119 protein-coding genes (2 of these 119 only partly in view) are annotated in these 108,872 nt (G+C 63.2%); 68 read left to right on the top strand and 51 right to left on the bottom strand.

Features of this window, described 5'->3' with window-relative positions:
• The 6 genes from nirB to AC3WWH_RS01405 all read right to left on the bottom strand — a co-directional run.
• Positions 1-2,249 carry the 5' portion of a nitrite reductase large subunit NirB gene (nirB, locus tag AC3WWH_RS01430; RefSeq protein WP_113132009.1) on the bottom strand. The gene continues 214 nt to the left of window position 1, outside the view, so 2,249 of the gene's 2,463 nt are visible here — the first part of the coding sequence; it begins with the start codon at positions 2,247-2,249; the stop codon falls past the left edge of the window.
• A 4-nt stretch (positions 2,250-2,253) separates the two neighbouring features.
• Positions 2,254-3,054 (bottom strand): ABC transporter ATP-binding protein, encoded by an 801-nt coding sequence (locus AC3WWH_RS01425; protein WP_057247949.1) that lies wholly within the window; start codon positions 3,052-3,054, stop codon positions 2,254-2,256.
• Between the two features lie 14 nt (positions 3,055-3,068).
• Positions 3,069-3,962, bottom strand: a complete 894-nt coding sequence (ntrB, locus tag AC3WWH_RS01420) for a nitrate ABC transporter permease (RefSeq protein ID WP_082641185.1) — start codon at positions 3,960-3,962, stop codon at positions 3,069-3,071.
• Between the two features lie 64 nt (positions 3,963-4,026).
• On the bottom strand, positions 4,027-5,319 hold the full coding sequence (locus AC3WWH_RS01415) for a CmpA/NrtA family ABC transporter substrate-binding protein (RefSeq protein ID WP_058324615.1): 1,293 nt from the start codon (positions 5,317-5,319) through the stop codon (positions 4,027-4,029).
• Between the two features lie 344 nt (positions 5,320-5,663).
• A complete protein-coding gene (locus AC3WWH_RS01410; protein WP_373419934.1) occupies positions 5,664-6,965 on the bottom strand; it encodes a CmpA/NrtA family ABC transporter substrate-binding protein in 1,302 nt (433 codons plus the stop codon).
• 37 nt (positions 6,966-7,002) lie between these two features.
• Positions 7,003-7,590, bottom strand: a complete 588-nt coding sequence (locus tag AC3WWH_RS01405; protein WP_058324614.1) for an ANTAR domain-containing response regulator — start codon at positions 7,588-7,590, stop codon at positions 7,003-7,005.
• A 177-nt stretch (positions 7,591-7,767) separates the two neighbouring features.
• Between AC3WWH_RS01405 and AC3WWH_RS01400 the strand changes: the two genes are divergently transcribed.
• The 3 genes from AC3WWH_RS01400 to AC3WWH_RS01390 all read left to right on the top strand — a co-directional run bounded on the left by AC3WWH_RS01400 (position 7,768) and on the right by AC3WWH_RS01390 (position 10,315).
• On the top strand, positions 7,768-8,574 hold the full coding sequence (locus AC3WWH_RS01400) for an AraC family transcriptional regulator (RefSeq protein ID WP_058324613.1): 807 nt from the start codon (positions 7,768-7,770) through the stop codon (positions 8,572-8,574).
• Positions 8,575-8,665: 91 nt separating this feature from the next.
• Positions 8,666-9,583, top strand: a complete 918-nt coding sequence (locus tag AC3WWH_RS01395) for a DMT family transporter (RefSeq protein WP_058324612.1) — start codon at positions 8,666-8,668, stop codon at positions 9,581-9,583.
• 33 nt (positions 9,584-9,616) lie between these two features.
• On the top strand, positions 9,617-10,315 hold the full coding sequence (locus AC3WWH_RS01390; RefSeq protein WP_058324611.1) for a B3/B4 domain-containing protein: 699 nt from the start codon (positions 9,617-9,619) through the stop codon (positions 10,313-10,315).
• 69 nt (positions 10,316-10,384) lie between these two features.
• On the opposite strand, the gene AC3WWH_RS01385 is transcribed toward AC3WWH_RS01390, so the two are convergent.
• Positions 10,385-11,968, bottom strand: coding sequence for a peptide chain release factor 3 (locus tag AC3WWH_RS01385; RefSeq protein WP_058324610.1), 1,584 nt, complete (start codon positions 11,966-11,968; stop codon positions 10,385-10,387).
• A gap of 91 nt (positions 11,969-12,059) precedes the next feature.
• Here AC3WWH_RS01385 and dut point away from each other — a divergent pair, with 91 nt between their 5' ends.
• Positions 12,060-12,533: a dUTP diphosphatase gene (dut, locus tag AC3WWH_RS01380; RefSeq protein WP_058324609.1), complete on the top strand. Its 474-nt coding sequence runs from the start codon at positions 12,060-12,062 to the stop codon at positions 12,531-12,533.
• A gap of 46 nt (positions 12,534-12,579) precedes the next feature.
• Here the strand turns inward: dut and AC3WWH_RS01375 are convergent, their stop codons facing one another.
• Complete coding sequence (locus tag AC3WWH_RS01375) at positions 12,580-13,017, bottom strand: Lrp/AsnC family transcriptional regulator (protein ID WP_057248242.1); 438 nt, start codon at positions 13,015-13,017, stop codon at positions 12,580-12,582.
• A 131-nt stretch (positions 13,018-13,148) separates the two neighbouring features.
• Here AC3WWH_RS01375 and AC3WWH_RS01370 point away from each other — a divergent pair, with 131 nt between their 5' ends.
• Positions 13,149-14,063, top strand: coding sequence for a DMT family transporter (locus tag AC3WWH_RS01370; protein ID WP_113399009.1), 915 nt, complete (start codon positions 13,149-13,151; stop codon positions 14,061-14,063).
• Positions 14,060-14,365 (top strand): NIPSNAP family protein, encoded by a 306-nt coding sequence (locus AC3WWH_RS01365; RefSeq protein ID WP_057247940.1) that lies wholly within the window; start codon positions 14,060-14,062, stop codon positions 14,363-14,365. Before AC3WWH_RS01370 ends, AC3WWH_RS01365 begins: the two co-directional genes overlap by 4 nt.
• A gap of 22 nt (positions 14,366-14,387) precedes the next feature.
• Here AC3WWH_RS01365 and AC3WWH_RS01360 read toward each other — a convergent pair whose 3' ends face one another.
• Positions 14,388-15,020, bottom strand: coding sequence for a LysE family translocator (locus AC3WWH_RS01360; RefSeq protein WP_058324607.1), 633 nt, complete (start codon positions 15,018-15,020; stop codon positions 14,388-14,390).
• Between the two features lie 175 nt (positions 15,021-15,195).
• On the opposite strand from AC3WWH_RS01360, the gene AC3WWH_RS01355 reads away from it, so the two are divergent.
• Positions 15,196-15,813 carry a LysE family translocator gene (locus AC3WWH_RS01355; protein ID WP_058324606.1) on the top strand — a complete coding sequence of 206 codons (618 nt, stop codon included), beginning with the start codon at positions 15,196-15,198 and terminating at the stop codon, positions 15,811-15,813.
• 136 nt (positions 15,814-15,949) lie between these two features.
• A complete protein-coding gene (cysK, locus tag AC3WWH_RS01350) occupies positions 15,950-16,918 on the top strand; it encodes a cysteine synthase A (protein WP_058324605.1) in 969 nt (322 codons plus the stop codon).
• A gap of 76 nt (positions 16,919-16,994) precedes the next feature.
• On the opposite strand, the gene AC3WWH_RS01345 is transcribed toward cysK, so the two are convergent.
• The 10 genes from AC3WWH_RS01345 to rsmI form a co-directional block, all read right to left on the bottom strand.
• A complete protein-coding gene (locus AC3WWH_RS01345; RefSeq protein WP_058324604.1) occupies positions 16,995-17,483 on the bottom strand; it encodes an SRPBCC domain-containing protein in 489 nt (162 codons plus the stop codon).
• A 227-nt stretch (positions 17,484-17,710) separates the two neighbouring features.
• Complete coding sequence (locus AC3WWH_RS01340) at positions 17,711-19,243, bottom strand: YifB family Mg chelatase-like AAA ATPase (protein ID WP_058324603.1); 1,533 nt, start codon at positions 19,241-19,243, stop codon at positions 17,711-17,713.
• 222 nt (positions 19,244-19,465) lie between these two features.
• Positions 19,466-20,413 (bottom strand): glutathione synthase, encoded by a 948-nt coding sequence (gene gshB, locus AC3WWH_RS01335; RefSeq protein ID WP_057247935.1) that lies wholly within the window; start codon positions 20,411-20,413, stop codon positions 19,466-19,468.
• Between the two features lie 146 nt (positions 20,414-20,559).
• Positions 20,560-21,549 carry an endonuclease/exonuclease/phosphatase family protein gene (locus AC3WWH_RS01330; RefSeq protein WP_058324602.1) on the bottom strand — a complete coding sequence of 330 codons (990 nt, stop codon included), beginning with the start codon at positions 21,547-21,549 and terminating at the stop codon, positions 20,560-20,562.
• Positions 21,546-22,658: a sn-glycerol-3-phosphate import ATP-binding protein UgpC gene (locus tag AC3WWH_RS01325; RefSeq protein ID WP_058324601.1), complete on the bottom strand. Its 1,113-nt coding sequence runs from the start codon at positions 22,656-22,658 to the stop codon at positions 21,546-21,548. The genes AC3WWH_RS01330 and AC3WWH_RS01325 overlap by 4 nt, the downstream gene beginning before the upstream one ends.
• Positions 22,659-22,724: 66 nt before the next feature.
• Complete coding sequence (gene ugpE / locus AC3WWH_RS01320; RefSeq protein WP_058324600.1) at positions 22,725-23,567, bottom strand: sn-glycerol-3-phosphate ABC transporter permease UgpE; 843 nt, start codon at positions 23,565-23,567, stop codon at positions 22,725-22,727.
• Between the two features lie 10 nt (positions 23,568-23,577).
• The gene (locus AC3WWH_RS01315) at positions 23,578-24,582 is read right to left on the bottom strand and encodes an ABC transporter permease subunit (protein ID WP_245299271.1); all 1,005 of its coding nucleotides are present in this window, start codon (positions 24,580-24,582) and stop codon (positions 23,578-23,580) included.
• Positions 24,583-24,587: 5 nt separating this feature from the next.
• A complete protein-coding gene (locus AC3WWH_RS01310; protein ID WP_058324599.1) occupies positions 24,588-25,886 on the bottom strand; it encodes an extracellular solute-binding protein in 1,299 nt (432 codons plus the stop codon).
• A 161-nt stretch (positions 25,887-26,047) separates the two neighbouring features.
• Entirely contained in the window at positions 26,048-26,416 is a 369-nt protein-coding gene (locus tag AC3WWH_RS01305) for a YraN family protein (RefSeq protein ID WP_058324598.1), read from the bottom strand.
• On the bottom strand, positions 26,406-27,335 hold the full coding sequence (gene rsmI, locus AC3WWH_RS01300) for a 16S rRNA (cytidine(1402)-2'-O)-methyltransferase (RefSeq protein ID WP_058324597.1): 930 nt from the start codon (positions 27,333-27,335) through the stop codon (positions 26,406-26,408). The genes AC3WWH_RS01305 and rsmI overlap by 11 nt, the downstream gene beginning before the upstream one ends.
• A gap of 364 nt (positions 27,336-27,699) precedes the next feature.
• Between rsmI and dnaN the strand changes: the two genes are divergently transcribed.
• The 7 genes from dnaN to AC3WWH_RS01265 all read left to right on the top strand — a co-directional run bounded on the left by dnaN (position 27,700) and on the right by AC3WWH_RS01265 (position 32,853).
• On the top strand, positions 27,700-28,818 hold the full coding sequence (dnaN, locus tag AC3WWH_RS01295; RefSeq protein WP_057247928.1) for a DNA polymerase III subunit beta: 1,119 nt from the start codon (positions 27,700-27,702) through the stop codon (positions 28,816-28,818).
• A 236-nt stretch (positions 28,819-29,054) separates the two neighbouring features.
• Positions 29,055-29,657 carry a phospholipid N-methyltransferase PmtA gene (pmtA, locus tag AC3WWH_RS01290; protein WP_082615696.1) on the top strand — a complete coding sequence of 201 codons (603 nt, stop codon included), beginning with the start codon at positions 29,055-29,057 and terminating at the stop codon, positions 29,655-29,657.
• A gap of 4 nt (positions 29,658-29,661) precedes the next feature.
• Entirely contained in the window at positions 29,662-30,249 is a 588-nt protein-coding gene (locus tag AC3WWH_RS01285) for a histidine phosphatase family protein (RefSeq protein WP_058324596.1), read from the top strand.
• Between the two features lie 3 nt (positions 30,250-30,252).
• On the top strand, positions 30,253-30,957 hold the full coding sequence (gene pyrF, locus AC3WWH_RS01280) for an orotidine-5'-phosphate decarboxylase (protein ID WP_058324595.1): 705 nt from the start codon (positions 30,253-30,255) through the stop codon (positions 30,955-30,957).
• 105 nt (positions 30,958-31,062) lie between these two features.
• On the top strand, positions 31,063-31,350 hold the full coding sequence (locus tag AC3WWH_RS01275; protein WP_057247925.1) for a DUF1330 domain-containing protein: 288 nt from the start codon (positions 31,063-31,065) through the stop codon (positions 31,348-31,350).
• Positions 31,351-31,471: 121 nt separating this feature from the next.
• The gene (locus tag AC3WWH_RS01270) at positions 31,472-32,452 is read left to right on the top strand and encodes a complex I NDUFA9 subunit family protein (RefSeq protein ID WP_057247924.1); all 981 of its coding nucleotides are present in this window, start codon (positions 31,472-31,474) and stop codon (positions 32,450-32,452) included.
• Positions 32,453-32,691: 239 nt separating this feature from the next.
• Positions 32,692-32,853 carry a hypothetical protein gene (locus AC3WWH_RS01265; protein WP_093236169.1) on the top strand — a complete coding sequence of 54 codons (162 nt, stop codon included), beginning with the start codon at positions 32,692-32,694 and terminating at the stop codon, positions 32,851-32,853.
• Between the two features lie 239 nt (positions 32,854-33,092).
• Here AC3WWH_RS01265 and AC3WWH_RS01260 read toward each other — a convergent pair whose 3' ends face one another.
• Positions 33,093-33,899 carry an undecaprenyl-diphosphate phosphatase gene (locus tag AC3WWH_RS01260; protein WP_058324594.1) on the bottom strand — a complete coding sequence of 269 codons (807 nt, stop codon included), beginning with the start codon at positions 33,897-33,899 and terminating at the stop codon, positions 33,093-33,095.
• A gap of 162 nt (positions 33,900-34,061) precedes the next feature.
• Between AC3WWH_RS01260 and AC3WWH_RS01255 the strand changes: the two genes are divergently transcribed.
• The 10 genes from AC3WWH_RS01255 to AC3WWH_RS01210 all read left to right on the top strand — a co-directional run bounded on the left by AC3WWH_RS01255 (position 34,062) and on the right by AC3WWH_RS01210 (position 45,623).
• Positions 34,062-34,754 (top strand): glutathione S-transferase family protein, encoded by a 693-nt coding sequence (locus tag AC3WWH_RS01255; RefSeq protein ID WP_058324593.1) that lies wholly within the window; start codon positions 34,062-34,064, stop codon positions 34,752-34,754.
• Between the two features lie 10 nt (positions 34,755-34,764).
• Positions 34,765-35,937 carry a tRNA epoxyqueuosine(34) reductase QueG gene (gene queG / locus AC3WWH_RS01250; RefSeq protein WP_113399018.1) on the top strand — a complete coding sequence of 391 codons (1,173 nt, stop codon included), beginning with the start codon at positions 34,765-34,767 and terminating at the stop codon, positions 35,935-35,937.
• Positions 35,925-36,800, top strand: coding sequence for an SDR family oxidoreductase (locus tag AC3WWH_RS01245; protein ID WP_058324591.1), 876 nt, complete (start codon positions 35,925-35,927; stop codon positions 36,798-36,800). Before queG ends, AC3WWH_RS01245 begins: the two co-directional genes overlap by 13 nt.
• Positions 36,801-37,260: 460 nt before the next feature.
• A complete protein-coding gene (locus tag AC3WWH_RS01240; RefSeq protein ID WP_057247919.1) occupies positions 37,261-37,635 on the top strand; it encodes a septal ring lytic transglycosylase RlpA family protein in 375 nt (124 codons plus the stop codon).
• Between the two features lie 136 nt (positions 37,636-37,771).
• Entirely contained in the window at positions 37,772-39,061 is a 1,290-nt protein-coding gene (locus AC3WWH_RS01235) for an RsmB/NOP family class I SAM-dependent RNA methyltransferase (RefSeq protein ID WP_057247918.1), read from the top strand.
• 190 nt (positions 39,062-39,251) lie between these two features.
• A complete protein-coding gene (locus tag AC3WWH_RS01230) occupies positions 39,252-40,532 on the top strand; it encodes an imelysin family protein (protein ID WP_058324590.1) in 1,281 nt (426 codons plus the stop codon).
• A gap of 49 nt (positions 40,533-40,581) precedes the next feature.
• Positions 40,582-42,111, top strand: a complete 1,530-nt coding sequence (locus tag AC3WWH_RS01225) for a di-heme oxidoreductase family protein (RefSeq protein ID WP_058324631.1) — start codon at positions 40,582-40,584, stop codon at positions 42,109-42,111.
• Positions 42,111-43,226, top strand: coding sequence for an imelysin family protein (locus tag AC3WWH_RS01220; protein ID WP_058324589.1), 1,116 nt, complete (start codon positions 42,111-42,113; stop codon positions 43,224-43,226). The genes AC3WWH_RS01225 and AC3WWH_RS01220 overlap by 1 nt, the downstream gene beginning before the upstream one ends.
• Positions 43,227-43,469: 243 nt before the next feature.
• Positions 43,470-44,459, top strand: coding sequence for a magnesium transporter CorA family protein (locus AC3WWH_RS01215; RefSeq protein WP_058324630.1), 990 nt, complete (start codon positions 43,470-43,472; stop codon positions 44,457-44,459).
• Between the two features lie 78 nt (positions 44,460-44,537).
• Positions 44,538-45,623, top strand: a complete 1,086-nt coding sequence (locus AC3WWH_RS01210; RefSeq protein WP_058324588.1) for a DUF1513 domain-containing protein — start codon at positions 44,538-44,540, stop codon at positions 45,621-45,623.
• 14 nt (positions 45,624-45,637) lie between these two features.
• Here the strand turns inward: AC3WWH_RS01210 and AC3WWH_RS01205 are convergent, their stop codons facing one another.
• Positions 45,638-46,192 carry a GNAT family N-acetyltransferase gene (locus AC3WWH_RS01205; RefSeq protein WP_058324587.1) on the bottom strand — a complete coding sequence of 185 codons (555 nt, stop codon included), beginning with the start codon at positions 46,190-46,192 and terminating at the stop codon, positions 45,638-45,640.
• Positions 46,193-46,206: 14 nt separating this feature from the next.
• Between AC3WWH_RS01205 and AC3WWH_RS01200 the strand changes: the two genes are divergently transcribed.
• The 5 genes from AC3WWH_RS01200 (at position 46,207) to AC3WWH_RS01180 (ending at position 50,216) form a co-directional block, all read left to right on the top strand.
• On the top strand, positions 46,207-46,569 hold the full coding sequence (locus AC3WWH_RS01200; RefSeq protein ID WP_245299270.1) for a TspO/MBR family protein: 363 nt from the start codon (positions 46,207-46,209) through the stop codon (positions 46,567-46,569).
• Positions 46,570-46,648: 79 nt separating this feature from the next.
• Positions 46,649-47,101, top strand: coding sequence for a PaaI family thioesterase (locus AC3WWH_RS01195; RefSeq protein WP_057247911.1), 453 nt, complete (start codon positions 46,649-46,651; stop codon positions 47,099-47,101).
• Positions 47,098-47,736, top strand: a complete 639-nt coding sequence (locus AC3WWH_RS01190) for a 5'-methylthioadenosine/S-adenosylhomocysteine nucleosidase (protein WP_058324585.1) — start codon at positions 47,098-47,100, stop codon at positions 47,734-47,736. The genes AC3WWH_RS01195 and AC3WWH_RS01190 overlap by 4 nt, the downstream gene beginning before the upstream one ends.
• 161 nt (positions 47,737-47,897) lie before the next feature.
• Positions 47,898-49,460, top strand: coding sequence for a glutamine-hydrolyzing GMP synthase (guaA, locus tag AC3WWH_RS01185; RefSeq protein WP_058324584.1), 1,563 nt, complete (start codon positions 47,898-47,900; stop codon positions 49,458-49,460).
• A 12-nt stretch (positions 49,461-49,472) separates the two neighbouring features.
• Positions 49,473-50,216, top strand: a complete 744-nt coding sequence (locus AC3WWH_RS01180; RefSeq protein WP_058324583.1) for a class I SAM-dependent methyltransferase — start codon at positions 49,473-49,475, stop codon at positions 50,214-50,216.
• Between the two features lie 42 nt (positions 50,217-50,258).
• On the opposite strand, the gene AC3WWH_RS01175 is transcribed toward AC3WWH_RS01180, so the two are convergent.
• Positions 50,259-50,624, bottom strand: a complete 366-nt coding sequence (locus tag AC3WWH_RS01175) for a nuclear transport factor 2 family protein (RefSeq protein ID WP_058324582.1) — start codon at positions 50,622-50,624, stop codon at positions 50,259-50,261.
• A gap of 113 nt (positions 50,625-50,737) precedes the next feature.
• On the bottom strand, positions 50,738-51,163 hold the full coding sequence (locus AC3WWH_RS01170; protein WP_058324581.1) for a DoxX family protein: 426 nt from the start codon (positions 51,161-51,163) through the stop codon (positions 50,738-50,740).
• 112 nt (positions 51,164-51,275) lie between these two features.
• On the opposite strand from AC3WWH_RS01170, the gene AC3WWH_RS01165 reads away from it, so the two are divergent.
• Positions 51,276-52,238: a LysR family transcriptional regulator gene (locus AC3WWH_RS01165; protein WP_058324580.1), complete on the top strand. Its 963-nt coding sequence runs from the start codon at positions 51,276-51,278 to the stop codon at positions 52,236-52,238.
• Positions 52,239-52,274: 36 nt separating this feature from the next.
• Here AC3WWH_RS01165 and AC3WWH_RS01160 read toward each other — a convergent pair whose 3' ends face one another.
• Complete coding sequence (locus AC3WWH_RS01160; protein WP_057247904.1) at positions 52,275-52,721, bottom strand: MarR family winged helix-turn-helix transcriptional regulator; 447 nt, start codon at positions 52,719-52,721, stop codon at positions 52,275-52,277.
• 149 nt (positions 52,722-52,870) lie between these two features.
• Between AC3WWH_RS01160 and AC3WWH_RS01155 the strand changes: the two genes are divergently transcribed.
• From AC3WWH_RS01155 to AC3WWH_RS01135, 5 genes are all read left to right on the top strand, one after another.
• Complete coding sequence (locus AC3WWH_RS01155) at positions 52,871-53,629, top strand: alpha/beta fold hydrolase (protein ID WP_058324579.1); 759 nt, start codon at positions 52,871-52,873, stop codon at positions 53,627-53,629.
• A gap of 161 nt (positions 53,630-53,790) precedes the next feature.
• Entirely contained in the window at positions 53,791-54,120 is a 330-nt protein-coding gene (locus tag AC3WWH_RS01150; RefSeq protein ID WP_057248239.1) for an ArsR/SmtB family transcription factor, read from the top strand.
• Positions 54,117-54,584 (top strand): SRPBCC family protein, encoded by a 468-nt coding sequence (locus tag AC3WWH_RS01145; protein WP_058324578.1) that lies wholly within the window; start codon positions 54,117-54,119, stop codon positions 54,582-54,584. Before AC3WWH_RS01150 ends, AC3WWH_RS01145 begins: the two co-directional genes overlap by 4 nt.
• Positions 54,585-54,707: 123 nt before the next feature.
• Positions 54,708-55,121, top strand: a complete 414-nt coding sequence (locus AC3WWH_RS01140; RefSeq protein ID WP_058324577.1) for a GFA family protein — start codon at positions 54,708-54,710, stop codon at positions 55,119-55,121.
• 215 nt (positions 55,122-55,336) lie between these two features.
• Positions 55,337-56,248: an alpha/beta fold hydrolase gene (locus AC3WWH_RS01135; protein WP_058324576.1), complete on the top strand. Its 912-nt coding sequence runs from the start codon at positions 55,337-55,339 to the stop codon at positions 56,246-56,248.
• A 105-nt stretch (positions 56,249-56,353) separates the two neighbouring features.
• Here AC3WWH_RS01135 and AC3WWH_RS01130 read toward each other — a convergent pair whose 3' ends face one another.
• The gene (locus AC3WWH_RS01130) at positions 56,354-56,980 is read right to left on the bottom strand and encodes a glutathione S-transferase family protein (protein ID WP_058324575.1); all 627 of its coding nucleotides are present in this window, start codon (positions 56,978-56,980) and stop codon (positions 56,354-56,356) included.
• Between the two features lie 172 nt (positions 56,981-57,152).
• Between AC3WWH_RS01130 and AC3WWH_RS01125 the strand changes: the two genes are divergently transcribed.
• Complete coding sequence (locus AC3WWH_RS01125; protein ID WP_058324574.1) at positions 57,153-58,211, top strand: succinylglutamate desuccinylase/aspartoacylase family protein; 1,059 nt, start codon at positions 57,153-57,155, stop codon at positions 58,209-58,211.
• Positions 58,212-58,252: 41 nt separating this feature from the next.
• Here AC3WWH_RS01125 and AC3WWH_RS01120 read toward each other — a convergent pair whose 3' ends face one another.
• Positions 58,253-58,735, bottom strand: a complete 483-nt coding sequence (locus AC3WWH_RS01120; protein ID WP_058324573.1) for an Lrp/AsnC family transcriptional regulator — start codon at positions 58,733-58,735, stop codon at positions 58,253-58,255.
• Between the two features lie 209 nt (positions 58,736-58,944).
• Between AC3WWH_RS01120 and tatA the strand changes: the two genes are divergently transcribed.
• The 5 genes from tatA (at position 58,945) to AC3WWH_RS01095 (ending at position 62,409) form a co-directional block, all read left to right on the top strand.
• Complete coding sequence (gene tatA, locus AC3WWH_RS01115; protein WP_058324572.1) at positions 58,945-60,114, top strand: tyrosine aminotransferase; 1,170 nt, start codon at positions 58,945-58,947, stop codon at positions 60,112-60,114.
• Between the two features lie 7 nt (positions 60,115-60,121).
• On the top strand, positions 60,122-60,754 hold the full coding sequence (locus tag AC3WWH_RS01110; protein ID WP_058324571.1) for a YitT family protein: 633 nt from the start codon (positions 60,122-60,124) through the stop codon (positions 60,752-60,754).
• A 117-nt stretch (positions 60,755-60,871) separates the two neighbouring features.
• The gene (locus AC3WWH_RS01105; RefSeq protein ID WP_058324570.1) at positions 60,872-61,216 is read left to right on the top strand and encodes an ArsC family reductase; all 345 of its coding nucleotides are present in this window, start codon (positions 60,872-60,874) and stop codon (positions 61,214-61,216) included.
• A gap of 21 nt (positions 61,217-61,237) precedes the next feature.
• Positions 61,238-61,711, top strand: coding sequence for a Cys-tRNA(Pro) deacylase (ybaK, locus tag AC3WWH_RS01100; RefSeq protein ID WP_058324569.1), 474 nt, complete (start codon positions 61,238-61,240; stop codon positions 61,709-61,711).
• Between the two features lie 110 nt (positions 61,712-61,821).
• Positions 61,822-62,409: a dual specificity protein phosphatase family protein gene (locus AC3WWH_RS01095; protein ID WP_082641181.1), complete on the top strand. Its 588-nt coding sequence runs from the start codon at positions 61,822-61,824 to the stop codon at positions 62,407-62,409.
• A gap of 289 nt (positions 62,410-62,698) precedes the next feature.
• On the opposite strand, the gene AC3WWH_RS01090 is transcribed toward AC3WWH_RS01095, so the two are convergent.
• Entirely contained in the window at positions 62,699-63,154 is a 456-nt protein-coding gene (locus AC3WWH_RS01090; protein ID WP_058324568.1) for a MarR family winged helix-turn-helix transcriptional regulator, read from the bottom strand.
• Between the two features lie 84 nt (positions 63,155-63,238).
• On the opposite strand from AC3WWH_RS01090, the gene AC3WWH_RS01085 reads away from it, so the two are divergent.
• The 3 genes from AC3WWH_RS01085 to AC3WWH_RS01075 all read left to right on the top strand — a co-directional run bounded on the left by AC3WWH_RS01085 (position 63,239) and on the right by AC3WWH_RS01075 (position 66,219).
• Positions 63,239-63,910, top strand: coding sequence for a glutathione S-transferase family protein (locus tag AC3WWH_RS01085; RefSeq protein ID WP_245299269.1), 672 nt, complete (start codon positions 63,239-63,241; stop codon positions 63,908-63,910).
• 89 nt (positions 63,911-63,999) lie between these two features.
• Entirely contained in the window at positions 64,000-64,878 is an 879-nt protein-coding gene (locus AC3WWH_RS01080; RefSeq protein WP_245299273.1) for an MBL fold metallo-hydrolase, read from the top strand.
• Positions 64,879-64,965: 87 nt separating this feature from the next.
• Positions 64,966-66,219 (top strand): aminopeptidase, encoded by a 1,254-nt coding sequence (locus tag AC3WWH_RS01075; protein WP_058324565.1) that lies wholly within the window; start codon positions 64,966-64,968, stop codon positions 66,217-66,219.
• A gap of 85 nt (positions 66,220-66,304) precedes the next feature.
• On the opposite strand, the gene AC3WWH_RS01070 is transcribed toward AC3WWH_RS01075, so the two are convergent.
• The 3 genes from AC3WWH_RS01070 to AC3WWH_RS01060 all read right to left on the bottom strand — a co-directional run bounded on the left by AC3WWH_RS01070 (position 66,305) and on the right by AC3WWH_RS01060 (position 68,279).
• Positions 66,305-66,658 (bottom strand): VOC family protein, encoded by a 354-nt coding sequence (locus AC3WWH_RS01070; RefSeq protein ID WP_245299272.1) that lies wholly within the window; start codon positions 66,656-66,658, stop codon positions 66,305-66,307.
• Entirely contained in the window at positions 66,571-67,173 is a 603-nt protein-coding gene (locus AC3WWH_RS01065; protein ID WP_245299274.1) for a hypothetical protein, read from the bottom strand. The genes AC3WWH_RS01070 and AC3WWH_RS01065 overlap by 88 nt, the downstream gene beginning before the upstream one ends.
• A gap of 227 nt (positions 67,174-67,400) precedes the next feature.
• Positions 67,401-68,279, bottom strand: a complete 879-nt coding sequence (locus tag AC3WWH_RS01060; RefSeq protein ID WP_058324562.1) for an EamA family transporter — start codon at positions 68,277-68,279, stop codon at positions 67,401-67,403.
• Positions 68,280-68,380: 101 nt separating this feature from the next.
• On the opposite strand from AC3WWH_RS01060, the gene AC3WWH_RS01055 reads away from it, so the two are divergent.
• Complete coding sequence (locus AC3WWH_RS01055) at positions 68,381-68,863, top strand: MarR family winged helix-turn-helix transcriptional regulator (protein ID WP_058324561.1); 483 nt, start codon at positions 68,381-68,383, stop codon at positions 68,861-68,863.
• 6 nt (positions 68,864-68,869) lie between these two features.
• On the opposite strand, the gene AC3WWH_RS01050 is transcribed toward AC3WWH_RS01055, so the two are convergent.
• From AC3WWH_RS01050 to AC3WWH_RS01035, 4 genes are all read right to left on the bottom strand, one after another.
• Entirely contained in the window at positions 68,870-69,460 is a 591-nt protein-coding gene (locus AC3WWH_RS01050) for an NAD(P)H-dependent oxidoreductase (RefSeq protein ID WP_058324560.1), read from the bottom strand.
• Between the two features lie 55 nt (positions 69,461-69,515).
• Positions 69,516-70,100, bottom strand: a complete 585-nt coding sequence (locus AC3WWH_RS01045) for a chloramphenicol phosphotransferase CPT family protein (RefSeq protein WP_063891538.1) — start codon at positions 70,098-70,100, stop codon at positions 69,516-69,518.
• A gap of 113 nt (positions 70,101-70,213) precedes the next feature.
• Complete coding sequence (gene xseA, locus AC3WWH_RS01040) at positions 70,214-71,818, bottom strand: exodeoxyribonuclease VII large subunit (protein WP_058324559.1); 1,605 nt, start codon at positions 71,816-71,818, stop codon at positions 70,214-70,216.
• Between the two features lie 77 nt (positions 71,819-71,895).
• Positions 71,896-73,716, bottom strand: coding sequence for a hypothetical protein (locus AC3WWH_RS01035; protein ID WP_082641179.1), 1,821 nt, complete (start codon positions 73,714-73,716; stop codon positions 71,896-71,898).
• A 148-nt stretch (positions 73,717-73,864) separates the two neighbouring features.
• Here AC3WWH_RS01035 and AC3WWH_RS01030 point away from each other — a divergent pair, with 148 nt between their 5' ends.
• The 4 genes from AC3WWH_RS01030 to AC3WWH_RS01015 are packed head-to-tail and all read left to right on the top strand — an operon-like array spanning position 73,865 to position 76,204.
• On the top strand, positions 73,865-74,905 hold the full coding sequence (locus tag AC3WWH_RS01030) for a glycosyltransferase family 2 protein (protein WP_082615692.1): 1,041 nt from the start codon (positions 73,865-73,867) through the stop codon (positions 74,903-74,905).
• On the top strand, positions 74,902-75,606 hold the full coding sequence (locus AC3WWH_RS01025; RefSeq protein ID WP_058324558.1) for a class I SAM-dependent methyltransferase: 705 nt from the start codon (positions 74,902-74,904) through the stop codon (positions 75,604-75,606). Before AC3WWH_RS01030 ends, AC3WWH_RS01025 begins: the two co-directional genes overlap by 4 nt.
• 9 nt (positions 75,607-75,615) lie before the next feature.
• The gene (locus tag AC3WWH_RS01020) at positions 75,616-75,978 is read left to right on the top strand and encodes a DMT family transporter (RefSeq protein WP_058324557.1); all 363 of its coding nucleotides are present in this window, start codon (positions 75,616-75,618) and stop codon (positions 75,976-75,978) included.
• Between the two features lie 13 nt (positions 75,979-75,991).
• Positions 75,992-76,204, top strand: coding sequence for a hypothetical protein (locus AC3WWH_RS01015; RefSeq protein ID WP_058324556.1), 213 nt, complete (start codon positions 75,992-75,994; stop codon positions 76,202-76,204).
• A gap of 33 nt (positions 76,205-76,237) precedes the next feature.
• Here the strand turns inward: AC3WWH_RS01015 and AC3WWH_RS01010 are convergent, their stop codons facing one another.
• On the bottom strand, positions 76,238-77,017 hold the full coding sequence (locus tag AC3WWH_RS01010; protein WP_058324555.1) for a helix-turn-helix domain-containing protein: 780 nt from the start codon (positions 77,015-77,017) through the stop codon (positions 76,238-76,240).
• 78 nt (positions 77,018-77,095) lie between these two features.
• On the opposite strand from AC3WWH_RS01010, the gene AC3WWH_RS01005 reads away from it, so the two are divergent.
• Positions 77,096-77,560, top strand: a complete 465-nt coding sequence (locus AC3WWH_RS01005; RefSeq protein ID WP_058324554.1) for a hypothetical protein — start codon at positions 77,096-77,098, stop codon at positions 77,558-77,560.
• Between the two features lie 73 nt (positions 77,561-77,633).
• Here the strand turns inward: AC3WWH_RS01005 and AC3WWH_RS01000 are convergent, their stop codons facing one another.
• Entirely contained in the window at positions 77,634-78,620 is a 987-nt protein-coding gene (locus tag AC3WWH_RS01000; RefSeq protein ID WP_058324553.1) for a Gfo/Idh/MocA family protein, read from the bottom strand.
• A 200-nt stretch (positions 78,621-78,820) separates the two neighbouring features.
• On the opposite strand from AC3WWH_RS01000, the gene AC3WWH_RS00995 reads away from it, so the two are divergent.
• Positions 78,821-79,771 carry an aldo/keto reductase gene (locus AC3WWH_RS00995; RefSeq protein ID WP_113399014.1) on the top strand — a complete coding sequence of 317 codons (951 nt, stop codon included), beginning with the start codon at positions 78,821-78,823 and terminating at the stop codon, positions 79,769-79,771.
• Between the two features lie 19 nt (positions 79,772-79,790).
• Positions 79,791-80,264, top strand: coding sequence for a GNAT family N-acetyltransferase (locus AC3WWH_RS00990; RefSeq protein ID WP_058324627.1), 474 nt, complete (start codon positions 79,791-79,793; stop codon positions 80,262-80,264).
• Here AC3WWH_RS00990 and AC3WWH_RS00985 read toward each other — a convergent pair.
• Together AC3WWH_RS00985 and AC3WWH_RS00980 are read right to left on the bottom strand one after the other, a co-directional pair.
• Positions 80,216-80,851, bottom strand: coding sequence for a hypothetical protein (locus tag AC3WWH_RS00985; protein WP_057247876.1), 636 nt, complete (start codon positions 80,849-80,851; stop codon positions 80,216-80,218). The two genes, AC3WWH_RS00990 and AC3WWH_RS00985, sit on opposite strands and share 49 nt — an antisense overlap.
• 89 nt (positions 80,852-80,940) lie before the next feature.
• Positions 80,941-81,831: a LysR family transcriptional regulator gene (locus AC3WWH_RS00980; protein ID WP_058324552.1), complete on the bottom strand. Its 891-nt coding sequence runs from the start codon at positions 81,829-81,831 to the stop codon at positions 80,941-80,943.
• Between the two features lie 246 nt (positions 81,832-82,077).
• On the opposite strand from AC3WWH_RS00980, the gene AC3WWH_RS00975 reads away from it, so the two are divergent.
• The 3 genes from AC3WWH_RS00975 (at position 82,078) to AC3WWH_RS00965 (ending at position 84,038) form a co-directional block, all read left to right on the top strand.
• Entirely contained in the window at positions 82,078-83,073 is a 996-nt protein-coding gene (locus AC3WWH_RS00975) for an aldo/keto reductase (protein WP_492376865.1), read from the top strand.
• 207 nt (positions 83,074-83,280) lie between these two features.
• On the top strand, positions 83,281-83,640 hold the full coding sequence (locus AC3WWH_RS00970; protein WP_057247873.1) for a nuclear transport factor 2 family protein: 360 nt from the start codon (positions 83,281-83,283) through the stop codon (positions 83,638-83,640).
• Positions 83,640-84,038 (top strand): VOC family protein, encoded by a 399-nt coding sequence (locus tag AC3WWH_RS00965; protein ID WP_058324550.1) that lies wholly within the window; start codon positions 83,640-83,642, stop codon positions 84,036-84,038. The genes AC3WWH_RS00970 and AC3WWH_RS00965 overlap by 1 nt, the downstream gene beginning before the upstream one ends.
• Before the next feature lie 64 nt (positions 84,039-84,102).
• On the opposite strand, the gene pheT is transcribed toward AC3WWH_RS00965, so the two are convergent.
• From pheT to infC, 5 genes are all read right to left on the bottom strand, one after another.
• Positions 84,103-86,529, bottom strand: a complete 2,427-nt coding sequence (gene pheT / locus AC3WWH_RS00960) for a phenylalanine--tRNA ligase subunit beta (RefSeq protein ID WP_058324549.1) — start codon at positions 86,527-86,529, stop codon at positions 84,103-84,105.
• Positions 86,530-86,660: 131 nt separating this feature from the next.
• On the bottom strand, positions 86,661-87,743 hold the full coding sequence (pheS, locus tag AC3WWH_RS00955) for a phenylalanine--tRNA ligase subunit alpha (RefSeq protein WP_057247870.1): 1,083 nt from the start codon (positions 87,741-87,743) through the stop codon (positions 86,661-86,663).
• A gap of 272 nt (positions 87,744-88,015) precedes the next feature.
• Positions 88,016-88,420: a 50S ribosomal protein L20 gene (gene rplT, locus AC3WWH_RS00950; RefSeq protein WP_025425551.1), complete on the bottom strand. Its 405-nt coding sequence runs from the start codon at positions 88,418-88,420 to the stop codon at positions 88,016-88,018.
• Between the two features lie 39 nt (positions 88,421-88,459).
• Positions 88,460-88,663 carry a 50S ribosomal protein L35 gene (gene rpmI / locus AC3WWH_RS00945; protein WP_025425550.1) on the bottom strand — a complete coding sequence of 68 codons (204 nt, stop codon included), beginning with the start codon at positions 88,661-88,663 and terminating at the stop codon, positions 88,460-88,462.
• A gap of 317 nt (positions 88,664-88,980) precedes the next feature.
• Positions 88,981-89,517, bottom strand: a complete 537-nt coding sequence (gene infC / locus AC3WWH_RS00940; RefSeq protein ID WP_057247869.1) for a translation initiation factor IF-3 — start codon at positions 89,515-89,517, stop codon at positions 88,981-88,983.
• Between the two features lie 219 nt (positions 89,518-89,736).
• On the opposite strand from infC, the gene AC3WWH_RS00935 reads away from it, so the two are divergent.
• Both AC3WWH_RS00935 and AC3WWH_RS00930 read left to right on the top strand, forming a co-directional pair.
• The gene (locus AC3WWH_RS00935; RefSeq protein ID WP_058324548.1) at positions 89,737-90,537 is read left to right on the top strand and encodes an alpha/beta hydrolase; all 801 of its coding nucleotides are present in this window, start codon (positions 89,737-89,739) and stop codon (positions 90,535-90,537) included.
• A 288-nt stretch (positions 90,538-90,825) separates the two neighbouring features.
• Positions 90,826-91,446, top strand: a complete 621-nt coding sequence (locus AC3WWH_RS00930; RefSeq protein ID WP_057247867.1) for a transglutaminase-like cysteine peptidase — start codon at positions 90,826-90,828, stop codon at positions 91,444-91,446.
• A gap of 71 nt (positions 91,447-91,517) precedes the next feature.
• Here the strand turns inward: AC3WWH_RS00930 and mbfA are convergent, their stop codons facing one another.
• On the bottom strand, positions 91,518-92,501 hold the full coding sequence (gene mbfA / locus AC3WWH_RS00925; RefSeq protein WP_058324547.1) for an iron exporter MbfA: 984 nt from the start codon (positions 92,499-92,501) through the stop codon (positions 91,518-91,520).
• 163 nt (positions 92,502-92,664) lie between these two features.
• Here mbfA and AC3WWH_RS00920 point away from each other — a divergent pair, with 163 nt between their 5' ends.
• Entirely contained in the window at positions 92,665-93,495 is an 831-nt protein-coding gene (locus tag AC3WWH_RS00920; RefSeq protein WP_057247865.1) for a C40 family peptidase, read from the top strand.
• Here the strand turns inward: AC3WWH_RS00920 and AC3WWH_RS00915 are convergent.
• Positions 93,485-94,726 carry an SAM-dependent methyltransferase gene (locus tag AC3WWH_RS00915; RefSeq protein WP_058324546.1) on the bottom strand — a complete coding sequence of 414 codons (1,242 nt, stop codon included), beginning with the start codon at positions 94,724-94,726 and terminating at the stop codon, positions 93,485-93,487. The two genes, AC3WWH_RS00920 and AC3WWH_RS00915, sit on opposite strands and share 11 nt — an antisense overlap.
• Positions 94,727-94,891: 165 nt before the next feature.
• The gene (efp, locus tag AC3WWH_RS00910) at positions 94,892-95,461 is read right to left on the bottom strand and encodes an elongation factor P (RefSeq protein WP_057247863.1); all 570 of its coding nucleotides are present in this window, start codon (positions 95,459-95,461) and stop codon (positions 94,892-94,894) included.
• A 160-nt stretch (positions 95,462-95,621) separates the two neighbouring features.
• On the opposite strand from efp, the gene epmA reads away from it, so the two are divergent.
• The 6 genes from epmA to AC3WWH_RS00880 all read left to right on the top strand — a co-directional run bounded on the left by epmA (position 95,622) and on the right by AC3WWH_RS00880 (position 101,657).
• Positions 95,622-96,674: an EF-P lysine aminoacylase EpmA gene (gene epmA / locus AC3WWH_RS00905; protein ID WP_057247862.1), complete on the top strand. Its 1,053-nt coding sequence runs from the start codon at positions 95,622-95,624 to the stop codon at positions 96,672-96,674.
• Positions 96,671-97,723, top strand: a complete 1,053-nt coding sequence (locus AC3WWH_RS00900) for a lysine-2,3-aminomutase-like protein (RefSeq protein WP_057247861.1) — start codon at positions 96,671-96,673, stop codon at positions 97,721-97,723. The genes epmA and AC3WWH_RS00900 overlap by 4 nt, the downstream gene beginning before the upstream one ends.
• A 168-nt stretch (positions 97,724-97,891) precedes the next feature.
• On the top strand, positions 97,892-98,323 hold the full coding sequence (locus tag AC3WWH_RS00895; RefSeq protein ID WP_057247860.1) for a carboxymuconolactone decarboxylase family protein: 432 nt from the start codon (positions 97,892-97,894) through the stop codon (positions 98,321-98,323).
• 1 nt (position 98,324) lies between these two features.
• Positions 98,325-99,218 carry an RNA polymerase sigma factor SigJ gene (sigJ, locus tag AC3WWH_RS00890; protein WP_057247859.1) on the top strand — a complete coding sequence of 298 codons (894 nt, stop codon included), beginning with the start codon at positions 98,325-98,327 and terminating at the stop codon, positions 99,216-99,218.
• Between the two features lie 88 nt (positions 99,219-99,306).
• Positions 99,307-100,734 (top strand): MFS transporter, encoded by a 1,428-nt coding sequence (locus tag AC3WWH_RS00885; RefSeq protein WP_082615691.1) that lies wholly within the window; start codon positions 99,307-99,309, stop codon positions 100,732-100,734.
• Between the two features lie 98 nt (positions 100,735-100,832).
• Positions 100,833-101,657 carry a class I SAM-dependent methyltransferase gene (locus AC3WWH_RS00880; RefSeq protein WP_057248233.1) on the top strand — a complete coding sequence of 275 codons (825 nt, stop codon included), beginning with the start codon at positions 100,833-100,835 and terminating at the stop codon, positions 101,655-101,657.
• Between the two features lie 52 nt (positions 101,658-101,709).
• Here AC3WWH_RS00880 and AC3WWH_RS00875 read toward each other — a convergent pair whose 3' ends face one another.
• The gene (locus AC3WWH_RS00875) at positions 101,710-102,372 is read right to left on the bottom strand and encodes a YiaD family glycine zipper/OmpA-like lipoprotein (protein WP_057247858.1); all 663 of its coding nucleotides are present in this window, start codon (positions 102,370-102,372) and stop codon (positions 101,710-101,712) included.
• A gap of 245 nt (positions 102,373-102,617) precedes the next feature.
• Between AC3WWH_RS00875 and AC3WWH_RS00870 the strand changes: the two genes are divergently transcribed.
• The gene (locus AC3WWH_RS00870; RefSeq protein WP_057247857.1) at positions 102,618-103,256 is read left to right on the top strand and encodes an exopolysaccharide biosynthesis protein; all 639 of its coding nucleotides are present in this window, start codon (positions 102,618-102,620) and stop codon (positions 103,254-103,256) included.
• 89 nt (positions 103,257-103,345) lie between these two features.
• Here AC3WWH_RS00870 and AC3WWH_RS00865 read toward each other — a convergent pair whose 3' ends face one another.
• The 4 genes from AC3WWH_RS00865 to AC3WWH_RS00850 all read right to left on the bottom strand — a co-directional run bounded on the left by AC3WWH_RS00865 (position 103,346) and on the right by AC3WWH_RS00850 (position 106,274).
• Positions 103,346-103,693 carry a hypothetical protein gene (locus AC3WWH_RS00865; protein WP_058324545.1) on the bottom strand — a complete coding sequence of 116 codons (348 nt, stop codon included), beginning with the start codon at positions 103,691-103,693 and terminating at the stop codon, positions 103,346-103,348.
• Between the two features lie 135 nt (positions 103,694-103,828).
• Entirely contained in the window at positions 103,829-104,854 is a 1,026-nt protein-coding gene (locus AC3WWH_RS00860; protein ID WP_058324544.1) for a histone deacetylase family protein, read from the bottom strand.
• Between the two features lie 311 nt (positions 104,855-105,165).
• Positions 105,166-105,693, bottom strand: coding sequence for a GNAT family N-acetyltransferase (locus AC3WWH_RS00855; protein WP_058324543.1), 528 nt, complete (start codon positions 105,691-105,693; stop codon positions 105,166-105,168).
• Between the two features lie 2 nt (positions 105,694-105,695).
• Positions 105,696-106,274 (bottom strand): helix-turn-helix domain-containing protein, encoded by a 579-nt coding sequence (locus tag AC3WWH_RS00850; protein ID WP_082615690.1) that lies wholly within the window; start codon positions 106,272-106,274, stop codon positions 105,696-105,698.
• Positions 106,275-106,494: 220 nt separating this feature from the next.
• Between AC3WWH_RS00850 and AC3WWH_RS00845 the strand changes: the two genes are divergently transcribed.
• Complete coding sequence (locus tag AC3WWH_RS00845; protein WP_058324542.1) at positions 106,495-107,736, top strand: MFS transporter; 1,242 nt, start codon at positions 106,495-106,497, stop codon at positions 107,734-107,736.
• A gap of 70 nt (positions 107,737-107,806) precedes the next feature.
• Positions 107,807-108,872: the 5' portion of a translation elongation factor 4 gene (lepA, locus tag AC3WWH_RS00840; protein WP_373419933.1), read on the top strand. It continues 761 nt past the right edge of the window; 1,066 of the gene's 1,827 nt are visible here — the first part of the coding sequence; its start codon is at positions 107,807-107,809; the stop codon falls past the right edge of the window.

The following is a 108,872-nucleotide window of genomic DNA, read 5'->3' as shown; positions in this document are numbered from 1 at the left end:
AGGTAACGGGCCTGTTCGCGATACATCTGCGTCAGCGCCACGATATGCTCCAGCGCCTCGTCCTCGGTCTTCACCAGACCGAGCACTTCCGTGCCCTTGATGTCGAGCCCGGCGGCACCGGCAAAATGGATCTCGAAGCCGCTGTCGACGCAGACGACGCCGATATCCTTGCAGGTGGCTTCGGCACAATTTCGCGGACAGCCGGAGACCGCCATCTTCAGCTTGGCCGGCGTCCACGAGCCCCACATGAACTTTTCGATGCGGATGCCGAGCCCCGTCGAATCCTGGGTACCGAAGCGGCACCAGTCGGAGCCGACGCAGGTCTTCACCGTGCGCAGCCCCTTGGCATAGGCCTGGCCGGAGACGAAGCCGGCCTTGCCGAGATCCGCCCAGACCGCCGGCAGGTCTTCCTTCTCGATGCCGAGCAGGTCGATGCGCTGGCCTCCCGTCACCTTGACCAGGGGGATATCGAACTTGTCGACCACGTCGGCGATCGCCCGCAATTCCCCGGAATTGGTGACGCCGCCCCACATGCGCGGCACCACCGAATAGGTGCCGTCCTTCTGGATATTGGCGTGGACGCGCTCGTTGATGAACCGTGACTGGTAGTCGTCGGCATATTCGTCCGGCCAGTCGCAGACGAGGTAGTAGTTGAGCGCCGGGCGGCACTTGGCGCAGCCGCAGGAGGTCTTCCACTCCAGCTCCTGCATGACCGCAGGAATGGTCTTCAGACCTTTTGCCTTGATCAGCCGGCGGACGTCATCATGGCCGAGCTCGGTGCAAGTGCACATCGGCTGGACGGCGGCCGGATTGTAGCTGTCGCCGAGCGTCAGCGTCATCAGTTGCTCGACAAGGCCGGTGCAGGAGCCGCAGGAGGCGGACGCCTTGGTATGAGCACGCACGTCATCGAGCGAGGTCAGGCCCTTCGCCCCAATCGTCTTGACAATCTTGCCCTTGCAGACGCCGTTGCAGCCGCAGATTTCCGCATCATCCGGCAAGGCTGCAACGGCCGCCATAGGGTCCAGCGGCGACCCTCCCTGATAGGCCTGACCAAAGATCAGCGTGTCGCGCATTTCGGTAATGTCGGTGCCACGCTTCATCAGGTCGTTGAACCACGCGCCGTCGCCGGTCTCGCCGTAGAGCACCGTGCCGATGATGCGGTTCTCCTTGAGCACCAGCCGCTTGTAGATGCCGGCGGTAGCATCGCGAAGGACGATCTCCTCGCGTCCGTCGCCGTCGGCGAAATCGCCGACCGAATAGAGGTTGATGCCGGTCACCTTCAGTTTTGTCGGCGTATCGGAATGGACAAAGGCGGCGCTGCGATCGCCGGCCAGGTGACGCGCGGCAACCCGCGCCATCTCATACAGCGGCGCCACCAGGCCATAGACCATGCCGCCGACCTCGGCGCATTCGCCGAGTGCCATGATGTGCCCGTCGGACGTCTGCATACCGGCGTCGACGACGATGCCGCGGTTGGTGGCAAGCCCCGCCTCCTTGGCAAGGCCGACATTCGGTCGGATGCCGACCGCCATCACGACCAGTGTCGCCGGGATGATCCGGCCGTCGTCGAGTTCAATGCCCTCGACCTTCTCCTCGCCGATGATCCGCTTGGTATTCGCCTTGGTGATGACCTTGATGCCACGCTCTTCGACCGCCCTCTGCAGCAGGTAGCCGGCGGACGGGTCGAGCTGCCGCTCCATCAGCGTCGGCATGACGTGCAGGACGGTGACGTCCATGCCGCGTGCATTGAGACCGGCTGCCGCTTCGAGGCCGAGAAGACCGCCACCGATGACGACAGCCTTTTCGCGCGACTGGGCCGCAAGCAGCATCGCCTGCACATCGTCGAGATCGCGATAGGTGATGACACCGCGCAGGTCCTTGCCCGGTACCGGAATGATGAAGGGCACCGAACCGGTCGCGATCACCAGCTTGTCGTAACTCTCGGTGACGCCATGGTCGGAGGTGACGGTCTTGGCGTCACGGTCGATGGCGATGATCTTGTGGCCCTTGTAGAGCGTGATCTCGTGCTTGATGTACCATCCGTCGCCGTGGATGATGATCTGCTCGTAATCCTTCTCGCCCGAAAGCACCGGTGACAGCATGATGCGGTCGTAGTTGACGCGCGGCTCGGCGTTGAAGATCGTTACCGCGTATCGGCCGGAGGCTTTCTCGAAGAGTTCTTCCAGCATGCGGCCCGGCGCCATGCCGTTGCCGATGATCACGAGCTTTTCAGTGGTGTGTTCGGCCATGGGATCACTCCGCAGCTTCGACGAAGCGGTGGCGCTCGTAGAGGAACTTGAGCACGGCTTCGCGGCATTTGAGGTAGGTTCGGTCACCGGCAAGCTCGATGCGGCGGCGCGGGCGGGCGAGCGGCACGTCGAGGATCTCGCCGATGCGGGCCGATGGGCCGTTGGTCATCATGACGATGCGATCAGAGAGCAGCACCGCCTCATCGACGTCATGGGTGATCATCAGCACCGTGTTGCCGAGCTCGGCGTGGATCTGCATCACCTGATCCTGCAGATGCGCGCGGGTCAGCGCGTCGAGCGCGCCGAAGGGCTCGTCGAGCAGCAGCACCTTCGGCTCCATGGCGAGCGCGCGGGCAATGCCGACGCGCTGCTTCATGCCGCCGGAGATTTCGGACGGACGCTTGTCTGTCGCATGCGCCATCTGCACGAGTTCAAGATTGCGCATCGTCCAGTCGTGGCGCTCGGCCTTGCTCTTGGTGCGCGAGAAGACCTTGTCGACGCCGAGGCGGACGTTCTCGTAGACCGTCAGCCAGGGTAGCAGCGAATGGTTCTGGAAGACGACGGCGCGGTCCGGCCCCGGCTCGTCAGCGACCCGGCCGTCGAGCAGCACGACGCCGGTCGTCGCCAGCGTCAGGCCGGCAACGATGTTGAGCAAGGTCGACTTGCCGCAACCGGAATGGCCGATGATCGAGATGAACTCGCCCCTGTCCACAGAGAGCGACACCTGTTTCAGCACTTCGGTTCGCACGCCGCCGCGTTCAAAACTCTTGTCGATCAGTTCCAGCGAAAGATAGCTCTTGGTCATGGCTTTCCCCTCTCTCAAGCGGTTGCGGTGCCGCGGGTGACAACGCGGCCGACGAGGGCGATGAGGCGATCGAGCAGGAAACCGACGATGCCGACATAGATCAGCGCGACGATGATGTCGCTGATCAGCGAGGAGTTCCAAGCGTCCCAGATGAAGAAGCCGATGCCGACGCCGCCGATCAGCATTTCAGCAGCAACGATCGCCAGCCAGGAGAGACCGATGCCGATGCGCAGCCCCGTGAAGATGTAGGGGGCGGCGGCCGGCAACATGATCTTGGCAAAATATTCAAAGGCGTTGAGGCGCAGCACCCTGGCGACGTTCTGATAATCCTGCGGGATGTTGCGGATGCCGACAGCGGTATTGATGATGATCGGCCAGATGGCGGTGATGAAGATCACGAAGATCGCCGAGGGGTTGCCGTCTTGGAAAGCAGCCAGCGACAAAGGCAGCCACGCAAGCGGCGGCACAGTGCGCAACACCTGGAAGATCGGATCGAGCCCGCGCATGGCAAGCTGGCTCTGGCCAACCAGTGCGCCGAGCGCGATGCCGACGACGGCCGCGAGCGCATAGCCGACCGCGACGCGCTGAAGGCTCGCCGCGATGTGCCAGAAGAGCCCCTGGTCGACGCCCTGGCCGATATAGAAGGGATGGGCGATGAGCTCCCAGCTTTCCTCCAGCACCCGCGTCGGCGACGGCAGGCTGGAATCGGGCGCCGAACAGACAACCTGCCAGGTGATGAGGATCAGCGACAGCGTGACGATGAGCGGCGCGATGTTCGCGGCACCGGCGGCGAGCCTTTCGAGCAGCGGACGGCTGCTTCCGGGTTTCGCCGAGCGGGTAAAGGCGATCACGCGCGCGGCAGGTCGCGGCGCCGACTGGCCCTTGAGTTTGAGGTTGGTGACGGTCATGCCGTTCTCCTTGGTATTCGAAAGCGGATGCTGGCGGGCCATGCCGGCCAGCATCGGCGATGGCTCAGGCGACGCGCGAGATCGAAAGGCTCTTGAGGTAGGCTTGCGGATCCGCGGGATCGAAGATCTTGCCGTCAAAGAATTTTTCGACGCCACGCGAGGTGGAAGCCGGCACGTCGGTGACGCCCAGATCCTTGGCGGCCTCACGCCAGATGTCCTCGCGGTTGACCTTGGCGACGAGCGCCTTGACGTCGGTATCGGGCGCAAACTTGCCCCAGCGGATATTCTCGGTGAGGAACCAGGTATCGTGGCTCTGGAAGGGATAGGAGGCGTGATCGCGCCAGAACTTCATGAAGTGCGGGCTCTGTTCGACGACCTTGCCATTGCCGTAGTCGTACTCGCCCTTGAGGCGATCAACGATGTCCTTCGGCGGCACGTTGAACCAGCTACGCTTGCCGACGATCTTCGCCAGTTCGTCCTTGTTCGCCATGTCGTCGCACCACTGCGCCGCCTCCTGGATCGCCATGGTAAGCGCCCTGGCAGCACGCGGATTCTTCTCCACCCAGTCGGCGCGCATGGCGAAGGACTTTTCCGGATGCTCGTTCCAGATTTCGGCGGTGTTGACGGCGGTGTAGCCGATCTTCTGGTTGACGAGCTGCTCGTTCCAGGGCTCGCCGACGCAGAAACAGTCCATGGTGCCGACCTTCATGTTGGCGACCATCTGCGGCGGCGGCACGACGATGGTTTCGACATCGCTATCGGGATCAATGCCACTGGCGGCGAGCCAGTAGCGGATCCAGAGATCGTGGGTGCCGCCGGGGAAGGTCATAGCCACCTTGGCGGCGGCACCTTCGGCCTTCTTTTTGGCGAAAGCTTCCTTGAGCGCGGATGCATCGAGGCCGACCTTGAGGTCGGCATAGGCCTGGCCGACCGAGATTGCCTGGGCATCGAGGTTGAGGCGCGCAAGGATCGCCATCGGCAGCGGCTGGTTGTTCTGAGTGACCTTGCCGGTCGAGATCAGATAGGGCATCGGCGTCAGGATATGGGCGCCGTCGATGCCGGCGCCGGAGGAGCCGAGCACCAGATTGTCACGCGTCGTGCCCCAGGAGGCCTGCTTGACGACGTCGACTTCGGTCATGCCGTATTTGTCGAAGAGCCCCTTCTCCTTGGCGATGATCAGCGGTGCCGAGTCGGTGAGCGCAATGAAGCCGAGCACAGCCTTGGTGGTTTCCGGCCCGGAGCCTTGCGCAAAGGCACCGGATGGGAAGGCCGACTTGACCGCGCCGAAGAGGGCAGCGGTCGCGGTGGTCTTCAGCAGGCTTCGGCGGGTCAGACCGCCGGTCGAAAACTTGGTCATGCGCAGGTTCCTCTGCTGGCCGGATAACGGACAAAAAAAAACGCCGCTCGGTGATTGCGTCCGGGATCGGGAGGAATCCTCGGGAACAAAACCTTGCGACGTCGGTGTCTTCGGCAAACGCGATCTGGCGTTTGAGTTCGCTTCGATCGCCGTTGACCGAAGCATTTCTAGAAAAGCAAGGGCCGTGCCAGTTCGCCGGCGCGGCCCTTAGTGGTTTGAATTCAAACCGTAATTTCCGAATGTGGATGCGATGCCCATAAATGCACCTATTGTAGACTCTGCTGAATTATTGTGCGGCGCACACATTCCGCATCGGGACTCTGCACAAACATGGTGCGCCATCCTCAACCCTCCTGCTCGACCGAAACGCTCTCCGCCAAAGCGCGGACAGGGAATGTGCGAACATAGACCTCGATATCTGCGGGATCGAAAACGTGCCCATCCATGAAGCGCTCGCCCGGCCTGTCGCCCTCGACACGAATAGCGGTATCGGCGGGAGCGGCGGCCCCGCCAAGCGCCTGGCGATAGAGGTCGGGGCGATAGGCGGCGGCAGCCAGCGCCTGCATCTCGGGCGATAGCCGCACCTGTCCCCAGCGCGCCATCTGGCTGTAGATCCACAGTGCCTGGACGCGACGGGGGTAGTTGGCGTGGTCGCGATGGAAAACGAAGTAGTCGTCGATCACACGCCTGTTGCCGGCCGAGTCGATGGCGAACTCTCCGGCGAGAACCCGGCGGATGATTTCGACCGGGGCACCGATGTAGCGGGGGGCGGCAAGCAGTTCGGCAAGCGTGCCGCGATTGTCCGGCTCATCACACCAGCGCGCCGCCTGGTCGAGCGCCATGAGCAGGCGCGATACGGTCTCGGCGTTGCTCTCCGCCCACTCCGGCCGCATGCCGATCACCTTTTCCGGCGCCAATGGCCAAATGTCCTGCTTGGCGGCGACGATGCGCCCGAGCCCACGCTCGGAGGCCACCATGTTCCAGGGCGCGCCGACGCAGAAACCGTCGATGGCGCCGGCGGCAAGGGCATCCGAGGTCAGCGGCGGCGGTACCACCACAAGCTTGACGTCGCGGTCCGGATCGATGCCGCCTGCGGCAAGCCAGTAGCGGACCTCGTAATTGTGCGAGGAGAAGGGATAGGTGACGCCGAGCCTTGGCGCCGCCTCGCCGCTTTGGCGCATGCGGGCAAGCACCGCGGCGAGCGCACGCGCATGGGCGAGCGCATCCTCTACTTCGCCAAGGGCGCCTTCCTCCTGCATGCGGGCGAAGAGCCGGTTGGAAAGCGTGATCGCATTGCCGCCGCGCCCGAGCGAGAAAGGGGCGATCGTCGGCGAGGGATTGGAGCCGAGGCCGAGCATGGCGGCGACCGGCATCGGCGAGAGCATATGGGCGATATCGAACTGACGAAAGGCGAGGCGGTCGCGTACATTGGCCCAGGAGACATCCTTGACGAGATCAAGCGTCAGCCCCTCCTTGCGCGCGAAGCCGAGTTCCGCCGCCACGATCAGCACGGCGGCATCGACCAGCGGAATGAAACCGGCGCGGATCGTCCGTGCCCCCTCGCCGCCCAGTCTCACCGGCGCGGGCAGCCCGTCGCCCACCGCCGCGCCGGGTCGCGAATTGTCGATGGTCGTCATGATGTTCACTCCGGCGTCTCCTTCGACAGCATCGGAAACCGCGCTCTCACATCAGCAGGCCCGCGGCCGTTACCACGCTCTGCGCGATCTCCGACATCTTCTTCTTTTCGTTCATCGCCGTCTGGCGCAGCAGTGCGAAGGCCTCGTCCTCTGAAAGCCCGCGCATCTTCATCAGGATGCCCTTGGCGCGCTCGATCACCTTTCGCTCTTCCAGCGCCGATTTCGCATCGGCGAGCTCGCGCTGCAGCCGGCTGAAGGCATTGAAGCGGCTGACGGCCATGTCGAGGATCGGTTTGACGCGTTCCTTCTTCAGCCCGTCGACCACATAGGCGGAGACGCCCGCCTCCACCGCCGCCTCTATCGACGCCGTATCGGAGCGGTCGACAAACATGGCGATCGGCCGCCCGACGGTGCGGGTGAGCTGGAACAGATGCTCCATCATGTCGCGGTTGGGGTTTTCGATATCGATGACGATGACATCGGGCCTGAGCGTGTCGATGGTGCGCGCGACGCCCTGGACCTCGTGAATGACCGTGACCTTGCGATGGCCGGCCTCATGCAAGCCTTCCTCGATGATCGAGGCGCGGATGGCGTTCTCGTCAATCACGAGAATGGTGAGGTCCCGGTGTGTCATCGCTCGATCATGATGCAGCGCAGCATTTTTCGCAACAGGATTTGCCTATTGTTTTGACATTTGTATTATATGCATAAAATTTAGGCGAATCGCCAATCGATTGGGCGAGGTTGAGGACGATAGCGGGATGCGGTCGGACGATGTAAAAGACGTGGGAGCAAAAGGATCGGCGCGCGGATGGCAAAGGGTCAGTTCAGGATGCTGCGCAGCGCTACCGCGGGCATTGACGCGGTGGAGGCGGAAACGCGCCATTCCTTCGCCCGCCATACCCACGAGCAATTCGGCATCGGCCTCATCTACCAGGGCGCCCAGAAATCGCTCAGCGGCCGCGGCATGGTCGAGGCCGGCGCCGGCGACCTGATCACCGTCAACCCCGGCGAGGTGCACGACGGCGCACCGATCGGTGACGCCGGCCGTTCCTGGCGCATGCTCTATTTCGATCCTTCCGTCATTGCCACCGCCGCCGAGGATATCAGCCAGGGCCGCTCGGACGCTGGAGAATTTGCCTTACCGGCTTTTAAGGACGCCGAAGCGGCAAACCAATTCCGGGCACTGTTCACGGCGATCACCGGTCCCAAAGCACAGGATGAGACGATCCGGCGCGAGGAGCGGCTTCTGCTGCTGCTTGCGAGCGTTCTTGCCACCGGCAGACCCCAGCACCACGAAAGACCGGCAACCGTCACCGCTGCAAAAACGATGATCGACGACGATCCGACGGCGACGATCACGCTTACCGACCTCGCCGTCGAAGCAAAGCTCAGCCGCTTCCAGCTCGTGCGCAACTTCGCGAGAGCGGTCGGCCTGACGCCGCATGCCTATATCGTCCAGCGCCGCATCGATCTCGCCCGCCGACTGATCGGCGCAGGCACACCGCTGGCAGAGGCCGCATTCGCGGCCGGCTTTGCCGACCAGAGCCACATGACGCGCGTCTTCGTCAGTAAATACGGCCTTTCGCCCGGCATCTATGCCGAGGCCAGGCGGTAGCACCCGCAATTCCGTTCAAGACCCGCCTCCACCTCCGGCGCATTGCTCGACCTGCGCATCGACAAGCGCGGCACTGCAACGGAGAACGGACATGTCGGAAAAATTTCAGGGCTATCTCTATCTGTCGCTGGCGATGATCCTCGTCGGCAGCACGGTGATCGCCAGCAAGATCATCGCCGCCGGGCTTGCGCCCTTCACCGCGACGGCCATGCGCTTCGCCATCGCCTTCCCGCTGTTCCTGCTGCTGAAGTGGATCACCGAGACGCCGTGGCCGAAACTCGGGCGGCGCGACTGGCTGATCCTCATCGCCCAGGCGGGTGCCGGCAGCGTCGGCTACACCACTCTGCTGATTGCCGGTCTCAGCCTGACGTCCGCAACCGACGCAGGCGTGGTGATCGGGACTCTGCCGATCGTTTCCGCCGCAATCGCCATCCTGCTTCTCGGCGAGCGCCCCGACCGCCGGATGCTTGCGGCGATCGCGCTCGCCGCTGCCGGCGTGCTGACCATCGTCTTCAAGCCCGGCGAAGGCGACGCGCACTCGCCGCTCGGCACCGCCCTCATCTTCGGCGCCGTCATCTGCGAGGGCCTGTTCATCCTCATCAACAAGCGCGTCGGGGCCGAGATCTCCCCGCTCGCTCTTTCGACGCTGATGGCAGGTCTCGGCCTCGCCGTCGCTCTCGTCCCCGCCCTCTTCGAGGCACCTTCGGCCGCACGGATCGACAAGGGCGCGATCGTTGCGGTTCTCTACTATGCGCTCATTCCGACGGTGGCGGGCTTCGTGCTCTGGTATGCCGGCTCCGCACGGGTGAGCGGCACCGAGGCTTCCGTCTTCACAGCGCTGGCGCCCGTCTCCGCCGTGCTCTTTGCCTTTCTTCTGCTCGGCGAGCCGGTCGGCACTCACCAGTTGCTTGGGATCGGCTGCGTGCTCGCCGCCGTACTTGGCCTGACCGTGCCCCAGATCCGCGCCAGCCGAAGGACAGCGCGCGCCTTTCAGGCAGGGAAGGCTTGAGCCAGAATGAACGCATCTAATCCGAGGGCCTCCATGCACTTCCAACACGCAGACGATATCTGGCGCGACTTCCCGGAGCTCAACGTCGGCGCACTCTTCATCGACAACGTACGCAGCGAAGTTTCGGTCGAGGACCATGTTCGCCGCTTCCAGGCGATCGCAGAGGACCGCCTCGGCGCCGGATCGGAAAGCGATCTGCCGGAAATCCAGGCATGGCGCCGAACCTTTGCCAGGATGGGGCTGAAGCCGACACAGTATCGCTCCGCCTCCGAGGCGCTGCTCCGGCGCTTCCGGAAAGAAGGCAGCCTGCCGGCGATCCATCCGCTGATCGATCTGTGCAACGCCGCCTCGCTCGCCTCCGCGATTCCCATCGCGGTCTTCGACCTTTCGAACGTCAGCGATTTTCTGCACGTCCGCCGCGCGGTCGGCAACGAGACCTATCTGACCTTCGCAGACGAAACGGAAAACCCGGAACCCGGCGAAGTGATCTTCGCGGATGCCGAAGGACGGGCCCATGCCCGGCGCTGGACCAACCGGCAGAGCGGCCATTCGGCGATCCGGCCGCAGACGGCGCATGCGCTGATCGTTGCCGAAGCCATGCACGAAACGGCGCGAGAGGACGTCGCGCGTTTGATGACTGCGCTTTCGGAAGCGATCTCTGCAGCTTGGAGCACTCGCCCGAGCATGGCCATGCTGGATTGCTCGTCACCGCGTTTCGATTTTTCGATTTAGGGAAGTCGTTCCGACACCACAGATGCCGGATGCCGGCCGACGCCTCAGGCGCCGGCCGGACTGAAGCAATCAGGCCGCCTTGGCGACGTGATATTCCTTGATCGCAACCATCTTGATCGCCGGATAGCGCTCCGCCTCGTAGCGCAGCGAGAAGCTGTCCTGCGCCAGGAACACCGGGTCGCCATCGAGGTCGCGGGCGATGTCGCCGCGGCGTGCCGTGACGAACTTGTCGAGTTCGGCAGGCTGATCAGCCGAGATCCAGCGGCAGACCGAGAAGCGCGACATTTCGAAGGAAACCGGCAGGCCGTATTCGGCGCTGAGGCGCTCCTTCAACACGTCGAGCTGCAGCGCGCCGACGACGCCGACGATTGCCGGCGAGCCATCTTCGGGCGAGAAGAGCTGCACGACGCCCTCTTCCGCCATCTGCTGCAGCGCTTCCTTCAGCTTCTTGGCCTTCATTGCATCTTCCAGACGCACGCGGCGCAGGATTTCCGGCGAAAAATTCGGCACGCCCTGGAACACCAGCGACTCGCCCTCGGTCAGCGTGTCGCCGATCCGGAGCGTGCCGTGGTTGGGGATACCGACGACGTCGCCGGCATAGGCGGTGTCGGCGAGCTGGCGCTGCGACGCGAAGAAGAACTGCGGGGCACTGAGGCCCAGCTGCTTGCCGGTGCGCGACAGCCGCGCCTTCATGCCGCGCTCCAGCTTGCCGGAGCAGACGCGGGCAAAGGCGATGCGGTCGCGATGGTTCGGGTCCATGTTGGCCTGGATCTTGAAGACGAAGGCCGTCATCTTGTCGTCGGTGGCGTGCACCGTGCGGATATCCGCCACCTGGTCACGCGGCGGCGGCGCGATGTCGCCGAGCGCGTTGATGAGATCGCGCACACCGAAGTTGCGCAGCGCCGAACCGAAGAAGACCGGCGTCAGGTGGCCTTCGAGGAAAGCCTTCTTGTCGAAGGGCTTGCAGGCCTCGATCGCCAGCGTCAGCTCGTCGGTGAAGGCGTCGCGCTCGTTCTCAGGCAGCCGGTGGGAAGCCATTTCCGGACCGTTGACCTTGGTCGGGATTTCCTGCGTGTCGGAGCCGCGCACGGTGTCGTGGGCGAGATTGTAGGAGCCGCAGAAGGTCTTCGAGCGGCCGATCGGCCAGGTCACCGGCGCGCAGTCGAGCGCCAGCTTTTCCTCGACCTCGTCCAGGATCTCGAAGGGATCGCGGCTTTCGCGGTCCATCTTGTTGACGAAGGTGATGATCGGGATGTCGCGCATGCGGCAGACTTCGAAGAGCTTCAGCGTGCGCGGCTCGATACCCTTGGCGGCGTCGATGACCATGACAGCGGCATCGACCGCCGTCAGCGTGCGGTAGGTGTCGTCAGCGAAGTCTTCGTGACCGGGTGTGTCGAGAATGTTGAAGACGTTGCCGCCATATTCGAAGGTCATCACCGAGGTGACGACCGAGATGCCGCGCTCGCGCTCGATCTTCATCCAGTCCGAACGGGTCTGGATGCGATCCTTCTTGGCCTTGACCTCGCCGGCGAGCTGGATGGCGCCGCCGAACAGCAGCAGCTTTTCGGTGAGAGTGGTCTTACCGGCGTCCGGGTGGGCGATAATCGCAAATGTGCGGCGGCGGGAGACCGCCTCGGCGAGAGTTTCAGCCATGTCGTAGAATCCTGTGAGTTGCCGCGTCCTTTACAGGCTCGGCCCCGATTATGCAATTGACCGAGGCGCCCGCCGCCCGGCTTATGCGGTCATGAGCACGCACCCCTCCGTTTCCCGCCCGACCCTCAACCTCGTTCGCCTGCCGCATGGCGAAGGCCTCGAGCTGCCCGCCTATGAGACGGCAGGCGCCGCCGGCATGGATTTGCGCGCAGCCGTTCCCGGCGATCGGCCGCTCATGCTCACCCCGGGCAAACGCGCCCTCGTTCCGACCGGCTTCATCTTCGAGGTCCCCGTGGGCTATGAAGCGCAGATCCGCCCGCGCTCGGGCCTTGCCTTCAAGCACGGCATCACCTGCCTCAACACCCCCGGCACCATCGACAGCGACTATCGCGGCGAGGTGAAGGTGCTGCTCATCAATCTCGGTGACGAAGACTTCCTCATCGAGCGCGGCATGCGCATTGCCCAGATGGTGATCGCGCCGGTCACGCAGGTCACCGTTCGCGAGAGCGACAATGCCAGCGAGACGACGCGCGGCGCCGGCGGCTTCGGCTCGACCGGGGTTTAATCTACGCAACGGAAAACCGCTTCACACTTTTCCTGGAATTGCTCTCTTAAATTAACGGCGGCAAGCGGCGCTTGACCGGCGAAGACTTGACGATCGAGGTGTTGGTTTGCGCCTTCTCGGCGATCCGGTCGAGGATCGTGTCCAACTGCGCCATGTCGCGCACGAAGAGCTTGGCGATGAAGCAATCGTCGCCGGTGACCTTGTCGCATTCAACGATTTCGGGCGTGTCCTGGATTAGCCGCTCGACGATGTGCAGCATGCCCGGCATCGGCCGCACGCGGATGACCGCCTGCAGGGGATAGCCGACTTTCTGGGGATTGAGAGCGATGGTGAAGCCATCGAGAACGCCGCGCTCTTCCAGCTTGCGCAGACGATCCGCAGCACTCGGCGAGGAAAGGCCTGCCTCCTGCGCCAGCTCCTTCAGCGATACCCGGGCATTGGCTGCCAGAATGTCTAGGATCCGTCGGTCAATCTCGTCCAGCATCACGGCACCATAAGTCATAGTAACGAACAGAACTTCGATAATTAGGCAATATAACACAATTGCCTTCGTTCATCCATGGGAAAGGCTGCAAGCACCGGCTATTCTCCGATCACCAACATGGAGCGGCGAACATGAATACCGAACTCAAACGCGGCAGCATCGAGATGACAGCCGCGATGCTGATTTCCGGAACCATCGGCTGGTTCGTGCTGAAGTCGGGGCAGCCGGTGACGAGCGTCGTCTTCTGGCGCTGTGTCTTCGGCGCCGTGACACTCGTCGGCATTGCCTGGTTTCTCGGTCTGTTCGATCGCCGCCACTTCAGCCGACGGATGCTGCTGCTTTCGATCGTCGGCGGCGTCGCGATCGTCGTCAACTGGCTGCTGCTCTTCGCCGCCTATTCCCACGCCTCGATCTCGATCGCGACGATGGTCTACAACACCCAGCCCTTCATGCTCTTGGGGCTCGGTGCGCTCTTCCTCGGCGAGAAGATCACGGCCACCAAGATCTTCTGGCTGTCGGTCTCGTTTGCCGGCATGCTGGCGATCATTTCGGCCAAACCCGGCCACGGCTTCGCGCCGGAAAGCTATCTGACGGGTGTTGCGCTGGCGATCGGCGCGGCCTTCTTCTACGCGATCGCAGCGATCGCGACGAAGCTGCTCAAGGGTACGCCGCCGCATCTGATCGCGCTGATCCAGGTGATCACAGGCACCTTGATGCTGGCGCCGATGGCGCTCGCGGCGCCCGCCCCGTCTGGTGCCGCGCAATGGTCGATCCTGGTCACGGTCGGCATCGTCCACACAGGGCTGATGTATGTGCTGCTCTATGGCGCGATCCAGCGACTGCCGACGCATATGACCGGCGCGCTCTCCTTCGTCTACCCGATCGCCGCCATCGTCGTCGATCGCATCGCCTTCGGCCATCAGTTGCAACCGATCCAGATCCTCGGCTCGATCGCCATCCTCATTGCCGCCGCCGGCATGAATCTCGGCTGGAAACTTCGCCTGCCCTCTTCTATCAAGCGGGAGTGCGAAGGGAGAACCGCATGATCACCTGCTACCTGAAATACGTCATCGACCCTTACAAGGCCGCCGAGTTCGAGCACTATGCCAAGCTCTGGATTCCGCTCGTCAACCGTCTCGGCGGCACGCATCACGGCTATTTCATGCCGCATGAAGGGGCAAACAACATCGCGCTCGCGCTCTTCAGCTTTCCGAGCCTTGCGGCCTATGAAAGCTACCGCCAGGAAATGGCCGCGGATCCGGAATGCCAGGAAGCCTTCGCCTATGCCGAGAAGACGCGCTGCATCGTCAGCTATGAGCGCAGCTTCATGCGGCCGGTCTTCGAATAGTCCCTGGTCGATAAAGCGCGGATTAACGCCGCGCCTCCGATGCCATGCTCAGCGCAAAGCCGAAAAGCGCGGTGCCCATGGCCCAGCGCTGCACCACCATGAACAGCGGTCGCCCGGCGAGGAAGGCCGCGATGCCGCTGGCGGCAAGCGCGATCATCGCATTGACGGTAACGCTGGTCATGATCTGAATCGACCCGAAGACCAGCGACTGGCCGAGCACATTGCCGAGTTCCGGCCGGATGAACTGCGGCAGCAACGAGAGATAGAGCACCGCCACCTTGGGATTGAGCAGGCTCGTCAGAAACCCCATGACGAACAGCTTCTTCGGCCCGTCCTTCGGCAGATGGCGGACCTGAAACGGCGAGCGGCCACCCGGCCGCACAGCCTGCCAGGCGAGATAAAGAAGGTAGCCGGCGCCGGCAATTCTGAGCGCATCATAGGCAAAGGGAACGGCGAGAAGCAGCGCGGTGATGCCGAGTGCGGCCGAAATCATGTAGACGACGAAACCGAGCGCCACGCCGCCGAGCGAGATCAATCCGGCGCCCGGCCCCTGGCTGATCGAACGCGAGATCAGGTAGATCATGTTCGGCCCCGGCGTCAGCACCATGCCGAGTGCAAGGAGGGCAAAGCCGATGATATCTTTCAACTCGGGCATTGAGAGGCGCCTTTCGCTCGTTTTCTGCAAGCTCTACCGATCCCGCGTCGGCGGACAACGCCAGACTTGTCACCCGATCAATTTTGTCGTCAGGCGCCCATCGGTCGTCGTTCCTTGATTTCCCTTTTTTGTCCGTCTGCGCTAGAAATCGGCATCGCCACCGGAAGGAATGCCCATGACGCTCGCGGCTCTCATCGCCTATAGCGGCGCACTCTTCATCGCTGCGGCCATACCGGGTCCCGGCGTGACGGCGCTCGTCGCCCGCGCGCTGGGCTCCGGTTTCCGCGAAACCTTCTTCATGGGTCTTGGCATCGTGCTCGGCGACATGATCTACCTGACGGCTGTCGTGCTCGGGCTGGCGTTGATCGCCCAGACCTTCACCACGGTCTTCCTGGTGGTGAAATTCGCAGGCGTCCTCTATCTCGGCTACATCGCCTGGAAGCTCTGGACCGCGGGGCTGCTGCCCGACGACATCAAGGCGAAGCCGTCGACGAGTGCCGCCATGTCCTTCCTGTCCGGCCTGCTCGTCACCCTTGGCAACCCGAAGACGATGCTGTTCTATGTGGCGCTGGTGCCGACGCTGATCGACATCGCTGACATCGGCCCGCGCGACTACGGCCTTTTGCTGGCGGCAACCTTCCTGGTGCTGTTGGCGGTGCTGGTTCCCTATATGCTGCTTGCGGCACGCGCGCGCCTACTGCTCAAGCAGCCGAAGGCGCTGCGAGCACTGAACCGGGTCGCAGCCAGCGTGCTGGCGGGAACGGCCGCCTATATCGCCGTTCGCGCGAGCTGAAAAAACTTTTCCCGAACAACAACTTCGCCGGTGCTTTTTCCTCCGGCGGATCGTCGCTGCGTGGTTGTCGTTCTGGAATTGAGCAGTCATTGTTCCTATTCTCATAGCTGACAGTTCACGCCCAAGGGAGAAACCCATGTCCGACACACGCAAGCCAGGCCGCGGCCGCGTCTATTCCTCGATCACGGAGACGATCGGCGATACGCCCATTGTGCGGCTGGACAAGCTTGCCAAGGAGAAGGGCGTCAAGGCGAACCTGCTCGCCAAGCTCGAATTCTTCAACCCGATCGCCTCGGTCAAGGACCGCATCGGCGTGGCGATGATCGAGAGCCTGGAAGCGCAGGGCAAGATTACTCCCGGCCGCACGACCCTGATCGAGCCAACCTCGGGCAACACCGGCATCGCGCTCGCCTTCGTCGCCGCCGCCAAGGGCTACAAGCTGATCCTCACCATGCCGGAAACCATGTCGGTCGAGCGCCGCAAGATGCTGGCCCTCTTTGGCGCCGAGCTGGTGCTGACCGAAGGTGCCAAGGGCATGAAGGGCGCGATCGCCAAGGCGCAGGAACTGGTCGAGACACTGCCCGACGCCATCATTCCGCAGCAGTTCGAGAACCCCGCCAACCCGGAAATCCACCGCAAGACGACGGCCGAGGAAATCTGGAACGACACCGAAGGTGCTGTCGACATCTTCGTGTCCGGCATCGGCACCGGCGGCACGATTACCGGTGCCGGCCAGGTGCTGAAGGCGCGCAAACCCTCGATCAAGGTGATCGCGGTCGAGCCGGAAGAATCCCCCGTGCTGTCCGGCGGCGCGCCCGGCCCGCACAAGATCCAGGGCATCGGCGCGGGCTTTGCGCCGGCGATCCTCGACACCTCGATCTATGACGAGATCGTTACGGTCAACAGCGCCGAAGCGATCGAGGCTGCCCGCCTTGTCGCCAGGCTCGAAGGCGTGCCGGTCGGCATTTCCGCCGGCGCGGCGCTCACCGCAGCGATCGAGATTGGCCAGCGCGAAGAAAACGCCGGCAAGACCATCGTCGTCATCATCCCGTCGTTTGCCGAACGCTATCTGTCGACCGCGCTGTTCGAAGGCCTCGGCGGTTAAGCCACAGCTTCTCCCGCGATCGGAAAGGGCGCCTGCAGGCGCCCTTTTTGTTCTGCCAATTGATCAGCGGCTCCGCTCAAGCAGCCTGCTCCGTGAAGCTTGCAAGATTGGCGAGCGTCGAGCGCAGGCCGGCGTCGTGATCCTCCTTGGAAATCCCCTCAGGGACGTTTTCGCAGGTGACGCTGACGCGCGTACCGTCGGGCACCGGCTCCAGCGCCCAGGTTATCCGCATTACCCCGGCAAAGGCCGGATCGTCCGATTGGAACGCGGTCTCCTGCACCACGCGCCGATCCGGTTCGAGCGCGACGAAGTGGCCTGAAACGACATCGGTCTGATCCGAGGTCTTGCCCTGCGTCGTGTCATCCGGCGCCTCATAGATCAGCGCCATGCGGAAGGCGCCACCGGCATGTGGCTCGAAAGCGAGCACCTGCCCCTTCATGCCATCGGGCGGCAACCAGACAGCCACTGCAGCGGCATCGACGAGCGCGGCGTAGATCGTCCGTGGAGATGCCTTTATCAGACGATCGGCGCGATCGGTTCTTCGGTCCCTTGATGCATCCGTCATCGGCTGTTCACCTCGCTCCGGTTGTCGAAGGGAAATCGCAACGGAAGAAAGGGCCGCATTACCCCTCTCTTCCGCTGTAAAGCTGATACCGGCCGCGTCAGATCCGCCTGCCGCTACCAGGAAATTGCTCCCAATACTGACGCATGCGGAACGAGACGCGGGATGTCACAACCCGATGCTGGCTTCCAGAACAACATTAGCGCGGACGAACCGACCGGCAAGCGCCGCTATGCCGCCGCCTGCAGTCTCTCGCCGGCAATGCGGTAGGAGATCGCTTCGGCCAGATGGATACGCCCGACGGTCGGCGCGCCGTCGAGGTCCGCAAGTGTGCGCGCGACCTTCAGCACGCGGTGGTAACCGCGGGCGGAGAATTTCATCTTTTCGGCGGCGTCCCGGAGGAGCTGCAGGCCCGATGGATCCGGCTCGGCGATCTTCTCGATCATCGAGGTCGAGCAGCGGGCGTTGCTGGTCAGTTCCGGATGGCCGAGGGCGGCGAAGCGGTCGACCTGCAAGGCGCGGGCGCGGGCAACCCGACGGGCGACGACCTCGCTGCGTTCGGCTGCGGCCGGCTTCAACAGATCGGCGGCGCTGACGGCCGGAACGTCGATGCGGATATCGATGCGGTCCATCAGCGGACCGGAGATGCGCGCCTGGTAATCGGTCATGCAGCGCGGGCCGCGGGCGCAGGTACGTCCGGGCTCACCCGCCATGCCGCAGCGGCAGGGGTTCATGGCGGCGACGAGCTGGATGGCGGCGGGATAGCTCACCCGGTGATTGGCGCGGGCGATAATGCATTCTGCGGTTTCGAGCGGCTGGCGCAGTGCGTCGAGCACCTGCGGCGCGAATTCCGGAAACTCGTCCAGGAACAAGACGCCATGATGGGCGAGCGAGGCCTCGCCGGGCTTGGCGCGCAAGCCGCCACCGACCATGGCGGCCATGGTTGCGGAGTGATGCGGCGTGCGGAACGGCCGCCGGTCCGAGAGTTTGCCGCCCGGCAACTGCCCGGCGATCGAGTGGATCATCGACACTTCGAGCAGCTCGGCCGGATTGAGCGGCGGCAGGATCGACGGCAGCCGCGCGGCGAGCATCGATTTCCCCGACCCCGGCGGTCCCACCATCAGCAGATTGTGGTTGCCAGCAGCAGCCACCTCCAGCGCCCGCTTGGCGCTTTCCTGTCCCTTGATGTCGGCGAGATCGGGAAGGTTGGCAGCGCCCGAGCGGATCGCGGCCTGGGGCCGCGACAGCACCTGCGTGCCGCGGAAATGATTGGCGATCGCGATCAGGCTGCGCGGCGCGAGAATGTCGATCTCCGCACCTGCCCAGGCCGCCTCCGCCCCGCTTTCGGCCGGGCAGATCAGCCCCTTGCCGAGCGCATTGGCGCCGATCGCGGCGGGAAGGGCGCCGGCAACGGCGGCAATGGTGCCGTCGAGATTGAGCTCGCCGATCACGACATAGGGTGAGAGCGCATCGCCGGGAATGGCGCCGAGCGCCGCCATCAGGCCGAGCGCGATCGCGAGATCGAAATGGCTGCCTTCCTTGGGAAGGTCGGCGGGGGCGAGATTGACAGTGACGCGCTTGGCCGGCAGCGCCAGGCCGGAAGCATGAAGCGCCGCCTGCACCCGCTCGCGGCTTTCGGCGACGGCCTTGTCCGGCAGGCCGACGATCTGCATGCCGACCTTGCCCGGCGCGACCATCACCTGCACATCAACCGGCAGTCCCTCGATACCCTGAAATGCGACCGTGCTGACGCGCGCGACCATGGTTGCTCCCTCGCCCGGGCTGCCCGCCATTACGGGCGCCGCAACCGCCTTGGGTTGCAAGACGGAGCCTTGCACGGTTCACGCACAAAAACAAGAACAATTACGGAACATCTGAGGCGAGACCTACGCGCAGTCGTTGGCAAGGGCACAACGCCGCAGCCGCGGGCGGAAGCCCGCGGCAATCTCCGTCATCCGGAGACAGGTTCTACCGAAAGCGCCGGATCAGGCGCGCTTGCGCTCGATCGCATCCCAGAGCAGGCTCGCAACATCGGCGCCGCCAAACTTCTTGACTTCGCGAATGCCGGTCGGCGACGTGACGTTGATCTCGGTCATGTAGTCGCCGATGACGTCGATGCCGACGAAGAGGAAGCCGCGGGCTTTCAGCGCCGGAGCGATGCGGGCGCAGATTTCCCTTTCGCGCGCCGTAAGCTCGGTCGCCTCCGGCCGACCGCCGGCATGCATGTTGGAGCGCGCATCATGTTCGGCCGGAACGCGGTTGATGGCGCCGACCGGCTCACCATCGACGAGCAGGATGCGTTTGTCGCCCTTGCGTACCGCCGGCAGGTATTCCTGGGCGATGAAGGGCTCACGGAACATCTGGCCGAACATTTCCAGAAGGGAAGACAGGTTGCGGTCGTCACGGGTCGAATGGAAGACACCGGCGCCGCCATTGCCGTAGAGCGGCTTCAAGATGATGTCGCCCATCTCCTGGCGGAAGCTGGCGATCTCCTGGGGGTCGCGGGTGATCAGCGTCTTCGGCATCAGGTCGGCGAATTCGGTGACGAAGATCTTCTCCGGCGAATTGCGCACCCAGGCCGGATCGTTGACGACCAGCGTCTTCGGATGCAGGCGTTCCAGAAGATGCGTCGAGGTGATGTAGCCCATGTCGAAGGGCGGATCCTGGCGGAGCAGGATGACGTCCATGGTCGACAGATCGACGCGTTCGGCTTCGCCCAGCGTGAAGTGATCGCCCTTGACGTCGCGCAGCGTCATCTGCTGCACGCTCGCATAGACCTTGCCGTCGCGCAGCGACAGTTTTTCGGGCGTGTAGTGGAAGAGGCGGTAGCCGCGCGACTGTGCCTCGAGGCTCATGGCGAAGGTGGAATCACCCGCGATGTTGATGCCCGACACATGGTCCATCTGGACCCCGACATTGACGATTTTCGCCATCTTCCCGTCCCCTGTGGATCACGTCAAGCGTGATCGATTTCAAATCGTCAGAACGGAAGAGGACGAGAAAACCGCTGCCCTCTCCCGCACTGGAAAAGCCCTCGACATGTAGAATGCGGGCGTGCCTTAAGCAAGGAGAGCTGAGCCTATTCGAAGCCTTCGACCACGCAGGTGATGAGATCGTGATCCGAAAGCGGCCGGCCGGTTTCATCGAGCGAGGGAATGATCCTGGTTTCGCCGATCTTCAGGCCGCGCGCGAGGAACCAGTCGAGCTTCATCGCCCGCTCCGGCCAACGGGTGATCAGGCTCGGCCGGGTCGTCATCACCTCAAGTGCTCCGCCGTGACGGGCGAAGCCGCGGGCGGCGCTCATGGCAAAGAGCCCTTCGGCTTCGAAGTCGCCGCCAGCATGGTTGCCGGTGTTGAGATCACCACCGATCAGCACCGGCAGGCCCGGAAAGGCTTCGTCGAGCGCATCGATCAATTCCCTGACCTGACGCTCGCGGTAGGCCGCGGTCGTCGCGCTTTCAAGATGGGTGGAGACGGCGACGAAGGGGCCCGCCTCGGTCTCGATGACGGCGCCGATCGCGAAACGCTCGCCAAGGCGCGGCTGTTCGGCATCGGTGAACCAGAGACGCTCGCCCCAGAGGCGCAGCATGAAGGGCCGGCCGAGCGGCACCGAAGCCAACAGCGCATTGCCGTGAAAGCCCCTGGCGTTGAAATCATCCTCGCAGAACGCGCGCTCGGTATCGGAGCCGAGGCCCATCTCAATGAATTCGATGCCATAGGCATATTGCATGCCGAGTATAGCAGCGACTTCGGCGGTCGGATGGCGCTGGCCGGTGCGGGCCATGCCGTTGTCCATTTCCGATAGCAGCACGACTGGGGCCTTGGTTGCTGCGAGATGTGCAGCACTTTCCGGTGCGAACAGGCAGCGCTCCAGGTTCCAGGCAGCGACGGTGAAGGGAAAGGCGAGCGGCGCGGTCGAGGACGGCGCGGCGCCAACCTCGACGCTGTTCATTTCCGGTCGCGCGGCCATGGCGGCGTCATGGGCCGCAATGGTGCGCAGCATCGAAGCAAATCCTGCACGCAGTTCGAGCGATGGAACGGCAAGCTGCTCAACGGCTTCATGGATCACGATGCCGTCTCCAGCCGAAGGTTCTGCGCCGGTGCATCACCGGCAAAAGACGTGCCCCGTTCCAGCCGCTTGCCGGTTTCGGGCGAGAAGAAGTGCAGGCGGTCGACGGCAATCGTCACGGCGAGATCACCGGAAAGCGGCATGTCCGGAGAGAGCGCTATCGTCAGAGGTTGGCCCTCGATGGTGCCGTGCACGAGCCGCTGAGCACCCAGCTCCTCGACATAGTCGACCTGGAACAGCATCGCATCCTCGCCGACACCGGCAAGCCGGAGGTCCTCGGCGCGCAGGCCGACGGTGACGGCGCCTTCGACCGGGGCGCGGCTGCCAAGCTCGATCCTGTAGAGGCCGATCTGCAGGCTGCCGCCCTCGATCTGGCCCTTGACCAGGTTCATCGCCGGCGAGCCGATGAAGCTCGCGACGAAGGTCGAGGCCGGACGGTGGTAGACGTCGAGCGGACGGCCGATCTGCTCGATCCGGCCGCCGTTCAAGACCACCAGTCGGTCGGCGAGCGTCATCGCTTCGAGTTGGTCGTGGGTGACGTAGAGCGAGGTCGTGCCGAGGCGCTTCTGCAGGCGCTTGATCTCGCCGCGCATCGAGACGCGCAGCTTGGCGTCGAGGTTGGAGAGCGGCTCGTCGAACAGGAAGGCCGCCGGCTTGCGCACGATCGCGCGGCCCATGGCGACGCGCTGACGCTGGCCGCCGGAAAGGGCGCGCGGCTTGCGCGCGAGATAGGGCTCGATTTCCAGCATCCGCGCGGCTTCGGCGACGCGGGCGTCGATCTCGGCCTTGGGCGTCTTGCGGTTCTTCAGGCCGTAGGCAAGGTTGTCGTAGACGGTCATGTGCGGATAGAGCGCATAGTTCTGGAAGACCATGGCGATGTCGCGCTCGGCCGGATCGACATCGTTGATGGCGCGCGAACCGATCGTCACCGTGCCCTTCGAAATCGTCTCGAGCCCGGCGACCATGCGCAAAAGCGTGGACTTGCCGCAGCCGGACGGGCCGACCAGCACGATGAACTCGCCGTCCTCGATATCGATCGAGACGGATTTCACCGCCTCGACATTGCCGTGATAGATCTTCGAGACCTCGGCGATGGTAATGGCCGCCATGGCTGCCTCCGTTAAAATGGTACCGTTTCAGAAGCGGGCGGGACAGTTGTCCCGCCTCCACTCCGCTTACTTGTCGCTTTCGGTCAGGCCCTTGATGAACCAGCGCTGGAAGATCACGACGATCATCACAGGCGGCAGCATGGCGAGGATCGCCAGTGCAAAGGCCTCGTTGTAGTCGGGGATGTTCGAGCCGACCCAGACAAGCAGGATCTGCTTGATGCCGCGAACCAGGGTGAAGAAGCCTTCGTCGGTGGTCATCAATGTGGGCCAGAGGTACTGGTTCCAGCCGTAGACGAACATGATGATGAAGATCGCCGCCATCATGGTGCGCGACAAAGGCACCAGAACGTCGATGAAGAACTTGAACGGGCCGGCACCATCGATGCGCGCCGCCTCCAGAAGCTCGTCCGGCACCGACTTGAAGAACTGCCGGAAATAGAACGTGCCCGTCGCAGACGCCAGGAGCGGCACGATCAGGCCGGTGTAGGTGTTGGTCAGCTTCAGCGTGTTCATCACTTCGTAGGACGGAAGGATGCGCACTTCGAGCGGCAGGAGCAGCGTGGTGAAGATCACCCAGAAGAAGAAGGTCGCCAGCGGAAAGCGGAAATAGACCAGCGCATAGGCCGCGAGCATCGAGAGAACGATCTTGCCGACGGCAAAGCCTAAGCCCAGGATCATCGAGTTCAGCATCATGTTGAAGCCGGTGATCTTGCCGGTGAAGCCACCCTGGCGGGTGAGAACCGTCTCGTAGGTCTCGACGAAATGGCCGCCCCAGGACAGCGACAGGCCGTTGCGGTGAATGTCGGCTGCATCATGGGTCGAGGTCATGAAGGCGACGACGACCGGCGCCACCATGATGAAGACGCCGAAGAGCAGGATGATGTGATCGAAAATCTTGGTGCGATACATCGGCCTCACCTCAGTTGTAGTGCACGCGCCGCTCGATGAAGCGGAACTGGAAGATGGTGAGCACGAAGACGATCAGCATCAGGATCACCGACTGGGCCGAAGAGCCGCCGAGATCGTTGCCGCGGAAACCGTCCATGTAGACCTTGTAGACAAGGGTGATCGGGTTGTTGGCGGCCTTGTCCTTCACCATCACGTCGATGACGCCGAAGGTATCGAACAGCGCATAGGTGACATTGATGATCAACAGGAAGAAGGCGGTCGGCGCCAAGAGCGGCAGGATCACCGTCCAGAAGCGGCGGAAGCCGGAGCGGCAATCGATCGCCGCCGCCTCGCGCACCGAGACCGGGATGCCCTGCAGGCCCGAGAGGAAGAAGATGAAGTTATACGGGATCTGCTTCCAGACGGAGACGACCACCATGGAAAAGGCGGTGTCGAAGTAATTCCGACCGACCTTGATGTCCCAGCCGAACCAGCGGGCGAGTTCGACGATCGGGCCGATATGCTGGTCGAAGAACATCATGCCGATGAGGCCGGCGACCGGCGGCGCGATGGCATAGACCCATATGAGCAGCGTCTTGTAGGCGGCGTTGCCGCGGATGACGCCATCGGCCTTGACGGCGAGCAGCAAGCCGATCGACAGCGCGAAGAAGGTGACGAGCGCCGTGAAGACGGCAGTGAAGCGGGCGATTCCGAGATACTCGCCCGATTTCAGCACGTCGGTATAGTTCGTCATGCCGACGAAGGTCGAGCCGAAGCCGAAGGGGTCTTCCAGATAGAAGGACGACTGGATCGCCTGAACCGACGGCCAGTAGAAGAAGATGAAGATGATCGCGAGCTGTGGCGCGAGGAAGAGGTAGGGCAGGAACGGCGAGGAGAACTGAACGCGCTTGGCAACGCCTTCTCCTCCGCTCTTCGACTGGCCACCGAAAAACCGGAAGGCGCCGAAGCGACGCCCGCCGGTTTGGGTTCCGGTTCCTCCCCGCGAGGCGGGGAGGAGATCTGTCGCGGTCGACATGGAGATCAGCCGGCCGTCTTGGCGAAGCGAGCGAGCAGCTCGTTGCCTTCCTTTTCGATCGTGTCGAAAGCGTCCTTGACGGTCGTTTCGCCCGAGAAGATGCGGCCGTATTCGCGTTCCATGATTTCGCGGATCTGCGGGTAGAAGCCGAGGCGGTAGCCCTTCGACCAGTCACCGGCCGGCAGCAGCAGCTGCTTGATGCCGACTTCAGCAACCGGCTTTTCCTTGTAGTAGCCGTCCTTCTGGGCGAGCTCGTAGGCTGCCTTGGTGATGGCAACGTAGCCGGTGGACTTGTGGTAGAAGTACTGGATTTCCGGCGAGGTCAGGAACTGGAAGAAGTCGGCAACGCACTTGTTCTCTTCATCCGACTTGCCGGACATGGCAAACAGTGCCGCGCCGCCGATGAAGGAATTGGTGCCGGCACCCTTGATCGAGCCCCAATAGGGCAGGAAGGTTGCCGAGAACGGCATCTGCGCCGTCTTCTGCAGGCCGCCGAAGGAGCCCGACGAACCGATCCAGAACGCAGCCTTGCCTTCTTCGAAGACCTTCTGGTTGTCGTTCCAGCCGGCGCCGTAGAAAGCGAAGTAGCCTTCGTCCTTCCAGGCCTTGAGCTTGTCGAACATCATGATGAGGTTCGGGTCGGTGACCTTCAGCTGCGTGTCGACGACGGCGTCATAGCCGTTGTTGTTGGTGGCGAACTGGATGTTGTTGCGGGAGAAGAAGTTCTCCGTGAACTGCCAGGTGAGCTGCGACTGGACGAGCGGGATGTAGCCGGCTTCCTTCAGCTTCGGGGCAACCGCTTCAAACTCTTCCCAGGTCTTCGGCGCTTCGACGCCGGCCTTCTTCAGGGCCTCGTCGTTGATGTACATGATCGGCGCCGACGAGTTGAACGGCATGCCGACGAACTTGCCTTCGCTGTCGGCGTAGAAGTAGCGTACGCCGTCGATGAAGGCGTTGCGGTCGAAGTTGTGGCCAGCCTTGATGATCAGGTCTTCGGCCGGAATGACCGCGCCCTTGGCGTTGATGATCGTGGCGGCGCCGGCGTCGAAGACCTGCAGGATGTTCGGCTGTTCGCCCGAGCGGAAAGCGGCGATGCCGGAAGCGAGCGCTTCCTCGTAGGTGCCCTTGGAAACCGGGGTCAGTGCGCAGGCGCTCTGGGCTTCGTTGAACTTCTTGGAAACTTCATTGATGACTTCGCCGTTGCGGCCGGCCATGCCGTGCCACCAGGTGATATTGGTCGCGGCAAATGATGACGTCGCGGAAAAAGCGAAGCTAAGGGCTGCGAATGAAAACTTCTTGAACATGACTTGGTCCCTCTCCACCGGGTTGCGGATGGCTTGGACTAGTGACGTTCAATGACAGGCCCGTAACGCTTTTATGTCGGAACGATTACAAATTCGCGATTTTGTTCCAAGACGGGATGCGGGCGGAACAACGCAATCATTTTCCCTCATCTCGCGCCGGTTCAGAAGGCATCCGGCAGATGCCGCGGCCAGCCCCAAGGGGTCACCGTGATGATGTCGTAGCGCACGGAAAGCCTGTTGAAATCCGGTTGCCTGGCCAGCCAGAGATCGCTCGCAGCGCGAATGCGTTTTTGCGCCGTGGCCGTCACCGCGAAGACGCCGTCCTCGGCCGAGCGGCGCGCCTTGACCTCGACGCAGGCGATGAGATCGCCGCGCCGGGCGATGATGTCGATCTCGCCGAGCTTGGTGCGATGGCGTATGGCGACGATGCGATAGCCCTTCAGCAACAGGCAGAGTGCCGCGCGGTATTCGGCGAGTTGCCCCCGCCTCAGCGCTTTCAGCTTCCGCCGGTCGCTGCCGTCAGCCGTCATGGCGCTCCTTCAGCTGCAGCAGCCGGTCATAGAGCTCCTTGCGCGGCACGCCCGTCTGGCGGGCGGCTTCGGTCGCCGCCTTGCCGGCCGGCATGTCGGCGACAAGGCTCAGCAGCAGGGCGTCGACATCGGCCGCTTCCGGCTCGGGTGCGGCATCCGGCGGACCGATGACGAGCACGATCTCGCCTTTGACTGCACCCGCTTCTCCATAATGGGCGGCAAGCTCGCCGAGCGTGCCGCGGCGGAACTCCTCGAAGGTCTTGGTGAGCTCGCGGCAGACGGCAGCCCGCCTACCCTCGCCCAGCACCTCGGCTGCGGCCGCCACTGTCGCAGCAATCCGGTGCGGCGATTCAAAGAACATGATTGTCGCCGGCACGGCCGCGAATTCCCTGAGGCGATCGCGTTTCGCCTTGTCCTTGGTCGGCAGGAAACCGGCAAAGAGGAAGGCATCGTTCGGTAGGCCGGAGCCGACGAGCGCTGCAAGCGGCGCCGAGGCGCCCGGGATCGGCACGACGCGATGACCGGCTTCGATCGCACGCTGCCCCAGCCGGTAGCCCGGGTCGGAAACCAGCGGCGTTCCGGCGTCGGAGACGAGCGCCACCGATCGCCCTTCTGCGAGTGCTGCAAGCAGCCGGGGGCCGGCTTCGTCGGCATTGTGCTCGTGATAGGCGTAGGGCCGGTTCACGATGCCATAGCGGTCGAGCAGCACGCGCGTAACCCTCGTGTCCTCGCAGGCGAGCACATCGGCGCCGGCAAGCGTTTCCAGTGCGCGCAGCGTAATGTCGCCGAGATTGCCGATCGGGGTCGCCACCAGATAGAGCGCCGCATCGAGGGGCCGGGCCGGAACGCTGACATTGTGCAGGCGATAGCTACGCTCTCTCTGCCCGCCCGATGCTTCCGATGTCTTCTGCTTTTCCACCTGTAACGTCCTGATCGTGCTTACCGATGCGCCGGATCACGGTTGTGATTTCGGGCCGGTCGCCCCGAAATCACAAACGTGATCCTTTCTCGCAAGTTAGAGCGGGATGCGGGCGGAAAACCGCAAACACTTTTCCTCATCCCACTCGTTTCGCCTTTATGAGTGAGCCGGCAGGGCAGGGCAAGGGTCGCGCTGCTGGCCGGCATGCCACATCTGGGGACAGAAGCCCTCAAACCCCTTGCTTTCCGGGCGCTGTTTCTGCCATTTTGCCGGTCCACATCTTTCCGGTCGGTCGGCCGGGACACTCGCAGTTGACGCTCAGGCGGACGCTCGTCTGCCGGGCAATGGTTGAAAGCGGCATCCCATGCGCATTACTCTCGAGCGGTCCAACCTCCTGAAATCGCTGAACCACGTGCACCGCGTGGTCGAGCGGCGAAACACGATCCCGATCCTCTCGAACGTGCTCTTGCGTTCCGACGGTGCGAGCCTCGAAATGAAGGCGACCGACCTCGACCTCGAAATCACCGAGGCGACACCGGCGCAGGTGGAACAGTCGGGCGCGACCACGGTGCCGGCGCATCTGCTCTACGACATCGTGCGCAAGCTGCCCGACGGTTCGGAAGTGCTGCTCGCCACCAATGCCGAGGGCACGGCGATGACCGTTGCCTCGGGCCGTTCGAAATTCTCGCTGCAGTGCCTGCCGCAGTCCGACTTCCCGGATCTCACCGCCGGCAGCTTCTCGCACTCCTTCCGCCTCAAGGCGACCGACCTCAAGATGTTGATCGATCGCACCCAGTTTGCGATCTCGACCGAGGAAACCCGCTATTATCTCAACGGCATTTTCGTGCACACCGTCGAGAGCAAGGGCGAACTGAAGCTGCGCGCCGTCGCCACGGACGGTCACCGCCTCGCCCGCGCCGACGTTGAAGCGCCGTCCGGCTCCGAAGGCATGCCGGGCATCATCATCCCGCGCAAGACCGTCAGCGAACTGCAGAAGCTGCTCGACAACCCGGACCTCGTCGTCACCGTCGAAGTCTCGGACGCCAAGATCCGACTGACGATGGGGTCGATCGTCATGACCTCGAAGCTGATCGACGGCACCTTCCCGGATTACCAGCGCGTGATCCCGGCCAACAACGACAAGGAACTGCGCGTCGATTGCCAGTCCTTCGCCCAGGCCGTCGACCGTGTTTCGACGATCTCGTCCGAGCGCGGCCGCGCCGTCAAGCTGGCGCTGAACGAAGGCCAGATGACGCTGACGGTCAACAATCCGGATTCGGGTAGCGCCACCGAAGAGCTGCCCGTCGGCTACGACCACGACCCGCTCGAAATCGGCTTCAACGCCAAGTATTTGCTCGACATCACCTCGCAGCTGACCGGCACCGATGCGATTTTCATGCTGGCCGATCCGGGCTCGCCGACGCTCGTTCGCGATCTTGCTGCCGAGGATGCACTTTACGTGCTGATGCCGATGCGCGTGTAACCGGGCCTGACGCGGCGCGAAATACCAACCCGTCACGCCCGCTCGTGACGGGTTTTTTGTTGATCGATCCATCCGGCGGCTGTTGATAAGGCGACGCTTTCAGGCGCAGACAGACTTGTTTTTGCCGCAGATGGGGACACATTATGATTGCCGCCGCCCGGATCGGCTCGAATCAACGAGCCGGGATCACAGCGGGCGGCCCGAATGAGGAGAGGACGACGGTTTTGAGGGGTTCAATGAATTTGCGCGTGAAGGTGAAGGAACGGCTCGGACGGAAGTTCGATGAGGAAATTCGCTTTTTCAAGGGATGGATGAGCAATGCCAAGGCTGTCGGCGCAATCCTGCCGACCTCTTCCATAACCGCGCGCCGAATGGCGAGCGTCATCAATCCTGCTTCGGGCCTGCCGGTTCTTGAGCTGGGCCCGGGCACGGGTGTCATCACGAAGGCAATTCTGGAACGCGGCCTGCCCGCATCGAGCCTTGTCTCGGTCGAATATTCGACCGACTTCTATAACCAGCTCAGGGCCAACTTCGCCGGCGTCAATTTCGTCAATGGCGATGCTTTCGATCTGGAACATACGCTCGGCGAGCTGAAGGGACAGACCTTCGACAGTGTCGTCTCGGCAGTGCCGCTCTTGAACTTCCCGATGCATCGGCGCGTCGAGCTGATCGACGACCTGCTCTCGCGCATTCCGGCCGGCCGGCCGGTCGTGCAGATTTCCTATGGGCCGCTCTCGCCCGTCGTCGCCATGCCGGACCGCTACAGCATCCAGCATCTCGACTTCGTCGTGCGCAACATCCCGCCGGCACAGCTTTGGGTCTATCGTCGGGCGCACTGACGGGATGTTCGGCGTCTACGTCACCCATCCGCAGGTCTGGATCGATCCGGACGTGCCCGTCCCGCAATGGGAACTTTCCGCTGTTGGCCGCGATCGTGCGGCCCTGACGGCGGCGTTGCCGTGGGTGCGCTCGCTCGGGAGGATCGTCTCGAGCGACGAAACCAAGGCGATCGAAACGGCCCAGCTGCTTGCCGATGCCGCCGGCCTGACGGTCGAAATTCACCATGACATGGGCGAGAACGATCGCTCCGCCACCGGCTTCCTACCGCCGCCGGAATTCGAGAAGGCGGCCGACTGGTTCTTCGCCCATCCGGCGGAAAGTTTTAAGGGCTGGGAGCGCGCGATCGACGCCCAGACGCGGATCTCGGACGCAGTGTTCCGTGTCCTCGAAGGGCACGACACCAAGATCCCAATCGCCTTCGTCGGCCATGGCGGCGTCGGCACCCTTTTGAAGTGCCGGCTGCTCGGCGCGCCGATTGCCCGCAGTTCCGACCAGAAGGGCGGTGGCGGCGGCAACGTCTTCGCTTTCCGCCTTGCGGATCGCGCCGTCGCATGCGACTGGACCCCGATGGAAAACTGGCAGGGGATCTAGACGATGACCGAAACCGCGCGCGACAGATTGATCGTAGGCCTCGACCTTCCGACGATCGCCGATGCCGAGAGGATCGTGTCGACGCTCGGGAACGACGTCTCCTTCTACAAGATCGGCTATCAGCTGGTCTTTGCCGGCGGGCTTGAATTCGCGCGCGACCTTGCCGCCAGCGGCAAGAACGTCTTCCTCGACATGAAGCTGCTCGATATCGACAACACGGTTGCCAAGGGTGTCGAGAACATCGTCAAGATGGGCATGTCGATGTTGACCCTGCACGCCTATCCGAAGGCGATGAAGGCGGCCGTCGAAGCCGCTAGAGGTTCCGATCTCTGCCTCCTCGGCGTCACCGTGCTCACCTCGATGGACGAGCAGGACGTGATCGATGCCGGCTACGAATACGACCCGCACACGCTGGTGCTGCGCCGGGCCGAACAGGCGCGCGCCGCCGGCATGGGCGGCATCGTCTGCTCGGCGGAAGAATCCGCAGCGGTCCGCAAGATCATCGGACCGAACATGGCGCTGGTGACGCCGGGTATCCGCCCTGCCGGCGCCGACAAGGGCGACCAGAAGCGGGTGATGACGCCGGCCGAAGCCTTGAAGGCCGGATCCAGCCACCTCGTCGTCGCGCGCCCAATCGTCGCAGCCGCCGAGCCGCTTGCGGCCGCCCGCGCCATTCTCGCGGAAATGAACGGCGCGCTTGCCCGCTGATGCGGGCGGCGCCAGGAACCCATCGCGATCCGCTTGACCTCAATCAAAATTTGCCGGAAGTAAGTCTCCCGTCAGCCTTCAGCGGTGCAAGACGAGGAGTTCACTATGGCCAAGGGATACTGGATCGCACGGGTCGATGTCCGCGACCCCGAGCGCTACAAGGATTATGTGACGGCAGCAAAGCCGGCCTTCGAGAAATACGGCGCGAATTTTCTCGCGCGCGGCGGCGAACATCATCGCCTTGAGGGCGGCGTGCGCGCGCGCAACGTCGTCATCGAATTTCCGTCGCTGCAGGCAGCGGTCGACTGTTACAACTCGCCCGAATACCAGATTGCCGCCGCGATCCGCCAGGAAGTCGCCGACGCGGAGATGGTCGTCGTCGAAGGCGTCTGACGACCCGGCATCCCCATCTTCCGACAGACCCGACAAGCCGCGTGGATTGGCCTTCACCTCTCGCGGCTGTTGGGCTATGTAGCAATCAATTCTTTCCTCTGCGATCAGGAGTGCGTTTCCCATGACCTTGTCCAACCTTCCGCCGCTGGTGACGATTTTCGGCGGATCCGGGTTCGTCGGCCGTCATGTCGTGCGCGCACTCGCCAAGCGCGGCTACCGCATTCGCGTTGCCGTTCGCCGGCCCGACCTTGCCGGCCACCTGCAGCCGCTCGGCAATGTCGGCCAGATCTCCTTTGTCCAGGCGAACCTGCGCTACCGGAAATCCGTCGATCGCGCCGTCGAAGGCTCCGACCACGTCATCAACTGCGTCGGCGTGCTGTTTGAAAAAGGCCGCAACACGTTTGACGCCGTCCAGGATTTCGGCGCGCGCGCGGTGGCAGAAGCGGCACGTAGCGTCGGCGCCACGCTGACGCACATTTCGGCGATCGGCGCGGACGCTTCCTCGCCGTCGCAATACGCCCGCAGCAAGGGCCGCGCCGAGGCGGCGATCCTGGAAACGAAGCCTGACGCGATCATCCTGCGTCCGTCGATCGTCTTCGGTCCCGAGGACGGCTTCTTCAACAAGTTCGCCAACATGGCCCGCTTCTCGCCGGTCCTGCCGCTGATCGGCGGCGGCCACACCAAGTTCCAGCCCGTCTACGTGACCGATGTCGCCGAGGCCGTGGCGCGCGCCGTCGACGGCAAGATCACCAAGGGCAAGATCTACGAACTCGGCGGCCCGGATGTCTTAAGCTTCCGCGACTGTCTCGAGATCATGCTGAACACGATCGACCGCAAGCGCACGCTCGTCTCGCTGCCCTTCGGCGTCGCATCCTTCATCGGCAGCATCGCGTCGATGGTCCCCTTCATCACGCCGCCGCTCACCCCCGACCAGGTGGTGTTGCTGAAATCCGACAATGTCGTCTCGGCAAAGGCGGTTTCCGAGGGACGTACGTTCGCCGGCATTGGCATCGATCCGACCATGTTGGAGTCGATCCTGCCGACCTATCTGGTGCGCTATCGCCCGCAGGGCCAGTACACGCGCAGCGGCCGCGGCGCCTGATCGCCGCAAAGCCCATCTTATTTTGAACGGCCGCCGGTACCCACGGGCGGCCGTTTGCTGTGGTATCCAGGCAACAGCGTTGCAGTTCTGCCGCAGTTAAGAAAGCGAATGGCATTTACCGCAAATTCAACATGTCCTGATATTGATCATGTCATATCCAGAGACTAAACACCGCCTCGCGCCCCGATCGCAAGGCATGACGGCGGGCGGCAGCAGCAATCTCGAAAGGCATAGCGTCCATGGGCAAGTCGATCGCAATCTTTTTTGCGTCTGCGGCACTGATCATTCTGGCTGGCTCATTCATCGCGCCGAACACGGTCGCGAGCAGCGGCAAGGGTTGCGCGCCGGCCTATGGCGTCGATCCGTGCACGACGGCATCGATCGATCTTTCCGGCAACTAAGGCCGGCGCCCTTTAGATCAGGCAATTCCGGACGGAAAGCGGCTTCGCGCTTTTCCTGGAATTGCTTTGGAAGGGCATAGTTAGAGTTATTGGCGGGGGCCAGTGGCCGCGTGCGTTTCACCTTGAGACGCACGCGGCTTTGTTTTTAGCGCCTGTTCCAAGGTCAGAGAAAACTCTGAGGTCAAAGAAAAAGGCGCGTCCAGAACGCGCCTTTTTCGTTTGAGATCGTTGATCCCGGCTCAGCCGAGCAGCCAGAGGCCGATCAATCCGGCCGTGCCGACGACGATGCGCCAGATGGCGAACGGCGTGAAACCGCGCCGCGAGACGAAATCGAGCAACGAACGCACGACGAAGATGCCGGCGACGAACGCCGCGATGAAGCCGACGGCGATTAGGGTGAAATCGTCGAAGGAGAGTGCGTCGCGGTTCTTGTAGAGGTCGAGCGTGAAGGCGCCGAGCATGGTCGGCATCGCCAGGAAGAACGAGAACTCCGCGGCCGAGCGCTTGTCGGTCCCCATCAGCAGGGCGCCGGCGATCGTGGCGCCGGAACGCGAGGTGCCGGGGATCATCGCCAGGCACTGGAACAGGCCGATCTTCAGCGCCAGCGACGGCGGATAGTCCATGACGTCGGTGTAGCGCGGCTTCAGCGGCAGATGGTCGATCGCGTAGAGGATGAAGCCGCCGACGATCAGCACGACACAGATGAGCATCGGCGTTTCGAACAGCACCGTCTTGATGAAATCATGGGCGATTGCGCCGATGACGGCCGCCGGCAGGAAGGCGATCAGAACGGACAGGACGAAGCGGCGCGCCTTGATGCTCGTCGGCAGCGCCAGCGCGATCGACAGAAGCTTCTGGAAATAGACGAGCAGGATCGCCAGAATGGCGCCGAGCTGGATGAGGACGGCGAAGGTGTTGCCCGGCGACTTGAAGCCGAGGAAGTGGCCGGCAAGGAGGACGTGCGCCGTCGACGAAACAGGGATAAACTCCGTCAAGCCCTCGATGAGCCCGAGGACGAGCGCGCTGATGATCGATTGATCCGCCATATATAAGATTTTCCTGACAAGTTTTGGAGTGGGAGGAAAAGGCTGATTCGCTTGTGTTTGCCACCACAAATTTCTATAGCTCTATCACAGGAGCCGTGGCCAGACGCTTGCGCCGCCACGCTGACGCCCCCAGCAAAAAGACTCTGAGAAGCCAGATCATCGATGCCGACACTGTATCATCACCCCATGTCCTCCGCTTCACGGTTCGTTCGCCTTATCCTCTCGGAATATGGCTATCAGACGGAATTGTCCGAGGAACAGCCCTGGGAGAACCGGCGCGACTTCCTGGCCTTGAACCCGGCCGGGACGCTACCGGTCTATGTTGACGACAGTATGAGAGCGCTCTGTGGCGCCACGATCATCTCGGAATATCTCGACGAGACGAACGGAATCATGAAGCGGGATCGCCGGCTTCTGGCGGAGGACCCGTTCCAGCGGGCGGAAATCCGCCGCCTGGTCGAATGGTTCCTGCAGAAGATGGAAGCGGACGTGACGCGGCCGCTGGTGCGCGAGCGGATCTTCAAGCTGCAGATGACGCCGGACCAGGGCGGCGGCGCGCCCGACAGCAAGGTCCTGCGCACCTCGCGCGCCAATATCCGCCAGCATATGAAGTATCTCTCCTGGCTCGCCGGTTCGCGCACCTGGCTTGCCGGCGACCGCATCTCCTATGCGGATCTCGCTGCGGCCGCGACGGTGTCCGTGCTCGACTATCTCGGCGAGATCGACTGGTCGGATGCCCCGACCGCCAAGGAGTGGTACCAGCGGCTGAAGTCCCGCCCCTCCTTCCGCCCGCTGCTTGCCGAGCGCGTGCGCGGCGTGACCCCGGTTCCGCACTATGCGGACCTCGACTTCTGAGGCTGAAACCGTGCCCGGCATCGCTGCCAAGGCTGACAATGGGGATCGACGGCGGCTGAAGCTGACCGAATTCCTGAAAGCCGAGGCGGCAGACAAGGGCTTCGATCTCTGTCGCATCACCCGCCCGGACGCCATTCCCGAGGCGCCGGCTCGGCTCCAGGACTTCCTCGACGACGGCTTCCACGGCACGATGGACTGGCTGGCTGAGACTGCCGAGCGACGCTCCGATCCGCGCACGCTCTGGAGCGACGTGCGCTCGGTGGTGATGTTCGCGATGAACTACGGCCCGGAAGACGATCCGCGCGGGATTCTCGAAAAGACCGATCGCGGCGCGATCTCGGTCTATGCCCAGAACCGCGACTATCACGACATCATCAAGGGCAAGCTCAAGGAAGTCGCGACCCGCTTCGCCGCGCGCGCCGGCGAGGACGTCAAGGTCTTTGTCGACACCGCCCCGGTGATGGAGAAACCCCTCTCGGAGAAGGCCGGCCTCGGCTGGCAGGGCAAGCACACCAATCTCGTCAGTCGCGAATTCGGCTCCTGGCTGTTTCTCGGCAGCCTGTTCACCACGGCGGACCTCGTCATCGACGAGCCGGAGCGCGACCATTGCGGCTCCTGCCGCGCCTGCCTCGATGCCTGCCCGACCGGCGCTTTTCCTGCGCCCTATCAGATCGACGCGCGGCGCTGCATTTCCTACCTGACGATCGAGCACAAGGGTCCGATCGACCCGGAGATGCGCCCGTTGATGGGCAACCGCATCTATGGCTGCGACGACTGTCTCGCCGCCTGCCCCTGGAACAAGTTCGCACAGGCAGCCTCCGAATTGAAGCTGAAGGCGCGCGAGGACCTGAAGGCGCCAGCGCTCGACAGCTTGCTCGACCTCGACGACCCGGCCTTCCGCAGCCTGTTCTCGGGCTCGCCGGTCAAGCGCATCGGCCGCGACCGTTTCGTGCGCAACGTGCTGATCGCGGCCGGCAACTCCGGCGACCAGGCGCTCGTGCCTGCGGTCAAGGCCCGCATCGATGACCCCTCGCCGGTGGTGCGGGCGATGGCGGTCTGGGCGCTGTCACGATTGGTCGCGCCGGCGGCGCTTGCGCAATTTGCCGAACAATGCGAGCCAGAGACGGACGAAGACGTCCTCAACGAATGGCAGATGGCGGGAGTGAGCCGATGCATGTCCTGATCCTTGGCGCCGGTTACTCCGGTATGGCAATCGCACGGGCCATGGCCCCGGCGGCGACAAGCGTTGTCGGCACCACGCGCATCGAAGAGAAGGCGACGAAGCTTGAAAAGGCCGGCATCCGCCCGATCCTCTTCGACGGCGAAACGGTCTCCGACGAACTCGCTGCTGCGCTTGGCCAGGCGACGCACCTGATCCAGTCGATCGCGCCCGGCCGCGACGGCGATCCGATGTTCCGCGCTTCCAGCCCGGACCTCGCGCACCTGGCGCCGAACCTCAAGTGGATCGGTTATCTCTCGACCGTCGGCGTCTATGGCGACCACGGCGGCGAATGGGTCACCGAGGACATGCTGCGCAAACCGGTCTCGGCCCGCTCGGTCGAGCGGGTGGAGGCGGAGGATGCCTGGATCGCCTTCGGCGCGAAGCAGAGCATTCCGGTTGCCGTGTTGAGGCTTGCCGGCATCTACGGCCCCGGACGCAACGCCTTCTGCAATCTCGCAAACGGCACGGCCCGGCGCCTGATCAAGCCTGGGCAGGTGTTCAACCGCATCCGGGTCGAAGATATCGGCGCGGCCACCCTGTTCCTCGCCAACAACGGCACGAGCGGCGTCTTCAACATCACCGACAACGAGCCGGCGCCACCACAGGACGTGGTGCTTGAGGCCGCGCGGCTGATGGGCGTCGAACCGCCGCCGGAAATTCCCTTCGAGCAGGCGGAGCTGTCACCGATGGCCCGCTCCTTCTATGGCGAGAACAAGCGGGTATCGAACGCCCGCATGCGCGCCACCGGTTTCGAGTTCGCGTATCCGGATTATCGCGTTTCGCTTGCGCAGCTCTGGCAATCCGGCACATGGCGCAACGCCTGAAACGCAACTCGGCACTCAATCAATAACATAACCCGAAATGCTTATAGAAAGCCGATAGTCAGTCCATCAGTAATGGCGGCGGCAGCGCCGCCAGAATTGTGACTTTCTCTGGATATTCATTCGATACTTGACGAATTTAATACAACCTGTGCGCTAGTAACGAGTTTTCGACCATCCGGATTCCGGAAATTTCGTCCAATTCGAAATTTTTAATGAAATTTTTCGTTTACCACTGAGTTGCGCCTGCGTGCGGAAGGCTGTCAGCGTTCAACCGCTGATTCCAAAGAACTTCCTGGCTCCATTTAAACTATTTCAAACAATCTTCGTTTTTAAATTTTCGTCATTTTTTAATAAATCCTAATAGATCGTAAATGGTTGAAGCACGTTTTCGCCATTTTTCGCCCCAATTAGCGGTTCCCAGAAGATTTTTATTCAACCATTTGACCGAGGGGATCGCCAGTTGACGCCAGCGAAGATCAAGGCTGCTGCCGCTGCAGCGCTGTTCACGACCGCTATCGGTCTCGTTTCCGTTTCCGATAGCCATGCAGCCGGCGCCGGCTGCGGCGGCGCGTCCTGGTACGCGCTGAGCTCCAAGACCGCCTCCGGCGAGCGCATGAATGCCGCCCGCCTGACCGCCGCCCACCGCAGCCTGAAGTTCGGAACCAAGGTTCAGGTCACCAACAAGCGCAACGGCAAGAGCGTGATCGTTCGGATCAACGACCGTGGGCCATTCATTCGTGGCCGCGTGATCGACCTTTCCAAGGCTGCAGCCTCGCAGATCGGCATGATCCGCTCCGGCCACGCCAGCATCTGTTATCGCGTCATCAATTCCTGATTTTTGAAATACTGCCATCCGACCGATCGTCAGGTGGGTTTACTTGAGAAAGATCATTCTCGGCGGTTAATCTTCTCCGCCGTCTTGCTCTTCGATGCCATCGCCGTTACCACGGCGAAAAAGGAGTTGATCGAAGATGCGTTTGGGCGGCAGGCTCGCTGGAGCCATTGAGGTTCTTGAGGATATCGAAAAGCGGAAGCGCCCGGTCGCCGACGCGCTCAAGGATTGGGGCCTCTCCCATCGCTTCGCCGGATCCGGCGATCGCTCGGCGATCGGCAACATCGTCTACGACGCCCTTCGCATGAAACTCTCGCACGCCTTCCTGATGGACAGCGACAGCGCGTCGGCGCTCGGCCATGCCGTCATGTACCGGCAATGGGGCTTCACCCCGGAAGCGCTCGCTGCCGAACTCGACGGCGACAAATTTGCGCCTGAGATGCCGTCAGCCGAGATGGCGCAAGCCTTCGCCACGCGCCGCCTCGAAGACGCCGCAGCCCACATCCAGGGCGACATTCCCGAATGGGTCCAGGCCTCCTTCGAGGAAAACTTCTCCGATGACTGGCTCGATGAAGCCAAGGCGCTCGCCGGCCGGCCGACGCTCGACCTGCGCGCCAACACGCTGAAGGCCTCGCGCGCCAAGGTGCTGAAAGCGCTGGAGCGAAGCGGCGCCGAACCGGCGACGATCGCCCGCAATGGCATCCGCATTCCCGCCGGCGAAGGCGCCTCGCGCCTGCCGAACGTGACGGCCGAGCTTTCCTTCCAGAAGGGCTGGTTCGAAGTCCAGGACGAAGGCTCGCAGATCGTGGCCGACCTCGCCTTTCCGCAGGAAGGCGAACAGGTGCTCGACTATTGCGCCGGCGGTGGCGGCAAGACGCTCGCGATGTCGGCGGCGATGAACAACAAGGGCCAGGTGCACGCCTACGACACCGACCGCAAGCGTCTTGCCCCGATCATCGAGCGGCTGAAGCGCGCGGGCACCCGCAATGTCCAGGTGCATGAATCCACCGACAGCCTGGCGCCGCTCGCCGGCCGCTTCGACCGTGTGCTCGTCGATGCGCCCTGCACCGGCACCGGCACCTGGCGCCGACGCCCGGACACAAAGTGGCGCCTCAACCAGAAGAACCTCGAGGAGCGCATCTCCCAGCAGGAGGAAGCGCTGGCGAGTGCTGCCCAGTTCGTCCGCCCGGGCGGCCACCTCATCTATGTCACCTGCTCGGTACTGCCTGAGGAAAACGAGGCCCAGGTCTACGGCTTCTGCGAAGACAATCCGGAATTCGAGATCCTGTCGGCGGCCGACATCTGGGCGACGCTCTTCGGCACCGACAAGCCGCAACCCTGGTCGGCCGACATGAAGACGGTGACGCTGACGCCCGCCTCGACCGGCACGGACGGCTTCTTCTTCTGCCTGATGCAACGCAAGGGCTGACGCCTTTTGACAATGGTCAGAACACGCGCATCAGATTGAAAACGTTCTAAACTATACACTTTGACACAAGTTTGCTTTTGGTTCATGAGAGGCAGGCCCGGCCGGGGCCTTTTCTCATGGCCCGACGCCTGAACGATGCCGCGTTTGCGCACTCGCTCGGCTGCGCCGAAGGAAGCAACAGGAGAGGGTCATGACCAAGAAATTCATCCGCGGCGCCGCGCTGGCGTTCATGACGGCAACGTCGGCGTTGGCCCTGCAGCCGGCCCACGCCGCAACCGATGCCGCCGCCGTGGTGAGGCATTACACCGCCGTCGCCCATGCCAAATTCGAAGATGCGCTGACTACGGCCGAGGCACTCGACAAGGCGGTCGACGCGCTGATCGCGACGCCGAGCGAAGAAACGCTGAAGGCCGCGCGCGACGCCTGGCGGAAGGCCCGCAACCCCTACCAGGAAACCGAAGTCTACCGCTTCGGCAACGCGATCGTCGACGAGTGGGAAGGCAAGGTCAACGCCTGGCCGCTGGACGAAGGCCTGATCGACTATGTCGACCCGAGCTATGGCAGCGAGAGCGACGAGAACGCCCTGTTCACCGCCAATGTCATCGCCAACAAGACGATCAAGATCGACGGCAAGGACGTCGATGCCAGCAACATCACGCCGGAATTCCTGGCGGGCACGCTGCAGGAAGCCGGCGGCATCGAGGCGAACGTCGCGACCGGCTACCACGCGATAGAATTCCTGCTCTGGGGCCAGGACCTGAACGGCACCAAGGCTGGCGCCGGAAACCGCCCCTATACCGACTACGACACCAAGGCCTGCACCGGTGGCAATTGCGACCGCCGCGCCGCCTATCTGAAGGCCGCGACCGAGCTCCTGGTTTCCGACCTCAAGGAAATGGTCGCCAACTGGACACCGGACGGTGCCGCAAGCAAGGCCATCGAGGCCGACCCGAAGGCTGGCCTCGTCGCCATCCTCACCGGCATGGGTTCACTCTCCTATGGCGAACTTGCCGGCGAGCGCATGAAGCTCGGCCTGCTGCTGCACGATCCGGAAGAAGAGCATGATTGCTTCTCCGACAACACGCACAACTCGCACCTGCACGACGCGATCGGCATCCAGTCGGCCTATACGGGCGAGTACACCCGCGTCGACGGCACCAAGATGACCGGCCCGTCGCTTTCGGAACTCGTCGCCGCCAAGGACGCAGCGCTCGACAAGGAAATGACCGGCAACCTTTCGACCACAGTCGAGAAGATGCAGGCGATGGCCAAGCGCGCGGAGACCACCGAGGCCTACGACCAGATGATCGGCGAAGGCAATGCCGAGGGCAACGCCACCGTGCAGGCGGCGATCGACGGCCTGATCGCCCAGGCAAAGACCGTTCAGCGCGTCATAGCGTCGCTGGATCTCGGCACGATCGAACTTGAAGGTTCGGACAGCCTGGACAATCCTAACGCTGTCTTCCAATAAGCTGAAAAGGCGGGCCGCGCCGGCACCGGTGCGGCCCGATCCTCTACTGATGAAAACTGGCGCTCCTCGCCTTTTCGCGCTTCTTTTTGCGCAGGCGCTCTTTCTCGCCTTGCCCGCCCTTGCCGGCGACGGCCTTCCGATCGAACGCAGCGACCTCGACATCAAGGACCGCCAGCGCGTCCAGACAGTCACACGGCCGACCGATGACTTCTCCAAGGCGGAAAGCTTCGAGGCCATGTCCGGTGGTGCTGCGACCTCGATCGCGCCCGTCAATGCCGACAGCTTCTCGCAGTTTTCGGCCAATCTCACCTTCCAGGAAGAGGAAGGCTTCAAGCTCGGCAATGCACTATTCCGCAAGCTCTGGGTCTCCTCGCCCTCCTCGACCCAGGCCTCCGACGGGCTTGGCCCGCTCTACAACGCGCGCGCCTGCCAGAGCTGTCACCTGAAGGACGGGCGCGGCCGACCGCCCGAAGGCGCCGTCGACACGACCTCGATGTTCTTCCGTCTGGCGCGCCCACCGCGCGACGACAAAGAGCACCGGTCGATCGAGGCACATCAGGCCGTGAATTTCCCCGATCCGGTCTATGGCGCCCAGCTTCAGGACAGCGCTGTGCCGGGCCTTGCTGCCGAAGGCCATCTGAAGGTCAGCTATACCGAGGAGCCGTTCACCTTCCCCGACGGCGAGACCGTTTCGCTGCGCCGGCCGCGCTACTCGGTGGCCGACCTTGCCTACGGACCGCTCGATCCACAGACGACCCTTTCGCCGCGCGTGGCCCAGCCGATGATCGGGCTCGGCCTCATCGAGGCGATCCATGAGGCAGACATCCTCGCGCTTGCCGATCCTGACGACGCCGACGGCGACGGGATCAGCGGCCGCCCGGCGCTCAGACGTGACGCGAAGACCGGTAAGCTGATGCTTGGGCGTTTCGGCTGGAAAGCGCAGAACGCCACCGTGCGGCAGCAGAGTGCCGATGCCTTTGCCACCGATATCGGCATCTCCTCCCCCGACGCCGACCGGCCGCATGGCGACTGCACTGCCGCCCAAGCGAAATGCCTCACCATGGCGACCGGTGTGCAGGAACGGCTTGGTCCGACCGAAGCGCCCGATCCGGTGCTTAACCTCGTGACCTTCTATTCGGAGAACCTTGCCGTTCCGGCGCGTCGCAAGGCGAGCTTTGCCGAAACACTTCGTGGCAAGAAGGTCTTCTACGACCTCGGCTGCACGAGCTGCCACACGCCGAAATTCGTCACCCGCCGGGATGCCGCAAACAAGGCGCAGTCCTTCCAGCTCATCTGGCCCTATTCCGATTTCCTGCTGCACGACATGGGCGAAGGTCTCGCGGACGGCCAAGAAGTGGGCGTCGCCACCGGCCGAGAATGGCGCACCCCGCCGCTTTGGGGCATCGGCTTGACGAAGACCGTCAGTGGGCACACTTTCCTGCTGCACGACGGACGCGCCCGCAATTTCACCGAAGCGATCCTCTGGCATGGCGGCGAAGGGCAGAAGGCCCGCGATGCTTTCGCCGCCCTTGTCGCAAGCGATCGCCGCGATCTCCTTGCCTTCCTGGAGTCACTCTGATGCCCTCTACGCATACGCTCACCCTCGCATTCTCCCTGGCGCTGACGACCGCATTGCCCGCAATGGCTCAGGAGGGGAGCGCGCTCTCGCCGCGCGTCGTCAACGAGGCCGCCGTGCCCGCCGTCATGGCCAAGGCCGTCGACGACTTCATCATTCCCGGCTACCGCAACCTGTCGGAAAAGACCGCCGCTGCAAGGCAAGCGACGGCGAAGCTCTGCGAGGCGCCGTCACAGCCTGCACTCAAGAACGCGCAGAGTGCGTTCTCCGACCTGGTCGGCGCCTGGTCGGCGATCGAGGTCGTGAGGCTTGGTCCGGCTCTCGAACAGAACCGCTTCGAACGCTTCCTCTTCTACCCCGATCGCAAGAGCACCGGGCTCAAGCAGGTGCAGGCGATCCTTTCGAAGGCGGACGAAAGCGCAACGGACGAAGCCAAGCTCAAGGGCAAGAGCGTCGCGGCGCAAGGGCTAGGCGCGCTCGAATACGTGCTTTACGGCACCGGCGCCGAGGCGCTTTCGGGCAAGGAGGGTGACTTCCGCTGCCGCTATGGCCTGGCGATCACTGGGAACCTCGACACGATCGCCAACGAATTTTTGGCCGCCTGGCAGAAGCCGGAGGGGATCCAGGCCGCCTGGAAACACCCGGGCCCCGACAATCCCGAATTCCGCGACAGCCGCGAAGCGGCCACCGAACTGCTCGGCATTCTCGTCCATGGCGTCGAGACGGTGAAGGACCAGCGGCTGAAGCCGTTCTACGAAGGCAAGGACGACAAGGGGCATCCGAAGCTTGCGATCTACTGGCGCTCCGGCAACACCATGGCCTCGATCGCCGGCAACGTGCGCGGGCTCAAGACGCTGTTCGATGTCGCCGACATGCAAAGCCTGCTGCCGGAAGACAGCCGCTCCGTGGCGGGTTCGGCCGACTTCGTCTTCAAGTCGGTGATCAGCATGGCCGGCAACATCGATGGACCGATCGATGCCGCGCTCACTGACGACGACAAGCGCGCCAAGCTCGCCTTCCTGTCGCTCAACACCAACGACCTCCTCAACCGCCTGAACAAGGATTTCGGCGGCGCGATCGGGCTTGGCGCCGGCTTCTCCTTCGCCGACGGTGACTAGAGCGGGATGAGGAAAGATTGCGCGGTTTTCCACCCGCATCCCGCTCAAACTCAGAGTGTTGACAATCAAGGCTTTTAGGCGCAAAGCGCTTCCCGTGTCCGCTCTCGCGGGCACGTTTCACCACAAGGACCAACTCACAATGAACCCCGACAGTCGAAGTCGAGCCTTCACGCTCACGGCCGTCCGGTCCTGATTTGATCAGGGCTCCGTGGCGGTCGGATGACTCGCCCTATGGAGCCCAATATGCTGCGCATCTACAAAAGCCAGAACAGCCACCTCGTGCTCGTCGACATGCTTGACGGCATCGCATCGCCGACGCCCGCCATCTGGTTCGACCTCTTCAATCCGTCCGTTGAGGAAACGCGCCTGGTCGAGGGCCAGCTCGGCATCGAGATCCCGACCCGTGACGAGATGCAGGAAATCGAGCTTTCCGACCGCCTCTACCAGGAGAACGGTGCCGAGTTCATGACGATGACGGCGACCGCCAAGCTTGACAGCGAGTATCCGGTCAAGGTGCCGGTGACCTTCATCCTCAAGGGCGCGACGCTGGTCACCGTACGCCATGCCGACCCCAAGCCGTTTCAGACCTTTTCCAACCGCATCCAGAAGGCGAACGGCCAGATCTGCGAGACCGGCGAACTGGTGATGCTCGGTCTTCTCGAGGCGATCATCGACCGCACGGCAGACGCGCTGGAGCGTGCCGGCAGCGAGGTCGATGCGATTTCTCGCGAGGTGTTCCGCAAGACGAATGCCAGCGCCACCAAGAAGACACGCGACCTGCAGTCACTGATCGAGCAGATCGGCCAGAAGGGCGACCTCCTGACGGTCATCCGCGAAAGCCTCGTCAGCATCGGTCGGCTCGTCGCCTATCATGTGGCGCTCGAAGGCATGGGGCCACGCAAGGCGGGAAAGGAAAGCCGGCAGCGGATCAAGCTGATCCAGCGGGATGCAACTTCGCTTGGCGACCACGCGCTGTTCCTGTCGAACAAGATCAACTTCCTGCTCGACGCGACGCTCGGCCTCATCAATCTCGAGCAGAACCAGATCATCAAGATCTTCTCGGTCGCCGCCGTCGTCTTCCTGCCGCCGACGCTGGTCGCCTCGATCTACGGCATGAACTTCGGCGTGATGCCGGAGCTGCAGTGGGAGTTCGGCTATCCTGCGGCACTGATGCTGATGGTGGCATCGGCGATCGTGCCCTACTTCTACTTCAAGCGCCGGGGCTGGCTCTGACCCCGCAACCTGCTATATCGCAGCCCTGAGCGGCACCTCCGTTCAGGGCTGCAGATTTCCACGACGAGCGAGGATGGCATGACAGTCGCCACGGGTCTGATCGACCGGCGCAGTTTCCTGAAAATGGCGGGCGCGGCCTGGGTAGCAAGCCTCGCACCCGACCGGGCTTTCGCCCTTGGCAGAGCCGATGCCGTCTTCGCCTCGGCATTCATGGCGCCGGATGGAAGCTATGGCGTTGCAACGCTGACGGAAGCCGGCGAGATCATCGAACGTACGACGCTTCCGGCGCGAGCGCATGGCATGGCCTATTCGCCCGTCAGCCATCGGGCGGTCGCCTTCGCCCGCCGGCCCGGCACCTATGCGATGATCCTTTCGACCGACGGTTCGGCGGAACCAGTGGTCATCGCTGCAGCAGAGGGCCGGCACTTTTACGGTCACGGCTGTTTCTCGGCGGATGGCAAGCTGCTCTATGCCACCGAGAACGACTTTGCCGGCAATCGCGGCATGGTCGGCATCTATGACGGCACCAACAACTTCACCCGCGTCGGCGAATTCCCGACCTATGGCATCGGTCCGCACGACATGACGCTCGCTGCCGACGGACGCCTGCTTGCGATCGCCAATGGCGGCATCGAGACCCACCCGGACTTCGGCCGCACCAAGCTCAATCTCGACCATATGGAGCCGAGCCTGACGCTGGTGGACACGAAAACCGGTGCGCTCGTACAGAGGCACGGTCTGCCTGCTGAACTCAGCCGTCTTTCGACGCGCCACGTCGACATCGGCCCGAAGGGCGAGATCTGGTTTGCCTGCCAGTACGAAGGCGCGCGCAACGACCTGCCGCCGTTGGTCGGATCCTTCTCCAAGGGCGAGGACCTGAAATTCCTGTCGCTGCCCGAACGCACGACGGAAGCGCTGGCGAACTATGTCGGCGCGATCGCCGTCAACCGGCACGAAGGGCTTGTTGGCCTGACCTCACCGAAGGGCAACGTGGCCGTGACGCTCGATGCCCGCACCGGCGCTGTTTTGAAGGAAGAGCGCGTCGTCGATGCAGCAGGGGTCGCCACAGCCGACCACGGTTTTGCCGTTTCGTCCTATGACGGCCACTTCAAGGAGCGCCAAAGCCGGGTCGCCTGGGATCAGCACATCGTTCGTTTGGCATAGGCCGGAGACATGCCTCAGGCCGAAAAGCGGCCGGCGCCGGAGAGCTTTGCCAAGTCGTCCCAGCGATAGGCCGTCTGGTCGTGGTTTTCGCCGCCGAGGCTTACCTGGCCCTGGCCGACGGCAACCGCACCCAGATGCTCATAGAACGCCCTGTTCGGATTGCTGGAAAGCACCCAGGCAAACAGGGACTTGCCGCCCAGTTCCCGGCAATGGGCGGCAACGCTGCGCACCAGTGCCGAGCCGATGCCGGCGCCTTGGAATTCCTTGAGGATATAGAGCGCATAGAGCTCGCGATCGAAACGCGGCGGCATCGATCGGGCTTTTCCATAATTGGCAAAACCGATCACCTTGTTCGTGCTCATGTCGACCGCGACCAGATGAAAGACATCGGCGACGCGCATGCGCCTTGCGTGGCGCAGCGCCTGCTCTTCGACGCTCATCCCATCGAGGAAGGCGTCGGAAATCAGTCCGCGGAACGTCGATTGCCAGCTTTCGACGATGACGGAGGCGATCATCATGATGTCATCCGGACCGGCCGGCCGGATGTCGATGCGTCTGAAGCTCTTCATGGCACATGATATAGGTGGCAGATCACGGCTTCAAAACGGCAGCCCCCATGGAAAGCCAGAAAGTCTGTTTTATCTGTCGAGGCCATGAACAGAACGATCGTGTGCGCAGTCCTATTCGCCACTGGTCTCGGTCTCGCGCCGCCATGCGATTGTGGCTGGCGCAGATGTTCCTCAACTTCCTCTGGTCGCCGCTGTTCTTCGGGATGCAGGACATCTCCCCAGCCCAGATCGTCATCACCGCGCTATTGATTGCAGTCGCCGGTTTCGTCGTCGCAAGCCGGCGGCGGGATCGCGTTTCGGCCCTGCTGTTCCTGCCATATCTCGCCTGGGTTGCGTTTGCGACGACGCTCAACAGCTCGATTTTGCTCATGAATTGAACTTGTCGGACCTTCACGAGCGTGCCACTGTCCCGCAGGCATAATGATGCCACCCGACAAAAAAAGGCCATGTGGACTGATGGACGACCGTGATCCCCCCGATTTCCGAAAGCGCATCCGTGAGAGTTTCGCGCGGCAGGCGGCAATGCGCACGGTCGGCGCCGAACTGACGCTCGTTGAACAGGGCACGGTCGAGATCGAACTGCCGTTCGACGACAAGCTGACGCAGCAGCATGGCTTCCTGCATGCGGGCGTGATCTCGGCGGCGCTGGATTCGGCCGGCACCTATGCCGCCTATTCGGTGATCGACCCGGATGCCTCGATCCTGACGATCGAGTTCAAGGTCAACCTGCTTTCGCCGGGGCGCGGCGAGCGTTTCCTGTTTCGCGGTGAAGTGACCAAACCCGGCTCGACGATCATCGTCTCCGACGGGCGCGGCTACGCGATCCGCGCCGATGGGCCGGCGAAGCTGATCGCCTCGATGACCGGGACGATGATGGTGGTACGCGGACGCCAGGGGATCGAAGGATGAGTTTTGCCGTCAAAACCGTTGCCGGACGCAGGGTTCTCTACGTCATGGCCGTGGATGCCGAATACGGGACGCACCTCAAGCAGCGGATCAAACCGCTGATGACCGGCGTCGGCCCGGTCGAGGCCGCCGTGGTGCTGACGCGAACGCTCGCGGAGCTCGCCGCGGAGCGAGCCCTGCCCGATCTGGTCGTTTCGCTCGGGTCCGCCGGTGCCGCCAGGCTGGAACAGACGGAGGTCTACCAGGCCGTTTCCGTCGGCTATCGCGACATGGATGCCTCGCCGCTCGGCTTCGAGAAGGGCGCAACGCCGTTTCTCGACCTGCCGGCCGTGGTGCCGCTGCCGCTCAGGATTCCCGGCGTGCCGGAGGCCCGGCTTTCGACCGGCGCCAACATCGTCTCGGGCGCGGCGTACGAGGCGATCGACGCCGACATGGTGGAGATGGAGACCTTTGCGGTCCTGCGCGCCTGCCAGTCCTTCGGGGTTCCGCTAATTGCGCTTCGCGGCATTTCCGACGGCAAGGCCGAGCTCAAGCACGTCAGCGACTGGACGGAATATTTGCACGTCATCGACGAGAAGCTTGCAGCCGTGATCGACCGGTTGGAGAATGCGATCTCAAGCGGCGCGATCCGGCTCTAAATGTGATCGTAAGTCAGAGCGGGATGCGGGCGGAAAACCGCACACACTTTTCCTGATCCCGCTCGGAAACCCCGGAATTGTCGGGGTGCAATTGAATCGTTGCGCTGATGACGGCCTTTCATTAAAGGCTCGCCATGATCAAGCTTGTTTGAAGGCCCCCAATGACCCAGACAGCCCATCCCGATACCGTCCTCATCGTCGATTTCGGCAGCCAGGTGACGCAGCTCATCGCCCGGCGCGTGCGCGAAACCGGTGTCTATTGCGAAATCGTGCCGTTCCAGTCGGCGGAGGAAGGCTTCCGCCAGCTGAAGCCGAAGGCCGTCATTCTCTCCGGCAGCCCCGCCTCGACGCTCGACATCGGCTCGCCGCGCGCAGCCTCGGTGATCTTCGATTCCGGCCTGCCGGTCTTCGGCATCTGCTATGGCCAGCAGACCATGTGCGCCCAGCTTGGCGGCAAGGTCGAGAGCGGACATCACCGCGAATTCGGCCGCGCCTTCCTGGAAGTCGAAAAGGACTGCCCGCTGTTTGAAGGCCTCTGGTCCGTCGGCTCGCGCCACCAGGTCTGGATGTCGCATGGCGACCGCGTCACCGCGATCCCCGAGGGCTTCGAGGTCGTCGCGACCTCGGCCAACGCGCCCTTCGCCTTCATCGCCGACGAGAAGCGCAAATATTACGCCGTGCAGTTCCACCCCGAAGTGGTGCACACCCCCGACGGGGCCAAGCTGATTGCCAACTTCGTGCACAAGATCGCCGGCATCAAGGGCGACTGGTCGATGTCGGCCTACCGCGCCAAGGCGGTCGAGGCGATCCGCAACCAGGTCGGTGACAAGAAGGTGATCTGCGCGCTTTCGGGCGGCGTCGACAGCTCGGTCGCGGCACTCCTCATCCATGAGGCTGTCGGCGACCAGCTCACCTGCATCCTCGTCGACCACGGCCTGATGCGCAAGGACGAGGCGAAGAACGTCGTTGCGATGTTCGAGGAGCATTACAACCTGCACCTCCTGCACGTCGACGCGTCCGACCGCTTCATCGGCGAACTCGAAGGCGTCAGCGACCCCGAGACCAAGCGCAAGATCATCGGCCGCCTGTTCATCGAAGTGTTCGAGGAAGAGGCGAAGAAGCTCGGCGGCGCGGACTTCCTTGCCCAGGGCACGCTCTATCCCGATGTGATCGAAAGCGTCTCGTTTACCGGCGGCCCGTCGGTGACGATCAAGTCGCACCACAATGTCGGCGGCCTGCCGGAGCGCATGAATATGCAGCTCGTCGAGCCGCTGCGCGAACTGTTCAAGGACGAAGTCCGCGTGCTCGGCCGCGAGCTCGGCCTGCCCGACAGCTTCATCGGCCGCCACCCCTTCCCGGGCCCGGGCCTTGCCATCCGCTGCCCGGGCGGCATCAGCCGCGAGAAGCTCGAGATCCTGCGCGAGGCTGATGCGATCTATCTCGACGAGATCCGCAAGGCCGGCCTCTACGACGCCATCTGGCAAGCGTTTGCCGTGCTTCTGCCGGTGCAGACCGTCGGTGTCATGGGCGACGGCCGCACCTATGAGTTCGTCTGTGCGCTGCGTGCCGTCACCTCGGTCGACGGCATGACGGCCGACTTCTACCACTACGACATGGAATTCCTCGGCCGCGCGGCAACGCGCATCATCAACGAGGTCCGCGGCATCAACCGTGTCGTCTACGACGTCACCTCGAAGCCGCCGGGCACGATCGAGTGGGAATAAGCAGTCATCTCGATGCCGTCAGACAAGCTCTATAGCGATCCAAGCCTTGTAGAGTTCTACGACATCGAGAACGGCTGGACCGCTGATTCCGAATATCTGAAGACCATGGCCGCTAGCCGCACCTCGATCCTCGATCTGGGGTGCGGCACCGGCCTATTGGCTGCTGCTCTTGCTGTGAGTGGCAAACGGGTCGTCGGCGTCGATCCGGCGGCCGCGATGCTCGATGTCGCGAGGTCACGACCCGGCGGCGACCGGGTGCGTTGGGTCGAGGGCGACGGGCGGACCATCCGCCTCGACGAGACCTTCGATATGGTGCTGCTCAGCGGCCATGCCTTCCAGGTCTTCCTGACCAGGGAGGATCAGCTCGCCGCACTCAAGACCATCGCAGCGCATCTGGCTCCCGACGGGCGCTTCATTTTCGACAGCCGCAATCCGCTGGTCGAAGAATGGCGGGAGTGGACCGCGGCCGAATCCGAACGGGACATCGTTCATCCGGTCCTAGGCCAGGTTCTCGCCTGGAACGACGTGCAGCATGATCCGGCGACGGGTATCGTGGAATACGGAACTTTCTATCGGATCGCAGCCGACGGACGCACTTACGCGGCCCAGTCGAAAATCGCCTTCCCTTCCCATGAAGACCTCGTCGCGATGATGGACGAGGCCGGGCTCGTCGTCGAACAGTGGCTCGGCGGCTGGGACGGCAGTTCGTTCGAAACTTCCGCGCCCGAGATCATTCCGATCGGCCGGCTGAGATAGCCGCTTGCCCGGTGCCCGGAAAGCGATCGCGATGCGTCTGATCTATGGAAGCGCATCAAAAAAGAGATAGACGGCGGCGATCTTGCCATCCCGGGCGATGATGAAATCGGTCCCGGCATAGGCCGCTGTTTTGCCGGGACTGCCTGACACCCACCGGACCCGGCCGCCATTGCCTATTTCCTCAGCTGGGGCGATCGGCTGGTATTGAAAGTCGGGATGTGTGGCCTTGATCACGCCCGCGATCCGATCAATCTCGTCGCGGCCGCGGAAGATACCGCCATTGGGGTCATAGAACACGGCGTCTTCATGGAAGATCTCGTCGATCGCGGCACGCCGGCGCTCAGCGTCAATCTCACCGAACACGTCGTGGAGGTTGCGAAGCAACAAGGTCGAAACGGGGAAAGACATCACATTTCTCCGGTTGGGGTCGGGCCGATTGCCGGAAGCGTGAGGACAGGGCACAGGGTCAGGTCTGGATCGCTCAGCCCGGTGGCAACATCCGCCGATCCGGCATTGGCTGACTAATGGGCGGCAACCGCCGCGCCTGTGCCCGGCTCGCCGGCCTGGTGCCGATTGTCGATGCTGAAAGCACCGGCGCCGAATGCAGCGATCTGAAGAAGCCCACCCGCCATTATGACGTTCTTGAGGAAATGGATCATCTGGTTCTGATCGGCGAAATTGCTATGAAACGAGAAGGCCGTTGCGAGGGAGAACAGCGCGAGAGCAGCCGCTACGGAGCGGGTGCGATAGCCGGCAATGAGAAGCAGACCTCCACCAAGCTCGACAAGCACTGCCACGGTGAAGGCCAGCGGTGGAAAAGGCAGCCCGACGGCACCGATCATGCCGGTCGTGGCGCTGTAGGCGCCGAGTTTGCTGAAACCACTCATGGCGAAGGGAAGGCCGATCAGCAGCCGGCCGACAAAGGGAAGATAACGGGTCGCAGACATTGAACGTCTCCTTGACGTGGACTCCGCAATTCGTTGCGGACCAGGCCATGATGTTGCAACTCCGCTCTTTTCGAAATAGAAATGGTTGAAAGTTATCATTGCAGAATTGTCGATGTCCAAGCTGCCCGATTTCGAAGCGCTGGCGATGTTTGCCAAGGTGGCGGAGGAGCGTTCCTTCGCTGCGGCGGCACGGACGATGGGGGTTTCGGTCGCAACCGTATCGCGCGCCGTCACCCGTCTCGAAGAGCGACTTGGCGGTCGTCTGTTCAATAGAACATCGCGCCGACTTGCCCTGACCGACTACGGCCACATGCTGGCCGAACGAGCGTCCAGGATCTTCGCGGATGCCGAAGAGGCAGAGGACCTGGCGCGCGACGCCGCCAGCCGTCCGCGAGGGCTGGTGAAGCTAGCCGCGCCGCTGTCCTTCGGCACGCGCTGGGTCGCCCCGCTTCTGCCGGAATTCTTTCGGCGCTACCCCGAAATCGCAGTCGACCTTCACTTGACCGATGCGCAGACGGACCTCATCGGCGATGGTTTCGACGCTGCGCTGCGCATCGCCGTGCTGGAGGATTCATCGCTCGTCGCGCGGCTGATCGCACCTGTCCAACGGTTCGTCGTCGCTTCGCCGGCTTACCTTGAAACAAATGGCCGCCCGCAGCACCCGCACGACCTCGTCGCCCACCAGTGTCTGAGCTACGCCAACCGGTCGAAACGGGACGTCTGGCGCTTCACCCATCACGAGACCGGCGAGGAAGTGGCGGTTGCGCCCAGGGGCTTGCTGCGAGGGACGAGCGCGGAGGCCTTGCTGCCGACAGTACTCGAAGGGCTGGCGATGACCGAGCTCCCCGAGTTCATCGCCACCCAGTATTTTCCGGACGGACGGTTGGAACCTGTTCTCACCGACTGGCGTCTACCGGAAGGCGGACTGTACTTCGTGACGCCGACGGCCCGCGCGCGACCCGCCAAGGTCTCTGCCCTCGCTGATTTCCTGATCGCCGAGCTGGTGGACGCGCGTTGGAGCGCGAACGCGGTGATGGGCTGGAAGCGCCCGCCACCATCGAGAAGGCAGACATAGCCCGGCGCCGAACCGCGTCGCAATGCTCGCCCGCCTCTACGCCTTGGCCGCGTCCCGCATTCCGTTGCGCAACTTCTGGACCCTTTCGTTCAGATCGATCATCTCCGGTACGGTGAAACCCGAATGCTCCAGCAGAGAGGCCGTCAAGCATCCGGTCTTCACGTGGAGATCCCGACCCTTGGCGGTGAGGTGAACCTCGACCAGGCGTTCGTCGACCATGCTGCGATGCCGGCCGACGAAACCGGCGGCCTCCAACCGCTTGACCGCCGGCGTAATGGTGCTGGATTCAAGGCTCAGCCGATCGGCGATCGCCGAGATCGTCAGGCCGTCCTTTTCCCAAAGCGTACTCAGGACGAGATACTGCGTGTAGGTCACACCCAGCGCATCGAGCATGGGCTTGTAGACGCGGTTGATGGCGATCGACGCCGAATAGATCGAAAAACAGAGCTGGCTGTCCAGTGGCAGGGTGGGTGCATCAGACATCGTAGTCTCCTTGGCGCAGTTCGAACCTTGTGCTGCGAAAATCAATATCGCGATAAAAAGTATCTTTACAACGAAATCGAGTCGGCGTATACGATGATTATCGCGATAACGATTTTCGCGGAAACCAACTCAACCAAGGAGACCCGAAAATGATCAAGACCCTCATCACTGCCGCCGTTTTCGCCCTCTCCGCAAGCGCGCTCACACCGGCTGAGGCCGCCCCCGCCACCAAGAATGTCGTGCTCGTTCACGGCGGCTTCGTCGACGGCTCGGGATGGCAGGGCGTCTACAACATCCTCAAGAAGGACGGCTACAACGTCACGATCGTCCAGAACCCGACCCTTTCGCTTGCAGACGACGTCGCCGTCACCAAGCGCGCGATTGCCGCGCAGGACGGCCCGGTCGTGCTCGTCGGCCACTCCTATGGCGGCGTGGTCGTCTCGGAAGCCGGCACCGACGAAAAGGTGAAGTCCGTCGTTTATATCGCCGCCTTCGCGCCGGATAAGGGCGAGTCCGTTTCCACGCTGATCGCCAACCCGCCGGCCGGCGCCTCCGTTCCGCCGATCCTGCCGCCGGTCGATGGTTTCCTGGCGCTCGACAAGGCGAAGTTCGCCGCCGCCTTCGCGGCCGACGTCGATCCCGAGATTGCAGCCTTCATGGCCGACTCCCAGGTGCCGTGGGGCGTGGAAGCGGCAGCCGGTGCCGTCACCGCTCCGGCCTGGAAGGAAAAGCCGAGCTTCTACCTGGTTGCGACCGACGACCACATGATCCCGCCGGCCGCCCAGCGCCAGATGGCAAAACGCGCCGGCTCCACCGTCGTCGAAACATCCGGCAGCCACGCCGTCTACGTCTCGAAGCCGGACGCTGTCGCAGCGCTTATCGAACAGGCCGCTCAAGCCAGCGAATAAGCAACCTCAACCGACAACAATACAAAGGGGCGCACCTTGGGTGGCGCCCCTTTTTCTCGTCTCGAACCCAAACTCGGACGACAGCCTTATCGTTTCAGGAGCGCCGGGCGAAACAAATAGTGTTGACTAATCAATCAGCCTACACTAATGATTTAGCCATGATGATTGAAACCGCCCCCATCACCGCCGTCATGCGCGCCCTTGCCGACCCGACAAGGCGCGCCGTCTTCGAGCGCATCGCCAATGCCGAGGAAATCACCGTGGTCGAGCTCACCCGCGGCAGCGGCGTGACGCAGGGCGCGATTTCCCAGCACCTCAAATCGCTGAAGCAGGCGGGTCTCGTCGCCGAGCGTCCGGAGGGCCGCAACGTCTATTACCGCGCCGAGCCCGAAGGCCTGGCGCCGCTCGTCGACTGGATGAGCCACTACGGCACCTTCTGGCGCGAGCGCTTTGCCGACCTACGCACACTTCTCAAGGAGATTGATCCATGACCGACGCAGCAGTTCTGAAGTCCGAGACGCAAGACATCGTCGTCGACGAGGTGTTTCCGCATACGCCCGAGACGATCTGGAAGACGCTGACCAACGGCGACCTGATGGGCCGATGGATCATGCCGCCGACGGGCTTTCAACCCGTGGAGGGCACGCATTTCACCTTCCAGACGACGCCGGCCGGCGCCTGGGACGGGACGATCCGTTGCCAGGTGCTGGAGGTGCGTCCGCATGAGCGCTTCGTCTACTCCTGGCAGGGCGGGCACGAGGGCAATACCGGCTACGGCTCCCGCCTCGATACGGTCGTCACCTGGACGCTGGCAAAGGTCGACAACGGCACCCGTCTTCGCCTTGTGCATTCCGGCTTCGTCACGCCGAAGAACGACAGCGCCTACAAGAACATGAGCGAGGGCTGGACGAAGGTCCTGTCGCGCCTCGGCTCTGTCACCGACGAACAGCACTAAATGCTAAAGCCGGATCGTCACGGCGATCCGGCACCTCACCAACCCGAACTAGCAAAGAGAATGGTCGGCGTCGCCCTTACGGCCGCGCGCCAGGCTTTGCCGTGCCCGAAACAGGAGGAATGTATGAGCAAGTCCTATATCGGCGGATGCGCCTGCGGTGCGATCCGCTACGAAATCTCCGGAGAACCGGTTTTCTCCAACGACTGCCAGTGCCGCGACTGCCAGCAGGAGAGCGGAACCGGGCATGGTTCACATATGACGTTCCGCCGCGACGGGGTGAAGCTCGAAGGCGAAGCCACGCACTGGGACATGGTCGCCGACAGCGGCCATGTGAAAACGCGCAGCTTCTGTCCCACCTGCGGCTCACCGGTCTACATGACCTTCTCGGCCATGCCCGAGTTCTTCACCATTCGCGCGGCAAGCCTCGACGATCCCAGCCGCTACAAGCCTCAGGTCGTGACCTACGGCATACGCGGCCATGACTGGGACCATCTCGACCCGGCCCTGACCAAATTTGAGAAGATGCCGCCGGCGTAGGACAGCCAATCGAAGGTTTCGCAGGGCGGGCCTTGGAGTGCCCGCCCACACTCATCTGGTCGCTACCCCGCTGGGAACGAGGGCAAGACCGCACGGCGTTCGGCAAAGGCGAACAATAACTCCGCTTTTCGGCTACTAGTTCGAACAACGGCCCAATGTCATCTTCTGCTTATCGAAACGCCTCTTGGCACATACCGACAAACAGGAGAGACAGAATGCTCCGTTCCCTCATTGCCAGCACAGCCATCGCCCTTGCCGCCCCGGCCCTGGCCGACGTTCAGCCCTACCCGGCGACCTTCACCACCGAGGACATCGCCACCAACGGCACCACCCTTCACGTCCGCATCGGCGGGTCCGGGCCAACCGTCGTGCTGCTGCACGGCTATGGCGAGACCGGCGACATGTGGGCGCCGCTTGCCGCCGAGCTTGCCCGCGACCACCGCGTCATCGTGCCCGACCTCAGGGGCATGGGGCTCTCTGAGAAACCGGCAACCGGCTACGACAAGAAGAACGAAGCAAAAGATATCGCCGGCGTGCTCGACGCCTTGAAGGCGGAAAAGGTCGACGTTGTCGCGCACGACATCGGCAACATGGTCGGCTACCAATTTGCCGCGCAGTACCCGTCCCGGACGACAAAACTTGTGCTCATGGATGCGCCGCTTCCCGGCATCGGCCCTTGGGAAGAGATCCTCAAGAACCCGCTGCTCTGGCACTTCCGTTTTGGCGGGCCTGACATGGAGCGCCTGGTTGCCGGCCGCGAGCGCATCTATCTCGATCGCTTCTGGAACGAATTCTCCGCCGACCCGAAGAAGTGGGACGAAGCATCGCGCGAACACTACGCCAAGCTCTATGCCCAGCCGGGGGCGATGCGCGCCGGTTTCGCCCAGTTCGCAGCCTTCGACCAGGACGCGACCGACAACCAGGCCCTCCTGAAGCAAGGCAAACTCGGCATGCCGGTTCTAGCCGTTGGCGGCGAAAAATCCTTCGGCCCCACGATGGCCGTCGTTGCCAGCGCGGCTGCCGAAAACGTCACGGGCGTGGTCATTCCGGCATCCGGCCACTGGCTGATGGAGGAGCAACCGGAAGCCACGGTGAAAGCGATCCGCAGCTTCCTCGACGCCGAGTAGCCGGAGCGCCTGAAGCCAGCCAGCATTGCCGATCGAGATCGCCGCGCGTCCTCTCCGACGCGCGGCATTGCTGCGCTTTGCCGCTCGCCGGATCGCGCCGAAGCCTCAAGCCGGCGGAATGAAAGGCTGGCTGATCGTCTGGAACACCGGGAGCGCTTCCAGCTTCTGCGCATGTGCCTGCAGATGAGGGTAGTTCGAGATCGCCACAAGATCGGCATGCACGTCGTTAAGGAACCGCAGGACGACCGCAACGGCGATATCGACATGACCGATGCGCTCCGAGAGCCAGTATTCGCTCTGGCCTTGCGCACGGCTCGCCTCGAGCACGCCGAGCGTTTCCTCGATCTGGCGGCGGCAGCGATCGACCCAGAGCGCCGAGACCTCACCGTGCAGGCGTTTCTCGTAAAACAGGCTGACCGCCTTGTCGCCAAGGCCGGTGGCGAGCGTGGCGATCCGGAGTGCCCGATGTCGTGCCGGCTCGGTTCGCGGGAACATGACCTGATCGTCGGAAACGAGGCTATCGAGATAGTCGAGGATGATGTGGCTGTCGGTGAGCGCCAGCCCATCGTCCAGCACCAGGGTCGGCACGCGCGTCAGCGGATTGTGGGCGCGAATCTCGTCGGCGTTGCCGAAGGACGACCAGGGGCGGTGTTCGAAGGGGATACCGTAGAGCGTGAGCGCGATGCCCACGCGACGAACGAACGGAGAGTCGTATTGGCCGATCAGGATCATTTTGCCGTCTCCTGCCTGTGCTGGCGGTTTCTGGGAACAATAGGCCTTCCCCGGAGGTCAAAGCCAGAGCGACTTCGGCGCAACCCGATTCCGCACCCCAGTTCTTAGCGACTTGCGGAGCGCCGTTGGAATGCCGATAAGCGCCACCAACAAAACGATACGGGAGGAGCCCATGGACATTTCCGAAATCATCATCGCCGGCGATACGTCCGGCATCGAATGGCGCCTGCCTGTCTACCGCTTCAAGGGCAGGAATGCCGCGGCACCGAAGACCTATATCCAGGCGGCGCTGCACGCCAACGAGTTGCCGGGCACCGCGCTGGCGCATTTCCTGCTCGAAAAGCTGCAGCAGGCAGAAAAAGACGGCGCCATCCTCGGCGACATCACAGTCGTGCCGCAGGCAAATCCGATCGGCACGGCGCAATCGCATTTCGGCGAGTTGCAGGGCCGCTTCGACCTCGGCTCACGCACCAACTTCAACCGCGATTTCCCGCTGATCTCGCTTGCCGACCGGGACTACCTCATCGAGGATCTCGATCGTTATTCGGCGACCGACCGGCTGAAGCGCCAGCTGCTGCATATGGCGCTCGGCGCCGACCTGATGCTCGACCTTCACTGCGACGACGAGGCGCTGCAATACGCCTATATCGACGATGCCTTCTGGCCGGAGGCGGGCGACCTCGCTTCTGCGCTCGACATGGAAGCGGTCTTCCTCTCGGACGGCGAAAGTTCCGCCTTCGAGGAGGCTGTCGCCTATGCCTGGAAATATGAGACCGGGCAGAAGAAGGCGCGTGTGCCGGGACGTCTCTCGGTCACGGTCGAGCTTCGCGGCACGCGCGACGTTTATCCGGAGCTTGCCCGTAAGGACGCAGAGGGTGTCTTCCGCTTCCTCGTCGCCCGTGGCGTCGTTACCGGTGACGAAGAGGCGATCGCGCCGTTCGCCGGCATCGTCGCCCCCCTCGATAACATCGAGATGATCCGCGCGCCGGAGGCGGGCGCCATCCTGTTTCATCGCGACATCGGCGAAAGCGTGAAGGCGGGCGACCTGCTCGCCACCATTCTCGCGCGGCCGGGCCAGGCCGGCGGGACCGTCGACGTGCACGCGCCGCAGGATGGGCTGATCGTCACCCGCGTCTCGACCCGCCTTGCACGCCGACGTTCGGACCTGATGAAGATCGCCTGCGCTCAGCCCTCTAACGCCGCGCGCAAGCCGGGACCACTCGAAGCCTAAGCAATCCCGAGGAAGCGCGAAGCCGTCCCCAATCGCCTCATTCAGCGGCCGTCACCCAAGGTGGCGGCTGTCATCTTTGGGCTATCGAGAAGGATGGTCGAGCGCAGCGTCTTGATCTCGGCGATCTGCTCGAACTCGCTCCATAGCAGGCGCTTGTAGTCGGCGACATCGCGCACGGCGATCTTCAGGAGAAAATCGAAGTCGCCGGCAACCGTGTGGCATTCCACCACCTCAGGCATGCGCGAAACCAACTCGATGAAACGGTGACCGACCTTGCTCGCAGTGCGCTCCAGCGTGACCTCGACAAAGGCCTGAAAGCCGACACCGGCGGCCTTGGGATCGACCACGACCGTCTGGCGGATGACACCCGTCGCATAGAGCCTGGCGAGGCGGCGCGACAGCGGCGCCGGCGAGAGACCGACTCGGGCTGCGAGCTCGTTGTTGCTCAACGACGCATCCTCGACGAGCAGACGGATGATGCGTCGGTCGACCTGATCCAGTTCCATCGCCACCTTTTCAACCATCACCATGCTCCAACGCGCAAATCAGCAAATCAATTGCAGAGTTTTGCGCAAATAGCACGCTGTCGATATTGCTTCTGCGGCAAAAATCGCATCGATTTTGCGCTGATCCTGACTTAAGAAGGAAGCCGCAGGGCAAGCCGGAGGAACGGCGGCCGGCAGGCATTCTCGACCGATAACGCATCGCTGCCATTCAAGGGGGATTTTCCGGCATGTTCGACGCACTGACCCGCCAACCCGACGATCCGTTGCTGGCCCTGATCGGGCTCTACCGCAAGGACGAACGCCCCGGAAAGGTCGATCTCGGCGTCGGCGTCTACCGCGACGAAACCGGCCACACGCCGATCTTCCGCGCCGTCAAGGCGGCCGAGAAGCGGTTGCTCGAAACCCAGGACAGCAAGGCCTATGTCGGCCCGGAAGGCGACCTCGTCTTTATCGATCATCTCTGGACGCTGGTCGGCGGCGACACCGTCGATCGCAGCCACATTGCCGGCGTGCAGACGCCGGGGGGTTCCGGTGCTCTCAGGCTCGCAGCCGACCTCATACATCAGATAGGCGGCAAGCGCATCTGGATCGGCCTGCCGAGCTGGCCGAACCATGCGAGCATCTTCAAGACGGCCGGCCTTGAAGCCGCCGGCTACCCGTTCTTCGATGTACCAACACAGACGGTGCTCTTCGACAACATGATCACCGCGCTGCAGGGAGCCTCCGCCGGCGACGCCGTATTGCTGCATGCGGGCTGCCATAACCCGACCGGCGGCGTGATTACCGAAGCGCAGTGGATGGAGCTTGCCGCCGTTATCGCCGAACGCGGCCTGTTGCCGCTCGTCGATCTCGCCTATCAGGGTTTCGGCCGGGGCCTCGACGAGGATGTCGCCGGCCTTCGCCACCTGATCGGCGTTGTGCCCGAGGCACTGGTTGCCGTTTCCTGCTCCAAGTCCTTCGGCCTCTATCGCGAGCGCGCCGGCGCGATCTTCGCGGTGACGACCTCGTCGTCCTCGGCCGATACGGTCCGCTCCAACCTCGCCGGCCTCGCGCGCACCAGCTATTCGATGCCGCCGGATCATGGCGCCGCCATCGTGCGTTTGATCCTTTCCGACGCGGATCTTCAGCGCGACTGGAAGGAAGAGCTCGAAACCATGCGGCTGCGCATCACCAACATCCGACGGGCGCTGGCCGAGGGCCTGCGCGACCGCTGGCAGGCGCTCGGCGCCGTCGCCAGCCAGGAAGGCATGTTCTCGCTGCTGCCGCTCACAGAGGCCGACGTGATGCGGCTCCGGAACGAGCACGGCATCTACATGCCCGGCTCCGGCCGCATCAACATCGCCGGCCTGAAGACGGCCGAAGTCGAGGGCGTCATCGCCAAGTTCAAAAGCCTCTGAGGATAAGATGGCCGAGCGCAGTATCGACGTGTCCGAAGCCCCTGTCGAACGCCATCGTCTCTATGAGGATGCCCTGGCGATTCTCATGGGCACGCTGATCATGTCGCTCGGCGTCATCATCTACAGCAAGGCGATGCTCTTGACGGGCAGTACCTCCGGCCTGGCGCTGCTTTTGCAGTATGCAACCGGCGCGGAGTTCTGGCTGGTCTTCTCCCTCGTCAACCTGCCCTTCTACATCCTGGCGGTCAAACGGCTCGGCTGGATGTTTGCCCTGCGCACCTTCCTCGCCGTCAGCCTGGTGTCGCTGTTTTCGCGGCTGACGGCCGGTTGGGTAGAGATCGCCCGGCTCGATCCGATCTATGCGGCTGTAGTCGGCGGTGGTTTGATGGGCACGGGCCTGCTGATCCTCTTCCGTCATCGCACCGGGCTCGGCGGCATCAACATCGTAGCGATCTATCTCCAGGAAAAGTGCGGCGTCCGCGCCGGTTACTTCCAGCTCGCGGTCGATCTCGCCATCCTTGCCGCCGCCTACTTCGTGCTGCCACCCGCAAACCTCGTGCTTTCGGTTGTGGGTGCGGCCGTCGTCAACATGACCCTGGCGATCAACCACAGGCCCGGCCGCTACGCCGGCGTGACCTGAAGCAGGGTCAGCGTCTTCCCTCAGGCTCGCCTGGACGCTATCACTCCTGCCACGCTTTGAACTTGTGCGATTCCGGATGGTTTCCCGGAGTTGCTCACGACGATGTGGGGGCATGGAATGACGGTTACGATCTACGGCATCAAGAACTGCGACACGATGAAGAAGGCGCGTACCTGGCTCGAAGGCCGGGGCATTGACTATCGCTTTCACGACTACAAGGCCGAGGGGATCGACCGCCGGCATCTCGAACGCTGGTGCAAGGAAGCCGGGTGGGAAACGGTGCTGAACCGCGCCGGCACGACCTTCCGCAAACTCGACGACGCCGACAAGCAGGACCTTGACCAGGAAAAGGCAATTGCGCTGATGCTGGCGCAGCCCTCGATGATCAAGCGCCCGGTGCTCGAGGCCGACGGCAATCTCTTGATCGGCTTCAAGCCTGACCTCTACGAGGCCGCGCTGTAGCACCTGAGCCGGAGCCAAACGATGTCGAAGACCACGCGCGCCACGCAGATGCTTTCGAAGGCCGGCGTAACCTTCAGCGTGCACAGCTATGACTACGATCCCAGTGCCGAGCGCGTCGGCCTGCAGGCGGCGGAAGCGCTCGGCGAAGATCCGAGCCGGGTGCTGAAGACGCTGATGGCAGAAGTGGACGGTAAGCCGGTCTGCTGCGTCGTGCCCTCCGACCGCGAAGTCAGCATGAAGAAGCTTGCTAGCGCCTTTGGCGGCAAGTCGGCCGCCATGATGAAGCCGGCCGATGCCGAACGGCTGACCGGCTACCATGTCGGCGGCATCAGCCCGTTCGGCCAGAAAAAGCTCGTGCCGACGGCGATCGAGGAGGCAGCGCTTGCCGAGGCTGAGGTCTATATCAATGGCGGCCAGCGCGGGCTGCAGGTCCGGCTCGCGCCGCGCGACGCACAGGCCGCACTGAAGGCGATCGCGGCAGCGCTGATCGCCTGAAACGCCCGCCATCAAAATATCGCAGATGCCTTATACGTGCCGCAGAAGCGGGATGAAACTGTGCAACTTTCGCATGCACGTCCGCTCACGAACGGCGTCGGGTCTGTCTCATGGCATCTGCAGGGTTTCTCACCGCGAAGCGTCTTTTGAAACGCCTCGTCGTCGTCACGGGTGCGCTTGGTGCAGCCTTGGCGCTCTATCTCGTCGGCCTGCAATGGACCGGCAACTTCCACACGCTCGTCGCTGGTGAGGTCTATCGTTCGGCGCAGCCAAGCCCTGAGGCGATCGCCGCCTATTCCAAGGGCTACGGTATCCGCACCATTCTCAACCTGCGTGGCGAGAAACCGGACGAGCGCTGGTACCGCGACGAGGTTGCCGCCGCCGAGCGTAACGGTATCCGGCTCATCAACTTTCCCATGTCCGCCTCGGCAGAGATCGACCGCAACGAAACCGACGCGCTGATGGCGATCCTCCGGGATGCGCCGAAACCGCTCTTGATCCACTGCAAGGCCGGCGCCGACCGCACCGGGCTCGTCTCTACGATCTACCTGCAACAGATCGCCGGCGTCGACGAGGAGACGGCCGAGTGGCAGCTTTCGCCGCTCTACGGCCATGTCGCGCTCCCCTATCTCTCCGGCACCTTCGCCATGGACGAAACCTGGGAAGCCCTCGAAAAATCCTTCGGACTGAATAGCTGAGGACGAAGGCGTCATAGATTGGCGCTTGCTGCCCCATGCCCCTCATCCGGCCTGCCGGCCACCTTCTCCCCGCAGGCGGGGCGAAGGAGACTCGCGGCAACCGCTCACCACAGCAAGCATCTCCCTCGATTTCCTCCTCACAGTGTCTCCGTTCGACAGCGTTGCGGCAGGGCACGTCCCCTCTCCGCCTGCGGGGAGAGGGGTAGGGTGAGGGGCAAACTTGCGCACAGGCGGCAGTCCGATTACCTGGCATTGCGAAGACGCGAAGCCGTTGCACGCTTGAAACGCCCTACCTGAGCTTCGCCAGCAGCGTCGCCAGTTGCCGCGACTCCGCTTCGGTCAGTCTGGCGCCGACATGGGCCTCGATCGATGCGCCATATGTCTGCCACATGCGCTCCCGCATCACCCGGCCCGCCTGCGTGATCACCACCCATTGGCCGCGTCCGTCGGCGTCGAAGGCTTCGCGGCAAACGAGGCCTTCCTTGACCAGCCGATCGATCAGGCGCGAGAGGTTGTATTGCGCAAGCAGCGTGCGGGCTTCGAGGTCGAAGGGACGCAGCCGGCCACCTTCCGCTTGCACCAGCTCCCACAACACGTCGTACCAGCCGAGCGGCGGCAAGCCTGAAGCCTTGAAATCGGCCTCAATCCGCGCAAGCACGCGCTCGCGCGCGCGCATCAATCCGATCCAGGCTTCCGTGGTTTCCGGTCGGGGACGCTTTTCGCCGTTTTTTGTCTTATCGCTCATAGATGCAATTACATCCATCTTGAAAGTCGAGGCAAGCCCACATACATGCAAATGCATCTACTTTGTTTCACCCGGGAGACTGCCATGCTTACCCTCGTCAGCCACCATCTCTGCCCCTATGTGCAGCGCGCTTCGATCGCGCTGGATGAAAAAGGCGTCCGTTTCGAACGGACCTATATCGACCTCAAGGCCAAACCTGACTGGTTCCTGAAGATCTCGCCGCTCGGCAAGGTGCCGCTGCTGCAGGTGCCGCAGCAGGGCGGCGAAACCGTGCTGTTCGAAAGCTCGGTCATCGCCGAGTATGTCGAGGAAAGCCAAGCCGGCCCGAAGCTTCACCCTGAAGATGCGCTGGAGCGCGCCCGGCATCGCGGCTGGATGGAATTCGGTTCGTCGATCCTTTCGGATCTCTGGGGCTTCGAGACCGCCCAGGACCAGGAAACCTACGAACAGAAGCGCCAGGCGATCGCCAGCAAGTTTGCGGCCATCGAGGCGGCATTGCGCGACGGCCCTTATTTCGCCGGCGCCGGCTTTTCACTGGTCGATGCGGTCTTCGCGCCGATCTTCCGCTATTTCGATCTTTTCGACACACTCGCCGATCACGGCATCTTCGACGGGCTCGATCGCGTCCGTGTCTGGCGCAAGGCGCTCTCCGAGCGACCGAGCGTCAAAGCGGCGGTGACGGCCGATTACAGCGAACGGCTGATGGCCTTCCTCAGGGATCACGATGCCTATCTGCTGCGTGCCCGTCAGGCGTAGGCCGATAAGTCTATGTCGTCCTTCAGTTTGGCGCGCGCCTGCTCTATGACAGGGCGCAAGCCATGCTGGAGGAGCGCCTTGTGACCGACATGATCTCGACCCTTACGGTTCTTGAGCCCTATCCCGGCGTCTATGCCTACTATGACGGGCGCGTTGCCGGAGTGCGGCTCTATTCGCAGGCGGCGAACTGGCTCGATGACGGCGCCTACGAACTCGGCGTCGCCTCCTATGCCATCGTCGACGGCACGCAAGCGCTGGTCTACGACACGCATATCTCGCTCGATCACGCCCGGGCGATCCGCAATCACCTCGAAAGCCTTGGCGTCACCGCGATCCGCGTCGTGCTCAGCCATTGGCATAAGGACCATGTGGCCGGAAATGCGGTCTTTGCCGATTGCGAGATCATCGCCCTCAAGCTGACGGCAGAGAAACTTGAAGAAAACCGCGAGAAGATCGAAACGGCGACGCCGCCGATCCAGCCCCTCGTAATGCCGAACCGCCTGTTCGACGAGACGCTTGCACTGACCGTCGGCGAACGTCGGGTCGAGTTGCATCACTTCGCCATCCACAGCGCCGACGGCAACGTCATCTGGTTGCCCGAGGAAAAGCTGCTGCTCGCCGGCGATACGCTCGAGGATACAACGACCTATATCAGTGAGGCTGACCAGACGGCGACACATGTCGCCGAACTCGAGCGCCTGCGGCACTGGCCGATCGAAAGGATTCTGCCTGCTCACGGCGACCGCAAGCGCATCGCCGCGGGCGGTTACGGGCCGGAGCTCATCGATGCCAATCGCCTCTACGTCGAACGGCTAACCGACTCGATCGCGGCCGGCACCCCTATCGGCACGCTCAAGGATTTCGCCGCCGAGGAGATCGCCTCAGGCGCGATCCTCCATTTCGAACCCTACGAGGCGGTGCACCGGAGCAATGTCGAACGGTTGCAGGCCGCTCTCAGGACGGATTAACTTGGGACCGCATGATGACCACCAACCTTCATTTTCGCCGCAAAGCGCTCTAAATCTTCTTCTTCCGATTCAATAGACAGGCAGATCATGACCTATCCCGCCAATACGCCCAATCCCATCGATCCGGTGAAACTCGACAAGCTTGCGGAAGTCGCGATCCAGGTCGGCCTGCAGCTGCAGCGCGGCCAGGACCTGGTGATGACCGCGCCGGTGGCGGCAATGCCACTCGTCCGCCTCATCACCAAGCACGCCTACAAGGCGGGTGCCGGACTGGTGACGACCCTCTACTCCGATGAAGACACGACGCTGGCGCGCTATGCCTACGCTCCCGACGAAAGCTTCGACCGGGCGAGCGACTGGCTCTTCGACGGCATGGCCAAGGCCTTTGCCGGCGGTGCGGCGCGCCTGGCGATCTCCGGCGACAATCCGATGATGTTGTCGACGCAGGACCCGGCCAAGGTCGCGCGCGCCAACAAGGCGAACTCGATCGCCTACAAGCCGGCGCTCGAAAAGATCTCGAACTTCGACATCAACTGGAACATCGTTTCCTACCCGAACCCGTCCTGGGCAAAGCTCGTCTTCCCGAACGACCCGGACGCCGTTGCCGTCGAGAAGCTAGCGAACGCCATTTTTGCCGCCTCGCGCGTCGATGTCGCCGACCCGGTCGCCGCCTGGAAGGAGCATAATGCCAATCTCGCCCGGCGCTCGGCCTGGCTGAATGGCGAACGTTTCGCGGCGCTGCACTTTACCGGCCCCGGCACCGACCTGACCGTGGGCCTCGCCGATGGTCACCTGTGGTGCGGCGGCGCGTCGGAAGCCAAGAACGGCGTTACCTGCAACCCGAACATCCCGACTGAAGAAGTCTTCACGACGCCGCATGCGCTGCGCGTCGAGGGCCATGTCTCCTCGACCAAGCCGCTGTCGCACCAGGGAACGCTGATCGACAATATCCAGGTGCGCTTCGAAGGCGGCCGGATCGTCGAGGCGAAGGCCTCGCGCGGTGAGGAAGTGCTGAACAAGGTGCTCGATACAGACGAGGGTGCACGCCGGCTCGGCGAAGTGGCGCTGGTGCCGCATTCCTCGCCGATCTCGGCAAGCGGCATCCTCTTCTACAACACCCTGTTCGACGAAAACGCCTCCTGCCACATCGCACTCGGCCAGTGCTATTCCGGCTGCTTCGTCGACGATACCAAGCTGACGCCGGAACAGATCCGCGCCCAGGGCGGCAATTCGAGCCTGATCCACATCGACTGGATGATCGGCTCAGGCCAGGTGGATATCGACGGCGTGCGCGCCGACGGCAGCCGCGTCCCGGTCATGCGCCAGGGCGAGTGGGCCTGAGGCCTCCCTCCCGGAGTGGTCCCTTCTGACGGGCCTGCGGCCGCCGCAGCAAATGCGGCGGCCATTCTTCAACAAGCGTGGCCGCTTAGCCGTTGGCGGCACGCTTGAGGCGCGGCATCTCCGCCGACTGATAGAGTGACAGGACGTGTCCATCAGGATCGGCGAATTCCCCCGACCAACCGCCTGGTGCGTGGCTCACCGGCGTGACGATCGTGGTGCCCTTTTCGGCAAGTCCACCGACCACGTCGTCGATTCCGCCTTCAGCGAGATCGAAGACCACGATCGGCGTATTGCCGGGCTTGCTCTCCGCAACAAAGAAGATCAGCTCGACATTGTTTTCGATGGTGGCCATCAGCCAATCGTTGCCGGCGCCGTCATCGTCCACGCGCTGGACGCTGAGGCCCAAGACGTCACGATAGAAGGCTTCCGTCCGGGCGATCTCCTGGACATAGTAGCAGATGGCTCCGATACGTGGTTTGGACAGCATTGGTTGCTCCCTTTCTGTTGGTTACACCGGCTTGTTGCCGCCGGCCGCCATTTCGTGAGACGCACGCGAAGAAAAATTGACCGCGAAGAGGTGACCATCGGGATCGTGCTGGCAAAGGCGGCACGGCCGCCGCGGGTGACCGGCAGCAATGCCTGGCGGATGCGGCCGCTTTCCAGCGGATAACGCAGCCCGGTCAGTTCCAGATTGGTCTCGAGGTGGCCGGCATCGCGCCAGGCTCGGCGCAGCAGCAGGATGCGCTGACGCAGCGCCTCGTCGGAAATCTTGAGGAGATGGCGGATCTCCAGTCGGTTATGACCGGCAATGGCGAGCAGCATCACGATCCTGAGACTGGGCGCGAGCGTGGCCGTAAAGCTTAGAGGATCGCTCGACGCCGCCGCGCCCTGCGTTTCCGGCTCAGGCGCCTGTCGCTCGCGCCGAAGACGACGAGCGGCCGTGCGCGCCTGCATCGCGGCGAGCTTGCGAATGACACCGCGGAACCAGGCGCGATCACCAACGTGGGGAAGCGCTTTGCCTTGAGCGCCACGATCAACGCTTCATGCAGCAAATCCTCCGCTTCGGCCGCACGGCGGGTCTGGCGCTTGGCGAAGCTTGCTCGGTCATCAGGGCATGCGCTTCTCAGGGATTGAGGTTCCCGGCAATGTGAAGCGCTTGCCCTATGGTTGCAAGACCACGCTCAGGCGCGGGCCGGTCGTACCTTCGGCATCAATTGTGCGCGCTGGCTGAGCCAGACACTGGCGAAGACGACGAGGATACCGAGGGCCTGGACCGACGTCAGATGCTCGCCAAGCACGCCCCAGCCGAGCAGGATGGCAACGACCGGGCTCAGGAAGCCGAGCGGCGATACGGCTGACGGTTCGAGGCGCGACAGGCCGCGGAACCAGAGCAGATAGGTGAAGGCGGCGCCGATCAGGCCGAGATAGGCAAGCCCGAGGACGTTGGCCGTGGTCAGCGGCGGTAGCGACGGCTCGAAGAACAGCGCCACCGGCACGAGAAGCAGGCCGCCCGCCGCCAATTGCCAGGCGGTGAAGGTGAGCGGCGGCACCGGTGGCGCCCAATGACGGCTCGGCACCGTGCCAAAGGCCATGGAGACGGCACCGGCGAGGCCAGCAAGAACGCCGAGCGGATCGAGCACGGCGCCGTGCGTCAGCACCAGGAGGGCGACGCCGGCAATGCCGGCCAGACCGGCAACAACGCTGAGTACGCGGATCGGCGACCCCAGGAAGACGCGCGACAGCAGTATGACGATCAGCGGCTGGACGGCGCCGACGGTTGCGGCAACGCCCCCGGGAAGGCGGTAAGCCGAGACGAACAGCATGGCCCAGAAGAAGGAGAAGTTCAGCGCACCCAGCACGAACGTCCGGAGCCACCAGATGCCTTCAGGCAGGCGCCGGACGAAGAGCAGCAATAGAAGCCCGGCTGGCAGCGCGCGCAGCATCGCGACGGTCAGCGGATAGCCTGATGGCAGGAACTCTGTGGTGACGAGGTAGGTGCTGCCCCAGATGGCCGGCGCGAGTGCAGTCAAGGCGAGATCGACGTTACGGTTCGTGCTCATATCTTTATCTCAAGAATCTCTACATCAAGATAAATTGAGACTACCATAGTTTATCTCTACGTCAAGATACCCTATAGCTGGCAAAACAGTGGAGACCTCGGATGGATCGTGTCGACAGGATATTGGCCCAATGGCACCGGGAACGGCCGGATCTCGACGTGTCGGCCATGGGCCTGCTCGGTCGCCTCTCGCGGCTTTCGACCCATGTCGCCCGGGAGATCGAGAAAAGCTTTTCCGAACGCGGCCTCAGCGCGTCGAGCTTCGACGTGCTGGCGACGCTGCGCCGCTCCGGCGCACCCTACCGGCTCTCGCCCGGCGAACTTCTGGATACGACCATGGTCAGCTCCGGCACGATGACCAACCGCATCGACCAGCTGGAGAAGGCGGGACTGGTCGAGAGGATCGCCAATCCCGAGGACAGGCGCAGCGTCATCATCGCACTGACGGAAGAAGGGTTGCGCCGTGTCGATGAGGCGGCAACCGCCCATGTGGCGAACCAGCATCGCGTTGTTTCCGAGCTCTCGCCGGAGGAGCGCGCGGCGCTCGACGGGTTGCTACGCAAATATCTTGCTGCCTTCGAGTAGCCGCGGCTAGATACGGGCGACGAGCCGGCGCACACGCGCCAGATGCGCCTTGCGTTTGGCGTCAGTCGCCCTGTCCATGTCGTGCAGGCTGAGCATGCGGAAATTCAGCCCCTTGGCACAGAAGGCGGCGATGCCACGCTTCAACAACCGCTTCACCGGATTGCCCATATAGAGGTGCACCACCCACCAGGGCGAGCCGGTCGTGGTCAGCGCCCAGAAGACTTTGATGTTGTGAAGGCGCGGGATGATGCGGCCACCGGCTGGGTCATTGTCGAAGGCGACGCCCGGTGCGAAGACCCGGTCGAAGAACCCCTTGAGGATCGCCGGGAAATTGAACCACCATTGCGGAAAGACAAGGACCAGGCCATCGGCTGCCTGCAGCCGCTTTATCCAGTCGGCGGCTGCCGATCGATCATAGGCGTCGGTGAAATAGCTGCCTCGCTCCGCCATGCTCAGGCGCGGATCGAAATCCTCGCGATAGAGATCGAGCAGGTCGACGGAATGGCCGCTCGCCTCCAAAGCAGCACGCGCTTCACGCGCCACGTTCGCGGCAAAACTGTCTTCGAGCGGGTGAGCAAGCACGAGCAGAATATGCATCTGTTGTTCCTCATTCGTAGGCTGGGGCCGAAAACGAAGGCAAGCTTTTGCCCGGCTAACGAGGCGGAACGGCCTTTTTCGATCGAGCCTTGAGAGCGAGTTCATCGAAGACGGATGGCGACCGGCGCAACGTCCAGGCGGAGATGAGCTTAGCCGCGTTGTCTTCGGCCGCGTCTCGCGAATGAAGCTGAAGGTCGTAGCGCTGCCCCTCATGAATGCGGTGAAAGTCGTCTGCGGCGCTGCCAATTGGCCGATCGGACCGAAGCGTTTCTCGTCGCACGAGTTCCGCAAGCTCACAGTGAAGCGCGACAAAGTAGACATCGAAGGGTTCGAACATCACCGCCAAATCAGCCGCCCAGCCGGGCTCCTCGAGAATATGCTCCAGCAGGAGACTGTTGCCGGCCGAAGCATAGGCAACCAGCGAGCGATGGAACCCTTCGAAGAAACGGGCACGATGGTCCCTCCAGCGAAAATCTCCGCGCCGAAATCTTTCCATCGGCAGCATGCCCGAGTCGCGCAGATGGTCGATCGAGACGTGCCAGAACGGTTCGCCGATCTGCGCCTGGACCGCGCGCGCCAGCGTGGATTTGCCGCTGCTGGAGGCACCATGGATGAAGATGATCTTGGCTCGTTCGACCATATCCGACTCAATCTCCGAGGGAGCGAACGCTGGCGTTATGCCACCTCCGTGACAGCAGGATGAAACGCGCTAGAGCGTCCTTTGTGCGTTCATCTGAACGCACAAAGGACGCTCTAGAACAGGCTACCCTGCTTTGGCGGGTCTGCCGCCGGCTCCGTGGGCTTCTGCTGCTTCTTGCGCGGCGCCGACGGCGGAGAAACCGGTTCGCTCTCCCCCTCGCCCGCAATCGCCGAAACGCGGCCATCGGCGAATTCCAGGCTGAGTGCCATGCCGGCGGAGACGGCCGCCGCTTGGCGCACAGGACCGCCATCGGCATCCCGGACCAGCGCGAAACCGCGCTGCAGGACGTTGCGATAGGAGAGCGACTGCAGGATGCGATCCTGGGCGACGATGACGCTGCGAAGGCGGCGCACGTCGGCGCGCACGGCAACGTCGGACCGGGCGGCAAGGCCGGCGACGCGGTCCGAGGCGCGATGGATCTGGCCGATGAGGCGTGAGGGCAGCGCGCGCAGCGCAGCATCCGCCGCCTGGACCCGCGCCTCGCCGCGATGCGCCTGCCGCTCGACGATGCGCTCGGCCTTGTTCATGGCATCGACCAGACGCTGGCGGCGCTCCGAGAACTTGCCTTTGAGAAGATCGGCACGCAGCTCAGACGAGACGCGCTCGAACTGGCGGCGCTTGTTGGCGGTGTTCATCTGCAGGCCACGCCCGAGGCCGAGGGCGGCCTCGTCGAAGCGGCGGCGCGGGAGCGCCAGAAGCTGATCGAGAGACGGCAGGGCACGTGCCAGTGAACGCACCGCCTGGCGGCGATTGTCCATCTGCCGCCCGACCGCAGCCTTGAGGCGCGCCGAGAGGCCGGAGACCCCGGCTTCGAGATCGGCCTTGACCGGTACCGCCATTTCCGCCGCACCCGTCGGCGTCGGCGCCCGCTGGTCGGCGGCATGATCGATCAGCGTCCAGTCGGTCTCGTGACCCACGGCGGAAATCAGCGGGATCTCGGAAGCCGCCGCAGCCCGGACCACCGCCTCGTCATTGAAGCCCCAGAGGTCCTCAAGGCTGCCACCGCCGCGGGCAACGATCAGCACGTCTGGCCGGGCGATCGGCCCACCGGGCGCGATGTCGTTGAAGCCGCGGATCGCCGCCGCCACCTCGTCGCCAGAGCCGTCGCCCTGGACGCGCACCGGCCAGACGACGACATGCACGGGGAAACGGTCGGCAATGCGGTGCAGGATATCGCGAATGACAGCGCCTGTTGGCGAAGTGACGACGCCGATCACCTTGGGCATATAGGGCAACGGCCGCTTGCGGCCGGCATCAAACAACCCTTCCGCAGCCAGCTTGCGCTTGCGTTCTTCGAGGAGCGCCATCAACGCGCCGGCACCGGCCGGCTCCATCGTTTCGATGACGATCTGGTATTTCGACGAACCCGGGAAAGTCGTGACCTTACCGGTCGCGATCACTTCCATGCCCTCTTCCGGGCGGAAGCGCAGGCGCGAGAAAGTGCCTTTCCAGATCACCGCATCGATGCGCGCCCGGTCGTCCTTGAGCGCGAAATAGGCATGGCCCGACGAGTGCGGGCCGCGATAGCCCGAGATCTCGCCGCGCACGCGCACCTGGTCGAAGGCCTGCTCGACCGTTCGCTTGATCGAGCCCGAAAGCTCGGACACCGAATATTCGGTGAGGTTGCTCGGAGAATCGCTGTCGAAGAAAGAAGCCATAGCTTCTTTTACCGCACCCTTCGCCGAAGGCCAGCACATCCGTTGCGCTTTCCAACGCCCCAAGCGGCCGACGCCGCTTACGGTTTCAGCGCATAGAGGCGAATGGGCGAGCCCTCGGAAACCGGCAAGGGCGAAAGGAACGCCGGCACACGCCCGGCGGCAAGCTCAGCATAGAAGCCTTGTGGCGCCCGCGCGGCGATCATTCGCGCCTGCACGTCCGCAGCGCAGAAGGCCAGGACCGGATGTCCGAGCTGGCGCAACATGACCGCCGCGTCCTCGGCCGGTGCCAGACCGATCTTCAGCTCCATGAGCATGCCGGCGGCATTGCGATGGTAGGGTGCGCTCAGCACGCGGTGCTGGGTGCGGCGAAGCAGGGTTGCACCGATATCCGATGGCCCGACAATGAACGACGGCGGCAAGCCTTCCAGATCGGTCAGCGATGACGTTGTCAGGCACGCCTTACCGTTCGAGGTTGCGGTTTCACCCGCCACAACTCCTCCGATTCCCTTGTCGACAAGAACCCCGGCAATAGCCCAAACCGCTGGAACCGAAATGAGAAGCGTGCCGACATAGAGCAGAGACGCGCCCACGCCTGCCGTTCCGCCGTTTGAGCGGGCACGCAGATTCGAGAGCAGCAACGCGATCGGTACGATCGCCAGGAGATTGGAAAAGGCCATTCCGCGTACCTGGATGAGTGCAATCATCAGGCTCGAAGACACAAGCGCGAAGAGGATGAGGTTGAGATCGACCCTGTCGCGGCGCCAGATGCGCCAGGCACAGAGAAGCGCGGCAAAGGCACCGGTGAAGTAGTAGGCGCCGATGCTCGCGGGTTCCCCCGTTGCAACGGCTGCGAAAGAGCGCGCTTCGGTGACGTTGTCGAGCCACAGCTCGCGGAGCAACGGGTCAAGCGCTGCCAAGGGATTGCCCAGGCATTGCGGCGCCACCCACAGTGCCACGACAATGACCCCCAGGCCGCAAGCGCCAAGGGCAAAACACCGCACGACAGTCGACCGACGGCTTAGCGTGGCGGCGGCAAGCGCCAGCAGGCCGCCTCCGGTCAGCGCCAGCGAGTAGAAGGCGATCGAGAGGTTGTCGCAGGTTGCGGCCAGGTAGAGGCGCGGCGGTACCGTCACGAAGAAGAAGAGGCTCAGGCTTGCAGCGAGCGAAAGGCCAAAGGCAACGGTAGCCTGCGAAGCCTGTCGGCCGACCCAAACCCACTGGCAGGCAACGACCGCGCAGACCACGGCCACAAACGGCGTCGTTTCCGCACCAATGGCAATCGCCAGCGCCGCCGCCAACCCTGCAATGGCGTAGCTCGACGCGCGATACTGTCGATCAACCAGCATTGCTGCCATAGCTGCGACGAGCACCAACTGTACGTTGTGGTGATCGATCGAGCCGCCAAGGAAGCGATTGGTGGTGACGATGAAGATCGTCGTCAGTCCCAGGCAGAAATGCATCGCCGCCACGCCACCGGCACGACGGCCGGCCAGGCCCATTGCCACCAGCAACGGGATCGCAAGCGAAATCGGCCAGAACCCCAAGGCCAAAGTTTCAGCCTGCGCCGTCCCGACGAACGGCCTGAAGACGGAAATGAGTGCGGCGATCGGCAGGTCGATGAGGCGCGACCAGTGCATCAGCGTGCCGCCTTCCAGGCCGAGGCGGGCTTGCGTCAGGTCGAACCAGCTCTGGCCAGCGAGGAGATCGCGGACCTGAACCAGACGCATGACATCATCATTGTCGCGGCCAACATAGTCGGACGCCATCAGGAACCGGGCGACAAGGACGAGGATGGTGGGAGCGCCGTAGACGAACACCATCGAACGCAGGCTCGACCAGAACGGCCTCGGCGCGTTCTTCGAAATCGCCTCAGAAAGCGTCGCCGTCCCGTTCGCCATGGATCCTCGCCCGTCTCGATCACATCGCAACCTAACGACGAGCGCTCAAAAAAGCGTAAAGCCCACGACAATTTGGGGGGTTGCGCGCACGGACGCGGCCCTTGGCGTCTTGTTAACACCCTGATGCCTATGATGACGCCGACCCAACATGAGCCGAGCCACCCGGATGTTCGACCGTTTCAACATCGCCGTTCTGCTGCCTTGCTACAACGAAGCGTCGACCATCGGGCAAGTGGTTCAGGGCTTCCAGGCGGCACTGCCGACGGCGCAGATCTATGTCTACGACAACAATTCGACGGACGGCACGGCGCTGAAGGCCATGCTTGCCGGTGCGACCGTCGTGCGCGAGCGCCGGCAGGGCAAGGGGCACGTGGTGCGCCGGATGCTCGCCGATATCGATGCCGACATCTATGTGATGGCCGACGGCGACAGCACCTATTGTCCGACGGATGCGGAAGATCTGATCCGCACCTTGATCACAGAGCGCGCTGACATGGTCGTCGGGACGCGGCGCGGCGTCCACAACGACGCGGGCAGACAGGGTCATGCGCTCGGCAACAGGCTCTTCAACCTTCTCTACCGATCGATGTTCGGTACGGATTTCAACGACATCTTCTCCGGCTACCGGGTCTTTTCGCGGCGGTTCGCCAAGAGCTTCCCTGCCGTTTCGAACGGCTTCGAGATCGAGACGGAGATGTCGGTCCATGCCTCGCGGCTGAAACTGCCGGTCGCAGAGCTTGAACTGGACTATGGCCGAAGACCCGACGGCTCCCATTCCAAGCTGTCGACATACAGGGACGGCGCCAAGATCCTCTGGACCTTCGCAATGCTCATGAAAGAAACGCGGCCTTTCACGTTCTTCGGACTGATCGGCATGGCTTTCCTCTCGACGAGCGTCGGTTTCATGATGCCGGTGCTGCTCGAGTATTTCGCCACCGGGCTCGTGCCGCGCATGCCGACCTGGGTCTTCGCGCTGGCCATGCTGATGGTGTCGATCATCATGTTCACGGCGGGCCTGATCCTCGATTCCGTCTCACGGGCCCGGACCGAGCAGCTTCGTCTTCACTATATCGCAACCGCCGCACGGGCCGCTCCCCTCGACAGCGCGAAGGGCGGCCTCGCTTTGTCCCAGACCGAGGACTTGGTGATCGGAACGCAGGCACGGATCGTTCGGGAACATCACGGATGAACCGGGAAACAACCAACCGCATACGCTTCATCATCGAAGACGTCATACCGCCGATCCTCAGAGATTCGCGCCTGTTCAAGGGCATGGCGAGCCTCGCCTGGGGCAAGCATATCGCGCATCTCGCGGAGTTTCGCGCGCGGGCGCCGTTCCTGTCGGCACGCGAATACGAAGACCTCTATCGGCGCCATCCGAGGGTTCACGAGGGAACGGACAATTCCGAAGCCTGCGTGCGCAAGATCGCCGCAAGCGTCGTCGGCGACAGCGTCTGCGACGTCGGCTGCGGAACCGGCGTTCTGTTGAAACGGATCCGCGCTGCCAATCCCGAGGTCAAGCGCCTGACAGGCGTCGACTTCGCCATCGACGACGCGGCCCGGATCGAGGGCGTGGAATATCACGCGGCGATGATCGAGGACCTGCCATTTGCGGATGGCGAGTTCGACACCGTCGTCTGCACCCATGTCATCGAACATATCCTCGACTATCGCAAAGCGATCTCCGAACTTCGACGGATTGCCCGCCGGCGCCTGATCATTGTCGTGCCACGCGAGCGCGAGTATCGCTACACCTTCAATCCGCACTTCAATTTCTTCCCCTATACCCACTCCTTCCTTCGCGCGGTGCATCCGGTGCCAGCCGAGCACGAGTGCATCGATATCGGCCGCGACATCTACTATCGCGAAGACAAAGCTCTGGCGGTGTGAGACGTGGCGATGAACCTCAATCTTCAGCCCGCCGTCTGGTTCGGACTGTTCTTCACGCCGGTGCTGATTTCGGCCGGTCAGATCCTCTTCAAATTGACAAGCGCCAAGACCGGCGACGCCAACGCGCAAGGGCTGCTGGCGCTGGCCCTTAACCCGACATTGCTCACCGCCTTGGCCGTCTACGGCATCGGCACGATCATCTGGATCTTCACGATCAAGTCCGTGCCGCTGACGATCGCCTATTCGTTCATGGCGCTCACCTTCTGCATTGTGCCGCTGCTTGCCGTCGTCTTTCTCGGCGAGGCGGTGACGCTACGTTACGCGCTCGGTGCCGCGCTGATCATCAGCGGCATGATCATCATCAACTCGTAAGGGTACCGGGACCATGATCGTCACCGCCTCCTTCCTTCTCGGCATCATCACATGCGGTCTGCGCTCTGCGCGTGTCTGCGTGCTGGTCGGTGCGGTGCTGCTGGCTTTGGCAGGTGTCAGCGGCAGCTGGGTCGAAGCGGTCGCAGCGATTGGCGCCTATAATATGGGCGTCGCGTTGATGCTATGCGGCGCCATCGCAGTCGGCCTGCAGCGCGACAGCCACTAGCGCCGTGCGCTCAGATGAGCGCACAAAGAATGCTCATCCTTTTCGCTCGAAAAACGCCCTGGTCTCCTCGTCCGCGGGGAAGAAGGATTCGATCAGCACACCCTCCACCAGGGCATCCTGGGTCGAGCCGAAGGTCTGCAGCGTGGTGATGAAGCTCAGCCGCAAGCCGCCGACATCGAGTTCGATCGGCAGAACGGGCAGCCGGTCAGTGTCCGGATGATTCTCGACCGCGCGCGCCACTGCGGGATTGGACGCGGCCTTCTCCAGGCGTTTGCCGAGGCGGCTGCGCGGTCCTTGCAGCCAGGCCTCCGTGCGCACGCGCTGCACGAGATCGGCGGCCGCCGGCTCCCAATTGACGACCAGCTTGCGCACATTGTCATTGCCGAGGAAGGTGTCGAGGAAATTTTCTCCCGGCTGGAACGGAATGTCGGCGGCGACGGCCAGGCTCGCCAGCGCCGGGTTGACCACCAGCAACGTATATTCGTGGTCGAGCACCAGGCCGGGATAGGGATCGTGGCGCGCCAGGATCAGCCTGATGGCATTGGCGACGGCCGGCGGCATGGCGTCCAGGCCCGCGGCCGGCCGTGTCGCCATGCGCGGTCGATAGCCGGCTGCCGAAAACAGCGTCCCCTGGTCGCGGGCCGGGACTTCCAGCACCGAGGCCAACCGCAGGATCATGCCTTCCGACGGTTTCGAGCGGCCGGTTTCGAGGAACGAGAGGTGACGCGCCGAAATGCCGGCGGCGACCGCCAGGTCGAGCTGGCTCATGCGGCGGTGTCCGCGCCACTCCTTCAGATGTTCGCCAAACTGCATGTGTCGTGATTCTCCATTTGCCCGGCAGACTGGCGCGCGTGCCGGGTAAAATCCATTACCTCAGAGGTAATTGGTTTGATGACGTCATCAGCGCAACATCCGGCCATCGACAAACGGATGGAGCCGAAGACGACCCTCTCGAACCGCAGCCCGCTCAACAAGACCTTCCTCGTCGACGCCTTCTCGCTCGTCTCCGGCGCCGCGCTGATCCTCGCAGCAGTGCCGCTGGCTGCACTGGTCAACGCCGCCGCGACGCCCCTCATCACGCCTGTCATGTTGAAGGCGCTGGGTGCCGGTCTGTTGATCTGGGGGATATTCCACCTCTCGGCGGCGCGCAATGGCGGCCCGGTGACGGCTTCGGCGCGCATCAGCATCGCCGGCGACATGCTCTGGCAGGTAGGAAGCTTGGCATTGCTGCTCGCCGCCTATGCCTCCCTTTCCGCCGCCGGCATTGCCCTCGTCGTCATCGGCATGATCGGCGTCGCCGACTTCCTGTTCTTCAAGCTGCGCGGTCTGGCGCAGGAGCGCGGGGCGATCGCCTGACGGATGGTCTCAAGAGATCGCGAAAGGCGTCCGCCGGTCATGCCGGCGGACCTTCTCGTATTCTTCGATCGTCTCAGATGGTCTCCCAGCCATCCTTGGCGCTGGCGCGATAGATCGCGTCGATGAATTTCTGATTGAGACGCGAATTCTCGAGCGTCACCACTTCCTCGTCCTCACCCTTGGCGGCGCGCGAGAAGGCTTCCGCCTGAAGCTTGTACTGGCGGGCATCCTGGAAGCGGAAGAGCTGGGACTGGGCGTGGTTCTGGTTCGTCAATTCCACCTCCTCACGGCCGTAACGATCGGCGTTGAAGGGCGACTTCACCTCGATGAAGCCCTTGTCGCCATGGAAGACCATGACCTGGCGGGCGGCGAGCTGGGTGGAGATATAGAAGCTCAGCTCGAAATCGCCGAAGTCTGCCCGCACGCTCGAATAGATGTCCGTGCCGAATTCCGGATCGCGATCGGTGCTTGCCTGCGCCCGCACCGGCTCCTTGCCGGTGACGAAACGGGTGGTGATCGTCGGGTACACACCGATATCCGGCAGACCGCCGCCGCCGAGCGCTGGAATGTTGCGCATGTTGTTGGGGTCGCGGTTGAAATAGGTGAAGGCGCCCTGGACGTGGCGCAGCCGGCCGATCGCGCCTTCGGCCAGCAGCGAGCGCACCTTGCGCCAGACGGGGCTGTAGGTGACCATGAAGGCTTCGGCGATCACCACGCCGTTGCGGTCCCGCGCCGCGATCAGCGTGTCGATCTCGGAGGCCCGCAGCGCGATCGGCTTCTCGCACAGCACGTGTTTTCCGGCGTTGGCGGCCTTGACCGACCATTCCACGTGCTGTGCCGTCGGGAGCGGAATATAGACCGCATCGATGACGTCGGACGCCAGCATCTCCTCGTAGGAGCCGAAGGCATGCGGTGCGGAGAAGCGGTCGGCCATCGCCCGGGCTTTTGCGAAGTCGCGGCTGGCTACAGCCGAAACGACGCAGTTCTCCGCGTCCTGAATGGCCGGCACGACGAGGTCGCGGCCGATCCGGGCCGTGGACAGAATTCCGAAACGTAACATGGTGAAGCTCCCTGATTTTGCGGCCGAGACTAGCGCCGAGGTACGTACCTATCAAGCGATTGATATCGTTCCGGCCGAGATTCGCGTTTCGCAGAAAAAAGCCGGCAGACGGGTGACAATGTCAGCTTTTCTGCCCTATCTTTCCCTTCGCAATCCTCCCGATCGCGATATGCTCTCATCCAGTCCAATGGAGCGAAACCATGGAAAAACTGAGACTTGGCCGTACCGACCTGACAATTGCGCCCCTTGTCTTCGGCGGCAATGTCTTCGGCTGGACCGCCAACGAAAAGACCTCCTTTGCGCTGCTCGACGCCTTTTTCGATGCCGGGTTCAACGCCATCGATACGGCTGATGTCTACTCCTCCTGGGCGCCGGGCAATCACGGCGGCGAATCCGAAACGATCATCGGCAAATGGCTGAAGCAGTCGCGCCGGTCGCGCGACAAGGCCGTCATCGTCACCAAGGTCGGCTCCGAACTCGGGCCCGACCGCAAGGGACTTTCGCGCCGCTGGATCCTGCAGGCGGTGGAGGATTCGCTGAAACGGCTGCAGACCGACCATATCGATCTCTATCTCTCCCACTGGCCCGATCCGGAAACGCCCTACGAGGAGACGCTGGCGGCCTACGACCAGTTGCTGACCGAGGGCAAGGTCCGGGCCATCGGCGCCTCCAACCTGAACTCGCTGCAACTGCGCGAGGCGCTCGACGTATCCGCAAACCAGGGCCTGCCGCGCTATCAGGTGCTGCAGCCGGAATACAATCTCTATGACCGCGACGCGTTCGAAGGGCCGCTGCGCGATCTCTGCGTTGCCGAGGAGATCGGCGTCATCAGCTATTTCGGGCTGGCGCGCGGGTTCCTCTCGGGAAAATACCGGACGCACAAGGACCTCGAAGGCTCGGCGCGCGGCAGCGGCGTCGAGAAATATCTTGACGGGCGCGGCATGCGCATCCTCGGCGTGCTCGACGACATCGCGGCCGACACCGGAGCGACCCAGGCGGAAATTGCGCTCGCCTGGATCCGGACGCGCAAGGGCGTCACGGCGCCGATCGCCAGCGCGACCAGCCTCGCGCAGTTGGAGAGCCTCATTCGTTCTGCCGCACTGGAGCTGTCGGATGAAGCGATCCGAAAGCTCAACGATGTGGGCGAATGACGGGAGCAAAACCAACCCGATGGCATTGACGACACGCGCTGCGACAGCCGGCGACGAGGCGGACTGGCGCCGCCTCTGGGCCGGCTATGTCGCCTTTTCCGGCACCGATCTCGCCGGGGACATCATCGACCTCACCTGGAAGAGGCTGACCGATCCCTCGACGCCGCTTTTCGCGCGCTTGGCGATCCTCGACGAAAAGACGGTGGGCTTTGCCATCTGCCAGGAGCAGCTCGCCACCTTCTTCCGGCAACCGATCTGCTACATCGAGGATCTCTATGTCGATCCCGCCGCACGCGGCCAGGGCGTGGCACGGGCAATGATCGACGATCTCATCGCGCATTGTCAGGAGAAAGGCTGGGACCGGCTCTACTGGTACACCGAGGCCGACAATGCCATGGCGCGGCGGCTCTACGACCGCTACTCCGGGACCGACGAGCACGTGCGCTACAAGGTCAATTTCGGCACGTTCCTCAAATCCGGAAATCCGGCATAGGCCTCCGCATGGCTACCGGCCTGATTTGCCATGCCGGCCTTCGTCAGCAGCCCGCGCGGTTGGATAAAACTCGATATCCGACGCGCCGGCCGCTCGTGCCACTGGATGTTGAAGGCCCATAACTTCGGGAAAAAGCAAAGCGAGGCATAGGGCAGATGGTCGTGGATCCACCAGGCGATCGACTGCCAGCCGCCGATATCGCCACGGCGATCCCAGACCCAGGGGATGACGATGCAGGCGCTGGCGCCGATGCATCCGTCGGCATCGCGCATGTCCCAGATATGGTCGGCGGCCGAAGCGGCATTGGTCGAGCAGTTGAGACCATTGGCATTGCCGAAGCCGTTGACGGCGCGGTTGCGGTAGCCTGAGCGAATGACGAGGCGACCGAAGGTCGCCTCTAGCGGCTCCAGCAGCTCCTCGCAGAGGCGGCGCCCGGCCTCGATCGCGAGATCCGGATCGTCAGGAATGTTCGGGATGCGATAGAAATCGGCGATCTCCGAATGCAGAAAGTCGCGGAAGAAGAAATTCCTGGACAACCGTACCCGGCCGAGATCTTCGAGACCCTTCATCGAACCGGGCTTCTTCATCGTTTTCCTTTCTCATCCGAACAAACGGAGTGCGAGACCAATGGCATTCCAAATCCGGCCCAACGGCGCCACCCGTTTCCACACCGCGGCTATCTGCTGTGCCGGAAGAAATCGATGAAGGCGCGCAGTGCCGGCCGCATCTGCCTGCGGCTTGGATAATAAAGATAGGGGCCGGCATAGGGTGCGCACCAGTCTTCCATGACACGCTCCAGCCGTCCTTCAGCGATCGCCGTTTCCACCCGCGACAGGAAAAGATAGGCAAGGCCGGCGCCGCCCATCGCTGCCTTGATGATCGGCCGGTCCTCACCGAGGATCAGCGGGCCCTCGACCGATACCGTCAGCTCCTCACCGCCCTTCTCGAACTCCCAGCGATAAAGCGTGCCGTTGGAGAAGCGTCGGCGGATGCAACGATGCTCCGCCAGGTCGCGCGGGTGCTGCGGCCGGCCGTGGCGCTCGAAGTAGTCGGGCGAAGCGACGACGGCGCTTTCCAGCTCAGGCCCAACTTTGACGGCGATCATATCGGCTTCCAGGCTTTCGCCGAGCCTGATGCCAGCGTCAAAGCCTTCTTCGACAATATCGGTGAAGCCATCCTCATTGGCGATTTCCAGGACGATCTCCGGATAGAGGTTCAGGAAGGTCCCGAGCCTTGGCGCGAGGATCAGGTCTGCTGCAAACCGCGGCGCCGTGATGCGCAGATTGCCTGCGGGACGCTCGCGGGCGTCGGCGGCCGCTTCCAGCGCATGGGCGATCTCTTCCAGCGCCGGCGCCAGCCTTTCGAGCAGCCGGCGCCCCTCCTCGGTCGGCGCGACGCTGCGTGTGGTGCGCGCCAGCAGGCGAATCCCAAGGCTCGCCTCGAGGCTGCCGACGGCGTGGCTGACGGCCGACGGCGCCACGCCGAGTTCTCGGGCGGCCCCGCGAAAACTGCCATTGGCGGCAACGGCGGCCAATACCGCGAGTTGAGAGAGCTGCGTTCTGTTCATTGATCGAAACAATAGAACAGCCCGTGAGAATTGACAGTGATTTTCAGCCGCCGCGCATGGCCCTATTCTTCAATCGTCGCCAACGTCCGGACGAAGCGAGGAGCTCGTCTGCGATGGCAACGAGGAACCGTCGCCCGCCATTCAGGCGCATCGGCGGTGTCCAGCCACCAATTCATGCCTCGGACGATAGACGCGCCCTCCCAGCGCGTTCGTTCCGACGCGTGGCAGCCAGACAAAGGAAACGACATGAAGACCCGCAAACTCGGGAATGACCTTACCGTCTCCATCATCGGCCTCGGCTGCATGGGCATGAGTTTCGCCTATGGCGCAGCCGATGAAGCGGAATCGATCCGCACCCTTCACCGCGCCATCGACCTCGGCATCACCTTCTTCGACACGGCCGAAGTCTATGGCCCATTCGAAAACGAGAAGCTGCTCGGCAAAGCGCTCGGCCCCATGCGCGACAAGGTGACGATCGCCACCAAATTCGGCTTCCGCATCGAAGCCGGGGTGCCGGCGGCCCAGGCAATCAAGAGCGTCGACGGACGGCCGGAGCACGCGAAGGCGGTGGCCGAAGCCTCACTCAAGCGGCTCGGCACCGATGTCATCGACCTCTACTACCAGCACCGTGTCGACCCGGAGGTTCCGATCGAGGATACCGTCGGCGCCATGGCCGAATTGGTGCGCGAGGGCAAGGTGCGGGCCCTCGGCCTTTCCGAAGCGAGTGCCGCCACCATCCGTCGGGCCCACAAGGTTCATCCGATCGCCGCTGTCCAAAGCGAGTATTCTCTGTGGTCGCGTGACCCGGAAGCGGACGTGCTCGCCACCTGCCGCGAACTCGGCATCGGCTTCGTGCCCTACAGCCCGCTCGGGCGCGGCATGCTGACCGGCGCGCTGCGCAAGGCCGATGATCTGGAAGCCAACGATTTCCGGCGCTCGCTACCGCGTTTCCAGGCGGAGAATTTCGACGCCAACGTGCGGCTGGTCGAAACGCTTCAAGCGCTGGCTGAGGAGAAGGGTGTGACCGCGGCTCAACTCGCGCTCGCCTGGGTCATCAACCAGGGTGATTTCATCGTGCCTATCCCGGGCGCCCGCAAGCTCGACCATCTGGAGCAGAATGCGGCCGCGGCAGGCATCACGCTCAGTGCTGAGGAATCCAGCCGCCTCGCCGAAGCGCTGTCGCCGGCACTTGTCGCCGGCAATCGCTACACGGACGCCTCGCTGGCGCTCACCAACCGTTGACCTAGAGCGTTTCCAGGAGAAACGGAGTCTTGGAAACGCTCTATCTCTGTGATTTCACCGCTTTTCCTGACGGAAAACCGCTTCGCACTTTTCCTGGAAATGCTCCATTTCTCCCCGCCTTCCGCAGATGGCGGGGAGATTTCCCATCGAAATTCACGCCGGACGCACTACCTCTCAACCAACGGCAACAAATCCGGAGGAGCGGGAATGTCCGACGAGCAGGCGATCAGCGCGGTGGTGCACCTCTATGTCGACGGCATGGCCTTTGCCAATGAGGGCGCGCTGCGCAAGGCGTTTCACCCCGATGCGGCGATTATCGGCAACTACAAGGGCGCGCTCGAATGGACGACGCGCGACGGCTTCATCAAGACGATCATCGAGACGGGTGCAGCCCCCCCTGGAACCCAGCCGGAGATGGACGTGCAGAAGATCGATATCACCGGTGATACTGCAACCGTGAGGGTGGTCGACAGTTTCGCCGGCGAACGCTATTCCGACCATCTGTCGCTGGTGAAGATCGACGGGCGTTGGGTGATCGTCAACAAGGTCTTCCATCAGCACGCGTGATGACGGCAACCCCGGAGAAACCCTCGCCGACGGGCAGGCTCATCGGCATCGACCATATCCAGCTTGCCATGCCGGCGGGTGCCGAGCCGGCGGCTCGCGGCTTCTACAGCGGTCTCCTCGGCCTCTCGGAGGTGAGCAAGCCGGCCAATCTTCTCGCGCGTGGCGGCTGCTGGTTCGAACAGGGCAGCATCCGCCTGCATCTCGGCATCGACCAAGACTTCAGGCCGGCACGCAAGGCTCACCCGGCCTTTCTCGTCGACGATCTCGACCGCCTGACGCTGCGGCTCGAAGCGGCCGGTGTGACGATCGCCGAGGACGAGCCGCTTGCCGGCTACCGCAGATGTTATGTCAACGATCCCTTCGGCAACCGCATCGAACTGATGCAGCGCGTGGATTGAACCGCAAAACGGAAAGGGCCGCTGGATCGCAGCGGCCCTTTCGATTGATACGTGCTTGAGCGGGTTACGCCCGCAGAACGCCGCCCGTCGACTTCGTCACATTGGCGACGATCTTGGCGGTGAGCGCTTCAAAATCCTCGTCGGTCAGCGTGCGCTCGACCGGCTGGATGGTGACTTCGATGGCGATCGACTTCTTGCCCTCGCCAAGCGATGCGCCCTCGAAGACGTCGAAGACGCTGACGCCGGTGACCAGCTTGCGGTCGGCGCCGGAAGCGGCGCGCAGGATGGCGCCGGCCTCCACCGCCTTGTCGACGACGAAGGCGAAGTCGCGCTTGACCGCCTGGAACGGCGAGAGATCGAGCGCCGGCTTGGTGCGGGTCGCCTTCTTCTTCGGTTCGGGCATGGCATCGACATAGATCTCGAAGCCGCAAAGCGCGCCGGAGACGTCGAGCGCTTCCAGCGTCTTCGGGTGGAACTCGCCGAAGGTGCCGAGAACGATCTTCGGGCCGAGCTTGATCGTGCCGGAGCGGCCCGGATGGTACCAGGCGGGACCACCCGGCCCGAACTGGACGTTGCCCATCGCCACGCCGCAGGCTTCGAGCACCGCAATCGCATCAGCCTTGGCGTCGAAAACGTCGACCGCCTTGCCGCCGCCCTTAGCCGCGTTCGACCACAGACGGCCAGCGCCGTTCAGCGAGGCGGTGCCGCGGCGGATGCCGCCAGCGACGCGGCGCTGGGCGTCCGGCGTATCGCCTTCATAGGTGCCGGATACCTCGAAGATCGCAACGTCGCCGAAACCCTTGTCAGCATTGCGCTGGGCGGCCGTCAACAGACCCGGCAGCAGCGACGGGCGCATGTCCGACATGTCTGAGGCGATCGGATTGGCGAGCTTGAGCGCCGGCGCGCCGCCGCCGAAGAGCTTCGCCTGCTCCTCGGAGATGAACGACCAGGTGACCGCTTCCAGCATGCCGCGGCTTGCAAGCGTACGCTTGGCAAGACGGGTGCGGATCTGCAGCGTCGTCAGGATCTTGCCGTTGACGGTGCCATGGCTCGGCAGCGGGGCCGCAACGATGTTGTCGACACCATGGATGCGCATGACCTCTTCGACAAGATCGGCCTTGCCGTCGACATCCGGGCGCCAGGACGGGACCGAAACCTGGAAGCGTTCGCCCGAGCCTTCGACGCCGAAGCCGAGCTTCTTCAGGATCGAGACGCTCTCTTCCGAAGAGACCTCGAGGCCGGTCAGTCGCTTCACTTCGGAAACCGGGAAATCGACGATCTTCGGCTGATAGCCGGCATAGCCGACCACTTCCGCCTTGGCGGCCTTGCCACCGCAGAGTTCGAGCACCAGCTCGGTGGTGCGCTCAAGGCCGGGCACCATGTATTCCGGGTCGACACCGCGTTCGAAGCGGTAGCGCGCATCGGTGATGATGCCGAGCGTGCGGCCGGTCTTGGCGATGTTCATCGGATCCCAGAGCGCCGACTCGATCAGCACGTCGGTGGTGTTCTCGTCACAGCCGGAATGCTCGCCACCCATGACGCCGCCGATCGATTCGATCGCCTTTTCGTCCGATATGACGACGTTGTTGGGGCCGAGCTTGTATTCACGCTGATCGAGCGCCAGCACGGTTTCGCCGTCCTTGGCGCGGCGGACCGTCAGGTTGCCCTTGACCTTGGCGGCGTCGAAGACGTGCATCGGTCGGCCCTGGTCGAAGGTCATGTAGTTGGTGATGTCGACCAAAGCGTTGATCGGGCGAAGGCCGATCGCCAGCAGCCGCTGCTGCATCCACTTCGGCGACGGGCTGTTCTTGACGCCGCGCACGAGCCGCAACGAGAAGCCGGGGCACAAGTGCCTGTCTTCGCCGAGGTCGAGCGTCAGCTTCACCGGCGTTTCGCCTTCGACGGCGAAGGAGGGCGCAGGCCGTGCTTTCAGCGTGCCGAGGCCGGAGGCCGCGAGGTCACGGGCAATGCCGTAGACACTGGTGCAGTCCGGGCGGTTCGGCGTCAGGTTGATCTCGATCATCGGATCGTCGAGACCGGCATAGGCGGCGTAGCTCGTACCGACCGGCGCGTCAGCCGGCAGGTCGATGATGCCGTTGTGGTCTTCGGAGATCTGCAGCTCCTTTTCCGAGCACATCATGCCGCGGCTTTCGACACCGCGGATGGTGCCGACGGCGAGCGTCACGTCGATGCCGGGCACATAGGTTCCGGGAGCGGCAAAGGCGCCGACGAGGCCGGTGCGCGCATTCGGCGCGCCGCAGACGACCTGGATCGGGGCGCCCGAGCCGGTGTCGACCATCAACACGCGCAGTTTGTCGGCATTCGGATGCTGCTCGGCCGAGACGACCTTGGCGATGACGAAGGGCTTGAAGGCGGCCTTGTCGTCGACGTCCTCGACCTCGAGCCCGATCATCGTCAGCCGCGCGCAGATCTCTTCCAGCGAAGCGTCGGTATCAAGGTGGTCCTTGAGCCAGGAAAGCGTGAATTTCATGATTTCACCTGTGTCCTAGAGCATTTTGCAGTCAGGTGGCATCACCTGACGTCGCACAAATGCGGCAAAACAAAAAGAAAGAGCGGAAGCGCGAACGAATGTGAGCGCATCCGCTCTGATCAGCTGCGCGATCAGGCCGAGAGACCACCGAACAGCGTCGGCATGTCCAGCGGGCGGAAGCCGTAATGGGTCATCCAGCGAACGTCGGCATTGAAGAAGTCACGCAGGTCAGGCATGCCGTATTTCAGCATGGCGATGCGGTCGAGGCCCATGCCCCACGCAAAACCCTGATACTCGTCGGGATCGAGCCCGCCCGAGCGCAGCACGTTCGGATGCACCATGCCGCAGCCGAGGATCTCCATCCAATCGGTGCCTTCGCCGAACTTGACAATCGGGCCGGAGCGGTCGCACTGGATGTCGACTTCGAAGGACGGCTCGGTGAAGGGGAAGAAGGACGGACGGAAGCGCATCGTCACCTGGTCGACCTCGAAGAAGGCCTTGCAGAACTCTTCCAGAACCCAGCGCATGTTGGCGACGTTCGCCGCCTTGTCGATCACCAGGCCTTCGACCTGGTGGAACATCGGCGAATGGGTCGCGTCGGAATCCTGGCGATAGGTCTTGCCGGGGATGATGATGCGGATCGGCGGCTGCTGCGCCTCCATGGTGCGGATCTGCACCGGCGAGGTGTGCGTGCGCAGCACCTTGCGGTCGCCCTTCTCGTCCGGATTGAAGAAGAAGGTGTCGTGCATCTCGCGAGCGGGATGCCCTTCCGGGAAATTCAGCGCCGTGAAGTTGTAGTAGTCGGTCTCGATATCCGGACCTTCGGCAATCGAGAAGCCCATGTCGCCGAAGATCGCGGTGATCTCGTCGACGATCTGGCTGATCGGGTGAATGCGGCCGCGCTCGGCGGGCGAGGAGCGGACCGGCAGGCTGATGTCGACCGTCTCACGTGCCAGGCGCTCGGCGATCGCCTGATCCTTCAGCGCCGACTTGCGGGCGGCGATCGCGTCTGCGACCGTGGTCTTCAGCGCATTGATCTGCGCACCGCGGGTCTGGCGCTCTTCCGGCGTCATGGTGCCCAGCGTCTTCAGGAGCTCGGAGATCGAGCCCTTCTTGCCGAGCGCATTGACGCGCACGGCCTCGATCGAGCCCTCATCACCTGCGGCATCGATGTCCGCCAGCAGTATCCGTTCCAGTGTTTCCAGTTCGCTCATTCTGTCCTGCCTCGATGCGGGAATGGGTTCGGTTCTATATCGGCTCAAGTCTTCAGGAATGTGATCGCGCCGCGGTCGCAAAGAATGCCAGTGCAAAGACGCAGGGACGACGAAGCCGGAGGCCCGGCTGAAGCGTCGTCGGAAGGTGGAACCGGGGCAGTTCCTTTCGATCGTCTCGCACGTTCATCTCGCGAAATAAGAAAAACCCGCGCTAGCCCTGCCAGCGCGGGTTTCCCAACGAATTTTAAGTACGGTTTTGGGAAAACGCTGGCTTAACGGACAGCGCTTTCAAACTCGTTTGTCGTGCCGGCTTCCTTGAGGTAGGCAAGCGCCTTCTTGGAAGCTTCGACGAGGGCGCCGAATGCTGCCGGCTCATGGATAGCCATGTCGGACAGAACCTTGCGGTCGACTTCGATGCCAGCCTTGTTCAGGCCGTCGATGAAGCGGCCGTAGGTCAGGCCGAATTCGCGGACGGCAGCGTTGATGCGCTGGATCCAGAGAGCGCGGAAGTTGCGCTTGTTGACCTTGCGGTCGCGGTAAGCGAACTGCTTCGAACGATCAACCGCAGCCTTCGCAGCGCGGATGGTGTTCTTGCGGCGGCCGTAGAAGCCCTTGGCTGCCTTGAGTGTCTTCTTGTGCTTGGCGTGAGCGGTTACGCCGCGTTTTACACGTGCCATGTCATGATCTCCTTAACGTGTCCAAAATGCCTGAAAGTCTTAGAGACCGTTGGGCAGGTAGTTCTTGATGACCTTCTTGCCATCAGGCTCCGCGAGAACCATGGTTCCACGTGCGTCGCGGATGAACTTGTTGGAACGCTTGATCATGCCGTGGCGCTTGCCAGCAGCTGCTGCACGAACCTTGCCAGTAGCGGTGATCTTGAACCGCTTCTTGGCAGACGATTTCGTCTTCATCTTGGGCATTTTGCTACTCCATTTTTCTTAAGAATTCGAAACGGACAGACGAGGTCCATTTCCAGCGTTAAGAACGGCCACGGCATGCCCTGCCGGACCGTTCGGACGGGGGCTTATAACCGCACATGCCGAAAAGCGCAACTGGGGAATCGAAGATGGCGCTGCAAGCGGTGGCCGAACGCTTCCCCATACATCTCTAGCACGTTCGTCAGCGCATGCTCTAGGCGGGAGCGCGATCTGCGGCGGCCGCCGCCGGCCTCGAAGAAAAAAGCCGCCCGGAAGGCGGCTTTCATCAATTTGGTCTTACGACTGACGGCAGCGGCGGCTTAGCGCGGCGCCAGAACCATCATCATCTGGCGGCCTTCGAGCTTCGGCTCGGCCTCCACCTTGGCGATCGCCTGGGTATCATCCTTGACCTGGAGCAGAAGCTTCATGCCCAGTTCCTGGTGGGCCATTTCGCGGCCGCGGAACTTCAGCGTGACCTTGACCTTGTCGCCGTCCTCGAAGAACCGGTTCATCGCCTTCATCTTCACGTCATAGTCATGCGTGTCGATGTTCGGGCGCATCTTGATTTCTTTGATTTCGACGATCTTCTGCTTCTTGCGCGCTTCGGCCGCCTTCTTCTGGTTGGCGTATTTCAGCTTGCCAAGATCCAGAATCTTGCACACCGGCGGTTCGGAGTTCGGTGCGATCTCTACCAGATCAAGACCTGCTTCTTCCGCCATGCGGAGCGCCTGGTCGATCGGGACGGCACCGATATTCTGGCCTTCGGCATCGATAAGCTGAACCCGGGGCACCCGGATTTCCTTGTTTGAGCGCGGTCCCTCCTTGACGGGGGCGTCCGTTTTGAACGGTCTGCGAATGGTCGTACTCTCCTCGAGCTATTTCCGAAATGTTGTTTAATTCGTTCGCCGGCGCGATCACAAACGAAGCGCCTGAATCTGTCACCGACGGCAATGTGTGAATTGCGGCGCGAGAGTCAATAGCACGGCTTTCAAGGAAAATCACCACCTGTCGATACCAAGGCGAATCTGTTTTAGAAAGAAAATCGCCAGTTAAACGGGCTTTTGGAGATTACGGGCATGCACAATACGCCAGCCGAGACGGAAATCAGCTTCATCGAGGTCGGCACGGATGCGGCTCAGCGCAGGATCGCGATGCGCGTGCGCCACCCGGAGAAGCCATCGGGACAGCCGACGCTCGTCTGGCTCGGCGGCTACCGTTCGGACATGACCGGCACCAAGGCGGTCGAGGTCGAGCGCTATGCCATGGAACGGGGCGCGGCCTGCGTGCGCTTCGACTATTCCGGCCACGGCGCCTCCGGCGGCGCCTTCACCGATGGCACGATCTCGCGCTGGCTCGAGGAGAGCCTTGCGGTCATTGATCGGGCGGCGCCGGGCCGCGTCGTGCTGATCGGCTCGTCGATGGGCTGCTGGATTGCGCTGCGGGTCATCCAGGAGCTCAGGCAGCGTGGCGACGGAAACCGTGTCGCCGGCCTGGTGCTGATTGCGCCGGCGCCGGATTTCACCGCCGAACTGATCGAACCCAATCTGACGGAAGCGGAGAAAACTTCGCTTGCCGAACGCGGCTTTTTCGAGGAACCCTCCGAGTACAGCCCGGAGCCGAACATCTTCACCCGCGTCCTCATCGAAGACGGGCGCGTGAACCGGGTGCTTGAGGGCACGATCACCACCGGCTGTCCGGTGCACATTCTGCAAGGCATGCGCGACCCCGACGTTCCCTATACCCATGCGCTGCGGCTGATGGAGCACCTGCCCTCCGACGATGTCGTCATGACACTCATCCGCGATGGCGACCATCGCCTTTCGCGCGAAGAAGATATCGCTAAAATGAAGCAGGCCATCGGCACGATGCTCGCCTGAGCCCGGGCGGGAGAACGCCCCGCCCCTTCCGCCGCAAATTGCCCAAAAACCGCCGAGCGCCGTGGACCGCCCACGATGCAAGGGTTTTCGTGCGCGTGGCCTCGCTTTTAACCATAAAATCCGATGTCCCGATTCCGGCGATTGACTCTGCCGCGCCGACGCTATTAACTCTTTATTAACGATTAGAGCAGCGACGGGGACGAACCTAAAGAAGCTGCCTTCAACTCAGGATTGCGCGAATACGTCCGGACAGGAAGAGCCCGGCATACCGCGTTGCAGGGGACTTGTATGGCGTCTTGGACTGGAGTTAAGGGAAGTATCGCGGCGTTCTGCGCACTTTTCATTTCAGCAAACACGGCAATTCCTGCACAGGCAGGTTCTTCTCCATGGATGCAGACCGGCTCGGCGACATCGCAGCCGATCGGCCACTACGAATTCTGCCAGAAGTACAAGAGCGAATGCAATGTGCGCTCCAAGGGAACGGTTGCTCCGCGCGTGACCGAACGCGGCTGGGCCGCCATCCGGCAGGTGAATGCTGCGGTCAATCGCGAGATCACGCCGGTCACCGACCTGGAACTGCACGGCAGGGACGAAGTCTGGTCCTATCCGGACAACGCCGGCGACTGCGAGGACTTCGTGCTTGAGAAGCGCAAGCGCCTGATGAGCAAGGGCTTCCCGGCGAGCGATCTCCTGATCACCGTCGTTCGCAAGCCCGATGGCGAAGGCCATGCGGTGTTGACCGTGCGCACGGCGCAGGGCGACTTCATTCTCGACAATCTCGAAAACGGCGTAAGGCTCTGGACCAACACGCCCTACCGCTACCTGAAGCGCCAGGCCTCGAACCACAGCGGCCGTTGGGTCACCATCCAGAACGGCGCCGAAGTCGTCGTCGGCTCGGTCGGCAACTGATCCAAAGCAAAGTAAAGAGTTTCAAAAAGGGCCGGTCAGACCGGCCCTTTTTCGTATTTGCCGCTCACCCGTCACGCGTTGCCGATCAGGATGCCGGCCGCGAGCACCAGGCCACCGCCGAGCACCACCTGGAATGCCGCCCGCAGGAACGGTGTTTCCATATAGCGGTTCTGGATGAAGGCGATCGCCCAGAGTTCGAAGAAGACGATCACCGCCGCCGTGGCGGTCGCCGTCCAGAAATGCGGGATCAGATAGGGGAGCGCGTGGCCGAGGCCGCCGAGTGCGGTCATGATGCCGGAGGCAAGGCCGCGCTTGATCGGCGAACCGCGGCCTGAAAGCTTGCCGTCATCGTGGGCCGCCTCGGTGAAGCCCATGGAGATGCCGGCGCCGACAGAGGCCGAGAGACCGACGAGGAAGGTCTGCCAGGTATCCTGGGTGGCGAAGGCGGCGGCAAAGATCGGCGCCAGCGTCGAAACCGAACCATCCATCAGGCCGGCAAGGCCGGGCTGTACGTAAGTGAGGATGAACTGACGGCGCGACGTCTGGTCCTCTTCGGCGCGCACGTCTTCGGGCGTGTGCTCTTCGCCAAGCCGCCGGGCGAGCGATTCATGCGATTTTTCCGCGATCGCGAGATCGCCGAGCAGCTTGCGGGTGGCGGCATCCTGGGTTCTCGCCGCGGCCTCGACATAGAAACGGTGCGCCGCTTCCTCCATCGCTTCGGCTTCCTCGCGCGCCTTTTCGATCGGCATTTCGGCAATCAGCCAGTCGGGCTTGCGCTCGGGGAAGTCGCGCACGTGTTCGCGCCGGACAAGGGGAATGCGGCTGCCGAAGCGCTGGACGTGCAGATCGATCAACCACTGCCTGTGGTGGCTTTCTTCCTCCGCCATCTCCTCGAACACTTTTGCCGAGTGGGGATATTGCTGCCGGAGCGCATCGGCATAGGCGAGATAGATGCGTCCGTCGTCCTCTTCGGACGAGATCGCGAGCGCCAGGATTTCCTGCTCGCTTAAGGAAAGAAAGGGACGTTTGGAACGGGCGAAGAGGCGCGAAAACATTGGGAGAAAACCTTCTTTAGAATAATTCTAAAAATAGAAAACCGAGACGGCACCGTCAAGGCCAAAGCCATGCAATCATGCGACAATCTCTCGACAGAGTGTTGCGGCTGAGCCACGATGAAGGCTCTCGCGAATTCCCTTCATTTCCGGAGCGATCGCCTCGATGAGGACCATCTATCCGCTTTCCGAAAGCAAGGACACGTTACTGGATCGGCTTGGAGCCAGGCTTGCCGCGCGGCTGCAAGCGCAGACATCCGGCTACGAGCCCTACACCCCTTCCGATCAGGAAACCCTGGCGCGCACGCTGCGCCCGGGCGACGTTCTCCTGATCGAGGGCAACCAGAGGGTTTCGGCGGCGATCAAGTATCTGACGCAATCGACCTGGTCACACGCCGCGTTCTTTGCCGGCGACCAGATGCCGTTGACGCTCGACCAGGCAACGCTGCCGGTCATCGAGCGGCCACAACTCATCGAGGTCAATATCGGCGAGGGTTGTGTTGCGGTGCCGCTGAAGAAATACGCGTCGTTCAACACGCGCATCTGCCGGCCGATCGCGCTGACGCCGGATGATCGCACGGCGCTCGTCGGCTTCATGATCTCGCGGCTCGGGATGAAGTATGACCTGAAGAACATCCTCGACATGCTGCGCTACTTCATGCCGACCCCGCCGGTGCCGGTGCGCTGGCGGCGGCGCCTGCTTGCCTTCGGCTCCGGCGATCCGACGCGGGCGATCTGCTCGACGCTGATTGCTGCCGCCTTCGAGCAGATCCGCTATCCGATCCTGCCGGAAGTCACACGCGCGCCCGGGCGGGCGGCGGCGACCTCGACCTATTCGCGCGAGGAGATCCTGCACATCCGGCACCACTCGCTCTATACGCCCAGGGATTTCGACCTCTCGCCCTTCTTCGCGATCGTCAAGCCGACGCTCGAATTCGGCTTCGACTACAAGCGGCTGCGCTGGAACGGCGACGGCGATCACCCGTTCAAAGGTTGAGGGCGAGCGCCTGTTCGCGGGCCATGAAATCGCGCTGACGATCGGTGATGTAATCGCGCACGATCGGCGCCGCATCGCGCGAGCGCGAGAGCTGCATGTGAAAGACGAGCTGGCTGCCGGTGCGGAACATCATCTCGGCGCTGATCAGATAGAACTCCCACATGCGGGCGAAGCGCTCGTCATAAAGCCCGATCACCTTGTCGCGGTTGGCCTCGAAGCGCGCGCCCCAATGGGCGAGCGTCGTGGCGTAGTGCACCCGCAAGAATTCGAGATCCGTGACCCAAAGACTGTTGCGCTCGACCACCTCGAAGACCTCCGAGAGCGCCGGCGAATAGGCGCCCGGGAAGATGTATTTCCGAAGCCAGGAGCTCGACATGCCGGGGGGGCTCATGTGACCGATCGAATGCAGCACCGCGAGGCCGTCATCCGGCATCAGCGCATTCAGCTTCTTGAAGAACTCGTCATAGTGATGCACGCCGACATGTTCGAACATGCCGACCGAAACGATGCGGTCGAAGGGCCCCTGGACATCGCGGTAATCCTTAAGCTCGAAACGCACCCGGTCCCCTAGACCTGCCTTCCGCGCCCGTTCGGTGGCAAGCGCCTGCTGCTCCTTGGAAAGCGTCACGCCGAGCACCTGCACATCCGCGAGCTCGGCAAGGTACATCGCGAGATCGCCCCAGCCGCAGCCGATATCCAGCACCTTCATGCCGGGTTCCAGGCAGAGCTTGGAGGCGAGCAGCCTCAGCTTGTTGCGCTGGGCCTTTTCGAGCGTCTCGTTGGGCTCGCGGAAATAGGCGCAGGAGTAGAGCATGTTCTCGTCGAGGAACAGCTTGTAGAATTCGTTGCCGAGATCGTAGTGATGCGCGACGTTCTGCTGCGCCTTGCCCTTGGGATTGGCCTGCTGCCGCTTGCGGAACCGCATCTTCACCGCCCGCAGAAGTTTCTGGATCGGATAGGACCCGAGCGACAGCCGATTGATCGAGAAAAGCGTCAGGAAGTCCCTGAGCGTCGAGCCCTCCTCGAAGCGCATGGTGCCGTCCATATAGGCTTCGCCGGCGGCGAGTTCAGCGTTGAAGACGAGGCTGCGGTAGAGCTTCTTGTCCGTGAGCCGCATCGTCACCTCCGGTCCGGGCGTGCCGGAAAAGACGTGGCGCTTGCCGTCGGCGTCGATCACCGTCAGGCGACCCTTGCGAATGAAGGACTTCATCATATGCGACAATGGGAACATGCAGGCCCTCTTGAGACAACTGTCGTATCAGCGCCGGCATCCTAGCACCCGTTTTTCGAAATGCTCCCCTTAAATTTCTGGTTGCTCATCAAGCTCTTCCCGGAACGAAAGCGGGGACGGCAGCCTTCGCCACCGTCCCCGTTCAACTGTTATTCGGCGTTAGCCTCAGTCCTTGGCGCGCTCGACGTAGGAACCGTCTTCCGTCGCGATGACGACGCGGGTGCCGGCCTGGATGTGCGGCGGAACCAGCGTGCGGACGCCGTTCGAGAGAACCGCCGGCTTGTAGGACGACGATGCCGTCTGGCCCTTGACGACCGGCTCGGTCTCGGTGATTTCGAGCGTCACGTGACGCGGCAGGTCGATGGCGATCGCCAGGCCTTCGTGCACCGAAAGAATGCAGGCCATGCCTTCCTGCAGGTAGGCCTTGAGGTCGCCGATGTCGTCGGTGCTCATGACCAGCTGGTCATAGCTTTCCGGGTTCATGAAGTGGAAGCCTTCGGCGTCTTCATAAAGGAAGGTGTGCTCGCGGTCTTCGACGAAGGCGCGCTCGACCTGTTCGGTCGTGCGGTAGCGCTCGGAGACCTTCACGCCGTCGGAAATGCGGCGCATATCGACCTGGGTCACCGGCGTGCCCTTGCCCGGGTGGAAGTTCTGGGCGGTAAGCACGACATAGAGCTTGCCGTCGACGTCGAGAACGTTGCCCTTACGGACAGATGAAGCGATGACCTTGACCATTAGTCTTCCTTGTAACAGAGGTATGCGCGACACCGCGGGCCGGAAACACTGGCCCTGAAGGACGCGGAAAGAAGGATTTCGCGCCGCAACTACCCTAATTTCGTGCAAATAGCCAGCCTGAGCCGCTGTCTGCGCGAAGAAAGCCTGGACTGAACCGATCATGTCGCATGCCTCACCCTGGTGGACACCCGATGTCCATGCCGACCGGCGCCCGTTTCTTCTCGGCCGCAACCGGATCCAATCGGCCCTGCGCCGGTTCTTCGAGACACGCGATTTCATCGAGGTGGACACGGCGACGCTGCAGGTCTCGCCCGGCAACGAGGCGCATCTGCACGCCTTCGCGACGGAGGCTCTCCATCACGACGGATCGAGCCATCCACTCTATCTGCACACCTCGCCGGAATTTGCCTGCAAGAAGCTGCTTTCCGCCGGCGAACGGCGCATCGCCTGTTTCGCCCATGTCTACCGCAACCGCGAGCGTGGACCGCTGCATCACCCTGAATTCACCATGCTCGAATGGTACCGCGCCGGCGAAAGCTACGAGGCGCTGATGCGCGACTGCGCCGAGATCCTCGCTCTTGCGGCAGAGACCACCGGGGCCAAACAATTCACCTTCCAGGGACACATCTGCGACCCCTTCGCCAAGCCCGAGCGGCTGAGCGTCGCGGACGCCTTCGAGCGCTTTGCCGGCATCGACCTGCTGACCTCGGTCGCCGCCGACGGCGAGACCGACCGCGAGCGCCTCGCCGCAGCTATGACCGCAGCCGGACTTCGGGTCGCCTCCGACGACACCTGGGCCGATCTCTTCAGCCGCGTGCTCGTGGAAAAGGTCGAGCCGCATCTCGGCTTCGGCCGTGCGACGATCCTCGACGAATACCCGACTGCCGAAGCGGCGCTGGCGCGACCGGCCGCGCGCGACCGGCGCGTCGCCGAGCGCTTCGAGCTCTATGCCTGCGGCGTCGAGCTCGCCAATGCCTTCGGCGAGTTGACGGATGCCGCCGAACAACGCCGGCGCTTCGAGATGGAAATGGCGGAAAAGGCGCGTGTCTACGGCGAGACCTACCCGCTCGACGAGGATTTCCTGGCAGCACTCGCGATCATGCCCGAAGCGAGCGGCATTGCGCTTGGCTTCGACCGGCTGGTGATGCTTGCAACCGGTGCGTCGCGTATCGACCAGGTGCTCTGGGCACCGGTGGCGGAGACGCAGCCGTGAACGTACATCGCCCGATCAAGACTGCGCGAGAGCTCGTTGAGGCAGGTCTCGTCGACCGCAGCAATGAGGCCGCGGTTGCCGCCGTCGCCGAGCGTTATGCGGTTGCGATCAGCCCTGTCATTGCCGGCCTCATCGATCCCACCGATCCCGCCGATCCGATCGCCCGGCAGTTCGTGCCCGATGCCGCCGAGCTGACGCTGCTTCCCGAAGAGCGCGAAGACCCGATCGGCGACAAGCCGCACAGTCCCGTTGCCGGCATCGTCCATCGCTATCCGGATCGGGTGCTCTTGAAGGCCGTGCATGTCTGCCCGGTCTATTGCCGCTTCTGCTTCCGCCGCGAGATGGTCGGGCCGCAGGGGCTCGGCACGCTGACACCCGCCGAACTCGATGCGGCGATCGCCTACATCGCCGAACACGAGGAAATCTGGGAGGTGATCCTCACCGGCGGCGATCCCCTGGTGCTGTCGCCGCGGCGGCTCACCGAGCTCATGGAACGGCTGAAACCGATCCCGCATGTGAAGATCGTCCGCTTCCACACCCGCGTACCGGTGGTCGAGCCGTCGCGCATCGACGCCGAATTGATCGCTGCACTGAAGGCTAACGGCAAGGCGACCTATGTGGCTCTGCACGCCAACCACCCGCGCGAGCTGACTGAAGAGGCGCGCGCCGCCTCGGCACGACTGATCGATGCCGGCATCGTCATGGTCAGCCAGTCGGTGCTCTTGAGGGGCGTCAACGACGACGCGGATGTGCTGGCTAGCCTGATGCGCGCCTTCGTCGAGACACGGATCAAGCCCTATTATCTTCATCACCCGGATCTGGCCCCTGGCACCAGCCATTTCCGTCTGTCGATCGAGGAAGGCCAGGCGCTGGTCGCAGCCCTGCGCGGCCGGGTCTCCGGCCTTTGCCAGCCGACCTACATCCTCGACATTCCAGGTGGTCACGGCAAGGCGGTCATCAGCGCCGCGACGATCGCGGCCGATGGCGGCGGCTGCTACACGGTCACCGATTTTCGCGGCGGCGAGCACAGCTACCCGCCGAAAGCCTGATACGCCGCGAGAAATCGCGTCTCGCCAACACATTGAAATTTCATCTAAATATTGCGGACCTGTATTTTTCTTGGCGATTTTCGAGAAAAATCGTAGAGCCGCGTCACAGGCTTTCGACGTCAATCGTCACATGGTCATAGGCAACACAACAACGATGGAGTTGAGACCATGACCGATACGAAAGCCGTCCGCTACGAACAGGAAATCCCGGATGTGCTCGGCGCGCTCGCCGATGTGCACAAGACCATGGACCTGCACGGGCTCGACCGGACGATCCACAATCTCGTGCAGCTGCGCGCCTCGCAGATCAACCGCTGCGGCTTCTGCGTGAAGATGCACACCAAGGAATCCCGCGCCGAGGGCGAGAGCAACGAACGGCTCGACCGAATCATCGTCTGGGACCAGGTGAATGATTTCACACCGCGCGAGAAGGCAGCGCTTGCCTGGACCGAAGCGCTGACCGAACTCGAACCGCGCACCGACTTCGCACCGCTCCGCGCCGAGCTGCGCCAGCACTTCAGCGAGAAGGAGATCAGCGTCATCACCTCGACGGTGGCGATGATCAACCTTTGGAACCGCATCCAGATTTCGAGGCACTGACATGAATGACAGGCAGCACATGCAGATCTTCGAGGAGGCGCGCCCGCGCCTCCTCGGCCTTGCCTACCGCATCCTCGGCTCGCGCGCCGATGCAGAAGACGCGGTGCAAGACACGTTCCTGAAATGGCAGGAGGTCGACAGGGCATCGATCGAAACGCCGGCGGCTTGGCTGACGACCGCCTGCACGCGCCGCTGCCTGGATCTGCTGAAGGCCGCGCACCGCAAACGCGTCGACTATGTCGGCGCGTGGCTGCCCGAGCCGATCCACACGACAAGCGACGACAATGCCGAGGAGAAGCTGGCGCTGACCTCCTCGCTCACCACCGCATTCCTTTTGATGCTCGAGCGGCTGACACCGAAGGAGCGCGCAGCGTATCTGCTGCACGAGATTTTCGGCCAGCCCTATGACGAGGTGGCGGAAACCCTGGACATGCAGGAGACGGCCGCCCGCAAGCTGGTATCGCGCGCCAAGACGAATATCGGCCTGGAGAAAACCCGGCACCAGACCCCGCGCGAGCGCCAGGATGAGCTGCTATCCGCGTTCCACCAGGCAATCCACGGCGGCAACGTCGCCGGACTTACGACGCTGCTTTCGGCCGACGTGAAGCTGACGGCCGACGGCGGCGGCAAGGTGGCGACCGTGCTTGGCGTGCTCTCCGGCAAGGAGACCGTGCTCGCCTTCATCATCGATCGGCTTACCGAATACTGGGCGCATTACGTCTGGGAAATCGGCGACATCAATGGCGGTCGCGGCATCGTGCTTCGGGACGAGGCGAAAAACGAGATCGCCGCGACGGTCGCCTTCGGCTATGACCGTGACGGAAACGTCAACGACATCTTCATCATGCGCAACCCGGACAAGCTCACGCATTTTGGCGAGGCTGCGCTCCACTGACATAGCGGCACCGCCGAGCGAACGCGATCTTCCGATACCGGATGAGCCGGTGCGCGTTCGCTTGCGATGTCCTGCGTGAGGTACTGACATGCTTGAAAAAACTCCCGCTCCCCCACAGGAAGCCGGCTGGCGCGCGCTGCTGACGGGCGAAAACGCCGTGCATTCGCTGGTGCTCAGCGGCGGCGTCGCGCTGCATGCGCTCAACATCTACGTGGTGACGACGATCATGCCGTCGATCGTGCGCGAGATCGGCGGGCTCGAATATTATGCCTGGAGCACCACCGTCTTCGTCGCGACTTCGATCCTCGGCGCCGCATTGTCGGCGCGGCTGCTCGGCGCCGTCGGCGCCGGCGGCGCCTATGCGATCGGCGCGCTCGTCTTCGGCCTGGGGACGCTCTTCTGCGCCACAGCCCCTTCGATGGCGATGCTGCTTGCCGGCCGCGCGATCCAGGGCTTCGGCGGCGGCCTGCTCTATGCGCTCGCCTACGGCGTGATCCGGCAGGTCTTCCGGCCCGAACTCTGGACCCGCGCCATCGGGCTGATTTCGGCAACCTGGGGAACGGCGACCTTGATCGGGCCCGCGATCGGCGGCATGTTTGCCGAGTTCTCCACCTGGCGCGTTGCCTTCTGGTCTCTCCTGCCGCTGACGGCGCTGCTTGCCGCACTCGCCTTCTCGACGCTGCCGCGCAAGGCCACCGGCGAAGAGGAGCGCACGCCGCTCCCTCTGCTGCAACTCCTGCTCCTCGTCGGCATCGTGCTTGCGCTTTCGGTCGCGAGCACGCGCACGATGGCCTCGGAGCAGATCGGCTGCGTCGGCGTTGCGATCCTCCTGTTCCTGAGCCTTCTATTCGTCGAACGTCGAGTGACGGGCAAGCTTCTGCCCTCCGGCAGCTTCACACTCACCTCCCCGCTGGCCGCCCTTTATGCTACGATCACCCTGCTGATGGTCGGCCTGCAGCCGGAGATCTATGTGCCGTACCTGCTGCAAGAATTGCATGGGCTATCGCCACTGGTGGCCGGCTATATCGCTGCGCTGATGTCGATCGGCTGGACGGCGGGATCGATGACAAGTGCTCATTGGCACGGAGAACGGGCGAAACAGACAATCTTTGCCGGTCCGGCCTTCGGTTTTATCGGCCTGGCCCTGATCGCCCTGTTCATGCCGATGGCAGGCGCAGAGTTCCTGGTGATCGCCGCGCCGCTCTGCGTCGGCATCATCGCGGTCGGCTTCGGCATGGGCTTTGCCTGGCCGCATATCGTTACCGCCGTCTACGAATTCGCGCCGGAGGGCGAAGCGGAGAAGGCATCGAGCTCGATCACCACTGTCCAGCTGTTTGCCGCTGCACTCGGCGCAGCGCTTGCCGGACTGACTGCCAACCTCGCCGGGATCGAGGCGTCGTCGGAGGGTGGCGTGGCGCTCGCGACGACCTGGCTTTTCGGTCTGTTCGCGCTGCTGCCCGTGCTGGCAGTGCTGACCGCCAGGCGCGTACGGCGCGCGAGACGCACGGTGGCGTGAGCCTATCGGGCAATGCGGCCCGCCGAAACGACGGCGGGTCGCAACGAAAAGACTGCGGCGTCCCGACTCATTCGATGGAGCGCGGTCAGGAGGAAACGATGGAAGCCGAGGGCATCGGCCTTCATGGCGTGCGCGAAACGCTGCTGATCACGCTTCGAGCGAAGGCTGCGGAGAGCGCACTACCCGATTCTCTTCTGCACGATCGCTTTGCTGCCGAGCTGTTGCGGCGCCTCGACGGCAAGGCGAAAGCGCCTGATGTCGGTCACGACATGACGATCGGCATCGCGATGCGCGCCTATCTGCTCGACCGATGGACCAGGGCTTTCATCGCGAGCCATCCGGATGCGATCGTGCTCAACCTCGGCTGCGGCCTCGACACGCGGATCCTGCGGCTCGATCCGCCTTCCTCCGTCGCCTGGTTCGACGTCGACTTTCCGGATGTCATCGCCTTGCGGCAGCGCCTCTTTCCCGATCGCGTCGGCTGCACTGCAATCGCCTCCTCCATTACCGAGCGGGACTGGATCGACCGCATCCCCGACAATCGGCCGACGATCGTCGTCGCCGAAGGGGTGCTGCCCTATCTTCGCGATCAGGAAGTGCGGGACCTCCTGCGACGGGTCGTCACCTGCCTTGCCGGCGGCGAGATCGTCTTCGACGCCTACAGCCATCTCGGCATCGAACTGCTGCGCTTCAACCCGTCCTTGCGTGCAACAGGTGCTGAGCTTCGTTGGGGGATCGAGGACGCACGGTCGCTGGAGAGGGGCGTGCCCGGGCTGACACTGCTCGAAGACATTTACAACTACGATGCCGCGCAGATCGCGCGCATGTCACCGATGGCGCGGATCGCGATCCAGTTCTTCAGCGCGGTCCCGATGCTGCGCCGTATGGGGCGCCTGCTGCGCTACCGTTTCAAGCAGACATGAAAAAGGCCGCGCCTCGCGGCGCAGCCCCTTGCAAGCAATCGATGTCTGCCGATCAGGCCTTGATCGGCGCGATCGAGATTTCGACGCGGCGGTTCTGCGCGCGGCCGGACTCGGTCGCGTTGGAAGCGATCGGACGCTCCTTGCCGTAGCCCATGGCCGACATGCGGCGCTGGTCGACGCCCTGGCCTGCCAGGTAGTTGGCCACCGAGGCGGCACGGCGCTCGGAGAGGCCCTGGTTGTAGGAGGCGCTGCCGGTCGCATCGGTGTGACCGTCGACGTCGATCATCGTCTTGTTGAACTTGCGCAGCACGATCGCTACCGAGTTCAGCGTGTCGTAGAAGGCCGGGATCACCTGGTCGCGGTCGGTCGCAAAGGTGATGTTCGACGGCATGTTGAGGATGATGCGGTCGCCGGCGCGGGTGACCGAAACGCCGGTGCCCTGAAGCTGGGCGCGCAGTTCCGCTTCCTGGCTGTCCATGTAGTTGCCGATCAGGCCGCCGCCGAGGCCGCCGATTGCGGCGCCCACAAGCGCCGAGTCGCGCCGTCCGGCAGCACTGCCGCCAACGAGCAGACCGGTCGCTGCACCGAGGCCCGCGCCGATCAGCGCGCCGCCGGCGGTGTTCGACATCTTCTGCTCACCCGTATAGGGATCGGTGGTCGTGCATCCCGAAAGATAGATGGCCGCAACAGCCAGAATGGCGCATTTCTTGATCATGGAATCAGTTGTCCCCATTGGTGCTCAAAGGTGCTTCATACTAGCGATTGCGGCAGGAAGATGAAGAGGCGTCCCAATCACGCCATGGTTTACCGGCAAATGCCGGTTTGCTCGGACCGGGTGTGCCGGTCGGGCCACACTATAACCGATCCTTCACATGCCCTTGATAGGACGGACATCTAGCGACCAGGATAAATGTGTGCGGCTTTCCGCCGCCGCTCATTGATAAAGACGAGGCAGATTTGATGGCAATCGAGTTCGGCGACACGCAACGCAGTCTCAGCGACACGCTCAACGGCATGATTGCCTCCATTCGCGGCGAGACGATCACGCTGCGCGAACTGATGACCGAGATCGGCGAACAGGGATTTCTGTTGCTCTGCGCCCTGCTGACGCTGCCGTTCCTGTTGCCGGTGTCGATCCCCGGCGTCAGCACCGTTTTCGGCGCCGCAATCATCCTGATCTCCGTATCGATCACCCTCAACCGCCTGCCCTGGGTGCCGCAACGCATTCTCGACCGCAAGATCGAGACAGAAAAGCTAGTTCCGACCCTGCAAAAGGGGGCGAGCATCGTCTCCAAGCTCGATCGCTACGTCCGCCCGCGCCTGGGTTTCCTGACGCAGGGCGCGGTGATGAACCGCTTCAACGGGCTGATGATCATGGCCGGCGGCGTGCTGTTGATGTTCCCGCTCGGGCTCATCCCTCTGTCGAACACACTGCCGGGAATCGCGATCCTCTTGCTCTCGCTCGGCATCATCCAGCGCGACGGGCTGATGGTCGCCGGCGGCTACCTCTTCCTGATCGCAACGACCGTCTATTTCACCGTACTTGCCTACATGGCCTTTGCCGCCGGCCAGGGCCTGTCGTCTTTCTTCGTTTCGTAAGGCGGAAGCTCGCGAATTCGCAGTCGGGCCTAACGCGCCATCGACGCGTCGGTCGCCAGTCCGGCCGGGAAAGCCGGAGCGGCGGAATGTCAGGCCGCCTGGAAGCTTTTGTAACTGGCGGAATCGGTTTGGACGCCGAGCTTCTCCATCAGCGCCTCGCGGTCGATGCCGAGACTCCTGTCGAACTCGCCAATCGCTGCCGCGACCTTCGGCGCGAACGCTTCGCTTTCGAATTCGATCATGGTGCAGAAGTTGAACTTTCCCGGGCCGGCATGCTGCTCGAGGAACAGATCCTTGACGTAGCCATCCTGGCTGCGAATGACCGCAAGGGTCTTTTCCACCAGCTCCACAAACTGTACCCGCGCGGCGGTTGGAACCGCAAACTTGTTGATGCGATAGAGCGGCGCGACGACGTCCGCCTTTGCATTGCTGCTCATTGAACTCTCCCTCAAGTGTCTCTTCAATGCCCGCCGATGACCATTTTGGCGACGGGCAGAAACACTCGTACGACCTCAAGTAAAGTTGAGGTCAACAGGGGTCGATGAAAAATCATCCTGACGGCTGAAGCAGGATCAGGCGGCGATGCCCTTAAGTACATTGGCAACGTTGAGGCCGATTTCCGGCACGCCGTAGCCGCCCTCCATGCAGACGACGACCGGCAAGCCTGAGCGTTTCAGCGCCTCCCCCATGCGGATGTAGTCCTCGGACGTCAGCCGGAAGAACGAGATCGGGTCGCGCTCGAAGGTGTCGACGCCGAGCGAGACGACCAGCGCCTCGGCACCGAAGGCGGCGATGCGTGACAGCGCGTCGGCCATGGCATCCGACCAGACATCGTAGCCGGTACGACGCGGCAAGGGATAGTTCTTCGTCGTGCCAAGCCCCTCGCCGGCGCCCTCCTCGTCAGCAAAGCCGAGGAAATAGGGGAAGGCATCGACGGGATCGCCGTGGAGCGAGGCGAAATAGACGTCTCCGCGCTCGTAGAAGATATCCTGGGTGCCATTGCCGTGGTGGAAGTCGACGTCAAGCACCGCAACCTTGCGGGCGCCGTGATCGCGCAGGCGCTGGGCGGCACAGGCGGCATTGTTGATGAAGGAATAGCCGCCATAAAGATCGATCGCCGCATGGTGACCGGGCGGACGGCAGAGCGCGAAGGCGGCGCGGTTGCCCGCATGGATGTGGTCGGCAGCCGAGATGGCGCAGTCCATCGCCGCCCGTGCAGCTGCATAGGTGCCTTCGGTGATCGCCGTTTCCGCCGCGAAGGAATAGTAGCCGAGCGCACCGTCGATATCTTTCGGCGGGTGCTGGCGCATGCGTCGGGCCGGGAAACAGGTCGCGATCGCTTCGCCGCGATAGCCGTCGGCGACCCAACGCGACCAGGCGGTTTCGAGGAACTCGAGATAATCGGGCGCGTGCAGCTTAAGGGCGACCTCGAGCTCGTGACGCTCCGGCGAGACGACATCTTTGAAACCCGCTTCCCTTACCGCCGCGAGAATCCATTCGGCACGGAACGGCGCCTCGAAGGGCGGCACGAGTTCGCCGCCGAAGAGCTCGGTCTTGGCGTCGCGGAGCTTATGGTCTTCGGTGTAGAAGATGCGCATGGGGAAGGATCCTGGCTGAGTGCTACGGGCGGGGCACAGGCAACCTACGACAGAATTTGAGCTACTGGCTATCTCAGCGTGCGCCCCTCATCCGGCCTGCCGGCCACCTTCTCCCCGCAAGCGGGGCGAAGGTGACTCGCGGCCCACGCTCGCGTCGACAATAGGCGCCGTCGACTTTCCCTCACTACGGCTCGGTTCGACTATGCTGCGATGCGGGCGCGTCCCCTCTCCCCGCCTGCGGGGAGAGGGTTAGGGTGAGGGGCAAGCCCGCAGAAAGGGTGAGGGGCAATCAAATCGATGACGATCACCCGCTAAGCCGCGATCCTCTTGTAGAAGAACGTGGTGGCGCAGAGCCCGCCTTCCGGCCACATCGCGTAATCGGGGATGACGCCGACGCGCTGCCAGCCAAGGCGCGGATAGATCGCCTCCGCCTCGCTGCCGGTCGCCGTATCGAGCACCAGCAGCGTCTTGCCGCGCGCCGCCGCTTCGCGTTCGACAGCCTCCATCAACCGCCGCGCCAGGCCCTTGCCGCGGGCTGCGCGATGAACGAGCAACTTCTTGAGATCGCCGCGGTGCGGCTGGTTCGGCATCTGCGCGATGCCGACCTGCACCGTACCGAGGATGCGGCCCGCTTCCTCCGCCACCATCAGCAGCGTTTCGTCTGCAGCGACGGCCTCAACAACACCGCGCCAATAGGCAAGCGCGCTTTCCGGCGGATAGGGCTGCATGAAGCCGACCGAGGCGCCACCCTCGACGCAATCGGACAGTACCTCGGCAAGCGCCGGCATGGCGGCGCGGGCCTGGGTTTCATCGAGCAGACGGATCTGGATATCGGACATGATCAAACCTTGGTGCGGCAGAGGACGACGGCATAGTGAGCCGGCTCATCGTGAGGGTTGTGGAAGATGTGGCCAGCCCCCAGCCCCATGAACAGGCAGTCGCCTGCTTCCAGCGAATGGGAGCCGGATTCGGTTGTCAGTTCCAGCCGACCGGAGAAGAGCCAGAGGTGTTGGGTAATCCCTCGGTCAGACGGCTGCCGCTCGAAGACGACGCGCGCACCCGGCGGAAACTCGACCTCGACGATATCGACCGGCGAGCCGAGGCCATCCGGCGAGACGGAGCGGCGCAGATAGCCGGATTCCGGATCGCGCCAGAGGCGCTGGTCTGCACGCCTTGCAAGCGGAGATGCTTCCTTAGCCTCGAAGGCGAAGAGCGCTGAAAGCGTGGTGCTGAGCGCGCTGCAGAGCTTGGCGAGGAGCTGGGCCGTCGGGCTCGCTTCACCACGCTCGATACGCGAGATCATCGCCCGGCTGACGCCGGAGCTGGTGGCGAGTTCGTCGAGCGTCAGATTCTGCTCCGTGCGCAGGGTGCGAATGCGCTCGCCGATGGCATGTTCGAGGGGGTCGGTGATGTTTTCCATTATTTGAGATTGCATTTCTCATATAGTGGAGTCAAGACTGGGAAAGACTGAAAATACGGGCATGCGATGCCGCTTTGGCGACAGCGCATCGACGGCCTTTCGGCTATCATGGCAGCTTCGTGAGCAGAAACGAGAAAAGCTTACACTTCAATACTTTAGATAGTCCTCATCCATCACGCCAGCGCGCCCAAAGGCGCGGCCTTCCATCGACAGGTTGGACATGACAACGCAGCCCTCCTCGCTGACCTCGATCGCCAGTATCGTTGCCTCGATGACTTCGGTCGCGATCGGCAACGGCATGATGCTCGCCTATGTGCCCTTCGCGCTGACGCGCTCGGACGCGCCGGACTGGGTGCCGGGTGCTGCGGTCACGATGATCGCCTTCGGCGGGCTGATCGGCTGCGTCATCGCCGGACCGATGATCCGTCGCGTCGGCCATGCGCGCGCCTTCTCCTGCTCGATGGCGCTCGTCATCCTCTCGGCGCTGACGATCGCGCTCGGCATGCATCCGCTCTTGTGGGTACTGGCCCGCGGGCTTTATGGCGCGTCCGGCAACACCAATTTCATCATCGCCCAAAGCTGGCTCAACCATGCGAGCGAAAACCACTGGCGCGGCAAGGCGATGGCGCTGTTCTACATGGCCTATGTCATCGGGCTCGGCACCGGCGCCTGGCTGTTCGGACAGATCCCGGCCGACGGCAACCTGCCGCCGCTCGTCACCATCTTCTTCACAGCGCTCGCGCTCTTGCCGATCGGGCTGACGCGGCTGCCGACGCCACCGCCGCCGGCCAAAGTCAGCATCGACATCCCGATGGTCTGGCGCAATTCCCCCGTCGCCTTCATCGGCGTGCTTGCCGCCGGCGGCCTCTCGATGGTGGTGCAGGGCTTCACGCCGATCTATGCGGCCGCCAACAATGTCAGTCAGAGCGACGTCGCCAATCTGATGTTCGTCATGCAATTCGGCCTCATCGCCATCCAGTATCCGATGGGAACATTGTCGGACCGGATCGATCGGCGCCTGGTGTTGATCGGCACGTGCCTATTGATCCTTGCCGCCGGCTTCTTCGCGCTTTCGGCGTCGTTCAGCAATCTGCTCCTTCTGATGCTGGTCTTCGCGCTCTTTGCCGGCGCAGTCGAGACCGTCTATTCGATCGCCAATGCGCATGCCAACGACCGCACGGATCCCGCCGATTTCGTGCCGCTTGCCAGCACCATGCTGGTCGCCTGGTCGATCGCCGCAACAGTCGTGCCGATGCTAGTGACGCTGTTGACACCGGTGTTCGGGCAGCGCACGTTCATCTATGCGGCGATGGCCGTTGCCGCGCTTTATGCCTTCTTCGTGCTGCTCAGGTTGCGCAAACGTGATGAGGTGCCGGCGGCCGAGCGCGAGAGCTTCGAGATCATGAGCGCGCAGGTGCCCAATGCCGGTGCGCTCGTCGATGCCGAAGCGGGGGCCGAATAGGCCGATTTATAGTGAACGAAGCCTTCATTTCCCGCTTTGCGGCGGTTGAAGGCACTGCTATATGCGGCCCATGAGCACAACATCTTCGAAGACGCCCCTTTCGCATATCCGCAACTTCTCGATCGTGGCCCACATCGACCACGGCAAGTCGACGCTTGCTGACCGGCTGATCCAGTCCACCGGTGGCCTCGCCGAGCGCGAGATGTCCGAGCAGGTGCTCGACAGCATGGATATCGAACGCGAGCGCGGCATCACCATCAAGGCCCAGACGGTGCGACTGCACTACAAGGCCAATGATGGCGAAACCTATGTGCTGAACCTGATCGACACGCCCGGCCACGTCGACTTCGCCTATGAAGTCTCGCGCTCGCTGTCGGCCTGCGAAGGCTCGCTGCTCGTCGTCGACGCCTCCCAGGGGGTGGAAGCGCAGACGCTCGCCAACGTCTACCAGGCGATCGACAACAACCACGAGCTCGTCACCGTGCTCAACAAGATCGACCTGCCGGCGGCCGAACCGGACCGCATCAAGGAGCAGATCGAGGAAGTGATCGGCATCGACGCTTCGGACGCGGTGCTGATTTCGGCGAAGACCGGCCTCGGCATTCCGGACGTGCTCGAAGCGATCGTCAACAAGCTGCCGGCGCCGAAGAGCGACGGCGGCGATGCGGCGCCCTTGAAGGCGCTGCTGGTCGACAGCTGGTACGACACCTATCTCGGCGTCATGGTTCTCGTGCGCATCATCGACGGCACGCTCAAGAAGGGCATGACCATCCGGATGATGGGCACCGACGCCAAGTACACGATCGAACGCGTCGGCGTGCTGACGCCGAAGATGGTCGCGATGGATGCGCTTGGCCCCGGCGAGATCGGCTTCATCACCGCCTCGATCAAGGAAGTGGCCGATACCCGCGTCGGCGACACCATCACCGAAGACAAGCGCCCGACCGCCAAGGCGCTGCCGGGCTTCAAGCCGGCACAGCCGGTGGTGTTCTGCGGCCTCTTCCCGGTTGACGCCGCCGATTTCGAGGACCTGCGTTCGGCCATGGGCAAGCTGCGCCTCAACGACGCGTCGTTCTCCTTCGAAATGGAATCGTCCGCAGCTCTCGGCTTCGGCTTCCGCTGCGGCTTCCTCGGTC

Source organism: Ensifer sp. EB106-03-01-XG145 (assembly GCF_058792075.1).
The sequence above is the reverse complement of the archived record's forward strand: the minus strand, read 5'-3'. Positions and strand labels throughout refer to the sequence as shown.

Coding starts and splice junctions, on each gene's coding strand:
- AC3WWH_RS01425 (WP_057247949.1), bottom strand. CDS start 3,054: ATGACCAAGAGCTATCTTTCGCTGGAACTGATCGACAAGAGTTTTGAA.
- ntrB (WP_082641185.1), bottom strand. CDS start 3,962: ATGACCGTCACCAACCTCAAACTCAAGGGCCAGTCGGCGCCGCGACCT.
- AC3WWH_RS01415 (WP_058324615.1), bottom strand. CDS start 5,319: ATGACCAAGTTTTCGACCGGCGGTCTGACCCGCCGAAGCCTGCTGAAG.
- AC3WWH_RS01405 (WP_058324614.1), bottom strand. CDS start 7,590: ATGACACACCGGGACCTCACCATTCTCGTGATTGACGAGAACGCCATC.
- AC3WWH_RS01400 (WP_058324613.1), top strand. CDS start 7,768: ATGGCAAAGGGTCAGTTCAGGATGCTGCGCAGCGCTACCGCGGGCATT.
- AC3WWH_RS01395 (WP_058324612.1), top strand. CDS start 8,666: ATGTCGGAAAAATTTCAGGGCTATCTCTATCTGTCGCTGGCGATGATC.
- AC3WWH_RS01390 (WP_058324611.1), top strand. CDS start 9,617: ATGCACTTCCAACACGCAGACGATATCTGGCGCGACTTCCCGGAGCTC.
- AC3WWH_RS01385 (WP_058324610.1), bottom strand. CDS start 11,968: ATGGCTGAAACTCTCGCCGAGGCGGTCTCCCGCCGCCGCACATTTGCG.
- dut (WP_058324609.1), top strand. CDS start 12,060: ATGAGCACGCACCCCTCCGTTTCCCGCCCGACCCTCAACCTCGTTCGC.
- AC3WWH_RS01375 (WP_057248242.1), bottom strand. CDS start 13,017: ATGCTGGACGAGATTGACCGACGGATCCTAGACATTCTGGCAGCCAAT.
- AC3WWH_RS01370 (WP_113399009.1), top strand. CDS start 13,149: ATGAATACCGAACTCAAACGCGGCAGCATCGAGATGACAGCCGCGATG.
- AC3WWH_RS01365 (WP_057247940.1), top strand. CDS start 14,060: ATGATCACCTGCTACCTGAAATACGTCATCGACCCTTACAAGGCCGCC.
- AC3WWH_RS01360 (WP_058324607.1), bottom strand. CDS start 15,020: ATGCCCGAGTTGAAAGATATCATCGGCTTTGCCCTCCTTGCACTCGGC.
- AC3WWH_RS01355 (WP_058324606.1), top strand. CDS start 15,196: ATGACGCTCGCGGCTCTCATCGCCTATAGCGGCGCACTCTTCATCGCT.
- cysK (WP_058324605.1), top strand. CDS start 15,950: ATGTCCGACACACGCAAGCCAGGCCGCGGCCGCGTCTATTCCTCGATC.
- AC3WWH_RS01345 (WP_058324604.1), bottom strand. CDS start 17,483: ATGACGGATGCATCAAGGGACCGAAGAACCGATCGCGCCGATCGTCTG.
- AC3WWH_RS01340 (WP_058324603.1), bottom strand. CDS start 19,243: ATGGTCGCGCGCGTCAGCACGGTCGCATTTCAGGGTATCGAGGGACTG.
- gshB (WP_057247935.1), bottom strand. CDS start 20,413: ATGGCGAAAATCGTCAATGTCGGGGTCCAGATGGACCATGTGTCGGGC.
- AC3WWH_RS01325 (WP_058324601.1), bottom strand. CDS start 22,658: ATGGCGGCCATTACCATCGCCGAGGTCTCGAAGATCTATCACGGCAAT.
- ugpE (WP_058324600.1), bottom strand. CDS start 23,567: ATGTATCGCACCAAGATTTTCGATCACATCATCCTGCTCTTCGGCGTC.
- AC3WWH_RS01315 (WP_245299271.1), bottom strand. CDS start 24,582: ATGTCGACCGCGACAGATCTCCTCCCCGCCTCGCGGGGAGGAACCGGA.
- AC3WWH_RS01310 (WP_058324599.1), bottom strand. CDS start 25,886: ATGTTCAAGAAGTTTTCATTCGCAGCCCTTAGCTTCGCTTTTTCCGCG.
- AC3WWH_RS01305 (WP_058324598.1), bottom strand. CDS start 26,416: ATGACGGCTGACGGCAGCGACCGGCGGAAGCTGAAAGCGCTGAGGCGG.
- dnaN (WP_057247928.1), top strand. CDS start 27,700: ATGCGCATTACTCTCGAGCGGTCCAACCTCCTGAAATCGCTGAACCAC.
- pmtA (WP_082615696.1), top strand. CDS start 29,055: ATGAATTTGCGCGTGAAGGTGAAGGAACGGCTCGGACGGAAGTTCGAT.
- AC3WWH_RS01285 (WP_058324596.1), top strand. CDS start 29,662: ATGTTCGGCGTCTACGTCACCCATCCGCAGGTCTGGATCGATCCGGAC.
- pyrF (WP_058324595.1), top strand. CDS start 30,253: ATGACCGAAACCGCGCGCGACAGATTGATCGTAGGCCTCGACCTTCCG.
- AC3WWH_RS01275 (WP_057247925.1), top strand. CDS start 31,063: ATGGCCAAGGGATACTGGATCGCACGGGTCGATGTCCGCGACCCCGAG.
- AC3WWH_RS01270 (WP_057247924.1), top strand. CDS start 31,472: ATGACCTTGTCCAACCTTCCGCCGCTGGTGACGATTTTCGGCGGATCC.
- AC3WWH_RS01265 (WP_093236169.1), top strand. CDS start 32,692: ATGGGCAAGTCGATCGCAATCTTTTTTGCGTCTGCGGCACTGATCATT.
- AC3WWH_RS01260 (WP_058324594.1), bottom strand. CDS start 33,899: ATGGCGGATCAATCGATCATCAGCGCGCTCGTCCTCGGGCTCATCGAG.
- AC3WWH_RS01255 (WP_058324593.1), top strand. CDS start 34,062: ATGCCGACACTGTATCATCACCCCATGTCCTCCGCTTCACGGTTCGTT.
- AC3WWH_RS01245 (WP_058324591.1), top strand. CDS start 35,925: ATGCATGTCCTGATCCTTGGCGCCGGTTACTCCGGTATGGCAATCGCA.
- AC3WWH_RS01235 (WP_057247918.1), top strand. CDS start 37,772: ATGCGTTTGGGCGGCAGGCTCGCTGGAGCCATTGAGGTTCTTGAGGAT.
- AC3WWH_RS01230 (WP_058324590.1), top strand. CDS start 39,252: ATGACCAAGAAATTCATCCGCGGCGCCGCGCTGGCGTTCATGACGGCA.
- AC3WWH_RS01225 (WP_058324631.1), top strand. CDS start 40,582: ATGAAAACTGGCGCTCCTCGCCTTTTCGCGCTTCTTTTTGCGCAGGCG.
- AC3WWH_RS01220 (WP_058324589.1), top strand. CDS start 42,111: ATGCCCTCTACGCATACGCTCACCCTCGCATTCTCCCTGGCGCTGACG.
- AC3WWH_RS01215 (WP_058324630.1), top strand. CDS start 43,470: ATGCTGCGCATCTACAAAAGCCAGAACAGCCACCTCGTGCTCGTCGAC.
- AC3WWH_RS01210 (WP_058324588.1), top strand. CDS start 44,538: ATGACAGTCGCCACGGGTCTGATCGACCGGCGCAGTTTCCTGAAAATG.
- AC3WWH_RS01205 (WP_058324587.1), bottom strand. CDS start 46,192: ATGAAGAGCTTCAGACGCATCGACATCCGGCCGGCCGGTCCGGATGAC.
- AC3WWH_RS01195 (WP_057247911.1), top strand. CDS start 46,649: ATGGACGACCGTGATCCCCCCGATTTCCGAAAGCGCATCCGTGAGAGT.
- AC3WWH_RS01190 (WP_058324585.1), top strand. CDS start 47,098: ATGAGTTTTGCCGTCAAAACCGTTGCCGGACGCAGGGTTCTCTACGTC.
- guaA (WP_058324584.1), top strand. CDS start 47,898: ATGACCCAGACAGCCCATCCCGATACCGTCCTCATCGTCGATTTCGGC.
- AC3WWH_RS01180 (WP_058324583.1), top strand. CDS start 49,473: ATGCCGTCAGACAAGCTCTATAGCGATCCAAGCCTTGTAGAGTTCTAC.
- AC3WWH_RS01175 (WP_058324582.1), bottom strand. CDS start 50,624: ATGTCTTTCCCCGTTTCGACCTTGTTGCTTCGCAACCTCCACGACGTG.
- AC3WWH_RS01170 (WP_058324581.1), bottom strand. CDS start 51,163: ATGTCTGCGACCCGTTATCTTCCCTTTGTCGGCCGGCTGCTGATCGGC.
- AC3WWH_RS01165 (WP_058324580.1), top strand. CDS start 51,276: ATGTCCAAGCTGCCCGATTTCGAAGCGCTGGCGATGTTTGCCAAGGTG.
- AC3WWH_RS01160 (WP_057247904.1), bottom strand. CDS start 52,721: ATGTCTGATGCACCCACCCTGCCACTGGACAGCCAGCTCTGTTTTTCG.
- AC3WWH_RS01155 (WP_058324579.1), top strand. CDS start 52,871: ATGATCAAGACCCTCATCACTGCCGCCGTTTTCGCCCTCTCCGCAAGC.
- AC3WWH_RS01150 (WP_057248239.1), top strand. CDS start 53,791: ATGATTGAAACCGCCCCCATCACCGCCGTCATGCGCGCCCTTGCCGAC.
- AC3WWH_RS01145 (WP_058324578.1), top strand. CDS start 54,117: ATGACCGACGCAGCAGTTCTGAAGTCCGAGACGCAAGACATCGTCGTC.
- AC3WWH_RS01140 (WP_058324577.1), top strand. CDS start 54,708: ATGAGCAAGTCCTATATCGGCGGATGCGCCTGCGGTGCGATCCGCTAC.
- AC3WWH_RS01135 (WP_058324576.1), top strand. CDS start 55,337: ATGCTCCGTTCCCTCATTGCCAGCACAGCCATCGCCCTTGCCGCCCCG.
- AC3WWH_RS01130 (WP_058324575.1), bottom strand. CDS start 56,980: ATGATCCTGATCGGCCAATACGACTCTCCGTTCGTTCGTCGCGTGGGC.
- AC3WWH_RS01125 (WP_058324574.1), top strand. CDS start 57,153: ATGGACATTTCCGAAATCATCATCGCCGGCGATACGTCCGGCATCGAA.
- AC3WWH_RS01120 (WP_058324573.1), bottom strand. CDS start 58,735: ATGGTTGAAAAGGTGGCGATGGAACTGGATCAGGTCGACCGACGCATC.
- tatA (WP_058324572.1), top strand. CDS start 58,945: ATGTTCGACGCACTGACCCGCCAACCCGACGATCCGTTGCTGGCCCTG.
- AC3WWH_RS01110 (WP_058324571.1), top strand. CDS start 60,122: ATGGCCGAGCGCAGTATCGACGTGTCCGAAGCCCCTGTCGAACGCCAT.
- AC3WWH_RS01105 (WP_058324570.1), top strand. CDS start 60,872: ATGACGGTTACGATCTACGGCATCAAGAACTGCGACACGATGAAGAAG.
- ybaK (WP_058324569.1), top strand. CDS start 61,238: ATGTCGAAGACCACGCGCGCCACGCAGATGCTTTCGAAGGCCGGCGTA.
- AC3WWH_RS01095 (WP_082641181.1), top strand. CDS start 61,822: ATGGCATCTGCAGGGTTTCTCACCGCGAAGCGTCTTTTGAAACGCCTC.
- AC3WWH_RS01090 (WP_058324568.1), bottom strand. CDS start 63,154: ATGAGCGATAAGACAAAAAACGGCGAAAAGCGTCCCCGACCGGAAACC.
- AC3WWH_RS01085 (WP_245299269.1), top strand. CDS start 63,239: ATGCTTACCCTCGTCAGCCACCATCTCTGCCCCTATGTGCAGCGCGCT.
- AC3WWH_RS01080 (WP_245299273.1), top strand. CDS start 64,000: ATGATCTCGACCCTTACGGTTCTTGAGCCCTATCCCGGCGTCTATGCC.
- AC3WWH_RS01075 (WP_058324565.1), top strand. CDS start 64,966: ATGACCTATCCCGCCAATACGCCCAATCCCATCGATCCGGTGAAACTC.
- AC3WWH_RS01065 (WP_245299274.1), bottom strand. CDS start 67,173: ATGCAGGCGCGCACGGCCGCTCGTCGTCTTCGGCGCGAGCGACAGGCG.
- AC3WWH_RS01060 (WP_058324562.1), bottom strand. CDS start 68,279: ATGAGCACGAACCGTAACGTCGATCTCGCCTTGACTGCACTCGCGCCG.
- AC3WWH_RS01055 (WP_058324561.1), top strand. CDS start 68,381: ATGGATCGTGTCGACAGGATATTGGCCCAATGGCACCGGGAACGGCCG.
- AC3WWH_RS01050 (WP_058324560.1), bottom strand. CDS start 69,460: ATGCATATTCTGCTCGTGCTTGCTCACCCGCTCGAAGACAGTTTTGCC.
- AC3WWH_RS01045 (WP_063891538.1), bottom strand. CDS start 70,100: ATGGTCGAACGAGCCAAGATCATCTTCATCCATGGTGCCTCCAGCAGC.
- xseA (WP_058324559.1), bottom strand. CDS start 71,818: ATGGCTTCTTTCTTCGACAGCGATTCTCCGAGCAACCTCACCGAATAT.
- AC3WWH_RS01035 (WP_082641179.1), bottom strand. CDS start 73,716: ATGGCGAACGGGACGGCGACGCTTTCTGAGGCGATTTCGAAGAACGCG.
- AC3WWH_RS01030 (WP_082615692.1), top strand. CDS start 73,865: ATGAGCCGAGCCACCCGGATGTTCGACCGTTTCAACATCGCCGTTCTG.
- AC3WWH_RS01025 (WP_058324558.1), top strand. CDS start 74,902: ATGAACCGGGAAACAACCAACCGCATACGCTTCATCATCGAAGACGTC.
- AC3WWH_RS01020 (WP_058324557.1), top strand. CDS start 75,616: ATGAACCTCAATCTTCAGCCCGCCGTCTGGTTCGGACTGTTCTTCACG.
- AC3WWH_RS01015 (WP_058324556.1), top strand. CDS start 75,992: ATGATCGTCACCGCCTCCTTCCTTCTCGGCATCATCACATGCGGTCTG.
- AC3WWH_RS01010 (WP_058324555.1), bottom strand. CDS start 77,017: ATGCAGTTTGGCGAACATCTGAAGGAGTGGCGCGGACACCGCCGCATG.
- AC3WWH_RS01005 (WP_058324554.1), top strand. CDS start 77,096: ATGACGTCATCAGCGCAACATCCGGCCATCGACAAACGGATGGAGCCG.
- AC3WWH_RS01000 (WP_058324553.1), bottom strand. CDS start 78,620: ATGTTACGTTTCGGAATTCTGTCCACGGCCCGGATCGGCCGCGACCTC.
- AC3WWH_RS00995 (WP_113399014.1), top strand. CDS start 78,821: ATGGAAAAACTGAGACTTGGCCGTACCGACCTGACAATTGCGCCCCTT.
- AC3WWH_RS00990 (WP_058324627.1), top strand. CDS start 79,791: ATGGCATTGACGACACGCGCTGCGACAGCCGGCGACGAGGCGGACTGG.
- AC3WWH_RS00985 (WP_057247876.1), bottom strand. CDS start 80,851: ATGAAGAAGCCCGGTTCGATGAAGGGTCTCGAAGATCTCGGCCGGGTA.
- AC3WWH_RS00980 (WP_058324552.1), bottom strand. CDS start 81,831: ATGAACAGAACGCAGCTCTCTCAACTCGCGGTATTGGCCGCCGTTGCC.
- AC3WWH_RS00975 (WP_492376865.1), top strand. CDS start 82,078: ATGAAGACCCGCAAACTCGGGAATGACCTTACCGTCTCCATCATCGGC.
- AC3WWH_RS00970 (WP_057247873.1), top strand. CDS start 83,281: ATGTCCGACGAGCAGGCGATCAGCGCGGTGGTGCACCTCTATGTCGAC.
- AC3WWH_RS00965 (WP_058324550.1), top strand. CDS start 83,640: ATGACGGCAACCCCGGAGAAACCCTCGCCGACGGGCAGGCTCATCGGC.
- pheT (WP_058324549.1), bottom strand. CDS start 86,529: ATGAAATTCACGCTTTCCTGGCTCAAGGACCACCTTGATACCGACGCT.
- pheS (WP_057247870.1), bottom strand. CDS start 87,743: ATGAGCGAACTGGAAACACTGGAACGGATACTGCTGGCGGACATCGAT.
- rplT (WP_025425551.1), bottom strand. CDS start 88,420: ATGGCACGTGTAAAACGCGGCGTAACCGCTCACGCCAAGCACAAGAAG.
- rpmI (WP_025425550.1), bottom strand. CDS start 88,663: ATGCCCAAGATGAAGACGAAATCGTCTGCCAAGAAGCGGTTCAAGATC.
- AC3WWH_RS00935 (WP_058324548.1), top strand. CDS start 89,737: ATGCACAATACGCCAGCCGAGACGGAAATCAGCTTCATCGAGGTCGGC.
- AC3WWH_RS00930 (WP_057247867.1), top strand. CDS start 90,826: ATGGCGTCTTGGACTGGAGTTAAGGGAAGTATCGCGGCGTTCTGCGCA.
- mbfA (WP_058324547.1), bottom strand. CDS start 92,501: ATGTTTTCGCGCCTCTTCGCCCGTTCCAAACGTCCCTTTCTTTCCTTA.
- AC3WWH_RS00920 (WP_057247865.1), top strand. CDS start 92,665: ATGAGGACCATCTATCCGCTTTCCGAAAGCAAGGACACGTTACTGGAT.
- AC3WWH_RS00915 (WP_058324546.1), bottom strand. CDS start 94,726: ATGTTCCCATTGTCGCATATGATGAAGTCCTTCATTCGCAAGGGTCGC.
- efp (WP_057247863.1), bottom strand. CDS start 95,461: ATGGTCAAGGTCATCGCTTCATCTGTCCGTAAGGGCAACGTTCTCGAC.
- epmA (WP_057247862.1), top strand. CDS start 95,622: ATGTCGCATGCCTCACCCTGGTGGACACCCGATGTCCATGCCGACCGG.
- AC3WWH_RS00895 (WP_057247860.1), top strand. CDS start 97,892: ATGACCGATACGAAAGCCGTCCGCTACGAACAGGAAATCCCGGATGTG.
- sigJ (WP_057247859.1), top strand. CDS start 98,325: ATGAATGACAGGCAGCACATGCAGATCTTCGAGGAGGCGCGCCCGCGC.
- AC3WWH_RS00885 (WP_082615691.1), top strand. CDS start 99,307: ATGCTTGAAAAAACTCCCGCTCCCCCACAGGAAGCCGGCTGGCGCGCG.
- AC3WWH_RS00880 (WP_057248233.1), top strand. CDS start 100,833: ATGGAAGCCGAGGGCATCGGCCTTCATGGCGTGCGCGAAACGCTGCTG.
- AC3WWH_RS00875 (WP_057247858.1), bottom strand. CDS start 102,372: ATGATCAAGAAATGCGCCATTCTGGCTGTTGCGGCCATCTATCTTTCG.
- AC3WWH_RS00870 (WP_057247857.1), top strand. CDS start 102,618: ATGGCAATCGAGTTCGGCGACACGCAACGCAGTCTCAGCGACACGCTC.
- AC3WWH_RS00865 (WP_058324545.1), bottom strand. CDS start 103,693: ATGAGCAGCAATGCAAAGGCGGACGTCGTCGCGCCGCTCTATCGCATC.
- AC3WWH_RS00860 (WP_058324544.1), bottom strand. CDS start 104,854: ATGCGCATCTTCTACACCGAAGACCATAAGCTCCGCGACGCCAAGACC.
- AC3WWH_RS00855 (WP_058324543.1), bottom strand. CDS start 105,693: ATGTCCGATATCCAGATCCGTCTGCTCGATGAAACCCAGGCCCGCGCC.
- AC3WWH_RS00850 (WP_082615690.1), bottom strand. CDS start 106,274: ATGGAAAACATCACCGACCCCCTCGAACATGCCATCGGCGAGCGCATT.
- AC3WWH_RS00845 (WP_058324542.1), top strand. CDS start 106,495: ATGACAACGCAGCCCTCCTCGCTGACCTCGATCGCCAGTATCGTTGCC.